The organism is Pseudoalteromonas obscura, assembly GCF_030135505.1.
Lineage (GTDB): Bacteria > Pseudomonadota > Gammaproteobacteria > Enterobacterales > Alteromonadaceae > Pseudoalteromonas > Pseudoalteromonas obscura.
Genome location: NZ_JASJUT010000013.1, coordinates 115344 through 218609, shown reverse-complemented (window position 1 = coordinate 218609; position 103266 = coordinate 115344). Strand labels below are relative to the sequence as shown.

95 protein-coding genes and 14 tRNA genes (1 of these 109 cut by a window edge) are annotated in these 103266 nt (G+C 41.8%); 72 read left to right on the top strand and 37 right to left on the bottom strand.

From position 1 onward, the window contains the following. Window positions 1–84, top strand: an 84-nt coding sequence (locus QNM18_RS23765; RefSeq protein ID WP_284138616.1) for an integrase core domain-containing protein, incomplete at its 5' end; no start/stop codon positions are given. A 21-nt stretch (window positions 85–105) separates the two neighbouring features. Here the strand turns inward: QNM18_RS23765 and QNM18_RS23760 are convergent. Further along, on the bottom strand, window positions 106–1305 hold the full coding sequence (locus tag QNM18_RS23760) for a class I SAM-dependent methyltransferase (RefSeq protein ID WP_284138614.1): 1200 nt from the start codon (window positions 1303–1305) through the stop codon (window positions 106–108). Between the two features lie 95 nt (window positions 1306–1400). Between QNM18_RS23760 and QNM18_RS23755 the strand changes: the two genes are divergently transcribed. Further along, entirely contained in the window at window positions 1401–2033 is a 633-nt protein-coding gene (locus QNM18_RS23755; protein WP_247687211.1) for an HD domain-containing protein, read from the top strand. A gap of 7 nt (window positions 2034–2040) precedes the next feature. Here the strand turns inward: QNM18_RS23755 and QNM18_RS23750 are convergent, their stop codons facing one another. Then, complete coding sequence (locus tag QNM18_RS23750) at window positions 2041–3021, bottom strand: ion channel (RefSeq protein ID WP_211008882.1); 981 nt, start codon at window positions 3019–3021, stop codon at window positions 2041–2043. 78 nt (window positions 3022–3099) lie between these two features. On the opposite strand from QNM18_RS23750, the gene QNM18_RS23745 reads away from it, so the two are divergent. Further along, the gene (locus QNM18_RS23745) at window positions 3100–3762 is read left to right on the top strand and encodes a M48 family metallopeptidase (RefSeq protein WP_284138613.1); all 663 of its coding nucleotides are present in this window, start codon (window positions 3100–3102) and stop codon (window positions 3760–3762) included. A 53-nt stretch (window positions 3763–3815) separates the two neighbouring features. On the opposite strand, the gene QNM18_RS23740 is transcribed toward QNM18_RS23745, so the two are convergent. The 3 genes from QNM18_RS23740 to QNM18_RS23730 all read right to left on the bottom strand — a co-directional run bounded on the left by QNM18_RS23740 (window position 3816) and on the right by QNM18_RS23730 (window position 4112). Continuing rightward, window positions 3816–3900, bottom strand: a tRNA-Tyr gene (locus QNM18_RS23740). A gap of 23 nt (window positions 3901–3923) precedes the next feature. Beyond that, window positions 3924–4008: transfer RNA gene (locus QNM18_RS23735), tRNA-Tyr, on the bottom strand. A 19-nt stretch (window positions 4009–4027) separates the two neighbouring features. Beyond that, a tRNA-Tyr gene (locus QNM18_RS23730) sits at window positions 4028–4112 on the bottom strand. 112 nt (window positions 4113–4224) lie between these two features. Here QNM18_RS23730 and QNM18_RS23725 point away from each other — a divergent pair. After that, complete coding sequence (locus tag QNM18_RS23725; protein ID WP_211008884.1) at window positions 4225–4746, top strand: VC2046/SO_2500 family protein; 522 nt, start codon at window positions 4225–4227, stop codon at window positions 4744–4746. A gap of 92 nt (window positions 4747–4838) precedes the next feature. On the opposite strand, the gene QNM18_RS23720 is transcribed toward QNM18_RS23725, so the two are convergent. The 3 genes from QNM18_RS23720 to QNM18_RS23710 form a co-directional block, all read right to left on the bottom strand. Further along, a complete protein-coding gene (locus tag QNM18_RS23720) occupies window positions 4839–5294 on the bottom strand; it encodes a YchJ family protein (protein WP_284138612.1) in 456 nt (151 codons plus the stop codon). 15 nt (window positions 5295–5309) lie between these two features. Further along, window positions 5310–5735: a SulA-like leucine-rich domain-containing protein gene (locus QNM18_RS23715; protein WP_247687212.1), complete on the bottom strand. Its 426-nt coding sequence runs from the start codon at window positions 5733–5735 to the stop codon at window positions 5310–5312. A gap of 111 nt (window positions 5736–5846) precedes the next feature. Then, a complete protein-coding gene (locus QNM18_RS23710) occupies window positions 5847–6305 on the bottom strand; it encodes a tetratricopeptide repeat protein (protein ID WP_211008886.1) in 459 nt (152 codons plus the stop codon). A 118-nt stretch (window positions 6306–6423) separates the two neighbouring features. On the opposite strand from QNM18_RS23710, the gene QNM18_RS23705 reads away from it, so the two are divergent. Then, complete coding sequence (locus QNM18_RS23705) at window positions 6424–7713, top strand: NCS2 family permease (RefSeq protein WP_211008887.1); 1290 nt, start codon at window positions 6424–6426, stop codon at window positions 7711–7713. On the opposite strand, the gene QNM18_RS23700 is transcribed toward QNM18_RS23705, so the two are convergent. Then, the gene (locus QNM18_RS23700) at window positions 7714–8475 is read right to left on the bottom strand and encodes a hypothetical protein (protein ID WP_211008888.1); all 762 of its coding nucleotides are present in this window, start codon (window positions 8473–8475) and stop codon (window positions 7714–7716) included. It abuts the gene before it with no gap. Window positions 8476–8755: 280 nt separating this feature from the next. On the opposite strand from QNM18_RS23700, the gene cysB reads away from it, so the two are divergent. After that, window positions 8756–9733 (top strand): HTH-type transcriptional regulator CysB, encoded by a 978-nt coding sequence (cysB, locus tag QNM18_RS23695; RefSeq protein WP_023402261.1) that lies wholly within the window; start codon window positions 8756–8758, stop codon window positions 9731–9733. Window positions 9734–9816: 83 nt separating this feature from the next. Here cysB and QNM18_RS23690 read toward each other — a convergent pair whose 3' ends face one another. From QNM18_RS23690 to pabB, 3 genes are all read right to left on the bottom strand, one after another. Continuing rightward, complete coding sequence (locus tag QNM18_RS23690; protein WP_211008889.1) at window positions 9817–11193, bottom strand: L-serine ammonia-lyase; 1377 nt, start codon at window positions 11191–11193, stop codon at window positions 9817–9819. A 100-nt stretch (window positions 11194–11293) separates the two neighbouring features. After that, entirely contained in the window at window positions 11294–11851 is a 558-nt protein-coding gene (locus QNM18_RS23685) for a CoA pyrophosphatase (protein ID WP_211008890.1), read from the bottom strand. Next, a complete protein-coding gene (gene pabB, locus QNM18_RS23680; protein WP_284138611.1) occupies window positions 11848–13191 on the bottom strand; it encodes an aminodeoxychorismate synthase component I in 1344 nt (447 codons plus the stop codon). Before pabB ends, QNM18_RS23685 begins: the two co-directional genes overlap by 4 nt. Before the next feature lie 240 nt (window positions 13192–13431). On the opposite strand from pabB, the gene QNM18_RS23675 reads away from it, so the two are divergent. Further along, complete coding sequence (locus QNM18_RS23675; RefSeq protein WP_211008892.1) at window positions 13432–14958, top strand: fumarate hydratase; 1527 nt, start codon at window positions 13432–13434, stop codon at window positions 14956–14958. Window positions 14959–15009: 51 nt separating this feature from the next. Here the strand turns inward: QNM18_RS23675 and QNM18_RS23670 are convergent, their stop codons facing one another. Continuing rightward, window positions 15010–15177 (bottom strand): hypothetical protein, encoded by a 168-nt coding sequence (locus tag QNM18_RS23670; protein ID WP_284138610.1) that lies wholly within the window; start codon window positions 15175–15177, stop codon window positions 15010–15012. Between the two features lie 421 nt (window positions 15178–15598). On the opposite strand from QNM18_RS23670, the gene QNM18_RS23665 reads away from it, so the two are divergent. The 9 genes from QNM18_RS23665 (at window position 15599) to QNM18_RS23625 (ending at window position 23882) form a co-directional block, all read left to right on the top strand. Continuing rightward, window positions 15599–16639 carry a Leu/Phe/Val dehydrogenase gene (locus QNM18_RS23665; RefSeq protein WP_284138615.1) on the top strand — a complete coding sequence of 347 codons (1041 nt, stop codon included), beginning with the start codon at window positions 15599–15601 and terminating at the stop codon, window positions 16637–16639. 60 nt (window positions 16640–16699) lie between these two features. Then, window positions 16700–17365 (top strand): CatA-like O-acetyltransferase, encoded by a 666-nt coding sequence (locus QNM18_RS23660; protein WP_211008895.1) that lies wholly within the window; start codon window positions 16700–16702, stop codon window positions 17363–17365. A gap of 379 nt (window positions 17366–17744) precedes the next feature. After that, on the top strand, window positions 17745–18515 hold the full coding sequence (locus tag QNM18_RS23655) for a DUF3450 domain-containing protein (RefSeq protein ID WP_023402253.1): 771 nt from the start codon (window positions 17745–17747) through the stop codon (window positions 18513–18515). 6 nt (window positions 18516–18521) lie between these two features. Beyond that, the gene (locus tag QNM18_RS23650) at window positions 18522–19886 is read left to right on the top strand and encodes a MotA/TolQ/ExbB proton channel family protein (protein WP_211008896.1); all 1365 of its coding nucleotides are present in this window, start codon (window positions 18522–18524) and stop codon (window positions 19884–19886) included. Then, window positions 19886–20410, top strand: a complete 525-nt coding sequence (locus QNM18_RS23645; RefSeq protein ID WP_023402251.1) for a MotA/TolQ/ExbB proton channel family protein — start codon at window positions 19886–19888, stop codon at window positions 20408–20410. Before QNM18_RS23650 ends, QNM18_RS23645 begins: the two co-directional genes overlap by 1 nt. 14 nt (window positions 20411–20424) lie before the next feature. Next, window positions 20425–20829, top strand: a complete 405-nt coding sequence (locus QNM18_RS23640) for an ExbD/TolR family protein (RefSeq protein ID WP_023402250.1) — start codon at window positions 20425–20427, stop codon at window positions 20827–20829. Next, window positions 20829–21443 (top strand): energy transducer TonB, encoded by a 615-nt coding sequence (locus QNM18_RS23635; protein WP_211008897.1) that lies wholly within the window; start codon window positions 20829–20831, stop codon window positions 21441–21443. The genes QNM18_RS23640 and QNM18_RS23635 overlap by 1 nt, the downstream gene beginning before the upstream one ends. Before the next feature lie 10 nt (window positions 21444–21453). Then, a complete protein-coding gene (locus tag QNM18_RS23630; protein WP_211008898.1) occupies window positions 21454–22716 on the top strand; it encodes a tetratricopeptide repeat protein in 1263 nt (420 codons plus the stop codon). A gap of 143 nt (window positions 22717–22859) precedes the next feature. Further along, window positions 22860–23882, top strand: coding sequence for a hypothetical protein (locus tag QNM18_RS23625; RefSeq protein ID WP_284138609.1), 1023 nt, complete (start codon window positions 22860–22862; stop codon window positions 23880–23882). On the opposite strand, the gene QNM18_RS23620 is transcribed toward QNM18_RS23625, so the two are convergent. Both QNM18_RS23620 and QNM18_RS23615 read right to left on the bottom strand, forming a co-directional pair. Further along, window positions 23869–24234 (bottom strand): conjugal transfer protein TraR, encoded by a 366-nt coding sequence (locus QNM18_RS23620; RefSeq protein WP_284138608.1) that lies wholly within the window; start codon window positions 24232–24234, stop codon window positions 23869–23871. The genes QNM18_RS23625 and QNM18_RS23620 overlap by 14 nt on opposite strands. Window positions 24235–24276: 42 nt before the next feature. Continuing rightward, window positions 24277–25257: a tRNA-dihydrouridine synthase gene (locus tag QNM18_RS23615; protein WP_284138607.1), complete on the bottom strand. Its 981-nt coding sequence runs from the start codon at window positions 25255–25257 to the stop codon at window positions 24277–24279. A 195-nt stretch (window positions 25258–25452) separates the two neighbouring features. On the opposite strand from QNM18_RS23615, the gene QNM18_RS23610 reads away from it, so the two are divergent. From QNM18_RS23610 to QNM18_RS23560, 11 genes are all read left to right on the top strand, one after another. Continuing rightward, window positions 25453–25914 carry an HvfA family oxazolone/thioamide-modified RiPP metallophore gene (locus QNM18_RS23610; RefSeq protein WP_211008902.1) on the top strand — a complete coding sequence of 154 codons (462 nt, stop codon included), beginning with the start codon at window positions 25453–25455 and terminating at the stop codon, window positions 25912–25914. 39 nt (window positions 25915–25953) lie between these two features. Beyond that, the gene (locus QNM18_RS23605; RefSeq protein ID WP_284138606.1) at window positions 25954–26799 is read left to right on the top strand and encodes an HvfB family MNIO-type RiPP peptide maturase; all 846 of its coding nucleotides are present in this window, start codon (window positions 25954–25956) and stop codon (window positions 26797–26799) included. After that, window positions 26799–27569, top strand: a complete 771-nt coding sequence (locus tag QNM18_RS23600) for an HvfC family RiPP maturation protein (protein WP_284138605.1) — start codon at window positions 26799–26801, stop codon at window positions 27567–27569. Before QNM18_RS23605 ends, QNM18_RS23600 begins: the two co-directional genes overlap by 1 nt. A 388-nt stretch (window positions 27570–27957) precedes the next feature. Next, window positions 27958–28503, top strand: coding sequence for an adenine phosphoribosyltransferase (gene apt, locus QNM18_RS23595; RefSeq protein ID WP_211008904.1), 546 nt, complete (start codon window positions 27958–27960; stop codon window positions 28501–28503). Between the two features lie 5 nt (window positions 28504–28508). Then, complete coding sequence (gene dnaX, locus QNM18_RS23590) at window positions 28509–30980, top strand: DNA polymerase III subunit gamma/tau (protein WP_284138604.1); 2472 nt, start codon at window positions 28509–28511, stop codon at window positions 30978–30980. A 59-nt stretch (window positions 30981–31039) separates the two neighbouring features. Beyond that, entirely contained in the window at window positions 31040–31366 is a 327-nt protein-coding gene (locus QNM18_RS23585) for a YbaB/EbfC family nucleoid-associated protein (RefSeq protein WP_010368987.1), read from the top strand. Window positions 31367–31496: 130 nt separating this feature from the next. Then, entirely contained in the window at window positions 31497–32078 is a 582-nt protein-coding gene (locus QNM18_RS23580; RefSeq protein WP_284138603.1) for a rhomboid family intramembrane serine protease, read from the top strand. A gap of 131 nt (window positions 32079–32209) precedes the next feature. Continuing rightward, window positions 32210–32809, top strand: coding sequence for a recombination mediator RecR (recR, locus tag QNM18_RS23575; RefSeq protein WP_211008907.1), 600 nt, complete (start codon window positions 32210–32212; stop codon window positions 32807–32809). 294 nt (window positions 32810–33103) lie between these two features. Then, entirely contained in the window at window positions 33104–33472 is a 369-nt protein-coding gene (locus tag QNM18_RS23570) for a hypothetical protein (protein WP_211008908.1), read from the top strand. A gap of 174 nt (window positions 33473–33646) precedes the next feature. Beyond that, entirely contained in the window at window positions 33647–34198 is a 552-nt protein-coding gene (locus tag QNM18_RS23565) for a hypothetical protein (RefSeq protein ID WP_284138602.1), read from the top strand. 1 nt (window position 34199) lies between these two features. Continuing rightward, window positions 34200–34544, top strand: a complete 345-nt coding sequence (locus QNM18_RS23560) for a hypothetical protein (RefSeq protein ID WP_284138601.1) — start codon at window positions 34200–34202, stop codon at window positions 34542–34544. Window positions 34545–34591: 47 nt separating this feature from the next. On the opposite strand, the gene QNM18_RS23555 is transcribed toward QNM18_RS23560, so the two are convergent. After that, on the bottom strand, window positions 34592–35044 hold the full coding sequence (locus QNM18_RS23555; RefSeq protein WP_211008910.1) for a helix-turn-helix domain-containing protein: 453 nt from the start codon (window positions 35042–35044) through the stop codon (window positions 34592–34594). 192 nt (window positions 35045–35236) lie between these two features. Here QNM18_RS23555 and QNM18_RS23550 point away from each other — a divergent pair, with 192 nt between their 5' ends. Together QNM18_RS23550 and htpG are read left to right on the top strand one after the other, a co-directional pair. Then, window positions 35237–35539 carry a helix-turn-helix domain-containing protein gene (locus tag QNM18_RS23550; protein ID WP_211008911.1) on the top strand — a complete coding sequence of 101 codons (303 nt, stop codon included), beginning with the start codon at window positions 35237–35239 and terminating at the stop codon, window positions 35537–35539. A gap of 210 nt (window positions 35540–35749) precedes the next feature. Then, complete coding sequence (gene htpG, locus QNM18_RS23545; RefSeq protein WP_211008912.1) at window positions 35750–37666, top strand: molecular chaperone HtpG; 1917 nt, start codon at window positions 35750–35752, stop codon at window positions 37664–37666. A gap of 166 nt (window positions 37667–37832) precedes the next feature. Here the strand turns inward: htpG and tpx are convergent, their stop codons facing one another. After that, window positions 37833–38420, bottom strand: coding sequence for a thiol peroxidase (gene tpx, locus QNM18_RS23540; RefSeq protein WP_211008913.1), 588 nt, complete (start codon window positions 38418–38420; stop codon window positions 37833–37835). Window positions 38421–38608: 188 nt separating this feature from the next. Between tpx and QNM18_RS23535 the strand changes: the two genes are divergently transcribed. Then, on the top strand, window positions 38609–39613 hold the full coding sequence (locus QNM18_RS23535; protein ID WP_211008914.1) for a response regulator: 1005 nt from the start codon (window positions 38609–38611) through the stop codon (window positions 39611–39613). A 4-nt stretch (window positions 39614–39617) separates the two neighbouring features. Continuing rightward, window positions 39618–40589, top strand: coding sequence for a GGDEF domain-containing protein (locus QNM18_RS23530; protein ID WP_211008915.1), 972 nt, complete (start codon window positions 39618–39620; stop codon window positions 40587–40589). Between the two features lie 422 nt (window positions 40590–41011). On the opposite strand, the gene QNM18_RS23525 is transcribed toward QNM18_RS23530, so the two are convergent. From QNM18_RS23525 to QNM18_RS23510, 4 genes are all read right to left on the bottom strand, one after another. Next, window positions 41012–42520 (bottom strand): SpoVR family protein, encoded by a 1509-nt coding sequence (locus QNM18_RS23525; protein WP_211008916.1) that lies wholly within the window; start codon window positions 42518–42520, stop codon window positions 41012–41014. A gap of 18 nt (window positions 42521–42538) precedes the next feature. Further along, window positions 42539–43825, bottom strand: coding sequence for a YeaH/YhbH family protein (locus tag QNM18_RS23520; RefSeq protein ID WP_211008917.1), 1287 nt, complete (start codon window positions 43823–43825; stop codon window positions 42539–42541). A gap of 22 nt (window positions 43826–43847) precedes the next feature. Next, window positions 43848–45770 (bottom strand): PrkA family serine protein kinase, encoded by a 1923-nt coding sequence (locus QNM18_RS23515; RefSeq protein WP_211008918.1) that lies wholly within the window; start codon window positions 45768–45770, stop codon window positions 43848–43850. A 192-nt stretch (window positions 45771–45962) separates the two neighbouring features. Continuing rightward, a complete protein-coding gene (locus tag QNM18_RS23510; protein WP_023402223.1) occupies window positions 45963–46544 on the bottom strand; it encodes a superoxide dismutase in 582 nt (193 codons plus the stop codon). Window positions 46545–46779: 235 nt separating this feature from the next. Between QNM18_RS23510 and QNM18_RS23505 the strand changes: the two genes are divergently transcribed. From QNM18_RS23505 to QNM18_RS23490, 4 genes are all read left to right on the top strand, one after another. Next, window positions 46780–47118, top strand: coding sequence for a Grx4 family monothiol glutaredoxin (locus tag QNM18_RS23505; protein WP_023402222.1), 339 nt, complete (start codon window positions 46780–46782; stop codon window positions 47116–47118). 490 nt (window positions 47119–47608) lie between these two features. After that, entirely contained in the window at window positions 47609–52066 is a 4458-nt protein-coding gene (gltB, locus tag QNM18_RS23500; protein ID WP_284138600.1) for a glutamate synthase large subunit, read from the top strand. Between the two features lie 10 nt (window positions 52067–52076). Beyond that, complete coding sequence (locus QNM18_RS23495; RefSeq protein ID WP_211008921.1) at window positions 52077–53492, top strand: FAD-dependent oxidoreductase; 1416 nt, start codon at window positions 52077–52079, stop codon at window positions 53490–53492. Between the two features lie 219 nt (window positions 53493–53711). After that, window positions 53712–54302 (top strand): cytochrome b, encoded by a 591-nt coding sequence (locus QNM18_RS23490; protein ID WP_284138599.1) that lies wholly within the window; start codon window positions 53712–53714, stop codon window positions 54300–54302. 53 nt (window positions 54303–54355) lie between these two features. Here QNM18_RS23490 and recN read toward each other — a convergent pair whose 3' ends face one another. The 3 genes from recN to nadK form a co-directional block, all read right to left on the bottom strand. After that, a complete protein-coding gene (recN, locus tag QNM18_RS23485) occupies window positions 54356–56032 on the bottom strand; it encodes a DNA repair protein RecN (RefSeq protein ID WP_284138598.1) in 1677 nt (558 codons plus the stop codon). 61 nt (window positions 56033–56093) lie between these two features. Continuing rightward, window positions 56094–56675 carry a hypothetical protein gene (locus QNM18_RS23480; RefSeq protein ID WP_284138597.1) on the bottom strand — a complete coding sequence of 194 codons (582 nt, stop codon included), beginning with the start codon at window positions 56673–56675 and terminating at the stop codon, window positions 56094–56096. 62 nt (window positions 56676–56737) lie between these two features. Continuing rightward, the gene (gene nadK / locus QNM18_RS23475) at window positions 56738–57622 is read right to left on the bottom strand and encodes an NAD(+) kinase (RefSeq protein ID WP_211008925.1); all 885 of its coding nucleotides are present in this window, start codon (window positions 57620–57622) and stop codon (window positions 56738–56740) included. Window positions 57623–57715: 93 nt separating this feature from the next. Here nadK and QNM18_RS23470 point away from each other — a divergent pair, with 93 nt between their 5' ends. The 4 genes from QNM18_RS23470 to QNM18_RS23455 all read left to right on the top strand — a co-directional run bounded on the left by QNM18_RS23470 (window position 57716) and on the right by QNM18_RS23455 (window position 62453). Beyond that, entirely contained in the window at window positions 57716–58660 is a 945-nt protein-coding gene (locus QNM18_RS23470) for a transcriptional regulator (protein ID WP_023402215.1), read from the top strand. 58 nt (window positions 58661–58718) lie between these two features. Then, window positions 58719–59327, top strand: a complete 609-nt coding sequence (grpE, locus tag QNM18_RS23465) for a nucleotide exchange factor GrpE (RefSeq protein WP_023402214.1) — start codon at window positions 58719–58721, stop codon at window positions 59325–59327. Window positions 59328–59451: 124 nt separating this feature from the next. Then, window positions 59452–61545 (top strand): hypothetical protein, encoded by a 2094-nt coding sequence (locus tag QNM18_RS23460; protein WP_284138596.1) that lies wholly within the window; start codon window positions 59452–59454, stop codon window positions 61543–61545. A 110-nt stretch (window positions 61546–61655) separates the two neighbouring features. After that, on the top strand, window positions 61656–62453 hold the full coding sequence (locus QNM18_RS23455; protein WP_211008927.1) for a M48 family metallopeptidase: 798 nt from the start codon (window positions 61656–61658) through the stop codon (window positions 62451–62453). Between the two features lie 44 nt (window positions 62454–62497). Here QNM18_RS23455 and QNM18_RS23450 read toward each other — a convergent pair whose 3' ends face one another. Then, window positions 62498–63034 carry a M48 metallopeptidase family protein gene (locus QNM18_RS23450; protein ID WP_284138595.1) on the bottom strand — a complete coding sequence of 179 codons (537 nt, stop codon included), beginning with the start codon at window positions 63032–63034 and terminating at the stop codon, window positions 62498–62500. Window positions 63035–63080: 46 nt separating this feature from the next. Here QNM18_RS23450 and QNM18_RS23445 point away from each other — a divergent pair, with 46 nt between their 5' ends. Beyond that, on the top strand, window positions 63081–63497 hold the full coding sequence (locus QNM18_RS23445) for a GFA family protein (RefSeq protein ID WP_284138594.1): 417 nt from the start codon (window positions 63081–63083) through the stop codon (window positions 63495–63497). Between the two features lie 41 nt (window positions 63498–63538). Here the strand turns inward: QNM18_RS23445 and QNM18_RS23440 are convergent, their stop codons facing one another. Both QNM18_RS23440 and QNM18_RS23435 read right to left on the bottom strand, forming a co-directional pair. Further along, window positions 63539–63739 (bottom strand): hypothetical protein, encoded by a 201-nt coding sequence (locus tag QNM18_RS23440; RefSeq protein ID WP_211008930.1) that lies wholly within the window; start codon window positions 63737–63739, stop codon window positions 63539–63541. Window positions 63740–63807: 68 nt separating this feature from the next. Next, the gene (locus QNM18_RS23435; RefSeq protein ID WP_211008931.1) at window positions 63808–64656 is read right to left on the bottom strand and encodes a DUF72 domain-containing protein; all 849 of its coding nucleotides are present in this window, start codon (window positions 64654–64656) and stop codon (window positions 63808–63810) included. Window positions 64657–64851: 195 nt separating this feature from the next. Here QNM18_RS23435 and aspS point away from each other — a divergent pair, with 195 nt between their 5' ends. The 23 genes from aspS to QNM18_RS23320 all read left to right on the top strand — a co-directional run bounded on the left by aspS (window position 64852) and on the right by QNM18_RS23320 (window position 79742). Then, window positions 64852–66633 (top strand): aspartate--tRNA ligase, encoded by a 1782-nt coding sequence (aspS, locus tag QNM18_RS23430; protein ID WP_284138593.1) that lies wholly within the window; start codon window positions 64852–64854, stop codon window positions 66631–66633. Between the two features lie 110 nt (window positions 66634–66743). Then, window positions 66744–67265 carry a crossover junction endodeoxyribonuclease RuvC gene (ruvC, locus tag QNM18_RS23425; protein WP_211008933.1) on the top strand — a complete coding sequence of 174 codons (522 nt, stop codon included), beginning with the start codon at window positions 66744–66746 and terminating at the stop codon, window positions 67263–67265. Window positions 67266–67267: 2 nt separating this feature from the next. Then, window positions 67268–67885, top strand: a complete 618-nt coding sequence (ruvA, locus tag QNM18_RS23420; RefSeq protein WP_211008934.1) for a Holliday junction branch migration protein RuvA — start codon at window positions 67268–67270, stop codon at window positions 67883–67885. Window positions 67886–67887: 2 nt separating this feature from the next. Then, on the top strand, window positions 67888–68889 hold the full coding sequence (gene ruvB / locus QNM18_RS23415) for a Holliday junction branch migration DNA helicase RuvB (protein WP_284138592.1): 1002 nt from the start codon (window positions 67888–67890) through the stop codon (window positions 68887–68889). 806 nt (window positions 68890–69695) lie between these two features. After that, window positions 69696–70400 (top strand): protein TolQ, encoded by a 705-nt coding sequence (gene tolQ / locus QNM18_RS23410; RefSeq protein WP_023402204.1) that lies wholly within the window; start codon window positions 69696–69698, stop codon window positions 70398–70400. Further along, the gene (gene tolR / locus QNM18_RS23405; protein WP_023402203.1) at window positions 70387–70815 is read left to right on the top strand and encodes a protein TolR; all 429 of its coding nucleotides are present in this window, start codon (window positions 70387–70389) and stop codon (window positions 70813–70815) included. The genes tolQ and tolR overlap by 14 nt, the downstream gene beginning before the upstream one ends. Then, a complete protein-coding gene (tolA, locus tag QNM18_RS23400; RefSeq protein ID WP_023402202.1) occupies window positions 70815–71756 on the top strand; it encodes a cell envelope integrity protein TolA in 942 nt (313 codons plus the stop codon). The genes tolR and tolA overlap by 1 nt, the downstream gene beginning before the upstream one ends. A gap of 54 nt (window positions 71757–71810) precedes the next feature. Next, on the top strand, window positions 71811–73124 hold the full coding sequence (gene tolB / locus QNM18_RS23395) for a Tol-Pal system beta propeller repeat protein TolB (RefSeq protein WP_247687241.1): 1314 nt from the start codon (window positions 71811–71813) through the stop codon (window positions 73122–73124). Window positions 73125–73165: 41 nt separating this feature from the next. Then, entirely contained in the window at window positions 73166–73699 is a 534-nt protein-coding gene (pal, locus tag QNM18_RS23390) for a peptidoglycan-associated lipoprotein Pal (RefSeq protein WP_023402200.1), read from the top strand. 17 nt (window positions 73700–73716) lie between these two features. After that, entirely contained in the window at window positions 73717–74472 is a 756-nt protein-coding gene (ybgF, locus tag QNM18_RS23385) for a tol-pal system protein YbgF (protein WP_023402199.1), read from the top strand. A 151-nt stretch (window positions 74473–74623) separates the two neighbouring features. Continuing rightward, window positions 74624–74699 (top strand) — tRNA-Lys (locus QNM18_RS23380). A 24-nt stretch (window positions 74700–74723) separates the two neighbouring features. After that, window positions 74724–74799, top strand: a tRNA-Lys gene (locus QNM18_RS23375). Window positions 74800–74820: 21 nt separating this feature from the next. Further along, window positions 74821–74896: transfer RNA gene (locus tag QNM18_RS23370), tRNA-Lys, on the top strand. A gap of 27 nt (window positions 74897–74923) precedes the next feature. Next, window positions 74924–74999 (top strand) — tRNA-Lys (locus tag QNM18_RS23365). 23 nt (window positions 75000–75022) lie between these two features. After that, window positions 75023–75098 (top strand) — tRNA-Lys (locus tag QNM18_RS23360). 25 nt (window positions 75099–75123) lie between these two features. Beyond that, window positions 75124–75199, top strand: a tRNA-Lys gene (locus QNM18_RS23355). Between the two features lie 23 nt (window positions 75200–75222). Beyond that, window positions 75223–75298, top strand: a tRNA-Lys gene (locus QNM18_RS23350). A gap of 25 nt (window positions 75299–75323) precedes the next feature. Beyond that, a tRNA-Lys gene (locus QNM18_RS23345) sits at window positions 75324–75399 on the top strand. 23 nt (window positions 75400–75422) lie between these two features. After that, window positions 75423–75498 (top strand) — tRNA-Lys (locus tag QNM18_RS23340). 25 nt (window positions 75499–75523) lie between these two features. Next, window positions 75524–75599 (top strand) — tRNA-Lys (locus tag QNM18_RS23335). A gap of 122 nt (window positions 75600–75721) precedes the next feature. Then, window positions 75722–76765: a quinolinate synthase NadA gene (nadA, locus tag QNM18_RS23330; protein WP_211008937.1), complete on the top strand. Its 1044-nt coding sequence runs from the start codon at window positions 75722–75724 to the stop codon at window positions 76763–76765. Window positions 76766–76862: 97 nt separating this feature from the next. After that, a tRNA-Ser gene (locus tag QNM18_RS23325) sits at window positions 76863–76953 on the top strand. 206 nt (window positions 76954–77159) lie between these two features. Continuing rightward, complete coding sequence (locus QNM18_RS23320) at window positions 77160–79742, top strand: serine/threonine-protein kinase (RefSeq protein ID WP_284138591.1); 2583 nt, start codon at window positions 77160–77162, stop codon at window positions 79740–79742. Here the strand turns inward: QNM18_RS23320 and QNM18_RS23315 are convergent. Further along, on the bottom strand, window positions 79695–80255 hold the full coding sequence (locus QNM18_RS23315; RefSeq protein ID WP_284138590.1) for a hypothetical protein: 561 nt from the start codon (window positions 80253–80255) through the stop codon (window positions 79695–79697). The two genes, QNM18_RS23320 and QNM18_RS23315, sit on opposite strands and share 48 nt — an antisense overlap. Before the next feature lie 191 nt (window positions 80256–80446). Here QNM18_RS23315 and QNM18_RS23310 point away from each other — a divergent pair, with 191 nt between their 5' ends. The 7 genes from QNM18_RS23310 (at window position 80447) to QNM18_RS23280 (ending at window position 93340) form a co-directional block, all read left to right on the top strand. After that, window positions 80447–81538 carry a uroporphyrinogen decarboxylase/cobalamine-independent methonine synthase family protein gene (locus tag QNM18_RS23310; RefSeq protein ID WP_211008940.1) on the top strand — a complete coding sequence of 364 codons (1092 nt, stop codon included), beginning with the start codon at window positions 80447–80449 and terminating at the stop codon, window positions 81536–81538. 16 nt (window positions 81539–81554) lie between these two features. Further along, window positions 81555–82544 carry a GGDEF domain-containing protein gene (locus tag QNM18_RS23305; RefSeq protein WP_211008941.1) on the top strand — a complete coding sequence of 330 codons (990 nt, stop codon included), beginning with the start codon at window positions 81555–81557 and terminating at the stop codon, window positions 82542–82544. A 148-nt stretch (window positions 82545–82692) separates the two neighbouring features. Further along, a complete protein-coding gene (locus QNM18_RS23300) occupies window positions 82693–83721 on the top strand; it encodes a GGDEF domain-containing protein (protein ID WP_211008942.1) in 1029 nt (342 codons plus the stop codon). Window positions 83722–83850: 129 nt separating this feature from the next. Beyond that, complete coding sequence (gene recC / locus QNM18_RS23295) at window positions 83851–87144, top strand: exodeoxyribonuclease V subunit gamma (protein WP_284138589.1); 3294 nt, start codon at window positions 83851–83853, stop codon at window positions 87142–87144. Further along, entirely contained in the window at window positions 87131–90658 is a 3528-nt protein-coding gene (recB, locus tag QNM18_RS23290; RefSeq protein ID WP_284138588.1) for an exodeoxyribonuclease V subunit beta, read from the top strand. The genes recC and recB overlap by 14 nt, the downstream gene beginning before the upstream one ends. Next, window positions 90658–92547, top strand: a complete 1890-nt coding sequence (gene recD / locus QNM18_RS23285) for an exodeoxyribonuclease V subunit alpha (RefSeq protein WP_284138587.1) — start codon at window positions 90658–90660, stop codon at window positions 92545–92547. The genes recB and recD overlap by 1 nt, the downstream gene beginning before the upstream one ends. A 271-nt stretch (window positions 92548–92818) precedes the next feature. Further along, window positions 92819–93340, top strand: a complete 522-nt coding sequence (locus QNM18_RS23280; protein ID WP_211008946.1) for an Mpo1 family 2-hydroxy fatty acid dioxygenase — start codon at window positions 92819–92821, stop codon at window positions 93338–93340. A gap of 32 nt (window positions 93341–93372) precedes the next feature. Here the strand turns inward: QNM18_RS23280 and QNM18_RS23275 are convergent, their stop codons facing one another. Next, window positions 93373–94329 (bottom strand): FHA domain-containing protein, encoded by a 957-nt coding sequence (locus QNM18_RS23275; protein ID WP_211008947.1) that lies wholly within the window; start codon window positions 94327–94329, stop codon window positions 93373–93375. A gap of 460 nt (window positions 94330–94789) precedes the next feature. Between QNM18_RS23275 and QNM18_RS23270 the strand changes: the two genes are divergently transcribed. Continuing rightward, window positions 94790–95380, top strand: coding sequence for a CBS domain-containing protein (locus QNM18_RS23270; RefSeq protein ID WP_211008948.1), 591 nt, complete (start codon window positions 94790–94792; stop codon window positions 95378–95380). Between the two features lie 28 nt (window positions 95381–95408). Here QNM18_RS23270 and QNM18_RS23265 read toward each other — a convergent pair whose 3' ends face one another. The 3 genes from QNM18_RS23265 to QNM18_RS23255 all read right to left on the bottom strand — a co-directional run bounded on the left by QNM18_RS23265 (window position 95409) and on the right by QNM18_RS23255 (window position 97713). After that, window positions 95409–96320 carry a M14 family metallopeptidase gene (locus tag QNM18_RS23265; RefSeq protein WP_284138586.1) on the bottom strand — a complete coding sequence of 304 codons (912 nt, stop codon included), beginning with the start codon at window positions 96318–96320 and terminating at the stop codon, window positions 95409–95411. Window positions 96321–96382: 62 nt separating this feature from the next. Continuing rightward, window positions 96383–96793, bottom strand: coding sequence for a hypothetical protein (locus tag QNM18_RS23260; RefSeq protein ID WP_284138585.1), 411 nt, complete (start codon window positions 96791–96793; stop codon window positions 96383–96385). Between the two features lie 98 nt (window positions 96794–96891). Then, window positions 96892–97713 carry a hypothetical protein gene (locus QNM18_RS23255; RefSeq protein WP_284138584.1) on the bottom strand — a complete coding sequence of 274 codons (822 nt, stop codon included), beginning with the start codon at window positions 97711–97713 and terminating at the stop codon, window positions 96892–96894. 184 nt (window positions 97714–97897) lie between these two features. On the opposite strand from QNM18_RS23255, the gene QNM18_RS23250 reads away from it, so the two are divergent. Further along, the gene (locus QNM18_RS23250; RefSeq protein ID WP_284138583.1) at window positions 97898–98221 is read left to right on the top strand and encodes a hypothetical protein; all 324 of its coding nucleotides are present in this window, start codon (window positions 97898–97900) and stop codon (window positions 98219–98221) included. Between the two features lie 22 nt (window positions 98222–98243). Here the strand turns inward: QNM18_RS23250 and QNM18_RS23245 are convergent, their stop codons facing one another. The 5 genes from QNM18_RS23245 to QNM18_RS23225 all read right to left on the bottom strand — a co-directional run. Next, window positions 98244–99722, bottom strand: coding sequence for a carboxypeptidase M32 (locus tag QNM18_RS23245; protein WP_284138582.1), 1479 nt, complete (start codon window positions 99720–99722; stop codon window positions 98244–98246). Further along, window positions 99722–100660, bottom strand: a complete 939-nt coding sequence (locus QNM18_RS23240; RefSeq protein WP_211008954.1) for a LysR family transcriptional regulator — start codon at window positions 100658–100660, stop codon at window positions 99722–99724. Before QNM18_RS23240 ends, QNM18_RS23245 begins: the two co-directional genes overlap by 1 nt. Then, window positions 100657–102390, bottom strand: a complete 1734-nt coding sequence (aceK, locus tag QNM18_RS23235; protein ID WP_284138581.1) for a bifunctional isocitrate dehydrogenase kinase/phosphatase — start codon at window positions 102388–102390, stop codon at window positions 100657–100659. Before aceK ends, QNM18_RS23240 begins: the two co-directional genes overlap by 4 nt. Window positions 102391–102631: 241 nt before the next feature. Beyond that, on the bottom strand, window positions 102632–103105 hold the full coding sequence (locus QNM18_RS23230) for a DUF4124 domain-containing protein (RefSeq protein WP_284138580.1): 474 nt from the start codon (window positions 103103–103105) through the stop codon (window positions 102632–102634). A 94-nt stretch (window positions 103106–103199) separates the two neighbouring features. Next, window positions 103200–103266, bottom strand: partial view of a DUF3413 domain-containing protein gene (locus QNM18_RS23225; protein ID WP_284138579.1) — the final stretch only. Its footprint extends 1430 nt past the window's final position; 67 of the gene's 1497 nt are visible here — the last part of the coding sequence; its start codon lies off the right edge, out of view; the stop codon is at window positions 103200–103202.

The following is a 103266-nucleotide window of genomic DNA, read 5'->3' as shown; positions in this document are numbered from 1 at the left end:
CAGTCTGTTGAAACCTATAATCAGAAAAGGCCACACACAGCCTTAAAGTACAAAACGCCCGATGAAATTCATCGAGCGTTTTGACATAAAAAGTGTCAACCCATACTAGGATGGGTCATAGACTTTACAGATAAGTCCTTTAAGGTAGAACCCTTCAGGATAAAACCCTGCGATAGGGTGATCGGCAGCTTGATTGAGCCTTTCCATTATCATCAGATCTTTTCCTGCATCAAGTGCAGCATCTGCAACGACTTTTTGAAATAAATTTTGGTCCATTAAGCCTGAGCATGAGAAAGTCAGCAACGTACCGCCGGGTTTCAATAACTGCATAGCAAGCATATTGATATCTTTGTACCCTCTGCATGCACCTGTGAGTTGTGCTTTGCTTTCGGCAAATTTCGGAGGATCCATAACGATGGTATCAAACTCCCTGCCTTCGTCGCGGTATTCTCTAAGTAACTTAAATACGTCCTTTTTGACAAAATCTACTTTACTGAGGTCAAGGTCATTATGTTCAACATTTCTTTTGGCTGTGTCTAGTGCTGGTTGCGATACATCGACATTAATCACTTCATCACAACCACCTCTGAGTGCGTAAAGGCTAAACGTGCCAGTATAGCAAAAACAATTCAGCACACTTTTACCCTTGGAGAAACGCTCTAGCGCAGCGCGACTGTCGCGTTGATCGAGATAAAAACCAGTTTTGTGCCCACCAATAATATCTACTTCTAACTTAAGGCCATTTTCTTCGATTAATACTGGTTCGTGTGGGGCATCTCCGTGCAGCACACCTGTGATTTTCTCGAGGCCCTCTTTTTTCCGTACATCTACGTCGGAACGTTCATAGACATGGCAATCTGGGAATAATTCACGTAAAGCAGCAACGATTTCGCCTTTATGCCTTTCTGCACCAGCACTGAGAAGCTGGCACACCAAATAATTGTCAAACTTATCAATAGTAATGCCGGGTAGCCCATCAGATTCTGCAGCACTGAGCCTAAAGCCGGTCAGCCCTCCTTCTGATATTGCATAGTCTCTTACTGCTAATGCACGTGCTAAGCGACGTTTAAAAAATGCTTGGTCAATTTGTTCGCTTTCATCAAAACTCCAGATCCGTGCGCGGATCTGAGAACTTGGACTATATGCTGCGGTAGCCAGATATTGCCCATCATGACTGTAGATTTTTACAATATCTCCAAGTCCTGGTTTACCTTTGATCTTTTTTATTGCTTTGGAAAATATCCATGGGTGTTTTCTTTTAAGAGATTTTTCTCGGCCGGGTTGTAAATACAGCGCGCAAGACATATAAATTCCTTACTAAGTAGAATCCTGTCATTTTAGTGAAGGGGGTTCCAACATACAATGTGAAGCAGAAGGTTTAAGTGAAAATGATGGAAAATATGAATAAGTTTGAAGCAGCATTTAAGGAATTTATGCTTGATACACCCTTTGCTGATACAGCACACGACCTTTCGCATATACAAAGGGTTGTAAAAACTGCAAAACAGCTAGCGATAGAAGAAGGGGCTGATTTAGATGTTGTTGTTCCAGCAGCTTGGCTACATGACTGTGTCGCAGTAGCAAAAAATCACCCGGATCGTGCTTTTGCATCAAAAATGGCTGCCGATAAAGCAGAAAGATTTCTGATTGAAATCGGGTATCCGGAAGATAAATTAGAAGGTATATATCATGCAATCGTTGCGCATAGCTTCAGTGCAAACGTGCCGCCAACGACATTGGAAGCACAAATTGTACAAGATGCGGATAGAATGGATGCATTAGGGGCAATTGGTGTGAGTCGATGTATGAAAGTTGGCGGTGCAATAGCCAGGCACCTATACCATACCGAAGACCCGTTTTGTGAGAAAAGAGAGCCGGATGATAAGAGTTATACCATTGATCATTTCTTTGTGAAATTGCTGCACATTGAGTCACAGATGCACACTGAGGCAGCAAAAAAAGAAGCGCAAAGGCGCACGGAGTTTATGCAACTATTCTTAAGGGAATTAGGGCGTGAAATATCGAATGACTAGGTAAAAGCTACCTAGTCATCCTTTTGACGAAGACAACGACGAATAGCGCCAGTGAAAAGCTACCAATAAAAGCTTCTATGGTCGCTATAAGGCGTGTAATCCCAACTGGTGTGATATCTCCGTACCCTAAAGTAGTAAATGTAACAACACTAAAATAAAAGCAATTGAGCATGGAGTGGAGATTCTGCTTGAGAGGGGCATTGGTGGCAAACTGAATGATTTCACCGTTGTAATTGATACCCAGCATAAAATAGCAAAGCGCACACAATAAAATCATACCTAAGCTAAAGCGAATTACATTTTCTGGTTTTTCTCCATACCCACATAACATGTCAATAAAGCTTGAAACTAAGCGCTTTTTTGAATAGGTTGGGTACTGCGCATGACGCATGCGCAATTCGCTATAGGTATACTTTCCTGCCATCTCAAACAAGCCCTGCTGTTCAGCGCCTTTTCTTAGCAGTCTGTAGATCTCTTCGCTTTGCAAATATAAATCTTGCGCTTCTTCCACATTTTTTTGTTTGGTTGCTTCAATTGCTTGTTTTTCTTGTAATAACTTGTCGCCCAATACAAGGTTGTCAATTCTAGTTGCATTGAGCTTCACTCCTAGAATATTGGTGTTTTCTAACTTGCAGCAGTGTAGATTTGCATCCCTTAAATCCGCTTTCATTAGAGATGCATTTTGAATTGTGCTGTTAAAGAGGTGAGCACCGTGTAAGTTCGCTCTATAAAAATTGCTATACGATAGGTCATAGCCGTTGTGATCATTAAACTTAACGAGATTTAGCCCTTCCAAATTGGCTCTTTTCAGCTCAAGTCCTTGCAGTAATCCCCCTTTTTTGGCATAACGTTCGAGTTTGTGAGATAGCTCTAACCCACTTTTGTCGAATTTGGCATCATGCCAAAAACAATATCCAGAGCCCATGTCTATTTCTTGACACTTGTGTCCATCAGGAGATGTATACTGACATTTAGGTTTATTGTTCATGGCAGCCTGTTTTTTCCGTAATAAGTATAAAGGTTAGCAGCAAATTAGATTGATAGATGAAAAAGCAATAAATTTACTATGAATTTCAATTACCAACTTAAGCTCAGTCGACGAAGAAAGACAGTTGCAATTAAAGTAAAACCGGATGGGGTTGTCGTTTACGCGCCTGAGGGGATTTGCGAAAATTGGTTAACGGCTTGGCTGCACTCAAAGCAAAGCTGGGTTGCTCAAAAACAGCGTTTGGTAGCGGATACGCTGCCATGTAAAAAAACACCATTAGAAAAAGTTACAATCTTTGGTGATTGCTACGTAGTTTGTTATGGACATTCATCTGCCTATATTGATCATCAACACCATCGCATCTATATAAAATCTTCTATGCAACAACACAGAGATATCCACATTGGAGAAATATATGATTTGTTTAAGGTTGAGCTAATAGCCTATTTACATGCTCGATTGCCTTACTATCAGGCATTGATGGGGTCGAAATATAAAACCCTAAAAGTACGCTTTTATAAACGACGTTGGGGCAGCCTCTCTAGTAAAGGTGTATTAGCTTTCAACAGTGCTTTATTAAGTGCACCTAAATGGGTGATTGATTATGTGATTGTACATGAGCTCGCGCATTATCATGTAATGGCACACAATCATGCGTTTTGGTGTTTTGTCGGACGTTTTTATCCTGAATTTGAAACAGCGAAGGCTTATTTGAAACAGGAAATAAAGCTTATTCAATAGATATAAAATATGAAATGAAGATGTAAAGAATTAAAATTAAGATAAAAAGGAAGTGGTGGAGGGAGCTGGATTCGAACCAGCGAAGGCTGAGCCGTCAGATTTACAGTCTGATCCCTTTGGCCGCTCGGGAACCCCTCCATAACAGATTTTTAAGTACAAAGTGGTGGAGGGAGCTGGATTCGAACCAGCGAAGGCTGAGCCGTCAGATTTACAGTCTGATCCCTTTGGCCGCTCGGGAACCCCTCCAATTGTACTTTGTCGTTGATGGTGGAGGGAGCTGGATTCGAACCAGCGAAGGCTGAGCCGTCAGATTTACAGTCTGATCCCTTTGGCCGCTCGGGAACCCCTCCTCAACAACGGCGCTGATAATAACAAAGTTTTTGACGAAGTAAAGAAATGTCCTAAAGTTTTTTCAAAAAATGCCGATAAATTTTCAGACTTTGAAAATTTTGGCGAAAATCCATGCAGATAGAACAATTGTTACTCAAAGAAGCGCAGTTAGGCAATGCGTTAAGTTTGAGTGTCCATGAATCGCGTAGAAGCGATTTTGCTCTGCTCTTAAGTGCATTGTCACAAGATGCATTGGACTTTAGCCAATTTGACTTACCACGAAGTGCTGTTGACGAAGCAGATAAGTCTGAAGAGGCATTGCGAAAAGAGTTACAAGTAGGCCCGAAGCAACCTTTGGCACCTGAAGAGTTTGACTTTTTAATTGGTCAATACAACCGATATTTTGTGAAAGATGGTGGGCTAGAAGATATCAAGCTAAATGAGTGCCTTGATCCTGAACCATTTCATATTCGTGACGATAAAACGCATATCCCTTTAAACGTCATGGAAAACCTAGAGCCAGCAGTGAAAGCAAAACTATATAAACAAAAGCATCCTGAAATCGAAGTTAAAGAAAGAGAAATAGATGCTGCCGGGTTTTATGATCAGTTAGCCAGTGGAGAAATGCAGTCTCAGTTAAGTGTGGCTGTATAATCGCTTTATTATGATTCTGATAGGATAGGGAGTACTGATTAAATCTCGAAAGTGGCATTGGTGAGGTAACGCCACTTCAGGCTGAGTACAGGTTATCCGTGACACTTCTTGAACTTTTTCCCACTTAAGCAGGGACAAGGATCGTTTCGGCTTACTTTTTTACTCTCTTCAGGGTAAAGAACGCCGTCAAGATATAGCCATGCGCCATTTTCTTTTACAAATCTGGAGCGTTCATGCAACACGCTCAGCTGCACCCCTTCCAAATACGATGCTTTGAATTCTACATATTGATATTGGTCATCTTGATCAGTTTCAATAACATCCAAATGAACAAACTTAACTTGTTGAGCGAACATAAGTATATCTTCGACTGTGTGCTCGCTGCGTGTTTTTGATGCATACGTATTTAAAATATACTCACATTCCTTTGTACAGTATGCACTATAACGAGAGCGCATTAGCTGTTCAGATTGGTGAGGAGTAGACTGTCCTTTAATAAATGGCTTGCAGCATTGCTCAAAGGCTTGTGTGTTACCACAAAAACACATAAATGACCTATATAGTTAGTGTGTGAGCTTTGATAGTGGCAATTGAGCAAAGTCTTTAAAGCAGTATAGTGCTGTTTTAGAGTGATTTAGGCTACGGTATTCAATTTGCTTTTTCGTCAAAATACCCGGCCAAGTGATGACAGCCGCAAAATTACCATTGGACAAAGCGCTATCCAGAGTATGTTCTAAGTTTATCAGATCCTTTTGCTTAAGCACTAGTAGCTTATTCACATCGATATTATAGCCATCTAACATAGATTTACTGAAAACCTGATCAGGTGCTATCAAAAGTGTCCAACCAGCTTTTGAATTACAACGAGATAAGATTTTTAAAAGTTCATTACTGGTGGTTGTTTCATCGTATGCATCCAAGATATTCAAACTACTGGCATGGCTAATGCTGCTCGATTGCGTTTTTACATTGGGTGTGATTGGTAACATGATTAGACCACTGATTCTTTATACAGTGTATATACAGTATTTCATACAGTGGTTTTAATCAAGTTTTATTTGATGTTTTTTTGTTCACTTCGAATCATTAACACCTGCGGCCTATTCTGGGTTTGCCCCAAAATGCATTTGCTGATGGATTTGTTCAAATAGTGTCGCGGCATAACATTGTGCGTCTATGTAGCGTTTTGTTGTTAGGTGGGGGCGCACTTCATTGAGAGTGCTTAATGCCGCGCTATTGCCTTGACTCTGCGCTAGACTTAACCAAGCTACACCGTGAAAAACACTTTTAGGTACGCCTTGACCTTTTATAAATAACAGGCCTAAATAAAATTGTGCTTTGTTGTCACCTGACATCGCTGCCAATCTCATCCATTTAGCGGCAAGCGGATACTGCTTTTCTTTGATGTAATAAAGGCCTTTTTTATAAGCTTGCTCTGGATCTTGTGCCTTTGGCCAGCTGTGTTTGGGGTCTGGTTCTTGGGTAACAAATTCGAGTACATTGAATAGTTGTTGCTCGAGGTCTCCGCCATAAGCTTTTGTAGATTGATTGCTTTTCATACTCTCTTCACTTATTACAACTTAGTTTTCATTGTAGCTGATTTTTAGTTTATTTGTCCGTTTATGGCGAGGAAATATGGTAAAATCGCCCCCTCGTTTCCATTTAAAATACAAAGACATGCTAGAAAAACTATTTTCTCTCAAAGCGCTACAGACCAATGTAAAAACGGAGGTTGTGGCAGGGCTCACTACATTTATTACCATGGTTTATATTGTATTTGTTAATCCGGCTATGCTGGCGGAAGCTGGCATTGATCATGGTGCAGCGTTCGTTGCCACGTGTTTAGCCGCAGCAATTGGCTGTTTTATCATGGGCTTCTTTGCAAATTACCCATTGGCTTTGGCACCAGGTATGGGGTTGAATGCATTTTTTACATATGGTGTTGTTTTAGGTATGGGGCATAGCTGGCAAACTGCCTTGGGAGCGGTCTTCCTATCTGGGTGCTTGTTTTTACTACTGAGTATTTTCAAAATTAGAGAGTGGGTTATTCAGGCAATTCCAGTGGTACTAAAGCGTGCGATAGCAACTGGGATAGGCGCATTTTTAGCTTTGATCGCATTAAAGAATGCTGAAATTATTGTTTCGAGTCCAGCCACATTTGTGCAACTTGGCGATATCACCAGTCCCGGCCCTTTGTTGGCCATTTTCAGCCTTTTTGTGATAACTGCATTGATGTATAGAGAGTGGAAAAGCGGCGTACTGATCAGCATTTTATTAGTCACAGTTATCGCTTGGGGGGCTGGCTTGGTTGAGTACCAAGGCATTGTTTCTGCGCCACCGAGCATTGCGCCTACTTTAGGGCAGCTAGATATCGTTGGCGCATTGGAAATCACCATGTTGAGTGTGGTATTTGCTTTCTTATTTGTTGATCTTTTTGATACTAGCGGCACCTTGGTGGCGGTAACTCAAAAAGCGGGTATTGCAGATGAAAAAGGGAACATGCCGAGGTTAGGACGCGCTTTATCTGCGGATAGCACGGCGACAGTAGCAGGTTCGTTTTTAGGGACGTCTACGACGACTTCTTATATCGAGTCTGTATCTGGTGTTTCTGTTGGCGGACGCACGGGACTTACTGCTGTGGTTGTGGGCTTTTGCTTTTTACTTATGATGTTTTTTGCACCTTTGGCAAAAATGGTGCCTGCATATGCAACTGCTGGTGCAATTCTGTATGTCTCTGTTTTGATGTTGCAAAACCTGAAGCTGGTGAACTGGGACGATATGACAGACGCGATCCCTGTAAGTGTGGTTTTGTTGATGACGCCGCTAACATTCTCAATTGCACATGGTATAGCATTGGGTTTTATTGCTTACACTGCGGTAAAGCTGGCTTGCAACAAAAAAGACGATATATCCATCAGCGTGTGGGTTCTGACAGTGTTATTTATCGTCAAATTTGCGCTTAGTTGATCACCATTTCTTTTTCGGAGCGAAAAGGACGTCCAAATCGTCCTTTTCTTTTTCTGCTTTTTTCTTAACTGCAGAGGCATTCGAAGCTTTAAGTTCAGTACTAATTTCGTTGAGATAAGCCTCTAGCTGGTTCTTTTTCTCAGTTACATACTCATCGCTATAGGTCACAGCCATGATGGTCGCATAGGCTTTTTCAAAGTACTGTCTGGCTGAGCCAACCATGTTGGCTGTTTTTGCAGATAGGCCTCGTTTGATTTGACTTTCAACGTTAATGCGCAGTTGGATTTTCTCTAAACGGCGGTCTTCTTTTACAAAAACTTGAGTATCCACTTTACCTTTACTGTGTTCAGAGCGCAAAAGCTGACGAAGCTTTTTGATGCCCTGCACTAGCGCAATCAGTTGTTTGTCGTTATCTGGCAATGAGACTTTATCGCTGTCAGTGAGATTTGCCGTTTCTGTATTCATGCGTTCTTGAGATTCGTGCAGTCGATTTTTAAGCTCTCTTGATGTGGGAGTCAGCTCTACCATCATGGCTAACGCATCATGAACGCGCTTTTGAATCACCCTAAGCATGTCTCCTGACATAGGGATATTTGTGCTATTGACGAGAACATCCTCGGACTCTTCTATAATCCGCTTTTGTTTTGCTAATTCTTTACGTCTTTCTGCTTCTTGTTTTTCTTTATGTTGCTGAATTGCACTAATCCAAACAGCTATCACAACTAAAGCAACAATCAACAATATTATTATGTAAACAAACATACCCGAATCTCTACGAAAACTACCCACGGCGATAATTTTTTATATTACATCAAACAATTGTATATTGGATAGTTTTAATAACAAGGTGTATGTAAATGAATTTGAATACACCACTTTTTCAGTATAGGCGTTTCTAATTCGTTTTTCTTATATGATTGCGTAAATGTTACAATTACTATCAGGCTACCAATAACTATGCTAGTCTTACAAAAGATCCGACTCGGCGTTCCGCGTAAACCAAGTCACTTATTGGATAACAACTAAAAAAATAAACAATGTTATGAAATTACAACAATTGAAATACATAGTTGAAGTACTTAATCATAATTTGAATGTATCTGCTACCGCTGAAAGTCTTTACACTTCTCAGCCAGGTATTTCAAAACAAGTACGTATGCTAGAAGATGAATTGGGTGTGCAGATCTTTGGCCGTAGTGGTAAGCACCTTACACATGTAACCAGTGCTGGTAATGAGATCATCAATATTGCCAGAGAAATTTTGTCAAAAGTTGAAGGTATCAAAGCGGTTGCAAATGAACACACTTTGCCTGATCAAGGTAAATTAAACATTGCAACGACACATACCCAAGCAAGATATGCTTTACCTCCTGTTATTCAAGGATTTATGCAAAAGTATCCGGCTGTTTCTTTACACATGCATCAAGGTACTCCGCAGCAAATATCAGATGCGGCTGCGAGAGGTGACGCGGATTTTGCAATTGCAACAGAGGCGCTCCATTTATACGGTGATTTGATCATGTTGCCCTGTTATCACTGGAATAGAAGCATTGTGGTAACGAAAGATCACCCACTAGCGCAGCTTGGAAAAAATATTACGGTACAAGACGTAGCTAAGTACCCACTCATAACCTATGTATTTGGTTTTACAGGTCGCTCTGAACTAGATAAAGCATTTAATGCACATGGCCTTGAACCACACATTGTATTTACCGCAACAGATGCAGACGTGATTAAGACATATGTAAGGCTTGGATTGGGCGTAGGCGTATTGGCAACTATGGCTGTTGACGATATTGCTGATAAAGATTTGGTTTGCATTGATGCGAGCCATCTGTTTGAAGCGAGCACAACAAAAATTGGCTTCAGAAAAGGTAGTTTTTTAAGAGGCTACATGTATGACTTTATAGAGCGTTTTGCGCCGCATTTGACGAAGGATGTGGTTGAAAAAGCAAGCCTTATGCGTAATCAAGATGATGTAGATGCATTATTCGCTAAAGTCACATTACCAGTAAAATAAAAGCCACGTTTTGAACAGTCTACTTGTAGACTTTCTCTTTGCGGCTTTAATTTAAAACCCAACTTGTGTTGGGTTTTTTTGTTTTAGCACTCAATAATATTTACGGCAAGACCGCCGCGTGCAGTTTCTTTGTATTTGGTCTTCATATCGTTACCTGTGTCTAGCATGGTTTTGATGACCTTGTCCAAAGAGACCTTTTGCTCTCCTGTACCTCGAAGAGCAAGCCTTGAGGCATTGATGGCTTTTACTGCACCCATTGCATTTCGTTCGATACACGGCACTTGTACTAATCCCCCAACAGGGTCACAGGTTAAGCCTAGGTTGTGTTCCATACCAATTTCAGCTGCGTTTTCCACATGAACGACATTGCCACCCATGATTTCAGTCAATGCACCAGCGGCCATTGAGCAGGCGACACCAACTTCACCTTGGCAACCAACCTCTGCACCTGAGATAGAAGCGTTCTTTTTATAGAGGATACCAATAGCAGCGGCTGTCAGTAAGTAGCGCGTTGCAATTTCGACATCAACTTCTTTGATAAAGGTGTGATAGTACATCAATACGGCTGGTAATATACCGGCAGCGCCATTGGTCGGGGCGGTGACGACTCGTCCTCCAGCTGCATTCTCTTCATTCACGGCAAGGGCAAATAAATCAACCCAATCCATTGCACGTAATGGATCATTACTGTTTTCTACATTGAGTTTAAGGTATAGGCTCGGTGCTCTGCGTTTTACTTTTAACCCACCCGGAAGGATCCCTTCGGTACGCATCCCTCTTTCGGTACACGCTTTCATTACCTGCCAAATATTGAACAGCTCTTGTTTTATTTCACTTTCACTGCGAAGGGTTTTCTCATTAGCCATCATGAGGGCGGAAACACTTAGCCCAGTCTCCTTACAGATGTTTAAAAGTTCCTCAGCTGTATCAAACAAATAGGGCGCTGGATTTTGTTCTCGCACATCAAGTGCTGCTTGCTTTTCCGCTTCGAAATCTTGATCCGTGACAATGAACCCGCCGCCAATCGAATAGTAGATCTGGCTATGTAAGAGCGTGTCACCTTTATACGCTTGGATTTCCATGGCATTGGAATGCTTCGGCAGTGTTTTTCGACGGTGAAATACAACAGCGCCTTGCTTTGGGAAATCAGCTTTATGTTTTTGGTCAAGATAGATTACTTGCTCTTGCTCAATTTTTTCGAGTATTTCTGGAACAAGATCTGCGTCGATAGTTTCAGGGTCATGGCCAGCAAGGCCTAATATGACCGCTTTACCGGATCCGTGACCGATACCTGTTTGACCAAGGGAACCAAATAATTCGACTTTTACAGAAGTGACGTCGTCAATTAATTTACTATTTTGTAGATCTTTGACAAAAAGACGCGAAGCGCGCATTGGACCAACAGTATGGGAAGACGATGGCCCAATACCGATGCTAAACATATCGAATGCACTAATCATAAAATTTACTCATCATTGCCTCTGAACGGGCGCACATAATAACGTTAATTATTGCAGAAGTAACCCGTTATTGGATGGAAATTTGACAATTGTAATGAGTTTACGAAAGCGACTTGGTTAATTTTTTTATAATGCTTGCAGTCGCCCCCCACAAAAGACCATGTGAAGTCATGAATCCATTGATATTTATGGTGTTGCCACGAATTTGACAAGGGTAGCTCTGCCATTGATTAGGGTCCATTAAAGCGCTTAAAGAAACCGTAAATACGCTGTCGACTTCACTACTGGTTTGTTGCCAAGTGGCTGAATTTTGCACTCGCGCTACGACCGGAGTAATATGAAATCCGCTCAAGGAGCTGTGTGTTGGCAGCTGACCAAGCGTTGTGACTTGCTCTCTAGCGAGGCTAATTTCCTCGAAGGTTTCTCTAAGGGCGGTATCTTCAGCTGAACTATCATGTTGCTCTACTTTTCCGCCAGGAAAACAAATTTGGCTTGGATGTGCTCTCAAGCTGGCGTTACGTTTACACAGTAATATGTGCGCACTGCCTTCTACTTCAACGAGCGGTACTAAAACGGCACTTTGAACTCCCTGCAGTGTCTTATTGGAAGCAGCAAAAGGAGATAGTCTAAAACTACTAATTAAATGATCGAGTTTCATTGCAGTATTGGTAAAATTTTATTGACCTTGTGATAGGTTTCTTGATACTCAGCTTCGAGTTCTGAATCGGCGACAATCCCGCCTCCAGCCCAGCAATAGATTTTTTGCTCCTCACACACCAAGGTACGAATTGTAATGGAGGTATCCATATCGCCACAGGCGCTTAGGTAACCCATAGAACCACAGTACGCACTTCTGCGATGGGGTTCAAGCTCTTCTATTATCTCCATCGCTCTAATTTTCGGTGCGCCTGTAATTGAGCCCCCTGGAAACGCAGCGTGTAGTTGATCAACGGCTTTTTTACCTTCGGCGAGTTCACAAGTCACAGTACTGACGAGATGATGAACTGCAGGGAAACTTTCTATGTCGAATAGCTTAGGTACGCTGACGGAACCTGGTTTTGCAACTTTACCTAAGTCATTGCGAAGCAAGTCGACAATCATTACGTTTTCAGCACGATCTTTACTGCTATTTTGTAACTTGAGTGCTTGTTCATTGTCTGCTTGTTGGTCAGTTAAGCGCGGTAATGTACCTTTTATTGGTTTTGTTTCAACTTGCCTTTGGCGTACAGATATAAATCTCTCGGGCGAAACAGAAACGATGGCTGAATTATTGCCTAAATTGAAATATGCAGAAAATGGTGCCTTATTGTGTTGCCTTAATTTTTTGTAAGCTGCCCATGGAGAGCCTCTGAACTGCGCACTGAACCTTTGCGCTAGGTTAATTTGGTAACAATCACCGCTCAATAGGTAGTCTTGAATACGCTGAAACTTGCTTTGATATTCTTGCTTGGTCATATTAGATTGCCAATCGCTACACAATTCAAACTGATGGTGCTCGGCATTGTTCGCAATTAAACTCATATACCGCTCAAGCCGATTCACGTCCGGCTGAGACACATAAAACCATTGTGCCTGCTTGTTGTCGTAAATCAGGGCGTCAAGATAGAGACCAGCAGACATGTCGGGAAGTGAAATATCCGATGTGGCATGCGAAGGCAAGGATTCGATATACCGGCCTAAGTCGTAACCAAAATAACCAAGCCATCCGCCGCAAAAAGGCAGTGTATGAATGCGCTGTGAGCAAAGTTTATCTAAATGATGTTGTAGTATTTCAAATATACTCTGCTGTTGCTCAACGTCATCTATATAAACTCGTCCGTTTTTAGCTTCTAGTACATGTGCTGGCGCAAAGCTGATAATGTCAAAACGACTATTCTCGTGCGCTGCGTTACTAGAATCTAAAAGAATAGCGTGATGTTGAGTTGCAATTTGTTCAAAAACTTCAACGGTTGAGAGTGAAATGTCAACGGCAATGCAATTATTCTGTGCATTTATCATTTACTTGACCCTGAAAACTAGCCCGAAACGGGCGAGGAGGTTATCATAATTAGAAATGAATCTATAGAGTAGTGAAGTGATAACTCATAACCATATTCATACTGGGGTTTGGTTGAGCAAAATAGGGGCACCCAAAGATTTTGTGACTTACTCGCAGTATTACTGGTTATTCGTTAGCATAGTACTACTTATCAAGAACATGCCATTTAGTTAGATTAAGTGGCTAATAAAGGAACCGTCATGAGCATTATCCGTCAGCAAGATTTTATTGATAGCATTGAAGATGCGTTACAATATATCTCTTTTTACCATCCTCTTGATTTTGTACAAGCATTAGAAAAAGCTTATAACAATGAGCAAAGCAAAGCCGCTAAAGATGCAATTGCACAAATCCTGATCAACTCGCGTATGTCAGCTGAAGGCAAGCGTCCACTTTGCCAAGATACGGGTATTGTTACCTGCTTTGTAAAAGTGGGTATGGACGTAAAATGGGACAAAACGGATTTAACTGTACAACAGATGGTTGATGAAGGCACACGTCGCGCCTATACAAACCCAGACAACCCATTGCGCGCTTCAATCGTTGCAGATCCTGCTGGTAGCCGTAAGAATACAAAAGACAACACGCCATCTGTGGTACATGTAGATTTAGTCCCTGGTGCTGAGGTTGAAGTGATGATCGCTGCTAAAGGTGGTGGTTCTGAGAATAAAACTAAAATGGCGATGTTAAATCCATCGGATGACGTTGCTGCTTGGGTCGAAAAAACGTTACCAACAATGGGGGCAGGCTGGTGTCCACCGGGCATGATTGGCATTGGCATTGGTGGAACAGCGGAAAAAGCAGCCGTTTTAGCTAAAGAATCCCTGATGGACCCGGTAGATATTCATGACCTTCAAGAGCGTGGTGCTGAGACAGCGGAAGAAAAGCTACGTTTAGAAATCTTTGAAAGAGCGAATAAACTAGGTATTGGTGCCCAGGGCCTTGGTGGCTTGACGACGGTTGTTGATGTAAAGATCAAAACTGCACCTACTCATGCAGCATCAAAGCCTGTAGTTATGATCCCGAACTGTGCTGCTACTCGTCACGTACATTTCACGCTTGATGGATCTGGCCCTGCAGATCTTAAAGCGCCAAAACTAGAAGATTGGCCTGAAGTGACTTGGGAAGTGGGCGAAGATACGCGTCGCGTAAACTTAGACACATTGACTAAAGATGATATCCAAGATTGGAAGATGGGTGAAACAGTATTGTTATCAGGTAAAATTTTAACTGGTCGAGATGCTGCTCACAAGCGCCTGCAAGAAATGATTAATTCAGGAGAAGGCTTACCGGAAGGTGTGGACTTTACTAATAAGTTTATTTATTACGTTGGTCCTGTTGATGCGGTGGGTGATGAGGTGGTAGGTCCTGCTGGCCCGACAACTTCTACGCGTATGGATAAGTTCACTGACTTAATGTTAGAGAAAACAGGGCTTGTTGGTATGATAGGTAAAGCAGAGCGTGGCCCAGCAACTGTAGAGTCTATCAAGCAAAACAAGGCTGTATATTTGATGGCTGTAGGTGGTGCTGCTTATTTGGTTGCGAAAGCGATTAAGAAATCTCGTGTTGTTGCTTTTGAAGATTTAGGTATGGAAGCAATTTATGAGTTTGAAGTGGAAGATATGCCTGTAACAGTAGCTGTAGATAGTGAAGGTGCAAATGCACATACTCAAGGGCCTGCTATCTGGAAAGCAAAAATTGAAGAGCTTGATAGTAAATTAAGCTAATTTCTTCAAAAGGCAGGCTGTTCTAATCTCAGCCTGCCGATGCTACTGTTATTAGCACATTTGACTACCAGGCGTTATTTTTGCACATCGAGGAGTACCTGTAATCCCAGGGATCCCCGGAGGGCCCCCAGTACCGCCAGCCACAAACATGGTTTTATCCATCTTTACATCATTATCCGAGAGTGTTTTAAGTTCTTTTTTTACTAACTTTACTTTCATTTAAATATCCTTTTGAACTCTTAATATTATTATTTAATTTGCCGATACGGCTCTTTGTATATTATATGCAAAATTGAATCGGTCAATTGGTTACGTATGAAACATTTAATAGTTTAAAATTCTGAGTGAAATTTAAGCATATTTGGCGTGTAAATTTATACTTACAAGAGATTCTTTGTTTACGTTTACGTAAACAGAAAGTGTGAATTAAAGAGGTATTTATAATTAAATATGTTTATAAGTTAATCTATATTGGATTGAACTTTCCTATTTGTTTTTTATATTGGATTGTTTATGTGTGATGGTGAGATGTTCAGCTTAGATCATCTCATTTGCTGGATTGACTAATGGGTTAATGATAGAGTCAGGCCAATTTCAGCGCTATCTGACATGGTCAGACAATAATCGGAGAATAATCAAAGTGGCTGTATTTAACCAAGTTGAATTTGATAACCATGAACAAGTTGTGTTTTGTTCTGATGAAAAATCGGGTTTAAAAGCGATTATCGCAGTACATAATACTAAGTTGGGGCCGGCTGTAGGCGGTTGTCGCCTATGGGATTATGCAGAAGATCAAGATGCAGTTTACGATGTTTTACGTCTTTCAAAAGGCATGACATACAAAAATGCTGTTGCACGTCTTCCGTTTGGTGGCGGCAAGTCGGTGATCATTGGCGATGCAAAAACAGTCAAGTCTGAAGCTTTATTCAGAGCATTTGGAAAACACTTAGAAAGACTAGGTGGTAGCTATTACTCTGCAGAAGATGTAAACATCACAACTGGTGATGTGATGATGATGCATAAAGAAACCAACTATGTACTTGGTCTTGAGGGTAAAAGTGGTAACCCTTCACCATTTACTGCACTAGGTACGTTTTTGGGCATCAAAGCGGCTTATCAACACAAACATGGTCATCAAGACCTATCTGGCGTAAAAGTCTCTGTTCAAGGTCTGGGTGCTGTTGCTTATAGTTTATGTAAGTATTTACACGAAGCAGGCGCACAGCTTTTTGTGACTGACATTAATGAAGCTTCAGTTGCGCGCGTAGTGAACGACTTCAATGCAACCGCTGTAGCAATTGACGAAATCTATGACCTAGATGTAGATGTTTATGCTCCTTGTGCTTTGGGTGCGACTGTAAATGATGAGACTATCCCTCGTATCAAGGCCTCAATCATTGCTGGTTGTGCTAACAACCAATTAGCAGAGCCTAGACATGGTGATGTGCTGCGAGAAAAAGGAGTTCTTTATGCTCCTGATTATGTTATCAATGCGGGTGGCATCATTAATGTTTATTACGAAACAAAACCTGAAGGCTATGATGAAGCACTAGCAACAAAACATGTTGAAGGCATTTTTGATACGCTAGCGGAAATATTTAAGCGTTCAGACGACGAACAAAAATCTACCCATGTTATCGCGGATGAGCTTGCATTAGAAATCATCGAAAATGGGCTGTGATAGATTAGTATTGCAGCTATAATAGAGGGCGATTATCGCCCTTTTTTTGTCGCTGTATTTATGAAAAAAATAAATCTAACTACTTGGGAACGAGCTGAGCATTTTCAGTTTTATCAGCAATTCGATGACCCAAACTTTAATGTTGTCACTTCTCTTGATACTCATTCTTTATATGTAGATGCACAAGAGGCAAAGCTGCCTTTTTCGGATTGTTATCTATACTGCTTAACACAAACGCTGAGAGCATGCGACTTTATGCGTTTGCGCATTGTTGATAGTGCCCCTGTAGAAATTGATGACGTAGCAATTAGTAGTACATTCTTGGCAGAGAACAAAACTTTCAGATTTATTTTGTTAGAAAACTGCGATTCCATTGATGAATTTGTCACAAAGAACCAAGCTAATAAGCAGCGAGGGCTAAAACAGCGATTACTAAATGAAGAATTTATGTCTCAAAGTGATGCTGTCGATCGAGTTTATGTTTCTATATTACCTTGGTTTGAGGTATATGGATTCAAGCATGCTCGTCATAATGGGGATAATTTAGGCATCCCTAAAGTTGTTTTTGGTAAATTTAACAAGGAGAAAAATAGCTTATCCGTAGCAATAGAGGTACATCATGGATTGGTTGATGGGTATCATTTATCACTGTTTTTAGATGAATTCCGTCGTCAGATCATTGCGTTATGTGAATATTTGCAAAGTAAAAAAAATTTCAGGGGCTGATAATATTGTGTTATATGCAATTCTTTTTTCCTGCGAAAATATTCTAACGCAATGAAAAATAAAGCCAAACTGATGATTTTTAATGTAGATGAAAACAAAACTTGGTTAATTTTTAACTGTAATAAATTGTTAATTAAGTTGCTTTGTGTATGAAAAGTAAGTGATTTAAGTTTTTTTTCTTTGTTTTGTTGTTAATGCAATGTTTTATTTCAAGTTATTAGAAGTACTATCGCAAAATTAGTTTTAAACATGAAGTTGACATGGGCAAATGCATTTAGCATTATTGCACGGTTGATACTTCTAAAAAGGTATCCGGGGTACTCTTCTTTAGTTGAGTGCAAAAATTATAAAAGTAACATTACTTAATTGGTTGGGAACTATGTCTGTTAAAATCAGAAAGAGTCTTGTAGCTTCAGCGTTATTTGGCGCAGCAGCATTTGCAAGCAGCAATGTGATGGCAGATCCTTTGAATGACATACAGAAAGTAGGTCAGCAAACTCAAAAGGCTGCTCAAAAGTCTCAAGAAAAAGTTGATAAAATTTACGGTCAGTCTATCGATATGATCGCTGAATATCGTACTACTGTAGATGAAACAGAGCTTCTAAAAGTATACAACGACCACGTTGCACGTTTGGTAGCGGACCAAAATGCAAATATTGAGTCTCTAGAGCGTCAGATCGCAACAGTTGATAAAACTAAGCAAGACGTTGTGCCTTTGATGTATCGCATGATTGATACACTCGAGCAATTCATCAAAGCGGACGTCCCGTTTGATACAGAGAAGCGTTTAGAGCGTGTTGAAAGACTACGTGAAACACTATCTAACGCAAAAGTAACCACTTCTGAGAAATATCGTCAGGTACTTGAAGCATACACAGTTGAAACTGCTTACGGTACTGCAATGACTGCTTCTCAAGGTTCACTGGAAATCGACGGTAAAAATATCAACGTTGACTTCGCACGTCTAGGTCGTATTGCATATGTTGCTCAGTCATTCGATCAAAAGAATGCATGGGTTTGGGACAACAGTGCAAAGCAGTGGCAATCACTAGGTGAAGAATATCTTAAGCCTATTAAAGACATGATCCGTATTGCACGTGGTCAGGCTGCCCCTGAACTAGTTAAACTTCCTATTTTCGGCGCGGAGTAATAAAACATGAAGAAGCTATTTAAAGGTTTTGCAGTTGCTGCAGCATTAACAGTTTCTGCTGGTGCCGCGTTGAATGCACATGCAAACACTGAAGCACTAGACAAGATCCTTGAGCAAGTTAAACAGAACCGTATCTCTGAAGGTAAAATTAACAAAGCTCGTGAGCAAGAATTCTTGTCTGAGCGTGCTGACAAGCAGGCTCTACTAAACAAAGCTAAGCGTGACCTTGCTGCTGAAAAAGCACGTGGTGAGCGTCTTAACAAGCAATTCAAGCAAAACGAAATCACTCTTTCTGAGAAAGAAACTGAGCTAGTAAACGCACAGGGTACTCTTGGTGAGATGTTCGGTGTTGTACGTCGTTCAGCGGCAGATGCTATCGGTTCAATCGAAGCGTCAATCGTAAGTGCTGAAAAGCCAGGACGTGCAGAAGTTCTTCGTTCTCTAGCAGCAGCTAAAGAGCTTCCAACTACACGTGAACTAGAAGAGCTTTGGATTGCTTTCCAAACTGAAATGACTGAATCTGCTAAGACATCTACTTTCGAAGCTGAAGTAGCTGAATTAAGCGGTGACATCAATGTTAAGCCTGTTACTCGTATCGGTAACTTCAACCTAATCACTCAAGACGGTTATGTTGTTTACGATGCAGAGAACAAATCAATTGTTCCTCTAGGTAAGCAGCCTGCATCAAACGTTGTTGCTACAATTGGCGACCTTCTTAACACGCAAGCTAGCAGCTACGTACCTTTCGTAGTTGACCCAACTCGCGGCGCAATTCTTCGTCTAAACACGCAGAAAGCAACTCCAGAAGAGCGTTGGCACCAAGGTGACACGGTTGGTTACATCATCACAGCATTGTTAGCGCTAGGTGCATTAATCGCACTTGTACGTTTCGTTGACCTTATGCTTGTTGGTGCGAAAATCAAATCGCAAATCAAGAATGCGAACAACCCAAGTGACAACAACCCACTTGGTCGTATCTTGAAAGTTTACCATGACAATAAGAACCAAGACGTTGAAAACCTTGAGCTTAAACTTGACGAAGCTATTCTACGTGAAACGCCTCGCATCGAAGCTGGTATCAACATCATCAAGATCCTTGCTGCTATCGCACCGCTACTAGGTCTACTAGGTACGGTTGTTGGTATGATCTTAACGTTCGAATCAATTACTCTATTCGGTACTGGTGATCCGAAGATCATGGCAGGTAACATCTCTCTAGCACTTGTTACAACCGCTCTTGGTCTAATTGCTGCGCTACCACTAATCCTACTTCACGCTATTGTAGCAGGTCGTAGTAAATCAATCCTACACGTTCTTGACGAGCAAAGCGCGGGTATCGTTGCTGCGCACGCGGAGAAGGAGAAAGCATAATGCTAGTCCTGGTGGAGACGTGGGAATCTATCAGGGATTTTGTTGCTACAGGCGGCGACGTACTGTTCGTTGTCGCGATGGCACTCTTTCTTATGTGGGTATTAATGATTGAGCGCTATTGGTTCCTATTAGTTGAATTCCCTAGAATGCATAAGGGGATTGTAGCTAAATGGGATGCCCGCCAAGATACTACATCTTGGTACGCACACAGAATCCGTGAAGCATGGGTTTCTGAAGCGTCTGAAAAATTAGATGAGCGTATGTTGATTATCAAGACATTGGTTGCAATGTGTCCATTAATCGGTCTACTAGGTACAGTTACAGGTATGATTTCGGTATTCGAAACCATGGCTACACAAGGTACTGGTAACCCGCGTTTGATGGCATCAGGCATTTCAATGGCAACGATACCAACAATGGCTGGAATGGTTGCGGCACTATCTGGTGTATTCTTTAGCACTCGCCTAGAAGCGAGAGCAAAAATGGCTAAAGAAAAACTTATCGATAGCTTGCCACATCACTAGAGAGAGATATAAATATGGCACGTAAACAGCGTTTTCGTGAAGAAGAAGAAGCAGCAGTAGATATGACGCCGATGCTTGACATCGTATTCATCATGTTGATCTTCTTCATCGTAACTACCTCTTTTGTTAAAGAGGCAGGCATTGAAGTTAAAAAGCCAAAAGCTGCACAGGCTCAAACTAAGAAAAATGCAAACATCTTTATCGCTATCCGTGAAAACGGTGAGATTTGGATGGACAAGCGTCAAGTCGATGTTGAGCGTGTAAGCGCTAACCTTGAGAACCTATTGGCTGAACAACAAACTGAGACTGTCATTATCCAAGCGGATAAAGGCGCTAAGCACGGTGTTGTTGTGAAGGTAATGGACCAGATCAAGGCAACTGATGATGGACTGAAGATTTCAATAGCTGGAGCTAAGTAATGATTCGATTTCTGTTTTCACTTCTCGCAGGTGGGGCAGTAACTTTCGGCTTATTCTTCTTTATGTCTTACCTCATCTCCGGTGGAGCTGAAAGGGCAGACAACCAAAAAGAAGAGATCATAGTCGAGATTATGTCGAATCCGCCTGAATCAGATGTGCAGGAGAGGAAGCGTGTACCGCCTCCACCTCCTCCACCGCCTAAGCAGCCGCCTAAACCGCAGCCGCCACAGCCAGAGAACTCAAACCCTGCTGCTGGTGCAATTGGTTTTAACATGCCTAGCATCAGTATTGGTGGTACGGCAGGTGGTCTAAGTGGCCCTGGTGATTTCGGTCGTGATGGTGAAGCAACACCTATCGTTCGTATTGAACCTAAATACCCGCCACAAGCAGCGCGTGATGGTAAAGAAGGCTGGGTACAGCTTGAATTTACAATCAATGAGCTGGGTGGCGTAGAAGATATTAAAATTATCGCAGCTGAACCTAAGCGTATTTTCAACCGCGAAGCGCAACGTGCACTTCGTAAGTGGAAGTACAGACCAAAGATTGTTGATGGTAAACCACAGAAACAATTTGGTATTCAGGTTCAACTTGATTTCAACCTTAACCAGGACTAAGGAGTAAGATATGAAGCAAATGTCAAAAGCAACAGCTCTTGCTCTGATGATGTCTATAGCTGGCGGTGCTCTAAGCACCGCAGCATTTGCAGCGCCAGATCCAGCAAAGATCGAAGCGCGCAAAAGTGCTAAGACTAAAGTCATGGGTGAGCGTGTTGGTAAAAAGGTCATCAAAGCATTTGACCTATACAACGAAGATAAAGTTGACGAAGCAATCACTTTACTTCTTGAAATCGATGCGTCTGACGATTTTGATAAGGCTACGGTTAATCGTTACTTGGGTAACCTTTATGCTCAGAAAGAAGAGTATAAGACGGCTATCAAGTATATTCGTCAAGCAGTAGGCCCTGATGTACTTAACTTTAAAGATCATGCTGATCTATTAAAGTTACTTGGTGACCTATTAATTGGTACTGAGCAGTATGAAGGTGCTAAAAAAGCTTATTACGACTGGATGGACTTTACGGGTGAACAAGACCCTAAAGTTTATGGTCGTATTGCTCAAGCAAACTACGAGCTTAAAAAGTTTGCTGATGTAATCGAGCCTGCTGACCAAGCGATTGCTTTAAATAAAGAAGAACCTAACAAGTCCTATTACATGCTAAAAATCGGTTCATATTTTGAACTGAAGCAGTATCAGAACGCTGTTAGTGTTGCCGAAACTCTTGTTAAAATCTTCCCAGAAGATAAGCAGGTTTGGACTCAACTTGGTTCATTCTATATGCAGACAGAACAGTACCGTAAAGGTCAAACTGTGATGGAGATTGCATATGACAAGGGCTATTTTGATAAAGAGAACCACTACAAGATCCTTGGTAGTTACTACTCATTGAATGAGATACCTTTTAAAGCGGCTAGTACGTTTGAAACGGCTATCAAAAACAAACACATTGAGCGTACAAAGCAAAATGTGACTGCGACGGCAAGTTACTTCCACCAAGCGAAGAACATTGACAAAGCAGCGAAGTACTACGAAGAAGCAGCAAAGTTTGATGACGACCCAGAGATGTACAGAAAGGCTGGTAGCTTATTGCTACAAGACCTTCAGTATGCAGCTGCTGTTGTTCGTTTAAACAAAGCGCTTGAGCTTGGCTCGAAGAAGAAGGGTACTATCTACTCTGATTTGGCTGAAGCTTATCTTTATCAAGAGAAGTACAAGCAAGCATACCGTGCAATTATGAAGGCTCAAGAAGATCCTAAAACACGCAGGTTTGCTCGCAGCTGGGCTGCATTCATTAAAGAAAAAGCACAGCGTAAAGGCATCAGTCTTTAATTTAAAAGCCCCGAAAGGGGCTTTTTTATTGCTTGTAACTAAAGTTTGATTCAAAACATATTCCTGTCGAAAAGTTTGCGTAAACTATGCTATGCATTCCATTGTGTGGCGATCTCTTTAAATACTTACGAAGTGGAGATTTGATGTTGAGAAGTCTTGGTATAGCAACTGTGTTGAGTTTAACGATGTGCTTAGGTGCTTGCAGCGATCCTAAAGAAACGATTAATCTAGCGCAATTTGATAAGCAAATCCGTGCTTTGAATTGGTTTTCTGCTGGTAGCACGAATGCAGTTGTTGAGAAGGTTATGCCTTTCGATGAAGCCTACTTATCTCGTCGTCATACGTTACTTGAAAACCTCGACCATACAAACCTTAGTCTTGATAATGAACACACATACGCCTACCTCCAAATTCAGCAGCGATATCCGGAGCGGTATCTGATATGGCCTGCCCAAATTAATGTGCTAGAGTCGGCGGTAAAACACTTTTCTCACGAAGAAATAGATGCTTGGTTATCTCTGGTAAAGTTGAAACTGAAAACGGGTAGAGAAAGTAAAATTTTACTATCGCGTATTGAAAAGGCACAGATTTTATCTTATCTAGAATCCACATCTTACAATAGTAAAGCCGTTCGCGAACTAGCGCGCTATTTACACAATTACAATACCCGTTCAGGGGTCGGTTTATCTCAACACCCGAACGGAAAAGAGTGGTATCAGAGCAAACTAAATTACTATACCGGGATTGTATATGCGCCTCACGAACTGGCGGACGTTTTGAGTCAGACAACACAGAAAATTTCCGAACCAATTCGCTTTAATTGGCAAGCCAATGAAGAATTGCTATCAAGGCCAATGGCATTGAGTCTGCTGGGTGATAAGTGCAAGCCTGTTGCTGGTATGAATTGGCGAGATCTATTTATCAATATTCGTAAAACGGTATCAGAGTGTGGATCTTTACTAAATAAAGAGCAACTGTCTATTGCGGCGACGCTCGCAGAGGTGGACATTGGTGTACATATGTTTGCTTGGTCTCAACAGCAAGCAATGCATAGGTTACAATCACGTTTAGTGATAGATGAAGCGCAAGCCTATGCGTTACTAAAAAATATTGTATTTTTCCCAGCTACAACACTGGCCTATTTACCTCATTTTAAGCATCTGTAAGAACTTTTGCGGGGCTGCATTGACTGCATCTTTGGGTAGCCGGATCTTGCTCTAAAAGGGGGTCTTCAATTTCTTGTTCGCAATCACAACAAAAACCAAATTGACCGATGTCGATTTGACACAATGCTGCTTCAATTTGCACAAGCCGCTGGTAGCTAGGGAACTGGCTTGGGCAAATCTTCTCATTGATACTATCTATCCAGTCTGTCGGTGACGTACTTTCTAGCACTTCCGCGAGTTCTAGAATAACTGGATTCGTGTTGGTTTTTAAGTCTTGGATAAAGCTTGTTCTAGTCTGAACAAGCTCGTTCCGTAATTTTACTTGGCATTGCTTTAGTAGATTTTCATTCATGGGCAGGTTCTCCTCTGAATGCCCATTATCTAATGCAATCAGTTAGATGTTATGATTTGAATCAAGTGACGGAGATTTTGCGTATTTCTGAAGCACGGTAACTACATCTGATTTTGTTTTTAAACGTTTAATTTCTTCAAATAAACAATGTGCTTCAGGATATTGTAACTTTAAGTAGCCTAACCATTGTTTGGTTCGCGCAGAAAAATACTTTTCGCTGACATTCTCGTCCTGATGCATCGATGAGTTGAGAATATGGTACACAACTTCTTGCCAGCTCAGGGGACGGTATATTCTATTGCTAACATGTGCTTTGATTTTTGCAGCTAAGTCGGGTGTTGCGAGTGCGCCTCGACCAAGCATAAGATCTTCACATTGACTTTGCTGTTGGCATCTTAGAGCATCTTCTACTTGCCATATTTCACCATTGGCAACAACAGGTATGGAGAGTCGTTTGAGCAATGGCGGGATCTTCTCCCAGTATGCTGGGGGTCGATAACCATCTCGTTTTGTTCTTGCGTGAATAGCTAAGCTTGATGCACCTGCGCTTTGCACGGCATCTACAATCTCGGTACTGTTGGCGTCATCATCAAAGCCCAATCTAATTTTTGCGCTGACAACGTGTTCTTCTGGGACCGCTTCTCTAACAGATTTGATGATTTGGTAGATTTGTTCGGGCTCTTTAAGTAAAACGGCACCGCCTTTACTTTTATTTACTGTTTTTGCTGGGCAGCCAAAATTGAGGTCAATACCGTGAGATCCCAGTTTAACAGCTTTTCGGGCATTGGCTGCGAGTACGTGTGGTACTTGCCCTAACAATTGGATCCTTACAGGTGTTCCTGCACGGGTAAAACCACCGTTCAGCAATTCTGGGCAGTAGCGCACGAATACTCTTCTTGGCAATGTTAAGTCAACAACTCGAACAAACTCGGTGACACAAAGGTCAAACCCACCGAGATCTGTCAGTAATTCACGCATTTTAAAGTCGACAACGCCCTCCATTGGGGCCAATATAAGTTTCATCAGTACTGCACCAAAATAAAATTCGCGCTATTCTATATGAGATGGAGCGAATTATTAATATAAATCTTATCTGTTCCTCATACACTAACTGCCCATTTGTGTGGCTCTACACTCAAAATAGAAAAACTTTGAAATTAGTTTTTAGGTAATAGGGTCTATTAAACGAACCCGAATTAATGATTGAGAGAAATAACGATGAATACAGTAAAGAAAAATTCCTTAGCGTTAACATTAACAGCTGCAGTTGCGAGCACGGCAGCACTTGCGTCAAGTGAAGCAAATGCAAACCCATTTTCGTACGAAGTACTCACAGCTGGTTATCAACTAGATGCGAGTGAAGGTAAGTGCGGAGAAGGCAAATGTGGCGGTGATGCTAAAAATAAAGAAGGCAAGTGCGGCGAAGGCAAATGTGGCGGTGATGCTAAAAGCAAAGAAGGTAAGTGCGGCGAAGGTAAATGTGGCGGCGCAAAGAGCAAAGAAGGCAAATGCGGCGAAGGTAAATGCGGTGGCGCAAAGAGCAAAGAAGGTAAGTGCGGCGAAGGTAAATGTGGCGGCGCAAAAAGTAAAGAAGGTAAGTGCGGCGAAGGCAAGTGTGGCGGCAGTACAAAAAATAAAGAAGGTAAATGCGGCGAAGGTAAATGTGGTGGTAGCCACTAAACTAAATTTGGCTACTTTGTAGAGATAGGAACTGACAACGTGATAACGAAAGATACTTTTGGCAATGTAGGGCTAGGGCTGCGCAGAGAAATGCTCGATGATGTACTCAGTGCCCCTCCAACGACTGTAGATTTTTATGAAGTGGCTCCAGAAAACTGGATGACGCTAGGCGGAAAGTTTGCAGCTCAGTTTGCTCGTTTAACCGAGCAGCATAATTTTGTTTGTCATGGACTATCGTTATCACTAGGTTCTTGTGACGCACTTGACACTAAGTTTATAGCTGAACTTAAAGTATTTTTTGATCAGCATGATATCAAGTGCTATAGCGAACATCTCAGCTATTGTTCGGGCAATGGGCACATGTATGACTTGATGCCCATTCCATTTACAGAAGAGGCAGTATTACATACAGCAAAACGGATCGCTGAAGTACAAAACCGCCTTGAGAGGCGAATAGCTGTAGAAAACGTTTCTTATTACGCGGCCCCTGGTCAAGAGATGAGTGAAATAGATTTTACCCTTGCGGTTTTGCAAGAGGCAGACTGTGATTTACTTTTAGATGTAAACAATATTTATGTGAACTCCATTAACCATGGCTACGATGCTGAAGCTTTTCTTGCCGCATTACCATCTGAGCGCATTGCATATGGGCATATCGCAGGGCACTATGTTGAAGCACAAGATTTACTGATCGATACACATGGCGCTGAGGTATGTGATCCAGTGTGGCAACTTCTGCAAAAAGCGTACAATATCCATGGCGTGTTCCCAACTTTACTTGAGCGGGATTTTAATCTTCCTCCAATGAACGAGTTGCTTACAGAAGTAGAACAAATTCATCAAGCGCAATTATTACATCAGAATGAACAAAGGGGTATTGCCTAATGTCGTTTCATCAAGTGCAAGCTGATTTTGTCGCGCATATCAAGGACCCTCAAAACTTTGAAAAGCCGTCTGATGTCGAAGACCGAAGAATGCAAGTTTACAGAGAACTATTCTTCAATAATGTTGAAGGGTTTATTGCTTCCGCATTTCCCGTTCTGAAAAGCTTATACGATAACGATGATTGGCTGGCTCTGGTTAGGCAGTTTTTTGCTCAACACAAATGTGAAACGCCATACTTTTTGGAGATCAGTCAGGAGTTTTTAAGATATTTAGACGAAGAGTATAACACCACCGAAACAGATCCTACTTTTATGTACGAATTGGCTCATTATGAGTGGGTTGAACTGAATGTCTCGATATTAAAGCGCGCACAAGGTGATGGCCTTTTTGAGGAAGATATTGACGAGTCCGTCCCGCTATATTTATCGAGTGTTGCTCAATGTGTGCAATATACTTACCCAGTGCATCAGATACAAATTGATTTCCAACCAACTGAGCCTGAAGGGGGACCTTTTAGCTTTGTTGTGTATAGAGACTCAGATGAAGAAACGCGATTTATTGCCCTCAACCCGATGACAAACCTACTGCTGGCTAGCATTGAGCTAAGCCCTGGCATATCGGTATCCCAACTTAGCACTCAATTGTCTGAGCAAATACCTGGATTTACAGCTAAGCAGCTTGAAGTAGGCGCTTTGCAAACCCTACAGCAGTTTACACAGTTGGGTATTGTTGTTGATAAAGTCGACAGTTCAACTTTATTGAAAGCTTAAGTTCTATTATTATATAGCTGCGAATCGTGCTAACTCCTTGTTTTTCCTTTAATAGGGTCAAGGCTATATTTTTTAAGGTAACCCTTATGTCAGATACTAAACGTAAAGATCCATTCAATGTGAAGTACTTTTTTGCTTTTTTGGTCTGCTTTGTTTTTGTTGGATGTCTAAATGCGATCCTTGGTTGGATGACTTTAGGAAGTTAAAGGCTAGATTATCCTCCTATAGAGGGTGAAATTTAATTCGTGGGTCACTTCTTCATCTAGATTGGCCCATTTATTGAGCCCTTTAGCGTTTTTTCTTCGATTTTTCTCCATTGCCATTTAAACTCGATCCTTTCTTGTTATAATCATCTCCTTTCTAAAATAAATCTGAAAAACGAACGATTATGACACAACAAAATTTGTCTTTGATCAAAAATAGCATCGCTACAGTACCTGACTATCCAAAAGCAGGCATTATGTTTAGAGATGTAACAACTTTACTCGCCAGCCCAGAAGCCTTTCAAGCGACAATGGATGCATTTATTGATGCGTACAAAGGCCAAGGCTTTGATAAAATCATTGGTACTGAATCTCGCGGGTTTATTTTTGGTGCGCCCTTAGCACTAGCGCTTGGTATCCCTTTTATACCTGTCAGAAAGCCAGGCAAATTACCGAGAGAAGTTATTAGCCAATCTTATCAACTAGAGTATGGTGAAGACACATTAGAACTGCATAAAGATGCTATTGAAGAAGGTGACAAGGTATTACTTGTTGATGATTTGTTGGCTACAGGTGGCACCATTGAAGCAACAGCAAAGTTAGTTTCACGTTTAGGTGGTACTGCAACCGATGCTGCCTTTGTTATTTCATTGCCAGAATTGGGCGGTGAAGAGCGTGTTGCCGCATTAGGTATTAATATTCTAAAATTAGTAGAGTTCGACGGCGAGTAACATTAATGAGCTATCAGGTCTTAGCAAGAAAGTGGCGACCACAGTCATTCCATGAAATGATGGGTCAGGAACACGTAAAGCAGGCATTGATTAATGCCTTGAATGAGCAAAGGTTACACCATGCTTATTTATTTACTGGCACCCGGGGGGTGGGCAAAACGACTATTGCTAGGATCTTTGCAAAAAGCCTGAACTGTGAGTTAGGCATATCTTCCACGCCTTGCGGCCAATGTGGGACGTGTGAAGAAATTGAGTCAGGCAAGTTTATAGACTTGATTGAAATTGATGCGGCTTCAAGAACAAAAGTCGAAGATACTCGAGAGATTTTAGACAATGTTCAGTACGCCCCGACTCGTGGGCGTTATAAAGTGTACTTAATTGACGAGGTTCACATGTTGTCAAAGCATAGTTTTAACGCTCTGCTAAAGACATTGGAAGAACCTCCTGAACATGTCAAATTTCTGCTTGCTACCACCGATCCTCAAAAGTTACCTATTACGATATTGTCTCGGTGTTTGCAATTTAATTTAAATGCAATGGCTAAAGGCCAAATTGTAGAGCAACTATCAAAGATATTGCCTCAAGAAAACTTTCAATTTGAAGAAGAGGCATTACATATTTTAGCAAAAGCTGCAGATGGCAGTATGCGTGATGCGTTAAGCTTGACTGATCAAGCTATTGCGCAAACAAATGGTCATTTGACAGTCAATGCGGTTCAGCAAATGTTGGGGCTTATGGACAGCGCTCATGCGATGCTATTAATGAGTGCGGTGCTTTGCCAAGATGGCAATGCATTGATGGCAGAGATTGACAATATTGCACTTAAAAACGGAAACTTTGTTAGTGTGATAGATGATTTAATCGCTCTTTTGCATGTTATCCAGCTTACTCAATTGGTACCGCAAGCAGCTCATGTAGGCCAGTTTGATCAACAACAAGTGAAAACATTGGCAGAGCAAATCTCAGCGCAAACAGCGCAGTTGCTATATCAATTGCTTTTGACTGGTAAAAAGGATTTAAATTGGGCGCCAGACGCAAAGCTGGGTTTCGAAATGGTTATGCTTAGGCTACTCGCGTTCGAAGGTAGCGATTTTGCACAATCAAATGCGCCAATGCAGACTGCGTCAACAAGTCAGCCTGTGGCAAAAAAATCTAAAGCAGGTGCTTTGCGGGATATACTAAACAACAATCAAAAAAAAACAGTTATCGAGCCGCATGTAGTTAATTCTGAGCAGTCACAAGCTGCGTCTAGCAATATATCACAGACACAGCTAGCGGATCTGTCACCGGTAGAATCATCACTGACTACGGAAACTCAGGCCTCACAAATATCACATACACCGCAGTCGGTTCCGGTTCAAGCTGCACCAGCACAGGTGCCAACATCTCAGAATACACAGCTTCAGCCCCCGCAGGAGCGTGCAAATGCAGCAGCGGGACAATCCGTTAGGACGCCAGAGTCAGCAAAGTTGGATTCTGCACCGCCGGTACAAAGTGCTATGCCTGAGTATGAGCAACAGTACAATGACATTATGGCACAGGCAGCTGCGCAGGGATTTAATGAACACGCTCAGCAGCCGAGTTACTCTAGCGATAATTCAGAAGTTCAGAACACAGTGCAAAGTGAAGCTCCAACTGGGCAGCTATATGCACAAAAGCAAGGACAAGCACAATCTGCTATCGCAAAAATCTTACAGAACAGACAAATCTCTGGTGCAGGCAAATTGCTTGGAGGCAATGATACGCCAAAAAAGCTTGAATCAAGCAATCGCGATACTCAGGGGCAATTGCCACCGTCAAATATCAGTAGTAATACAAATCGTGATATACCGGTATCGAGAACTAAAGTGGAACAATCTCAGGCTATATCAAATCTCAGTGATCAGCCAGCGGTAGCGAATGTCCCCCGCAGTGAGCCGCCAAGTCGTCCAAAGAAAGTTGAAATTACGGAGCGATTTAAAAAAGATGAGAGTAAGCTTGCGCCTGAGTTGCTGGAGCAACTATCTCCTCAACCCGTAAAAGAAGAAGTACAGGAACATGTCATTGAAATGCCTATTCCTGAAAACTTTACAAGCCCAATAAGCAGTTTAAAATTTGCCTATGAAAAAGATGACTGGGCAAACTTGATTGAAAAGATGGCATTGAGTGGTCGAGTCAGGCAATTTGCTTTGCATGCCATGTATGAAAAACAAGGGAGCGTTTGCGTATTGCAAGCGGAACAAAGTCAACAGCATTTAGACTCCCCGATGTTGCGTGATAAATTGCAACAGTCTTTTTCTCTGACATTAAATGAGCCAGTAGAATTGAGAATGGAATTTATCGACAAGGTACAGGCAACACCGTTTTTGATCCAACAAGAAATTGATCAACAGCGCTACCTAGAAGCGGTTGATGCTGTCAATTCAGATCCGATCATCCAAACTATGGTTGCTGAGTTTGATGCAGTGGTCAACGAAAAATCGGTAAAGGCATTGTAATTGGTTACAATAGCCCTTATCTTTTAGCCAATTAAATTATTGAAGTAAGAGAGCACACTATGTTTAAAGGTGGAATGGGCAATATCATGAAGCAAGCTCAGCAAATGCAAGAGCGCATGGAAAAAGCCCAAGAAGAAATCAAAAGCTTAGAAGTAACAGGTGAAGCAGGTGCTGGCCTTGTAAAAGTAACTATGCTTGGTAGCCACAATGTCCGTCGTGTAGAAATTGATGAAAGTCTGATGGAAGATGACAAAGACATGATCGAAGATTTACTCGCGGCAGCAGTAAATGATGCAGTACGTCGTGTTGGTGAAGAAACGCAAAAGCGTATGTCTGAAGTAACCGGCGGTATGCAAATGCCTCCAGGCTTCAAAATGCCGTTCTAATTTAGATATTAATAACTTATACAAGTTATTTGTAGCGGTCCAATTTGCTTACTGGCGAATGAGTGAAACTACTCAAATGGACCGCTTTATCCTCTCATCTAAGTATCACTCTAGATAAACAGGCATGCTCATGTCTCGTATCCTTTTCCCTAAAGACTTTAGATATATAATCGGTGCATCCTTGGTAATGATAGGGTGTATGTTACTTGGCTTTATTGGCGTACCTATTGAACGACTGGGAATAGTTGCGCTAGAAGAAGACTATCTCATTGGTATTGTTACAGCGCCATTTGTTCATGGCTCTTGGTCACATTTAAGTGGCAACCTTATTGGTTTGTGGATTTGTGGTTACATTGCAAGTAGGCAACCAAAGTTCAAAAGAGTCAGCGTCGCTATCGTAATTATGACTGGTGCCTTGGTGTGGCTTTTTGCCGGAGATGGCAATCATATTGGCTCGTCAGGTGTGGTGATGGGGTATTACGGTTATTTATCCGGCGTCGCTGTATTCCAACGTCACCTTACAGGCATTATCAGTTTAATCGCACTTGCAATATTGACGTATTTAGCAAATATAAACCTTTTTGGAACACTGTTTAATTTCTCCGAAAATATTAGCACTGAAAGCCATCTGTTTGGTTTTTTAAGTGGCTTGTTGTTAGCGTATGCCATCAGGTCAAAACGTTGGAAAAACTTAGCTAAGAACGAAAACTAAACACTGTTCGGCTATTTTCTGACAAATAGATAAGGTTGTAATTTAGATGTCTTTCAATCGGGCGTTTGATCCCTTATGATCGCATTTTATTAAGAAAAGTCAGTGGTGTTTTCACACCTATTTGAGGATATATGCAGTTATCACCTAAATTGGCAGCCTTAGTCGAAGCGCTAAGATGCTTACCAGGAATTGGTCCTAAGTCTGCACAGCGAATCGCATTTCATTTGTTGGAAAGAGACCGAGATGGAGGGGCTCAATTAGGCAACTGTTTAAGCCAGGCAATGCAGGATATTGGTCACTGTGAATCTTGCCGAACGTTCTCTGAAACTCCGGTGTGCGATATTTGTCAGAGTGTAAAGCGTCAGGATACAGGGTTGCTATGCATAGTTGAGTCACCTACAGATGTGCTTGCGATTGAGCAAACTGGTCAATATACCGGGCTATACTTTGTGCTTATGGGTCACTTATCTCCACTCGATGGAATAGGCCCACAAGAGATCGGTTTAGATAAGCTTCAGCAAACATTACAAAAGGGCCAGATTCAAGAAGTTATTCTTGCGACAAACCCTACTGTTGAAGGGGAAGCAACAGCTCACTATATTGCAGAGTTGTGTAATAATCTCAATGTTAAAGCGTCGCGCATAGCGCATGGAATGCCTGTTGGTGGTGAGCTAGATCTGGTTGATGGCATGACGTTAATGCATGCATTTTCCGGCCGAAAAGTATTGTAAGTATTACATTTTTTTCTTAAAAGATTAAGAAAAGAGCGACTTGAGGATGGTTTTTGAGCTGTGCTTGGCGTGCAAGTATATTTTGTTTAAAAGTTGTAAAATTAAAAGTTGCAATTCGGAATAGAGAAATTTATTATCGTGTGACTGATAGTATTTAAACGATTTGCGTGGCTCAAAGCATTGTTATTTAAACTCACTTTTTTTGGAGTAGAGCTTAATTAATGCTAATGCATTACAAAGAATGTGGGTAAATTGAACACGCTATCTTAGCTAGATACATATAAGGTTTTTATTGTGATAATGCTCATCGCTGCTACATTGCTTTATGTTCTTGTTATTGCCATTTGCTTTACTGTGATAGTGAAAGGCCACAGTTTGAATTTTATCGAAAAGAGAATAAAGAATGTAGTTGTAAAAGAAACAACTGTGGAAGATAAGGATATTTCTGAAAAAGAATATCATCAAGCATACGAGATCGTAGATGATTTAGCCGTTGTATTGGAATGTAATAATGATATGGTCAAATACAATGGTGTCAAAAGTGTGTTTAAGCGAGTTGAAGCCTTTAGGGATCAAAAACAGCATACAGAACACGAGCAGGCAGCACCTGCAGCTGAAGAAACAACAAAAAATAAAACAGCCAATTTGTGGGTGGTTAAATAGCATTTTTCGCAATGACTGTGCTGTTGCTAAATACGACCCGTATTGAGCTGGGTGATTAACAAGAAAGTGACTTAGATATTATCGGAAAAGTCTTTTCAAATACTGGTGTCAATAGGTATACCTTGCTCTGGTTTGAAATAACTGGAGGCAACCTGAAAGTATTAGCAAAATTTTATGAATGAGTTTTTGGGTATAATTTCTTGGATTATCGTAGGGCTTCAGTTTTCGGTACTAGGATGCTTTCTTTACCTTTTTAAAGAGCGTCGACGAGAATTAATTTTTGGCGGCAGTAAAAGTTTAAAAAATAAATCTGATCACGAGCTACACTCTTGTTTTTTAACAACCATAACCTCAGTGTTTTGCCTTCTTCTTTTTGAACATCTACTCAATAGCTTACTTGACCTGCAAATAGACAAAATGGTGCGTAGGCAAATATTTTATTTTATTTCCGCATGTGGTAATGCGTCGTTTATCATAGCACTGACTTTATTACATGCGATCAGAGGGTGCACTTTCTCCCCAGTTGCAAGGTACTCTTGTTACTTATTGCTGATTGGTATGGTGTTAAAAACAGCACAGTTACTGATGGCTGGTTATTTAGATATAACCTCATTTAAACACTATTATTCAATTTTGGTATTGATGACAATCGTCTTGCAACTTTTCCTTATCGCAAAATATCCGTTTGATGTAATAATGAAAAGAAAATACGCAAAGGAATGTTAGGATGCCATTTTTAATTGTACTGCTTTTAATTCACTGTTTAGTGATCTGCTTTATTCTCGCTGCGATTATTAACGGCCATTCACTGTCTAAATTTGAAGAGAAGATCCGTGAGCTATTTATCAAACCTACGGGCAATGAGGAAGTGCCTGAGGAGCTCTATGACGAAGCGTATGAGATTGTAATGGATTTGGGTAAAGCGCTTGAGATCGACAATGACATGACTAAACATGACGCTGTTCAAATGGCATTAAAGCGGGTGGAAGATTTTAGAGATGATTCTAAAGACTACCAACTCAAACAAAACAATGAAGAGCAAGAAAAAGTAAAATTAAAAGTGATTAAGTGAATTAATTGCAGGGGGCTAGTTCGTTTAAAAGCCTCTAGACTTTATCATTAGCCAACCTTTTTGTTTTCGATGCTGGCGTGTTTATCTAAAAATGGTTCTAAATCTCTCAGTAAAATTTTTCCGCAACTGTCAAAGTTGACGTCTTTCCCTCGTTTAAACCACCCTAAATGACAAATAAATAATAAACTTTCTTTTGCAGTTTGAATAAATTTTGATTCAAAGTCTTTACTAAACGGCTGGCTGCTATCTCTTTGGGGTGCTTCAGTGGTTAAAGTGGTCGGATTGGGTTGGTCCTCGCCAGTGATCAGCCAACAGGCGTGATTTTCTGTCAATGGGTGCGTAAAGAACTTTTCAATCACGGACAAAGTAGGTTCCCTTTCTCCCTTCTCATACTTGCGATAGGAGGCTGTAGGTATATCTAATATCTCAGAAAAACTGATTTGAGATTCTTCCAATGAAACCCGTAGTTGTTTCAATCTTGTAGCAAAAGATGTTGACATATAACCCAATCCGATCAATTATTTACTCAGTTGACCCAGATAGCCTACATGAAATGATATAAGTTGTCTAATTGGGTCGGGGTTAATTTTAATCATTTTTTCTGATGTACGTATCTAGTGAGCGCATTATTTGCTCAACATGTACTTTTAAATTCAATGTCAGAACAATGATATAAATAATATGGATATGTTATGAGTATAATCTCTAGAAATGAGCGCTCTCGAAGAGCACAAACGCAAGACGCAAAGCGCTATATTCAAATGACAATACGTAGAATGCGTCAAGATATGAACTTGACTCAAGCCCAGTTAGGTAAAAGCTTAGTAACGCCTGTCGATCAGGCGACTATCTCCAACTGGGAATCTGGTAAAACTGAGCTATCTGCATCGCAACTTTTGGATGTGATGATGTTATTTGGTAAACCAAACTTTCTCATGCTGCTGGAACAATGTGATATTGCTGAAAGTGCTTTTGATAACCAGAAAACAGCTTAGTCCCCTGACTCACATGATTTAAGTCACTGTGCTATCTCATTAGGTAGCACAGTTAAACTATGACAATTAGATCCATGAATCGTCACAACCTACCAAGTAGAAAAAATTTTTACTTTCCTCTTGAAAAATGACATCGAAGCACAATATATCGTTTCATAATACGATTAACAGCTTAAAACCCTGTATACCAAATAGATTAGGATATGGTCGATGTCTGATATTAAAAACAAAGAAAATCATCAGTTTGGAACAGATGTAGGTAAACTATTAAACCTTATGATCCACTCTTTATACTCAAATAAAGAGATCTTCTTACGTGAACTAGTTTCAAATGCTTCTGATGCAGCTGACAAGTTACGCTATCTAGCTTTGCAAAATGGTGACCTTTATGAGGGTGATGCTGAGCTTAAAGTAAGAATCAGCGCTGATAAAGATGCTAAAACAGTCACCATTTCTGATAATGGTATTGGTATGACCCGTGACGAGGTGATTAACTCTCTAGGCACAATAGCAAAATCAGGCACAGCTGAGTTTTTTCAAAATTTAACTGGCGATCAAGCTAAGGACTCACAGTTAATCGGTCAATTTGGTGTAGGTTTTTACTCGGCATTTATCGTCGCTGATGACGTTACAGTGCGCACACGCAAAGCGGGTGAGCAGTCAGCTGTTGAGTGGCAGTCAAAAGGTGAAGGTGAATATAGCCTAGCTGAAATCGAGAAAGCTGACCGAGGTACCGAAATTGTTTTGCACCTTCGTGAAGAAGAAAGCGAGTTTTTAGACGAATTCCGCCTACGTTCAGTTATTACTAAATATTCAGACCACATTTCAATCCCTGTAGAAATGTTCAAAGCACCTGTCCCTGAATCGGAAGGGCCGGACGGTGAAAAAATTGAAGCTCAACCAGGTGAGTGGGAAGCAATTAACCGAGCAACAGCACTTTGGACACGTGATAAGTCAGAGATCTCAGAAGATGAGTATAAAGAGTTCTACAAGCATGTTGGTCATGATTGGGAAGAGCCATTAACGTGGGCTCACAACAAGGTAGAGGGTAAGACTGAGTACACTAGCTTATTGTATATTCCTAAGAAAGCCCCATTTGATATGTGGAATCGCGATCGTCAAACTGGGCTAAAATTATACGTCCAACGTGTATTTATCATGGATGACGCAGAGCAGTTTATGCCGAGCTATTTGCGCTTTGTAAAAGGCTTACTTGATTCTAATGATCTGCCATTAAACGTGTCACGTGAAATCTTGCAAGATAACAAAGTGACTCAGGCAATTCGTAAGGGTTGTACGTCTCGTGTGTTGAAAATGCTTGATAGAATGGGTAAAAACAAGCCTGAAGAGTATCAAACATTTTGGAATGAATTTGGCCAAGTTATCAAAGAGGGCCCGGCAGAAGACGCTGCAAACAAAGAAGCAATTGCTAAGTTACTTCGTTTTAGCTCAACACATACAGATGAAAGTACACAAAACGTCGCATTATCTGAATATGTTGAACGTATGCAAGAAGGACAAGATAAAATTTATTATGTTGTTGCAGATAGCTTCGCAACAGCTAAAAGCTCTCCGCACCTTGAAATTTTCCGCAAAAAAGGCATTGAAGTCTTACTAATGTCGGATAGAGTCGATGAGTGGATGATGGGGCACCTCACTGAGTTTGACGGTAAGCAGCTGCAGTCTATTACACGTGGTGACTTAGACTTAGGTGACCTTGAAGATGAAGAGTCGAAAAAAGCGCAAGAAGAGAGTGAAAAAGAGGTTGCTGGACTAGTTGAGCGCATCACTGAGTCACTAGGTGACAAAGTGAAAGAGGTACGCTTCACGCACCGCTTAACAGATTCCCCAGCTTGTGTGGTTGTCGATGACCATGATATGAGCTCACAAATGCAGAAGCTAATGGAGTCAATTGGTCAGTCAGCGCCAGAGAGCAAGCCAATTTTTGAGCTTAACCCTGACCATCAGCTAGTTAAGCACCTGAACGATGAGCAAGATGAAGACAAGTTTGCTCAATGGTCAGAAGTATTATTAGATCAGGCATTACTGGCTGAAAGAGGTAGCTTAAAAGACCCTGTTGGCTTTGTAACGCGCTTAAACAAGCTAATGCTAGATTTGAGCAAGTAAGAGAAGTTACACTCTACAATGAGTTATAGAAAGCGCCCAACTGCTCAGGTTGGGCGTTTTTAATTACGCTTTTTAAAACTGCCCCGCAGCCGTTTCTATTCAATTAAATCATTAAAAAAGCCAGCGAGAGCTGGCTTTTTCTAAAATCTACTTTAAATTTTGTGATTTAGAGTGTATCTAGTGACTTTATCACATCAGCATAGTTGGGCTCAGAAGCAAGGTTACTGATGAGCTGCTTATATTTTACTTTATGCTCTTTATCTAGGATAAATACGGCTCTACTTAATAAACCCATATCTTTAATCAACAGGCCATATTGCTCTCCAAAGTTTCGCCATACTGCATCGGATAACGTTTGAATTTTATCAACGCCCTCTTGCTTGCAGAAACGTTTTTGAGCAAATGGTAAGTCAGTACTTATTGTCAACATCACAATATTTGGATACTCAGATGCCACTTTTTCATTAAAATATTTGGTTTGTAAGCTACATATACCAGTGTCCAAGCTAGGAACGACACTGATGACAACAGCTTTTCCATCAAACTGTGATAGCGACACAGGCGTAAAATCGGCATTAACTACTTTAAAGCTCGGTGCTTGTTCACCGACTGCGACGCCTGAGCCAAGTAAAGTGACGGGCTTACCTCCAGCTGTAACTTTACCTTTATCTAATTGGTTTTCGCCAAGCGTTGCACTGGCTGAAAAACAGCTCAGCGCGAAAATGGCTGTTGTAATAAAGGGAACTCTACGCATAACGTATTCCTTTTTAAATTTTTCGCAATTCACGACAGTGTATTATACTGATTTTATATAACCAAGCTTTGGTAGTAATTTGGATTGTAAATTAATCATGCATTGATTAACATATTTAATCTAAACACTGCTGTTTGATAACTATAATTAGAATTTTGGGTATTGTACCCAATATATAGAGAGCTTTTATGTCAACACCCATCCTAATCTGTGATGATTCCAAACTAGCAAGACGGCAACTTGCACGGTCTTTGCCTGATGACTGGGATATAAAAGTTGAGTTTGCAGAGCACGGATTGGACTGTATTGAGAAAATAAAACAGATCACGCCTGAAATTTTGTTTTTAGATCTCAATATGCCACATATGGATGGTTATGAAGTATTGCAAGCGATACAAGAACAAGGACTGAATGTTCTGACTGTTGTTGTATCAGGAGATATACAACCCAACGCCCATCAACGTGTGATGGAGCTTGGGGCGATAGATTTTATTAGAAAACCGTGTGATGCAAAAAAGCTTGAAGAAATTATTACTCAGCATGGGATCAAAGACAAAGCGATCCGCGAGAGCTTAGTTCACAAGCTTGGCGAGCAAATTGAACCTGAGCTAAGAGATATTTATCAAGAAATTGCAAATGTAGCAATGGGACAAGCTGGCGACTTGTTGGCTAGGTTACTCAATGTTTTCGTGGAATTGCCAATACCAAATGTCAACGTCTTAGAAGTCAACGAATTACATATGGCCTTGCAAGCAATAGATGCAAATGCCTCTACATCTGGTGTATGCCAAGGCTTCATTGGTGGTGGTGTGTCGGGAGAAGCATTGCTGCTATTGAATGATTCTAGTTTCAAAGAAATCGCGTCTTTAATGAAATATGAAGGAGAGTTGAACCAAAAGGTTGAACTCGAACTGCTGATGGATATTAGCAACATATTGATTGGTGCGATATTAACAGGCCTCTCTAAACAGCTCGATATGCCATTTAGCCAAGGACATCCCGTCGTTCTTGGGCAACACTGTGAGGTATCTGAGTTGGTAAAAGCCAATAAAGCAAGGTGGCAGAGGACCCTAGCAATTGAAATCAGCTATGGAATTGAACACCATAATATTAACTGTGACTTGATGCTACTATTCACTGAAGATTCTTTGAAGACGCTAAAATTTAAAGTCGCATACTTATTAGAAGATTAGAATTATGCCTGCTTCTGATTTTGACATGAATGAAATCCATTGGCTAATGGATATGTTTAACACAGTCGATGTTGGGCTGGTTGTTCTGGACCGAGATTATCGCGTATGTGTTTGGAATGGTTTTATGGAAAATCATTCTGGATTACTGCCTAGTGCAGTGAAAGACAAAGATGTATTTGATTTATTTCCGAGCATTGATGAGTCTTGGTTTAGGGGGAAAGCAGAGCCCGTTTTTGTCCTTAAGAATCGCTCTTTTACCATATGGGAGCAGCAACCATATATATTTCGCTTTAAAAACTACCGACCAATTACCGGTAAAGCCGAATATATGTATCAAAACGCCACTTTTATTCCATTGACAACTTTAACAGGGGATGTCGGTCATATTTGTGTGATCCTATATGATGTTACTGATGAAGCAATGAATAAGCTAGAGTTGGAAAAAGCAAACAAAACGCTAGAGGAAATGAGCCGTACAGATGCCCTGACTAAGTTATCGAATAGAGGGTATTGGGAAGAGTGCTCGCGAACTGAGTTTAAACGTTTAAAGCGCAATAATGGTTGTAGTTGTTTATTGATGTTTGATATCGATTTTTTCAAAAGAATTAACGACGAGTACGGTCATAGTGGTGGAGATGAAGCGATACGTCACATCTCTGACCTTTTAAAGAAAACCTTACGCGAAACAGATGTTGCTGGTCGATATGGTGGGGAAGAGTTTGCTGTCACACTTGTTGATACAGATGCGGATGGGGCGCTGATCTTTGCAGAGCGTTTACGAAGCATGATAGAAAACTCAGTAATTTATTATGACAAGAAAGAAATTAGATTGACTGTGAGCCTTGGCATAGCTTGTTACGACAATAGCTTTGACAAGCATGAGCAGTGGATCGAAGCGACAGATTCTGCTCTCTATCATTCAAAAGAAACTGGCAGAAACAAAGTCACCGTGTATGACCCGTCGATGTCTCAGTAAACGAAATACAGTGCTCAATAGGCAGATTGAGCACTGTAAACTTTATTAAACCTCAACGTCGTGAATCTGGCTTAAACCTGACTAAAAAGGTTTAAGCCCATAGCAAACCCAAATTCACTCTTGGTAATGAAATCAAGCTGTGACTTGCACTTTAAAAGAACCTAAATAGGTAAAGGGTTCAGCCAATCCCCATTAATTGAGTGCTCCCCTGCGACAGTATAATTTAATATAATTCGTAACTACTCACATATTTTCAAGCGACTGTGGAGCATACACCTAGCGTTGCACGGGTACTGAAAAGCAAAAGTGCGAAAGTAATTATTACCGCTGCTAAATGTGTCTAGTTGGGTCTCATTTGCGTCAAGAAGGCAAATAAGGGTTCTAGAGTGACAACACACGAGGGAAGCTCGTGTGCTGTCAGGCTAATCATTTTCTGAGTTTTCTATCGGGCACTGCCCAAGAGTGGTCACGCTACCATCCTCTTCAGCTTGCTCTAATCTGACCTCAAACCCCCAAAGCCGGTAGAGGTGCTTGAGCACTTCAATTTTTGAATCTGCCAACGGAATTTTATCTTGAGGTACGTACCTTAAAGTCAAAGACCGATCGCCGCGAACGTCGACTTTATAAACTTGTATATTTGGTTCATTGTTACTGAGGTTATAGTGGGCAGATAGACTGCTTCTGACTTTCTGATAACCAGCTTCATCATGGATAGCCTTAACTTCAAGATGAGGAGAGGACTCTTTATCCAATATGGTAAATAACTTAAAGTCTCTAATGATCTTTGGAGACAAAAACTGACTGACAAAGCTTTCGTCTTTAAAGTTTTCCATTGCGAAATGCAGTGTGTCTAACCAATTTTTACCGGCAAATTCAGGAAACCACTGTCTATCTTCTTCTGTGGGGTTCTCGCATATTCGCCTTATGTCTACCATCATATTGAACCCCAATGCATAAGGGTTTATTCCCGAATAAAATTTACTGTTGTAGGGGGGCTGATATACCACATTGGTATGGCTCTGCAAAAACTCAAGCATAAATGCATCGCTTAGTTTTCCTTCATCATATAGGTGGTTGAGGATGGTGTAGTGCCAAAAGGTTGCCCATCCTTCGTTCATGACCTGAGTTTGTCTTTGGGGATAAAAATATTGAGATATCTTTCTTACTATTCTTATGATTTCACGCTGCCATGACTCAAGTAAAGGGGCATTTTTCTCAATGAAATAGAGTATGTTTTCCTGTGGCTCCGATGGGAAGTGCGGTAAATTCTCTGTGTCTTCTTGTTTGCTTTTAGGAATGGTTTTCCATAATTCATTGACTTGAGATTGCAAATAATCTTCACGCTCTTTTTGACGCTTTTGTTCTTCAAACAACGAAATTTGCTGTGGCCTTTTATACCTATCTACACCATAGTTCATCAGCGCGTGACAAGAGTCTAGTAAATTTTCGACTTCCTCGATGCCGTATTTCTGTTCGCATTCGGCGACATAGTTTTTTGCAAAAACCAGATAATCAATGATAGAAGATGCATCAGTCCAGGTTTTAAATAAATAGTTACCTTTAAAAAAAGAGTTGTGACCGTAACAAGCATGTGCCATCACCAATGCTTGCATTGGCAATGTATTTTCTTCCATTAAGTAAGCAATACAGGGATCAGAGTTAATGACAATCTCATAGGCGAGCCCCATCTGCCCACGTTTATAATTTTGCTCTGTCTGGATGAACTTTTTACCATAAGACCAGTGCGCATAACCGATAGGCATACCTACACTTGAGTATGCATCCATCATCTGCTCTGCGGTGATCACTTCAATTTGATTGGGGTAGGTATCAAGCCGGTAGTGCTCAGCTACACGAGCAATTTCGGCCTGATACAGTTCTAATCTTTCAAAAGTCCAATCTGGACCATCATTTAAAGGGTTGTAGGTCATTTGCGCTTCCCCTCTTTGTTATGCTGCACCTTGCTGCTTTTGCCGATTCTTTTTAAATAACTCTCTGAAGATTGGATAAATGTCTTCTACTGAGCGTATGTGCTGCATAGCAAAATTATTATAAGCTGCAGATAGCCCTTGGTATTCTCTCCATAGGCTCTGATGTGCTCTTGTCGTGATTTCTATATAGGCGTAATAGCGCACCACTTTGAGCAGTTTATTTGCAAGGATATCGGTACAGTGTGGCGAATCATCTGCCCAATTATCACCATCGGATGCTTGTGCCGCGTAAATATTCCAGTCCCCTTGGGAATAGCGTTCTGCGACTATTTCGTCCATCAACTTCAACGCACTAGAAACGATTGTGCCACCTGTCTCTTGAGAATAAAAAAACTCTTGTTCATCAACTTCTTTTGCTTGCGTGTGATGCCGAATGTACACAACCTCAATGTCTTTGTAGGTGCGAGTTAAAAATTGATACAACAAAATATAAAATCGCTTTGCCATATCTTTTGTTGCTTGGTCCATAGATCCAGATACATCCATTAAACAAAACATAACTGCTTTGCTCGTTGGGTGTGGGCGCTTTTCATAATTTCTAAATCTAAGATCATAGTTGTCTATGAAAGGCACAGCTGCAATTCTGCGGCGTAATGTTTCTATCTCAGCTTCGATCGTTTCAATTTGATGCTGAGGTGGAACCGGTTCAGCCAATAGTTGCTCAAGCTCAGCTTCGAGCTCCTTTAAGCGGCTGCGTTTACTGGCTGTCATCGCGATCCTTCTTGCAATAGAGCCTTTCAGTGAACGCACTATATCTAAATTACTAGGCATTCCGTCATTACAGAAACCCGCTCGGTGTGTTTTCATTTGCACGAGTTTGTCTAACTGACTCTTTTGCAAGTTTGGTAGCTCCAGATCTTCGAACAAGAGATCTAAATACTCATCCTTTGAAATAGAAAACACAAAGTCGTCCTGTCCCTCACCTTGATCACTGGCATTGCCTTCACCAGCGCCCCCTCCTTGACCGGAAGGTGGGCGCTGTATTTTGTCACCAGTACTAAATTGGTCATTGCCTGGATGTATATGCTCTCTATTTCCCCCTTTGCCTTGGTGAAATACAGGTTCACTGATATCTCGTTGTGGTATAGATATACTTTCTCCACTGCTAATATCCGTCACACTTCGTTTGTTTATTGCATCCGAAACCGCTTCTTTAATCTGCTTTTTATAGCGTCTTATAAAGCGCTGCCTATTAGGCGTGCTTTTGTTCTTACCGTTCAATCTTCGATCGATGAAATGTGCCATTGACCATCCTCCAATCGTTAGATTACTGTGATTTTCTAACTCTCAAATACCATTCAGAAAGTAGTCGAACCTGCTTCTGGGTATATCCTTTTTCCATCATCCGATTGACAAAGTCTTCATGTTTTTTCTGGTCTTCAGCAGACGTCTTGGCATTGAAAGAAATTACGGGCAGTAAATCTTCAGTATTTGAGAACATTTTTTTCTCTATTACTGTTCTTAGTTTTTCATAGCTAGTCCAAACTGGGTTTTCACCGTTGTGATGGGCTCTAGCACGCAGCACAAAATTAACGATTTCATTTCTGAAGTCTTTCGGATTTGAGATGCCAGCAGGCTTTTCAATCTTTTCAAGTTCCGCATTTAATGCCGCTCTATCAAAAAGCTGCCCAGTATCTGGGTCTCTATATTCCTGATCTTGGATCCAAAAGTCAGCATAGGTGACATATCTATCAAATATGTTTTGCCCGTATTCTGAATAAGACTCAAGATAAGCTGTTTGTAACTCCTTACCAATAAATTCTACATATTGAGGAATTAAGTAACCTTTTAAGTGGCTTAAATATCGCTCTTGTACTTCAGCACTAAATTGTTCGCGTTCAATTTGTTGCTCTAAGACATAGAACAGGTGTACTGGGTTGGCTGCAACTTCCGCGTGGTCAAAGTTAAAAACGCGCGACAATATTTTAAATGCGAATCGAGTGGATAAACCATTCATTCCTTCATCAACACCCGCATAGTCTCGATATTCTTGATAAGACTTTGCTTTTGGATCTGTGTCTTTCAAGCTCTCGCCATCATAGACTCGCATTTTTGAATAAATACTTGAGTTTTCAGGCTCTTTGATCCGTGAAAGCGAAGAGAATTTTGCTAACGTTTCGAGTGTTCCTGGCGCGCATTGAGCATCTTTGAGTTCACTATTTTCAAGCAGTTTCTTGTATATTTTAACTTCTTCCGAGACCCGTAAGCAGTAGGGTACTTTGACGATAAAGACGCGGTCTAAGAAGGCCTCGTTATTTTTATTATTTTTGAATGTTTGCCATTCGGACTCGTTCGAGTGAGCTAGAATAATACCGCTAAATGGCAGCGCTGAAATACCTTCTGTGCCGTTATAATTACCCTCTTGTGTTGCGGTAAGTAGAGGGTGTAGCACCTTGATAGGTGCTTTAAACATTTCTACGAACTCCATGAGCCCCTGATTTGCCAAGCATAACGCCCCAGAGTATGCATAGGCATCGGGATCATTTTGAGCAAAGTGTTCGAGCTTTCTAATATCAACCTTACCCACCAATGCCGAAATGTCCTGATTATTTTCATCACCGGGCTCAGTTTTTGCGATGGCAACTTGGTCCAAAATCGAAGGATAGCGTTTTACTACTTTAAACTGACTTATATCTCCGTTGAATTCATGGAGGCGTTTAGTTGCCCACGGTGACATGACTGTTTTTAGATAGCGTTTAGAGATCCCATATTCTTTTTCAAGTAACTCGCCATCTTCTTGTGGGTTAAATAGACTAAGTGGGTGGTCGTTGACCGGAGAGCCTTTAATTGCGTAGACGGGAACTTGTTGCATTAGGTACTTCAGTTTTTCCGCAATTGATGACTTACCGCCACCAACTGGTCCTAATAGATAGAGTACTTGTTTACACTCTTCTAATCCTTGGGCTGCATGTTTGAGGTATGAGACGATTTGTTCAATGGCATCTTCCATGCCATAAAATTCGTTGAAAGCAGGGTAACGTGCTATGACCCGATTTGAAAACAGTCGACTTAACCTCGCGTCCGTCGAGGTATCTATCATTTCAGGCTCACCGATGGCCATGAGCAACCGTTCAGGCGCACTGGCGTAAGCTGCCTTATCCTCTTTACAGATTTCAAGAAATTCAGCAATTGTGAATTCTTCTTCTTTTGCTGCTTCGTATCGGGATTGGTAATGCTCAAATATTGTCATATCAAACTCCAATAACCAGTTAAATTAAATGCGTGGGCTAAAATGCAAGGCGTACTTAAAGCTTAGTCTTGTTATTGGATATTTGCTTAAAAAATATAAGAATTTAATGTGATAGCAGTATGTGGAGGTGAAAAAAAAAGGCACCTGAGCGCCTTTTTTATTGCTTAAATTGGTACAGTTATACCCTTGTAATTAAGCTAGATTTTGGTTCGCAAAATCCCAGTTTACAAGTGACCAGAAACCTTTCAGGTACTCAGGACGAACATTGCGATAATCGATATAGTAAGCGTGTTCCCACAGGTCAACAGTAAGGATAGGAGTAACGCCTTCTTGTGTTAGCGGGGTTTCAGCATTTGAAGTGTTAACGATATCTAAAGACCCATCTGCTAGTTGAACTAACCAAGTCCAGCTTGAGCCGAAGTTGTTTACAGCTTTGTCATTAAATGCTTCTTGGAATGCGGCAAATGAACCCCATTTCGCGTTAATTAGTTCTGCTACTTTACCTTGTGCTTCGCCACCACCATTTGGCGCTAGGCTGTGCCAGTAAAACGTGTGGTTCCAGATCTGAGCTGCATTGTTAAAGATACCGCCTTCAGAGCTAACAACAACTTCTTCTAAAGTTTTGTTCGCAAAGTCAGTACCTTCTACTAGACCATTTAGTTTAACCACGTAAGTGTTGTGGTGTTTGCCGTGGTGGAACTCTAAAGTTTCTTTAGAAATATGTGGCTCTAATGCATCGATAGCATAAGGAAGTGACGGTAGTTCGAAAGCCATTTTAATCTCCATTTTTTGGTTGAGTACTCTAAATATCTAAAAAGATGCCACTTGCTTGGCACATTTCAGTACGATTTAGTGTTATATAGTGATACTATAATTCCTGAGTATTTTACTCAAGTTTTGGCAAACAGCAATGCCCGTGACCAAGACTTGTAGTGTGAATTTATCGTATGCGTTAATTTTGAGCGAAAAGTACGTGTACGAACAGATAATATCGTCATTTGAGGTATATATGGAAACCATTGATAAGATCAAACAGCAAATTGCAGAAAACCCAATTCTTCTATATATGAAGGGATCTCCAAAATTACCTAACTGTGGATTTTCTTCTCAAGCTTCACAAGCATTGATGGCGTGCGGAGAGCAATTTGCATACGTAGACATTCTTTTAAACCCAGATATTCGCGCTGAGTTGCCTCACTATGCGAATTGGCCAACATTCCCGCAGCTATGGGTTGAAGGTGAATTAATCGGTGGATGTGACATCATTATCGAAATGTTCCAAAAAGGCGAACTTCAGCCTTTGATCACTGAGACTGCTGCTAAATATAAAGAAGAAGCGGCTGAGTAATCAGTAAGAACATTTAAAATACAGTAAAAGCCCGAATGTATTTCGGGCTTTTTTATGCCTACTAAACTGACTTATCTCATTAAGACACATCCAATACGTGATATAAAACACATTACTTCTAGCGTTTTCCTCTCTAGCGTAGCCCTGCTGAGAATCAATATGCCTCAAATAAATACTTAGCATTAAAATTGTGAATATTTATTCATTTGTGTGTGGGTTTACGTTTACGTAAACTGATCTCGAGTTTTATTTTTGATTCTATTTATTAACAATTGATACCGGTGTCAAGTGTTTTTTAGGGACGGATTTTGCCGGTTTGATGCGTTGTATTAAATTTTGGTTACGTAATGGGGTCGTTGAAAAATATTCAATGTAGTGAATATTTATTCTTTTCTTTGTTGACTCGCTTTAATTTCAGCGCTAGTTTTGAATATCTGCCAGCAAATCGTCGAAGTCATTCAGCTGGCAGGTGTAGCAAGGGGAGGGGTCTATGTTATATGACTCGGCATTAGAAAAAGATAACTGCGGGTTTGGTCTTATTGCGCATACTCAAGGCCAGGCAAGCCATAAATTAATTCGCACAGCGATCACGGGTCTTGATCGCATGCAACACAGAGGTGGTATTGCTGCAGACGGCAAAACTGGTGATGGTTGCGGTTTGTTATTGCAAAAGCCTGACAGCTTTTTCAGAGCTATTGCGGCTGAAAACGACTGGCGACTAGGCAAAAATTATGCGGTTGGTATGGTATTTTTAAATGCCGATGACGTACTAGCTCAGTCAGCTAAAGATATTATTAATGAAGAATTAGAAAAAGAAACATTGAGTATTGTCGGGTGGAGAGAAGTACCAACCCAGCCTGACATGTTGGGCCCGATTGCCAAATCTCAGCTACCACAGTTTGAGCAAGTGTTTGTGAGTGCTCCTGAGGGTTGGAGACCTAAAGATTTAGAGCGCCGCCTCTATATCGCGAGGCGACGAATTGAGAAAAGAATCACAACAGATGAGCAGTTTTATATAGCGAGTTTGTCAGGCCTCGTAACTGTTTACAAAGGTCTAATGATGCCTGCAGATCTTCCAAATTTTTATCTAGATTTGGCAGATCTTCGCATGACCAGCGCTATTTGTGTTTTCCATCAAAGGTTTTCAACTAATACCCAGCCTAAGTGGCCTTTGGCACAACCGTTTAGATATTTGGCTCACAATGGTGAGATCAATACAATTATGGGTAATAGACAATGGGCACGAGCGCGCGCATACAAATTCTCATCGCCTTTACTACCTGATCTGCAATTGGCAGCACCATTTGTCAATGAATCAGGGTCAGACTCGTCGAGCTTGGATAATATCCTTGAATTGTTTTTAGCTGGTGGCATGGATATATTCCGTGCCATGCGGATGCTAGTTCCGCCTGCATGGCAAAAAAACCGCGCCATGGATGACGATCTACGTGCATTTTATGATTTTAACTCAATGCATATGGAGCCTTGGGACGGACCTGCGGGTATCGTTATGTCTGATGGCCGGTTTGCTGCATGTAACTTAGATAGAAATGGACTAAGGCCTGCTCGCTATGTTGTCACCCAAGATGGGTTTATTACCGTAGCGTCTGAAATTGGAATTTGGGATTATGAAGCAGACGAAGTTGTTGAAAAAGGCCGTGTTGGGCCCGGTGAGTTGCTTGTTGTGGATACGCTCCATGGCAAAATATGGCAGTCTAGTGAAATTGATCAAGACCTAAAAGCAAGACACCCATATCGGGCTTGGCTTGAGCAAAACGTGCAACGTCTCACGCCATTTGAGCAACTTGATGAGAAAGACGCGGGTCAGCGTGATTTTTCTGACGAAACATTGTTGACCTACCAAAAGCAGTTTGGATACAGCAACGAAGAAGTGGAACAGGTTATCAGTGTGATGGGGGCCAATGGGCAAGAAGCGACGGGCTCTATGGGAGATGACACTCCATTTGCGGTGTTGTCGCAAGGCGCACGCTCATTATACGATTACTTTCGGCAAAAGTTTGCTCAGGTAACTAATCCACCGATCGACCCATTGCGAGAAAACCATGTTATGTCGCTTGCAACTTGTATTGGTCGAGAACAGAACGTATTCAATGAAACAACAGGTCATGCAAAGCGTTTGCAGTTTGATTCGCCGATTTTAACCTATTCAGATATCAAACAGCTAACAGCTGCAGGTGACAAGCATTACCAAGTTGGTCAGGTCAATTTAAATTATGCACCTGAAGAAGGATTAGAAAATGCGCTCCGTCGCGTGTGTGACGAAGCACAACAAAAAGCCGCCAACGGATGTGTCATGATTTTGCTAAGTGATAGAGATATCACAAAAGGGTTTTTACCTATCCCAGCAGCGATGGCCGTAGGCGCAATTCAACAACGATTGGTGAATGAAAACCTGCGCTGTGACTCAAATATTATCGTAGAAACAGGCAGTGCGCGTGACCCTCATCAATTTGCGGTGTTACTTGGTTTTGGCGCAACTGCGATCTATCCCTATTTGGCCTATGAGACCTTGGTTTCTTTGTGCGATAAAGGTGTGATCAAAAAATCATATCGTGACGTGACATTGTCGTATCGGAATGCGATTAACAAAGGCTTGTATAAAATCATGTCTAAGATGGGGATCAGCACCATTGCATCGTATCGTTGTTCAATGCTATTCGAGGCGGTAGGTTTGTCTGATGAGGTCGTAAATTTATGTTTTAAAGGTGTCGTTAGCCGTATTAAAGGTGCGGATTTTGCGGACTTTGAAGCGGAAAGCAAATTGTTAAATCAGCTTGCTTTTAGCAAACGTAAATTGTTGAGTCATGGCGGTTTATTGAAGTTTGTACATGGTGGTGAGTATCACGCTTATAACCCAGATGTGGTGCAGTCGCTGCAAGTGGCGGTCAAATCGGGTAAGTACGAAGACTATCTGGAATACGCGAACATTGTAAATAACCGACCGGTTACCAATTTAAGAGACTTATTGAAACTTAAAACCTCGCAAAAAGCGATTTCAATCGACGAGGTTGAACCAGCCGAAAACCTATATAAGCGTTTTGACTCAGCTGCAATGAGTATAGGCGCACTTTCTCCAGAAGCTCACGAGGCATTGGCTATTGCCATGAATCGCCTTGGCGGTTTTTCAAACTCTGGGGAAGGCGGTGAGGATAAGTTACGCTTTGGTAATGAGAAAAACTCTCGTATCAAACAGGTTGCGTCTGGGCGATTTGGTGTAACGCCGCATTATTTACAAAGCGCTGACGTGATACAAATAAAGGTTGCTCAAGGCGCAAAACCAGGAGAGGGTGGCCAGCTACCTGGCGAGAAAGTGACGCCATATATTGCCAAGTTGCGTTATTCTGTTCCAGGTGTGACTTTGATATCGCCGCCACCGCACCATGATATTTATTCAATTGAAGATTTAGCTCAACTTATTTTTGACCTAAAACAGGTTAATCCGAAGGCAATGATCTCCGTTAAGCTCGTCTCTGAACCGGGAGTTGGCACCATCGCAACTGGTGTTGCCAAAGCTTATGCAGATCTGATCACTATCGCTGGTTATGATGGCGGCACAGGGGCGAGTCCGTTGACGTCTGTGAAATATGCCGGGTGTCCATGGGAGCTTGGGTTGGCAGAAACACAGCAAGCACTGGTCGAAAACGGTTTGCGACACAGAATTCGTTTGCAAACTGACGGAGGCCTAAAAACAGGGCTAGATATTATCAAGGCCGCAATTTTAGGCGCTGAAAGTTTTGGATTTGGCACCGGGCCTATGGTGGCATTAGGGTGTAAGTACTTACGTATATGTCACCTAAATAATTGCGCGACAGGTGTTGCAACGCAAGATGACACGTTAAGGCAGCGCCACTACCACGGGTTGCCTGAAATGGCGATGAATTACTTCAAATTCATTGCGCAAGAAGCTCGAGAGCTTATGGCCTCTCTAGGTGTAACTAAATTGACAGACTTAATTGGTCGAACGGATCTTTTAGATGTTATTGAAGGCAAAACGAGCAAACAGCAAAAGCTAGATCTGTCCCCAATTTTGGTTAAGCCCAACAACCCGAGCAAGCAGACTTTGTATTGTAGTGCAGAGAATACCTCGCATTACCGTGGAGAGCTAAACGAGTCTTTATTAGGTAAAGCTAAACAGGCAATTGATGAAAAATCTGGCACATCGCTTGTTAGTCGAATCAAAAATACGGATCGCTCCGTTGGTGCTATGTTGTCTGGTTACATTGCCGGTAAATACGGTAATCAAGGTATGGCAGCAGATCCTGTGTCGATAGAATTGCATGGTACGGCAGGGCAGTCATTTGGTGTATGGAATGCTGGTGGGTTAGAGCTAACTTTAGTTGGTGATGCCAATGACTATGTTGGTAAGGGCATGGCTGGTGGCAAGCTAGTAATAAGGCCGCCATTGGGATCTAGCTTTATGTCTCATCAAGCGACCATTGCAGGTAACACTTGTTTATATGGCGCAACAGGGGGCAAGTTATTTGCGGCGGGACGTGTTGGAGAGCGTTTTGCAGTGCGGAACTCCGGTGTACATGCGGTAGTTGAAGGGCTAGGAGACAACGGCTGTGAATATATGACGGGTGGAGTTGTCTGCGTCCTTGGCCAAATTGGCGTTAACTTTGGTGCAGGGATGACAGGCGGATTTGCATATGTGCTGGATGAAGAAAATGACATGGACAAACGTTTTAACCCAGAATTGGTGGAGGTTCTGACATTGGACAGATTACCGTCACATCAGGAGCACCTGAGAGGGTTAATAGCAGAACACTTGGAGTGCACAGGGTCAAATAGAGCAGAGCAAGTACTTGCAAACTTCGAGTTATATATTCCTATGTTTAAGTTAGTAAAGCCTAAGTCAAGTGATGTAAAGAGCTTATTAGGACACCGAGCGCGCAGTAGTGCAGAGCTAAGAGTGCAGGCGCAGTAGAGGAGGAGCTATGAGCGAAAACGTTTACCAATTTATCGATGTGCAGCGCGTTGACCCAAGAAAAAAGCCAATATCAACACGTAAGAACTCTTTTGTCGAAATCTATGAGCCGTTTTCTGGGCAGCAGGTTGACTCACAAGCAGACAGGTGCCTAGATTGCGGAAACCCTTACTGTGAATGGAAGTGCCCAGTGCATAACTATATTCCTCAGTGGTTAAAGCTGATCCGAACGGGCCGTATTATGGAAGCGGCTGAGTTGTCGCACCGCACTAATAGTTTGCCTGAAGTCTGTGGGCGTGTGTGCCCACAAGATAGATTATGTGAAGGTGCTTGTACGCTAAATGATGAGTTTGGTGCAGTTACCATCGGCAATATAGAGAAATACATCACTGATACCGCATTTGCACAAGGTTGGAAGCCGGATTTATCTTACGTCACTTGGACTGACAAAAAAGTAGCGATTATCGGCGCAGGCCCCGCAGGGCTTGGCTGTGCTGATATTTTAGTTCGCAATGGGGTTAAAGCAGTTGTCTATGACCGCAACCCAGAGATCGGGGGCTTACTCACTTTTGGGATCCCGTCGTTTAAACTTGAAAAATCAGTCATGGAAAAGCGCCGAGAGATTTTCACCGAGATGGGCGTTGAATTTAAATTAAACACAGAAGTTGGCTCTGATGTAACAATGGATGAGTTAATCGCACAATATGATGCGGTGTTTGTCGGTGTTGGCACATATCAATATATGCGCGGTGGACTGGAGAATGAGGATTCAGAACAGGTATATGACGCGTTACCATTTTTGATTGGCAATACTAACCGTGTAATGGGTTATGACGAATCTCAGCAGCCTTACATTAATATGGCTGGCAAACGTGTAGTTGTGCTTGGTGGGGGCGATACTGCAATGGACTGTGTCCGCACCTCGGTTCGACAAAATGCCAAATCCGTGATTTGTGCTTATCGACGTGACGAGGACAACATGCCCGGTTCCAAGCGAGAAGTTAAAAATGCCAAAGAAGAGGGTGTAGTTTTTCAATTTAACGTTCAGCCCAAAGGAGTTGTACTAGATGAAAAGGGCAATGTGAGCGGCGTTAAAATGGTTAAAACACAGCTGGGTGAGGCTGATGGCAATGGGCGCCGCCAAGCACAGGAAGTGGCAGGCTCTGAGCATATTATAGACGCTGACGCAGTGGTACTAGCATTTGGCTTCAAACCACACAACCTAGACTGGCTTGCGCAGTATGATGTTGAGATAAATCATTGGGGCGGAATTGTGGCGCCTGAACAAGCCGCATACACACACCAAACTAGCAATCCTAAAATATTTGCTGGAGGGGACGCTGTACGTGGTTCTGATTTGGTTGTTACTGCGATTTTCGAAGGCAGAAATGCAGCAGAAGGGATCTTAGACTACCTTGAGGTATAAGTCGCGTAATTCAAATAACCTGATACTTTGACACGAGCCCCCGCGTACTAATGCTGGGGCTTTTTTGTTTTTTAGGAACTTATCTAGTAAGTGTTATCTATTAACATTCTATTTTTCAGGATGTGTTGTCCAGAATTAACCGAGATACATTTATGGGGGGCTAGTATTAATATACCCTCTTATAGCTTGATAATATTTCGGTAATTGATTGAGGTATTTATGACACTTAAAAATACAGACACGGATTATGGCACCATCGCCAAGTGGATCCATTGGATCACCGCGATATTATTTTTGGCAGCCTATATGAGCGTATATTATCGTCAGTGGTTTACAGAAGTAAAAACCCCAGAAAATTGGACTGCATTGCAGCTGCATTTATCATTTGGCGTATCCATTATGGTTATTGTTTTGTTGAGGGTCCTGTGGAGAACATTGAATAAGCCACCTGCGCCTGAACCCGGCACGAGAGTAGAACAGTTGGCTGCGCGCGTAGGTCACCACGCTTTGTATGCCATCATGATTCTCGCACCTGTGACAGGGTATATTGGGACAGGCGCAAATACAGAGTTTTTCTTCTTGTTAGAGATCCCTAAATTCGAGGATACAGCTCTATTTCACTACTTTGTCATAGATGGCCTAGGGCTTACCTTTAAGGAATTTGAGAAGCCCATTGACTTTATCCACAAAGATATCCTCGGCGCATGGTTAATTTGGTTACTAATAGCAGGTCATGCAGGCGCTGCACTTTTTCATCACTATGTGAAAAAAGATCGGACACTGAAAAAAATGACATCCAGTGCACCATAAATAAATTACGTGAGTGATATAGACAAGAGATATCACCCCGCATGTATATTGTTTTAGCAGCTTTGCACACTCAGCAGCTCCTTCGCGCTGGCTCTGGTGGTGTCACTGACACTGTCCCCACCAAGCAATCGGGCTATCTCATCTACGCGTTGGTGCATATCCAATGGCACCATAGAGGTATATGTTTGCGCATTGTTGACTGCTTTTTGGACAAAAAACTGTTGGTGACCACTGCAGGCTACTTGAGGTAAGTGTGTTACACAAATGACTTGTGTGGAGTGGCCTAGTAACCTTAATTGTTTACCAACTTGAGAGGCGGTAGGCCCTGAAATCCCGACATCTACTTCATCGAATATTAAAGTTGGTGTAGTGACCTTATTAGCAATAATCACCTGAATTGCGAGGCTGATCCGTGATAGCTCACCACCAGAAGCCACCTTCGCAAGGGCCTGCATTGGTTGCCCGGGGTTCGTTGACACTAAAAACTCGATGTTATCCATGCCAAGCTCATTGGGGCGTCTGTCGGCGTCTTTACTCAATTCGATGGCAAATCGGCCATTTTCCATTGAAAGCTCGTGCATACTTTGGGTGATCAGTGTATTTAATGTGCCAGCGGCATTGGCTCTGCTGTCACTCAACTGGCTTGCTGAGATATGGTATGCATGCAAGGCTTCCGCTATTTCGTGTTCTAAGTCGTCGATGCGTGCATTATCTGAACAAATGTTGTCTAGCTCTTGTTTTAAGGCTAAATGATGTGACGCGAGTTGATCTGGTTGAATTTGATGCTTTCTAGACAGTGCCATTGCCTGTGTGATCCGCTCCTCGATCTCTTGCAGTCTAATTGGATCTTGCTCAACGCTTTCTCCATAGCTGCGGATCTCTCGGCAAGCTTCTTCCAGCTGAACAGCGGCTTCACTTAGCATCTGGCTAATACCTTCAAGTGATTTGTCTAACGTACTTAGCTCGCTGAAAGTTTGCACGCTATGTTGCAATTGACCAAGTACTGTTTGGTCGTCTTGCTCGTATAAACTCATTAGCTCTCTTTGCGAGCTCTCTACCAAAGTTTGTGCGTGGCTCAAACGGTTGTGCTCGGCTTCAATTTGTTCAAATTCGCCTTCTTGCAAAGCAAATTCATCAAGCTCCTCAACCTGATACTCTAACAATTGTTTTTTAGCTGCTTGGGCTTGCTGTTGTTTGAGTAAATTAGCGTGTTCTCTTTGTAATTTATGGTAGTGGTTATATTGCGCTTTAACTGCGCTGAGAAGATTTTGGTGTCCAGCGTAAGCGTCTAATAAACCAAGTTGATGTTCTGGTTTGAGAAGTAATTGGTGAGCGTGTTGGCCGTGAATGGCAATGAGCATTTGCCCTAGTTCTTTGAGCTGAGCTGCGGTCACGGATGAACCATTAATAAAACTTTTACTGCGGCCGTTACGGGTGACCACGCGCCGTAAAATGCAATTTTGTTCTTCATCATCGAGCAAAAGTTCTGAAAGGAATTTTTGTGCTTGTGGTAAATTGCGAATATCAAATTGAGCTGAAATTTCCGCTTTACTGCTTTCTGGGCGGATAGCATTTGCATCTGCGCGTTCACCAAGACAAAGGGATAGGGCATCAATGGCGATTGATTTACCAGCACCGGTCTCACCTGTGATGGCTGTCATGCCAGAACGCCAATCAATGTTGAGTTCGCTGACTATGGCAAAGTTTTTAATTTGCAAACTGGTAAGCATGCTGTATATCCAAACAGTATTTTACTGTTAATCTATACAGCATTTATGCAAAAATCAACTTTTAATTGATTATATCGGCCGTTTGTCTAGGCTGAGATGAAGCATGTTCATCATCATTGTTAGACGCAATTTTCTCGTCGGAATCCACTTCAACTTCATGTTCAATTTTCTCATGAGTATCAGGAGTTTGAATACGAGAGATTAGTGCGGGGAGTATCTCTACATAAAAGTTTTTATTGTACGCTATACCAGCTGATGGCAGCTCAGCGGCAAATAAAAACAGCTGTTCACTCAATAACTCGACATTATCGTTGCTACGGCACTTGTTGAGCTCTGAGCCTATTTGGCTCAAAAGGTGCTCACTGACTTTTTCTAGACGCGCCAAGTTTTCTTCGTTGTGTGATTGCACAACAAAAAAGTTACTGACGATGGCGTTAAACTTAGGTGCGTGCTTTGGCCTAATCAGTTTACAGTCTACGTACTCTGCTATTTTTCTTTTATATAACGACGAGATATCTTTCACACGCTCATTGAAAATTTTTTTCTCAGCGTCACGGGCTTTTTGTCGATTGTTCTCAATAACCATGTAAACACCAAGGATAGTGATGAGCAACACTATCGATACAAACACTATGTAACTCATGTTGTATTACTTTTCCCTAAATTAGAAAATAAATCTGCTCTATTCTGCTTAACTAATTGGCTTTAGTAAAGCCTACTGCCCCAATTTAGTTTTTCTCTAAGAACATGGTAGTAGGAATAGCTAGTAGGATGAATAAGTCTTAGCTTTTGGGCTGCTTTTTTAATCACCACTTCATCGCCTGGAAGTAAGGCCAGCACCACGTGACTATCACAGCTAACCTGTAAGCTAGCTGTGTTTTCAGGACTGAGCTTGAGTTTAACTTGTTTGTTGGCATCTACGACTAGAGGGCGGCTGGAAAGTGTATGAGGAAACATAGGAACCAGTGCCACTGCATTTAACTCTGGCGTTAGAATGGGGCCACCCCCTGACAATGAATAGGCTGTTGAGCCGGTGGGTGTTGTGACAATCAAGCCATCAGAGCGCTGTGAAAACACAAACTGCTCGTCAATGAAAGCTTCAAATTCAATCATATGGGCCACTTTGTCGGCATGTAAAACCGCTTCATTAACAGCTAAGTTCGCACTTTTGAGTTGCGCATGGCGGTAGACTTCCACTTCGAGTAGGAAGCGATGTTCTTCAACAAATTGACCGCTGAGTACTTGTTCTAGTGCAGGTTCGAAGTCATGTGGATTTAAATCAGTTAAAAATCCAAGGTTACCCCGGTTAACCCCAATAACGGCGACGTCAAACCGTGCGAGTACACGGGCTGCGCCAAGCATATTTCCATCTCCTCCAACGACGACGGCTAGATCACATTTCTCGCCTAACTCTACGAGATCAAGCAACTGGCAGTCTTGCAGCACATCAAGTTGCCTGCCTGCACGGCGCTCTACAAAAACTTCATAACCTAGCGCTTGCAAAAAAGTGTAAAGGCGATGTAAGGTCTGAGCCGCGCCGTCATGATTCGGTTTGCCTATAAGGCCGATGGTGTTAAATGGAGTGCTCATTTTTAACGCAAATCCTTGGTGTGTAATCTCACCCAAGATTATCTTAAAATTGAAGCGCTTGAAACTTTGAAATTCACCCCAACATAAATAATTATGAAATTAAGTGCTCGTGATAAACAAGTTTTCTCGGCTGTAATGACACTTTACTGTAATGGTGAAGGACTTCCGGTCGCGTCCAGTAAAATTGCCAAGATGAAAGGTATGGCCATTTGTTCCGCGACTGTGCGCAACGCCATGGCTCGATTAGAAAATCAGGGGTTATTATTTTCTCCCCACACATCGGCTGGGCGAGTGCCTTCAGATATAGGCATCAAATACTGGTTACAAGAGTATTTTGAATTAGATACCATTGCGACCTACTGGCAGCCAGAACAAGAGCAGTTGGTTACTTTGGCGCATTCACTGAGTCAGCATTATCAGGTGTGTTGTGTCGTAGGGTTACCTCAAGTAAGCAGCCAAAAAGTGTTTCGTGTCGAAGTATTAGACTTTGATCGCAAACATTGGCTTGTTCTACTTATCGATAAAGCTGGGCAATCGCAGAATATTTGTATCAATAAGCCCGCAGATAACTCTGATGAAATTCGATATCAATTTGCACTTTGGATGAATACCGTATTTAGTCAGCAAACCCTCAAAGAAGGGTTGCATCGTATGCGCGCGATGGCCAATAGTGCCATGCCCAATTGTCGAGAATTGTTATCTCAGTGGACACGTGAGCTTAGCCTTCAATTGGGGACTGATAACAGCATTGTGGTTGGTGAGCGCCATATATACAATCGCCTAGAGCAGGGCAATGATGTCAGTCTGGGCGTGCCGTTTTTGCACCAAGTTGAAGATAAACTCGCTTTTCGTGATGGTCTTTCAGTGTTGCTTGGGAGCGACATTGATGCCGACAGTTTATCGCGGTACGTGATTTTAAGTGTCCCATATTTTATGGACCAAGAATATCAAAGCCGTTTTTGTGTCGTGTGTCCTTCAGAGGCGCCAATTGAGTCAATAATTGACGAATTTAGCCGTATCGAGCAAAAAGACTCTTGAAACTAAAAAATCAATCCCCATAATTACGGCAGTTGTAAAGAATCGGAGATTAACTTTCATGTCTGAGCAGACAAAAGCACCAGAGCAGGAACAAGAAACTGCACAAGAAGAAGTAGTAGAACAAGCTGCTGAAGCGCAAGCACAGGAAGAAGCGCCACAGTCTGAACAAGGCGAAGTGAGCCCTGAAGAAGAAATTGCTGGTTTATACGCTGAGCTTGAAGCTGCAAAGCAAACGATTGAAGGCCAAAAAGACGGCGTAGTACGCGCTGCGGCAGAAGTCGAAAATATGCGTCGCCGTGCGGCACAAGATGTTGAGAAAGCACATAAGTTTGCACTTGAGAAATTCTCAAATGAATTACTACCAGTGATTGACAATCTTGAGCGCGCAATCGAATTTGCTGATAAAGAAAATGAAGCGACAAAATCAATCCTAGAAGGGATTGAGATGACCTTAAAGAGCTTTTCAGAAGCTTTGGGTAAGTTTGGTGTTGAAGCGGTTAACCCTCAAGGCGAAACTTTCTCTCCAGAGTTCCACCAAGCGATGTCAATGCAACCAAGCAATGATGTAGCGCCTAATACAGTGCTGGCGGTTATGCAGAAAGGCTATACCTTAAATGGTCGTTTATTACGCCCAGCAATGGTAATGGTATCTAAAGCTGCTGAGTAACGTACTAAATTAATCTAAAAGTACGTTTTTAGTCGTTAACAATTATATAAAAGGGCTGCCAATTAGTTGGTGGCCCTTTTGTATAGTTACTCGAGCAAATACGCGCTCAAGGATGTGTCGTAAAATGAAAAAGTTAACTTTTATAGCATGCACTCTTTTAGCAATGGTAGGTTATTTTTTTTTACAAGAAGCGCCTTCCGATAAACAAGATCCATTCATTGGGCTTGTATCAAACAATCAGCAGCAAGAAGAAGCATTAAGGCTCAGCCAACGGCACTTTGCATCTCAAAAGCTCAAAGAGCTAACCATCGCGAATGCGCAGTGCAAAAAATCTCAAAAAGACTTTGGCAGTCAAGTACAAAGTGTTCACGATATCCTCATTCGCGCTTTAGAGCATGAGCTCAGAAACGGCAAAACGATGCAAGAACTGCTGCGTTACTCGGGCCAATACAACGGGTTCTATAGCAGTTATAAGGATTTACTGCGCGAGGCTGTGTTTAATATTGAAAAGGATAAGTACCAATACACTAGCGCTATTGATATTTTGTACGAATGGGATGGTCTATCTGTCATTGAAGGTTTTTCTACTATCAAATCACCCTTAATTGTCGAAGCTTTGAAATTATTTGAAGAGCATGCAGAGGGCATGAAATTACCATTCCAACTAGCCAGTGAAGTAGACAACTCGGTACTTTACGCCCTTGTTGAAAACGAACGTCATTTTAATACCTATTTAGAGTCACCGCTAAGCGTCGGGGGGAGTACTGTCGTTTCACCCTCTATTTTGTTTTCGCTCGCTGCTGGTAACTTAAACATTGACGAATTTAAGCAAGTGATTGCATCAAAATCTTTTACTGTGAATGACGTTGCTGTGGCTGTGACAAACAATATGCCATATGAACATATTGAAGCAATGCTGTCACAGACAGTATCTATAGGCACTATGCCATTGGCAGTGCAAAGCCATGATGACTTTTATGGCAATTTTTATGGCAATTTGGCTGATGTGGCAGCGTCGGTGCACAATGTGAAGCTGCTCAAGCTATTAGCAAGTTATAATGTTGAACCTTCAAACGAGCCCGGTGTAATTAGTGGGCTGGACATCGCAATAGCGAATTTGCCAAACCAGCCAGAGGACTACGCCGATTTGGCAAGCTTTGACAGTAAATACGTTGATACCATCAACTACTTGGTGCAAAAAGGCTTTAAAGCACATGGTGCTCATATTCAGTTTGAAGAGTTGGACTACTTTTTCTTTTCAGCGACTTATGGTGCTAGATTGAGCAGTCATGATGTATTGTCTCCGGAGCTTAAACAGGCGCTACGTGGGGTCAGTTTAGTTGAAGAACATGAGTATATACAGGGCGATAGAGAAAAGGATGACTCACTTATATCAAAGGCCATTGAGGCGATGGAGATCAGCAAAAAAGTTGTGCAGGACCAATCTAAGCAGTGCGCTGAAATCCGACAGGAATTGTTAACAGCAGAGGGGTTTTCAGACTCAAGGGAAATATATGATTTATTTGATAGGCTCGAAAAAGAGCAAGAAAATATCGCTGCCAGATTACATGACATAGATCCGGTTTTGGTAGACATTTGGTGGGACAAACGATTTGATTCAAGTATGGACCAAAGTAGTGATTTTATAGCAATGCTGCGTGACCAAGCATTCCAGCAGGCGTTTGAATACAGCACATCTAAAACGTTGAGTGAATATGAAACCAATGCACTATTATATGTACTGGTGCACAGTAACGTGGATGCACTTTCTATTTGGCGGGCACGAGTTGAACAGATCGCACCAACCAATTTAATGGTGTTTAAACACTTGTCTATCAATCATTGGCAATGGCTACGTAGTGAGCGGTTTGACTTTACTATCAAAGATAAGTTTGAAAAGGGGCTATTTGTCCCCGCCGCATTGAATTCTTCTGACGCGATCAAGCTTTTACTTGAGCTAGGTATGTCACCAAATTTTGATATGTTAGGTTTAGATGTGTTGGACGTATTGCTCGATGAAAGTTACAACAAAGGCAAACTACATGACAGTTTGGCCGATATAATCCCGTTTGTAAAAAAAATAGAGCGCAGCCATTTTGCGAGAGTTGCGAGACTCAAGCAATTCTTCCCTAAAGAATATGAAAAACTGCTCAAGCTAAATCATCATTTTTCGGTTGCCGAAGGTACATTGATCAATAAGTTTAAATCTCAGTTGTAAGCAGGTAGACAACAAAGGGTTGTAAGTCGAGTTGTTGTTTCTAGTCAAATTCATATGTTGTAGTTTATTATTGAATTTAAATTGCGAGCCAATAAAACGTAGGAAGTATTATGAAACGAGTAGTCGCTTGTATCTTGGCAGCTGCGCTGCTGAGTGGGTGTAAAACGTCACCAACGGGGAGAACGCAAATAATGATGTTCCCCGAGCATAAAATGAACGAATTGGGTGCGGCGAGCTTTGATCAGATTAAAACAGAGCAGCCTGTCGAAGCTAATACAAGAACCAATCAATATGTTAGATGTATTGCAGATGCACTAATCGCTCAACTGCCAAATAAATATGCTCAGCAAAATTGGGAAGTTGTGGTATTTAAAGATGACAGCGCTAATGCATTTGCTTTACCGGGTGGGAAAATAGGCGTACATACAGGGTTGTTAAAAGTCGCTAAAAATCAGCATCAATTGGCGGCAGTGATGGGCCATGAAGTAGGACATGTAATTGCACAACACGGCAATGAGCGCATGACGCAAAGCAGCTTTTTGCAAGCAGGTTTACAGGTGAGCAATGCGGTATTAGAAATGAATGATGTACAGTACCGCAACGCCATTATGCAAGGACTTGGGGTTGGTGCGCAAGTTGGCGTGGCACTGCCATTTGGCCGTGCGCACGAAAGTGAAGCCGATATTATTGGCCTTGAACTCATGGCAAAGGCAGGGTTTAAACCCCAGGGGTCAGTTGAGCTTTGGCAAAATATGGAAAAACTGGGCGGGGATAGGCCTATGGAATTTTTATCGACTCACCCATCTCCTGACAACAGAATAGAAAAGTTAAATGGTAAAATGGCTGAAGCCAACAGTTTGTTTAGAGCGGCTCAGCAAAAAGGGTTAAAGCCACAGTGTAAGGTGTAATCGATATTGGCAAAGGCGAAGCAGTGCTTTGCCTTTGCCACAAATTAGATCTGTGTATAAAAGTTCATTCCCAACTCATCCAATACCACAAATAGCCGCAGATCTAATTCTAACTGATGGTAATCTGGCTCCATATTACAGCACAAGTTGTAAAATGCTTTGTCGTGATCAGCATGTTTAAAATGGGCTAACTCATGCACGATTAAGGCGCGTAATATTGCTTCTGGCGCATATTTTAGCTGGTTGTTTAATGCGATATCGTAGCGCGTTTTTAGCTTTTGACCATGGCGGTGCTGCTTATGAGTATGAGTACCGAGCGTGCCTTTCATCATATCTGTATGTTTGTTAAAGCTGACGTTATTTAATCGTGGTGTATTTTTCAAATAACGCTGTTTTAAGGCCGTACAATATTGATACAGGGCCTGTTGATTTTGCAATTGATGGCCCGATGGATATTTACTTTTGAAATAAGGCTGTAATTTCTCATCTGTTATCAGTGTTTTCACCTGAGCTTGCAAACTGTCGGGGTAGTGTTGGAAATACTTTAATTGTTGCATATTTTGCGCTTGGAACATGGCCATTTTAAACGTATTCTATCGCGTGATTATAACGCAAGGAAAAGAGTAAATGTATAAGGCGAGTTGTTTATGCAATGCGGTTCAGCTAGAGATCAATGGACCCATTGAAAGTATTATTCACTGTCATTGTTCCCTGTGCAGAAAGTCGAGTGGCACGGCCTATGCGACCAATGGTTTTATTGCGACATCTTCATTGAAAATAGTAACGGGTAAGGAGTTGATCCAATCCTATGCCTTCAAGCCCGGTAGGCTGAGACATTTTTGCAGTCGCTGTGCTTCTCCATTGTTTAGTTCAAACGCAGATTTACCTGAAAAGTTGCGCCTCAGGCTTGGGGTATTAGATTCGGATATTGAAGAGCGACCCGGATCACATAACTTTGTGTCGTCAAAAGCCAATTGGGACGAAATAAATGCCCAGATCCCGCACTATGACGAATTTGAACCAGCTCGAATGAAAGCAAAGTAATTTGGTTTTTGAAAAGGTGAGTGCAATGCACTCACTCAACATTAGTAGTCAGTTTCCATCGTGCAGCAGTCTGAAGCACGAGAATTACCACCACTTGGGCCTAAGGCCACTTGGCAGCAGTCTGATGCACGTGAATTGCCCCCAGTCTGACCGCCAGCAACTTCGTTAGTTTGGGCTTTTGGTAGACGTACTTTATCGAAAGATAGAGTTTTCACTTGTTTTTTCTGTAGTTTGAGTATCATGGTTAGTCCTTCTTTATTTTTATAAAATCCAATTTCACCATGCCAGCCTAAACGTGCCCTGTCAAATTTCAGAGCAATGATTGCTGTTTGGGTTGTTGCTCTGCAGGAAAAGGTCGCAGCACTTTGTGTTCAATACCTAAATCTTGGATAAACTGCCTTGCAAGCAGCGGCGCGTCGTAATTATCCGCAGTATGGAAAAAAACGATGGGTTCTTTCCCTTCTGCTATCCACGTATCAATCTTTTTGAGCCAAGGCTGATAAAAAGGTCGATTATGCTCAAGCACAGAGCAGCCAACAAAGCGCAACATAGGGCGATTGCCCGTAGCAATCACGTTGACAGGTACTCGCGGCTTTTTACGCTGTGCGTCTTCAATGGCTGGTGTACTCGGCGCTTCACTAAATAGCGGACGTGTATCCATCATGATGCGGTTAATGCCGTTACTCATCAAAAATTGATTTAAGCGCCTTTCATTATCATCTTTTCGAAAAAACGCTAAATTGCGAACTTCTACGCCAAGGCATAATTCACGCGGTAGTTGCGCAATGAAGCTTTGTATTCTCGACAGGTGTTCCGGCCCACAGCTTGCTGGCAGTTGCAGCATGACCATACCTATTTTATCAAACAGCGGCGCGAATAAGTTCAACCATGTATCTAGCTCTTTTTGACAATTTTGCAGCGCCAACTCGTGAGAGATGAGTTTTGGTAGTTTAAAAGTAAATTTAAAGTCATCAGGTACGGTGTTTTTCCACTGCATTACGGTCTCTGGCTTTGGGTTTGCGTAAAAGCTGGTATTGCCTTCGACACTATTGAACATAGTTGCGTATTCGCTGAGCATATTTGCATTGCTGCAATGTTGACTAAAGAAACGTCCTTTCCAGTGCGATGAGCTCCATTGTGGGCAACCTAAATACAACATAGTTATCTTCGTTTGTGCTTTTTTTTGAGTTTATCAAATTGAGAGTACCTAAAAAAATCAACTTTGCGAAGATTCCTTGCTTTATAAGGATGACAAAGCCCCCCAGTTTTATATAATTGGCGATTATTTTTGTTAATTACGATAGCGATAGGCTGGAAAGCACTTTTCATACAGGCCTAAGCAAATAGGAACTATATGCGCTCTATATACTGCGGAAATTTAAATAAAGACCACGTAGGTCAAGAAGTCGAATTATGTGGTTGGATCAACAAGCGCCGTGACTTAGGTGGATTAATTTTCGTCGACTTAAGAGATCGCGAAGGTTTGGTGCAGGTTGTTTTTGACCCAGAAGTTGAAGGCTTGATGGATGTTGCGAATACGCTGCGCCAAGAGTTTTGTGTAAAAGTGACAGGTAGTGTTCGTGCAAGACCTGACAGTCAAGTTAATAAAGATATGGCGACAGGTGAAGTTGAAATCCTGGGCACAGGCCTTGAAATCATTAACCGTTCTGAACCTTTACCGCTAGACTTCAATCAGCAAAATTCAGAAGAGCGACGTCTAAAGTACCGTTACTTAGATCTACGTCGTTTAGAAATGAGCGATCGAATTAAACTACGAGCGAAAGCATCGAGCTTTGTTCGTCGTTTCCTAGATACCAATGATTTCTTGGACATTGAAACGCCTGTTTTAACCAAAGCAACACCAGAAGGCGCGCGTGATTACTTGGTACCGAGCCGTGTACACAAGGGCAGCTTTTACGCATTACCTCAATCTCCACAGCTGTTTAAACAGTTGTTGATGATGTCTGGTTTTGACCGTTATTACCAAATCGTGAAATGTTTCCGTGATGAAGACTTGCGAGCGGATAGACAGCCAGAATTCACACAGATAGATTTAGAAACGTCATTTATGACCTCTGATCAAGTACGTGAAGTAACTGAGCGCATGATCCGTGAAATGTGGCAAGAGCTACTGAATGTGGACCTTGGTGAATTCCCTACGATGCCATATGCAGAAGCAATGCGTCGTTTTGGTTCAGACAAGCCTGACTTACGTAACCCATTAGAGCTTATCGACGTTGCTGATATCGTTAAAGATGTCGAGTTTAAAGTGTTAGCTGGTCCTGCGAACGACGAAAAAGGTCGCGTAGCTGTATTAACAGTACCGGGCGGTGCAGAGCTATCTCGTAAGCAAATCGACGAGTATACAAAATTTGTCGGTATTTACGGCGCGAAAGGCCTTGCTTGGATGAAGGTAAACGACCGTGAAGCAGGTATGGAAGGTGTACAATCACCAATCGCTAAATTCTTAAACGAAGACGTGATCAGCGCTTTGCTAGAGCGCACCAATGCACAAACTGGCGATATCATCCTATTTGGCGCGGATAAGCGTAACGTTGTAAATGAAGCAATGGGTGCATTGCGTTTGAAAGTAGGTTTGGACAGAGAGATCACTGATCTTAACAAGTGGGCACCGCTTTGGGTTGTTGACTTCCCGATGTTCGAAGAAGATGACGAAGGTAACTTGCATGCTGTACACCATCCATTTACGGCGCCAAAAGATATCAGTGCACAAGAGCTAGAAGCAAACCCAGCTGCAGCGATTTCAGATGCGTACGATATGGTACTTAATGGCTATGAAGTCGGTGGCGGTTCAGTTCGTATCCACAACAATGAAATGCAGCAAGCGGCATTTAGAATTTTAGGTATTGAAGAGCAAGAACAACAAGACAAGTTTGGTTTCTTACTCGATGCATTGAAGTATGGTACACCGCCACACGCTGGTTTGGCATTTGGCCTTGACCGTCTTGTGATGTTGCTATGTGGTACAGATAACATTCGTGATGTGATTGCATTCCCTAAAACAACTCAGGCATCTTGTTTGATGACTAATGCGCCAAGTGTTGCAAACCCAGATGCATTAACTGAGCTTGCGATTGCAGTGCAAGCACAACAAGCACAAAGTGAAGAGCAGTAAGCACTGACCTTCTTTGAAAAGGCGGCTTTAATAGCCGCCTTTTTTGTTTAACACTGGAAATCCATACAGTATTTTGGCATGATGTTGAAAAAAGCAAAGAGGGCAGTGCCTTGGCAGTTATTTTGGGCATAGACCCTGGTTCGAGGTTTACAGGTTACGGCGTGATTGAGCATCAAGGTGCAAAATTTAAGTACCTTGGTAGTGGCTGTATAAAAGTTGGAGAGCATGATTTTCCAACACGGTTAAAAATGATCTTTCAAGGTATAAGCCAATTGATAGAGCAATTTTCACCGGACAGCTTTGCGATAGAGCAAGTATTTATGGCGCATAACCCCGACTCTGCATTAAAGCTTGGTCAAGCGCGAGGTGCAGCCATTGTAGCTGCGACGATGCAAGATGTCGTTGTCCATGAATATTCTGCGAGACAAATCAAGCAAGCAGTGGTTGGTACTGGTGGTGCAAACAAAACTCAGGTTCAAGAAATGGTTAAACGCATTTTAAAGTTACCCGGTACGCCACAAGCAGATGCCGCAGATGCTTTAGCGATTGCAATTTGTCATGCCCACTCTGAACAAAACTTAATTCGTTTGGCAGGTAATGCTAAGAAAACAGTTCGTGGAAGGTTAAGATAATTATGATAGGTAAATTAAGTGGTACTTTATTAGAGAAGCAACCGCCAGAAATTTTGATCGATGTAAATGGTGTGGGCTATGAAGTACAAATGCCAATGACTTGCTTCTACGAGCTGCCAGGTACAGGCCAACCAGCTGCAATTTTCACTCATTTTGTTGTTCGAGAAGACGCACAGCTGCTTTTCGGCTTCAATCATAAAACTGAACGCGCGCTATTTAGAGAGCTGATAAAAGCCAATGGAGTGGGGCCTAAATTAGCTTTGGCGATTTTGTCAGGGATGTCGGCTGAGCAATTTGTGCATTGTGTTAATCAAGGTGATGCGTCTACACTGGTTAAGATCCCGGGAGTGGGGAAAAAAACCGCAGAGCGCCTAGTCTTAGAAATGAAAGACAAGTTGAAAGACTTTGGTCATGACTTGTTCACGCCATTCAGTGACAATGCCGTAATTCCACCTCAGGACAACCCGACTGTGGGTAACTTACCTGCGGATGATGCAATTGCTGCGCTGGTGGCTTTAGGCTACAAAGCCGCGCAAGCACAAAAAGCAGTTAAAGCAGTGAAAGGCGAAGGTTTAGATACAGAAACCATTATTAAAGAAGCCCTTAGATCTATGATGTAATTATGATAGAAGCAGACAGACTAATAGAACCTGAAGTTCAAGGTAATGAAGAGCAAATTGATAGGGCTATTCGCCCCAAGCTACTGAGCGACTACACTGGACAGCCTCATGTTAAGCAGCAAATGGAAATCTTTATTGAAGCGGCACGATCGCGAGATGAAGCGTTAGACCATTTGTTGATATTTGGACCTCCTGGGCTTGGCAAAACGACCCTTGCCAATATTGTTGCCAATGAATTGGGTGTAAACATAAAGACAACTTCAGGGCCCGTGCTTGAAAAAGCAGGGGATCTGGCAGCGATGCTGACAAACCTTGAAGAAGGCGATGTTTTGTTTATCGATGAGATACATCGCCTAAGCCCGCAAGTTGAAGAAATTCTGTATCCGGCAATGGAAGATTATCAGCTAGATATCATGATAGGAGAAGGGCCTGCTGCGCGTTCAATTAAGTTGGACCTACCGCCTTTTACCTTGGTGGGAGCAACAACTCGTGCTGGTTCTTTGACGTCACCGCTGCGAGACCGCTTTGGTATCGTGCAAAGGCTTGAGTTTTACTCGGTCGATGATTTATCACAAATTGTTAGCCGCTCAGCACACTTTTTAAATCTAGAAACAACAGAAGAAGGTGCGCGTGAAGTTGCTAAAAGGGCACGCGGTACGCCGAGGATCGCCAACCGTTTATTGCGACGAGTGCGTGACTTTGCTGATGTCAAAGGTGATGGCAGTGTGGACAAGCGCATTGCAAACCAGGCACTCGATATGGTGGATGTCGACAAATGTGGTTTCGACTATATGGACAGGAAGTACTTACTGGCAATTATTGAGAAGTTTACAGGTGGCCCTGTTGGTCTTGATAATCTAGCCGCAGCAATAGGGGAAGAAAAAGAAACCATTGAAGATGTTATAGAGCCATACCTTATCCAGCAAGGGTTTATTCAGCGTACGCCAAGAGGACGTATTGTTTCAGACCGAGCTTATCTACACTTTGACCTTTCCAAAGATTAACTCTTATCAAGCCATAGTTTTTACTGTGGCTTTTTTCTTTGCGCGCGTTATTTCCTAGCAACCCCAAATTTTAGGCAAAAAAAAGCCCGCACATGTGTGCGGGCGAAAACAACAAGTTGAAGGAAGTAATCCAGGGAACTGATGAGTCTGTTAAGGTTTTATCCAAAAGTTTCTCATCAAAAGCAACAGAGTAAATCAGAACTCTATCACTCGGTAACTGGCTTTGCATTGCGTTAAGCAGTGCGCTCAGTACAGGGTGTATATTAGAGATATTCTGGTTCGTTATCAAACTAGAAAAATTGCAACTTTCGAATAAAAAAAACTAATGTGAAATGATCTTATCAGTTCTTACATTGTCGAAAGGTTGCTATATTACCATTTGTAAATATATGAAATATAAGGTTTTGTACTATTTATGCGCAAAATGTAAATATTAGATAATCTGTTGTTAATTGGTATTACCAATGTGTTTTTGAGCATTTATTCGCGCAAAGTGAATAAATCCTTGTATTTATGCAGGGCGAGTAAATATTTACGCTCCTTGTCAAGGCGAAGAATAAAAATGTTAATAAAACAGCAAAAGCAACAAACCAAATGGATTTAAGTGAAAAATATCCTTATTTAAGAGCCTAAGTGTCGTCGGATGAGCCATTGTGTTATTTATCGACATTTAAGCTAATTTTATAGCTTTGACGTTGTAAGGCATTATTTGTGTGGTTAAACTACCTGAACCTTTTGTCGTGCTTGAAGTCTATCTGTTGAAAGGCGCCATGCCGGGTACACAATATTATTAGGAGTGTTAAAACGTGGAATCGGGTTTAAATTTCATCGATCTAATTTTAGAAGCCAGTGTGTTGGTTCAACTTGTTATGTTGACGCTAGTCGGCATGTCCATCGCCTCATGGGCGATTATATTCCAGCGCCGTTCTGTGATTGCTGAAGCACAAAGTGATGCCCGTAAGTTTGAGCAACAATTTTGGTCTGGTATGGACTTAGGTAAGTTATATAATGAAATCACTGCACGTTCAGGCAGCTCGAAAGGGTTGGAAGCTTTATTTGTTGCTGGGTTTAAAGAGTTTGCAAGACATAAGAAGAATAACACAGGCTCAGCAAATATGATTCTAGATGGCACACATCGTTCGATGCGCGTGGCGTTATCGCGAGAAGTAGAAAAGCTAGAGTCGAGTTTGTCTTTTCTTGCTACAGTTGGATCTATCAGCCCGTACATAGGTTTATTTGGTACTGTATGGGGTATCATGAACGCGTTCATCGCTTTAGGTAATGTTAAACAGGCAACTCTGCAGATGGTTGCGCCGGGTATCGCAGAAGCACTGATCGCAACAGCAATGGGGCTGTTTGCTGCAATCCCTGCGGTGATGGCGTACAACCGTTTTGCAAAACATGTAGAAAAGTTGGAAGTAAACTATGCCAATTTTATGGAAGAGTTTGCCAATATTTTACATCGTCAAGCAGCCACTTTAGTGGAGAGCAAAACCAATGTATCAGCCTAAAAAAAGAAGACCGGTTGCAGAGATCAATGTAGTTCCCTACATTGATGTCATGTTGGTGTTGCTGATCATCTTTATGGCAACAGCGCCGCTTATCACCCATGGTGTGAAAGTGGATTTACCCCAAATGCAAGAGTCTGACTTGGTTGAAACCCAAGATGCGCCGCCAATTATCGCCACCATTGATGCTGAAGGGAAATATTACGTGTCTGTAGGCACAAACCCAGAAGCGCCAATGGATGCCGTAGAAGTCGCAGCGGTTATTAAGCTTAAATTACAACAAAACCCTGATACGCCTGTAATGATTAAAGGCTCGGGTCGTGTGTCGTATCAAGAAGTTTTACTGCTAATGGATTTTTTGAAAAATGCAGGGGTGCCATCTGTGGGGCTAATGACAAAATCATTCGAGGATAATTAATGGATGCGTTAACAAGCGGAATTATCAAGTCGTTTCTGCTTCACTTTGCGTTAGCCGGTATGTTGTTCGCGTCGGCTAACCTACAAATGTCAAAGCCCACGGTCATGCAAGTGCAATTAAACCCAGTTATGGAAGAGACGCCGGATGAGAAGGTGGTCTCTGCAATTTCTGTAGATCAACAGGCTGTAGAGCGTAAGGTTGCTGAACTGAAACGCAAAGAAGATGCACAAAAGCGTGCAGAAGAAAAACGCATTCGCGATTTGGAGCGTCGTGCTGTGCAAGCGCGAAAAGATCGAGAAGCTGAGGCCCGCAGGATTAAAAAGCTTGAACAACAACGTCAGGCTAAACTTGCTGAAAAGCGTAAAGCGGAAGCTCAAGCCAAAAAGGCTCGAGAAGTAGAGAAAAAGCAACGCGCGGATGCAGAGAAGGCGAGAAAAGAAAAATTACAGGCTGAACAAGCAGCTAAAGCGGCAGCAGAAAAGCGCAAGTCTGAAGAGGACCGTTTAAGAGAGGCTGAAGCTAAGCGTAAGCGTCAAGAAGAAGAGGCGAAGCGCAAAGCACAAGAAGCTGAACAAGCACGACAAAAAGCATTGCAAGAACAATTGTTACAAGAGCAGTTAGCTCAAGAGCAGGCAGCGCGTGCAAAAATCAGACAACAACAAGTGCTCGGTGAAGTAGACAAGTACAAAGCACTTATAATGCAACGTATTCAATCTAACTTACTTATTGATGAGAAAATGAAAGGAAAACAGTGTCGCTTGAACATTCGCTTAGGCTTTAATGGCCTCGTGACTCAAGCGAAATCATTAGGGGGAGATAAGTTAGTGTGCGAAGCGGCATTGAGGGCCGTACGCATGGCGGATACACTGCCTGTTTCAAAAGACAAAGATGTTTTTGAACAGCTTAAAAATATTAATTTAACGATTAAACCAAATCTTTAAAGGAAAACCATGTTAAAGCATTTTAAAAACATATTTCTGGTTTTTGCTTTTGGTATGACGACTTTGGCTCATGCGGCACTCGAGATCGTCATTACTGAAGGTGTAGACAGCGCAAGACCAATAGGGGTTGTGCCTTTTAAATATATCGGCAACGGTACCGTCCCTTCAGAGATAAGCACAGTCATCGCAGCTGATTTGATGCGCAGCGGAAAATTTAAGGCTGTTTCAGAAGAACAAATGCCACAATTGCCTACTACCGACGAAGATGTGGATTACGATGCATGGGTTAGTCTAGGTGTCGAAGCAATCGTCGTTGGTACAATCACTCAGCAACCGGCTAATCGCTATTTGGTTAAGTATGAGCTAATCGATGTCTTGCGTGCTCAGATCACCGGTGGTGAAACGCGTATGATGAGTAATGGCAAACTAATGAAAAGCCAAGACCATATTTTGGAAAGCCGCCAAAGCGTGATCGATAGTGATTCATTCCGTTACTATTCACACCAGATCAGTGATGTGGTTTACGAAGCTCTGACAGGTGAACGTGGTGCATTTAGAACAAAAATAGCGTATGTGATTGTTCGCGAAGAGCAAGATAAGCCATATCAGCTAGTTGTTGCCGACTACGATGGTTTTAATGAGCAAGTTTTACTGCGTTCGAAAGAACCATTAATGTCACCAGCTTGGTCTCCAGATGGCAATAAGTTGGCCTATGTGACTTTTGAAAATCGCCAATCTCAAGTTTATATTCAAGATATCTATACTGGTAAACGTGAAAAGTTAACCAGCTATCCTGGTATTAACGGAGCGCCACAGTTTTCACCTGATGGTTCACAAATGCTGGTCGTGTTATCAAAAGACAAAGGCGGCGCGACAGAAGTCTATGTAATTGACTTAGAAACACGCGTCGAAAAGCGCTTAACGAAGCATAGAAGTATAGATACCGAGCCAAGTTGGCACCCAAATGGCCGAGAAATTGTGTATACGTCTGAAAGGGGTGGTAATGCCCAGATTTATAAGTTAAATTTAGACTCTGGTAGATCTAGACGCGTTACATTCGATGGTGATATGAACTTAGCGGGTTCAATTACGCCGGATGGTAAGCAATTAGTAATGGTAAATCGCACGCTAGGTCAGTACCATATAGCAAAGAAAGAATTTGATTCAGGGCTGTTTCAGGTGTTAACTCGTACGAGACTCGATGAATCACCGAGTATTGCGCCGAACGGCTCTATGATTATTTACAGTACCCTGCATAATAATAAGCAGGTTTTGGCCCTGGTGTCGATGGACGGTCGCTTTAAAGCGAGACTGCCTGTGCTTGACGGGCAAGTGAAGGCACCGGCCTGGTCGCCATTTTTACAGTAATTTTTACTGGTTAGACTTATAAAGATATAGGAATATACTCGATGCAACTTAACAAAACTTTAAAGGCTTTATTGGTAGCGTTGCCTGTAATGACTTTAGCTGCATGTAGCTCATCATCTGGTGATGTTGAAGGTGGTGATAGCCAGCAAACTAATGCTGCTTCTAACAGCAACGACAAGGTTGATGTAAATACAATTGACCGTCCAAAAACTGCTGAAGAGAAATTACAAGAGAAGTACACTCAGTTGCGTCAAGAGCAGATCGTATACTTCGATTTTGACCGCTCTACAGTACGCAGCGAATATGTTGAGTTACTACAAGCACATGCAGACTTCCTAGTTAAAAACCCAAGCGTAAAAGTACTTGTTGAAGGCCACGCGGATGAGCGCGGTACACCTGAGTACAACATTGCACTTGGCGAGAGCCGTGGTAAGTCTGTTGCTAAATACCTTGAGAGCCTAGGTGTTTCTGATAGCCAAATCTCAGTAGTGAGCTATGGTGAAGAAAAGCCAATGGTTAAGTCGCGCACTGAAGAAGCTTTTGCTAAGAACCGTCGCGCGGTATTGGTATACTAATTTAGACAAGAGATGTTATGAAGCCGAAAACTATTTTGGCAGCCATCATCTTTCTTAGCGGGAGCTCCCAAGTCTGGGCAGCTCCCGCTACTGTTTATGATGCTGCAAATAATCAAAAGTCGCTTGAACAGCGCGTTGCTGAACTTGAAAAAATGATGACCAATCGGAATCGAGTGCAAGCAGATCTTCAATTACAGTTGCAGCAACTGCAAGACGAAGTAAGCCAAGTTCGCGGTTTTACCGACGAGCAAAGTTATAAACTTGAAAAGGTACTACAGCGTCAGCGCGAGCTTTATCAAGAAATTGAAAATCGTGTTAGCCAAGTTTATGAGCAAACTAAGTCGGATATAGCAGCTACTGCCATTCCAACAGTGGGTGAGCAAGCAGTAAGCTCCAACCTGTCTGAAAATGAAGCCTATGACCGCGCTGTTGCTCTAATTATGAAAGATAAGCGCTATGATGCGGCCATTCCAGAGTTTCAGAGCTTTTTGCAACAATTCCCTGAATCTGTGTATATTCCAAATGCACATTATTGGCTCGGGCAGCTACAATCAATTAAGAGTAAGCCTGCGGAAGCAATTAAGCACTTTACTATTGTGGTTGAACAGTTTCCTGATTCAAACAAACGTCCTGATGCGATGCTAAAGCTGGGTACTCTGGCTGCGAATGCAGGTGATAAGGCCAAAGCGACGCAATTATTCAATGCGTTGATAAAAGAATACCCAAGTACGACTGCTGCAAAATTAGCAACAGAGAGATTATCTAAGCTGTAATCAGCTGCTTTATGTACACAGTGGTGTAAAAATAGGCGCTTAGACATAAAATTTAAAAAAAACAGCGTAATTCAGTTGCACTAGAATTTTAAATAAGTATTATAAGCGCCCGCAGCAGGCGATACGGTATCGACTTCTTGCTGCAATGAGTGGGTCATTAGCTCAGTTGGTAGAGCAGTGGACTTTTAATCCATTGGTCGATGGTTCGAGTCCATCATGACCCACCACTTTTGCTTAAATTTGATATGAGCGGGTCATTAGCTCAGTTGGTAGAGCAGTGGACTTTTAATCCATTGGTCGATGGTTCGAGTCCATCATGACCCACCATTAAGCTTAAAATTCCCGAGCGGGTCATTAGCTCAGTTGGTAGAGCAGTGGACTTTTAATCCATTGGTCGATGGTTCGAGTCCATCATGACCCACCATTTTAAGTTGTCTTCATATCCTCGAGCGGGTCATTAGCTCAGTTGGTAGAGCAGTGGACTTTTAATCCATTGGTCGATGGTTCGAGTCCATCATGACCCACCATTAAGCACATCAATATCCAGAGCGGGTCATTAGCTCAGTTGGTAGAGCAGTGGACTTTTAATCCATTGGTCGATGGTTCGAGTCCATCATGACCCACCATTAGCTTAAATCTGGATATCCGAGCGGGTCATTAGCTCAGTTGGTAGAGCAGTGGACTTTTAATCCATTGGTCGATGGTTCGAGTCCATCATGACCCACCATTAAGCTTAAAAATTTCCCGAGCGGGTCATTAGCTCAGTTGGTAGAGCAGTGGACTTTTAATCCATTGGTCGATGGTTCGAGTCCATCATGACCCACCATTTAAGCTTATAAAAATTCTTGAGCGGGTCATTAGCTCAGTTGGTAGAGCAGTGGACTTTTAATCCATTGGTCGATGGTTCGAGTCCATCATGACCCACCATTCAAGATTAAAACTTCCCGAGCGGGTCATTAGCTCAGTTGGTAGAGCAGTGGACTTTTAATCCATTGGTCGATGGTTCGAGTCCATCATGACCCACCATTCAAGTTTAAAAATTTCCTCGAGCGGGTCATTAGCTCAGTTGGTAGAGCAGTGGACTTTTAATCCATTGGTCGATGGTTCGAGTCCATCATGACCCACCATTTCCTTTACCTCTCTTTTATTCTTAAATATTCTTTCCTAATCTTGTCATTTACTAGGATTATCTCCGTATTTTTCGTATAATTCGCGCCAATTATGCAATGTGGACTATGTGGTCGAGAGAATGAGTCTAGCAGAACAAATCATGCCTGAGGATTATATATTTCCTCCAAAGCCAGCACCGTTGAACGATGAAGAAAAGCAGCAGTATAAAGCGCGGATCAAGTCATTGTTAAAAGAGAAAAATGCGGTCTTGGTTGCCCATTATTACACAGATCCAGAGATCCAAGCGTTAGCGGAAGAAACTGGTGGTTGTGTCGCAGATTCACTGGAAATGGCGCGTTTTGGTGCCAAGCAAGAAGATGCGGAAATCATTATTGTGGCAGGTGTTCGTTTCATGGGCGAAACGGCAAAAATTTTAACACCTGAAAAAACCGTCGTGATGCCAACGTTGGCTGCAACTTGTTCCTTGGATGTGGGTTGCCCAATAGATGCGTTTTCTAAATTCTGTGACGAACACCCAGAAAGAAAAGTCGTGGTTTATGCAAACACGTCGACAGCGGTTAAAGCGCGAGCAGATTGGATTGTGACGTCTTCTTGTGCTCTAGAGATAGTCGAGCACTTAGACTCTGAAGGGGAAACCATTATTTGGGGTCCTGACAAGCACCTAGGTTCTTATATTCAAAAGAAAACAGGTGCAGACATGATCATGTGGAATGGTGCATGTATCGTTCACGATGAGTTCAAGACAAAAGCGCTTAAAGATATGAAAGCGCTTCACCCTGATGCGGCAGTGCTGGTACACCCAGAATCTCCAGCTGAAATCGTTGATCTTGCTGATGCTGTTGGTTCGACAAGTCAATTGATCAAAGCAGCACAAGAGATGGACAATCAAAAATTCATCGTGGCAACAGATCGCGGTATTTTTTACAAGATGCAGCAGCTTTGCCCTGAAAAAGAATTTTTTGAGGCTCCAACAGCTGGTGAAGGTGCAACTTGCCGTAGTTGTGCACACTGTCCATGGATGGCCATGAATGGCTTACAAGCCATTGAAGAAGCGCTAATTAATCCAGAAGGGAAAGAAGTCTTCGTCGATATGGATTTACGTGAAGGCGCACTGCGTTCACTCAACCGTATGTTAGATTTCTCTGCAAGTTTAAAAGGCTAATGGAGATTGTCTGTAATCTAGCCAATTAAGCGAGATTACAAAAAAAGTACTTGCTAAAAGGCGGGGGTTTTCATAGTATTAGCCCCGCATTCAGTGCGGAGAGATGGCTGAGTGGCTTAAGGCGCACGACTGGAACTCGTGTATACGTTTATAGCGTATCGAGGGTTCGACTCCCTCTCTCTCCGCCATTCCTTCTTTATATTTCTTAAATTCCAATAGTTCCTATAGTCAATTTATATATCTTTGCTCTTCATTAAGATTTCCATTTAGAATTTTACATTACGTTCAGGCTAAAAAATCTACCATTTGGCGACAATCATTTATTATTAAAATTATAGTTAGGATAGAATGTCAGCTGTTCGCATTAGTTCTAGGCCCAAGGTAGGTAGAGTGTATGCAAAATGAGGACTGTTTTTCAGATACGTATTTAGCGCCGATAAAGCACATTGCCTCTGGTGGAATGGGTGATGTTTTTCTCGCTAATGATACACGTCTCAGCAGACAAGTCGCGGTAAAGCGAGTTACGCTGACTGACAGCCACGATGCTCACACGATACGGGAACAGGCGTTGTATGAAGCGCGTCTAATGGCAAAAGCGAATCACCCAAATATTGTTCAGTTGTATGACATTGTTGAAGTCGATTCTCAGCTTCTTCTTGTGCTGGAATATGTGCCCGGGCAAACTTTAGCAAAATATGTGAAGCAAAAATTTCTTACTTTAACTGAGAAATTAGCAATTTTGGAAAAAGTAGCCCATGGGTTGCAATACATTCATCAATTGTCACTGATCCACTGCGATGTAAAAGCCAGCAATATTCTTATCTCTGAGACAGGAGAGGTCAAACTCTCTGATTTTGGCATCGCCAACTCACTTCAAAGTAAAGTAGTAGGGCTGCCTCAGTCGACGAGTTTTGGCAGTATCTATGCAATGTCGCCAGAACAACTGGAAGGCAGAACACTTAGCTATGCGACAGATATATTCTCTTTTGGAGTACTGAGCTTTGAATTGCTGTTTGGCTGTCATCCATTTGGCAGTGCCAAGGGAGAGGAACTTGCTAGCCGGATCAAACGGGGTGCATTGATTGAGCCAGAGGGTTTGACTCCTTCAATACCAACGGAACTAACCACTCTATTGCGTCAGATGCTCGATAAGTCGGCGGACAAACGTCCATCGACTAAAGAAATTATCAATGTATTAGGTAGAGCACTTTCTTTGCTAGAAGCGGGCGAGTCAGACGATACGGCTTCTTTGCCTTACACAAGTGAAACTAGCAGACAATTTGGTTCGGCAGGTCAGGTAAAACGCTTCGCTATTGGATTTATATTGGCCCTGTTTTTTGTTGTTGGTGGGTATTTCAGTTGGTTGTTTTTAAAGCCAGACTCTCGGATTCAGTACACCTTAGTACTTGAGCCACAAATCACTGTCGAAGGTAAAAGAGGCAAAGAAAATACAGGTCTACTGTTGGCGACGATTGATAGTGCAGTTCGGCAAGTGGTTCTAAATTCTGTTAACGCAGAATTAGTAAACCATAAGACTTACGGTGACATATCAGATGTTGAAAGCTTGGTTAAGGCGTCTGGGGCGACCGCGATTCTTCTACCTGTAGTTCGATGTGAAATAACACAGTGCAATGTACGTTTATCTTTATTGAAAGGGGGCAGCCAACTAGTACAAGGGGAATTAAATACAAGTATTAAAAGAGATGATTATTTAGCGATCAGCTCAACTTACTCGGCATTTGCTGGAAAGTTACTTGGACAACCAAATTTTAAAGCGCGAGAAAAGTTGATCAAAATGGAGCAAACGTTTTTCAATCAGTATTTACATGTTTACCATGATGTAAATTTTAATGGCAATTTCTCTTTGCTAAATTTGCAGCGAACACGCGCATTAATTGAGGCAGACCCAAATTATTTCCCTTTGTACAGCCTTATGATGAACTTATATATTGAGCGGTATCATGTTGATAGGCAAGAGGTATATCTTGAAGACTTGGGTAAGTTGCTTCAAGCCGCCCCAAGCAGTTATAAGTTAACCAAGTCTTATATTGTTGATATGACTGTATTTGCAATAGAGAGCAAGCAAGATGCGCTGGTACAAGCACAGTTGGAGCAGCTGTATCAATTTGGTGAAACAGCACTCAGTTACAGGCTTCGAGGGTATTATCTATATAGTTTGCACGATTTGGAGGGGGCAATAGAGATGTATACAAAATCAATTACATTGCAATCTAGTGTGCAGTCTAAATATAGCTTGGCTCTAGCTTATTTTTATAATGGCCAACTCGACCAAGCCAAAGCTCAACTCGAAGAAGTGGAACGTGTATTTCCAAATTATACAGACGCTCAAAAGCTCAGTGCAGACCTCTATATGTTAGAAGGCAGTTGGGCGTTGGCGATTGAAAGATATGAAGCCACAATTGCAAAGACAGGCAGTTCTGCTGACTATAGTAATTTGGCTTTAGCATACCTATTTTCAAATCAATATCAAAAAGCTCTACTTGCTGCGGAGCGTGCTAATACGTTCAGCCCGGAAAATATGGGAATTCGGCTCAACTACGCAGACTTGCTGTACTTAAACAATGAAGTTGAAAGAGCTGAAAAAGAGTACCTGCGGATTGCAACCAATGATATTTCTGATGCCACGCATAGTGAACTTTTAGTTACAGGGCAGGCGCTCGCACACTTAGGCCGTTATGAGGAGTCGTTACAACGTTTATACCAAGCTGTTAAATTGACGACGGATAAACTGAACTATGCATATGAAGCTGCATTGATCTATACACTGGCTGGTGAGTTAAAGTCAGCCATTATCCATTATAAAGCTGCCATTGATGGGGGGTACGCACTCTACTGGTTTGACTTACCTTGGTTTAAACCTTTATGTGAGTACCCAGAGTTTAAGAAGCAAAAGCTTTCAATTTGCCAATCAATGGGTTCTTGGACGGCGAATGATGAGCGTCGGGTCAATCACTAACTCGGGCGCTTGTTCCTTATCTTGGCTTGGGTTGGTCGCAGTGGGTGGTGTTCTGTCACTTAACGTAACACCAAAGTCTAGCTGAGCTATTTCGTCTTGTCCTTTCGGTAACTCTTCGCTGTCCCTAGATGCTGCAAGCTTAATAACAATTTGGTTTTTAGGGAGTTGGGGGTTACTAGTTAATATACTGACATCTAAGATTTTTAGACCAGAACTTTTCAAGTTAACGCCTTTGATCTGATATTTATTGGCGGTGGTTGGAGCTAGTGTGTAGTAGAAGCTAACTATGCGTTCCTCTTCATATTGAAGGTCGCTTAATTCCACATAAAAGGGAGTTGTTGCGTAGTTAATGACCATTTCTTGTTTCTGCTTGGGCTCAGGGTCATATCTAACAAAGACCTGATCAGGTTGCTGTGGTGTTTGGTCGTATGACGCCTCAAATTCAAATGTTGAACCTTGATGGGAGCTTTCATTGATTTGCGCGAGCTTTTCATCGGTCAGAATATCGTTCATTTTGATCTCCTTGGTACTGTTTTGATGTCAAAATATAGTTCGGTGTTAACTCATCCTTTTTGCTTCATTCAGCATAGAAGAAGACAAGATTACATGCAATTACACCGGGTTTTGTCGGTTAATGATTACGTGTATAGGGTTTTTGTCAGGCGCTGCTATACTTTTGATATATTGATTAGCTTTTTTCAACAATGAAAAGACCACATATTCCAACAGAACAAATAGGCTCTATCCCTCGAACAGCAGAGTTGATTGAGGCATATCAGCAGTATCGCGACGACAAAATTGATTACGATGCGTTGAATCAAATAGCGGAAGAGCACACCAAGCAAGTGCTCAATGATTTAGCTGATCTTGGTTGCAGTGTTGTGAGTGATGGTGAGCAGCGAAAATTCGATGGTTTTGCGCACTATTGTTTGCATAATTCGCCGAGATTTGGCTCGGAAGGTTTGATTGTCGATTTTTCCGATGGTCATCGGCGAGTATTCGCTCCCCATCTTAAAAAAGCACCTTTTAAATATGAAAATACAGCAGACGAGTACTTAGCATTTGCTTTGAAGCATACACACTTACCGGTTAAGCAAGCTGTGATATCACCTTCTATGTTGAGCCTAGTGTATCCAGCAAAGGGGATAGAGGGGTATAGTCATCAACAGTTTATTGAGGACCTTGTCGCGGAGCATGTCGCGGAAGTTAGACGGTGTTTGGCCTTGGGGGCGCATAAAGTACAAATTGATTTTACGGAAGCTAGATTGTCGTTAAAGCTAGATCCATCTGGCGGTATGTTGAGCGCTTTTGTTGAGCTGATTAATCGTTGTCTGAGCGCGTTTAGTGCGCAAGAAAGGCAGAAAATTGGTGTGCATACTTGTCCTGGCGCAGATATTGATGCGACGCATAGTGCGGAAATCGACTACAAATACTTGTTGCCGACATTATTTAAGATAAACGCTGGTAATTTTTACGTGGCACTTAAAGGCGAGCGTGAACCACGAAAAGTACTCAGGTTAATTGGTCAGATTATCTCGCCCGAGCAACGTGTCTTTATAGGCGTAACAAACCCGATAGACCCCATTATTGAAAAGCCCGAAGAGGTATGTGAATTGATTATTGCTGCCACCGAGTTTATCCCTATCGAACAACTTGGTACTACTGACGACTGTGGCTTTTCGCCATTTGCGGACGATGTATCTACAGGAAGAGAGATTGCCTATCAAAAGATACGCGCGCGCCTAGAAGGAACAAAAATGGCTGAACAGCAGCTATTTGAAAAGCAATGTAAGTAGACTTGGCTATAGCCTTATGAACACATTGAATCTACACGAGAGAATCGAGCAATTAGAGCAGGAATTACTAGCGCTCGAGATGGAGAACCATGAGTTAACGCAAAAGATGCTCAAAGCGCAATTTGAAGATCATAAACTTCGCGAAATTCAAAAGCTGGCGAAGGTTGGTACTTGGAGCCTGAATCACTTGAGTTACAATTTATCTTTATCAAGCGAACTCAGTATGATCCTGTTTGGAGAAGAGCAGGTACCTCAGAGTCTTTCTTGGGACAGTTTTTTACAGCTGATTGGAGGTTTAGCAGAGCAAAATATCGGTACGACTATAATGCAAGAAGTGATAATCGGAGGACAACAAAAAACCTTTGAGCACAAGATGGTCAAACCGGATGGCGAGACACTATATGTAAAACATTGCTGCGAAACATTTTACAATTCAATCGGCCAACCATTAAACTCAGTTGGTCTAATGCAAGATATCACCTTGGAAAAAATTAACGAAATAAGACTGGAGCAACTCTCTATTACTGATGAGTTAACAGGCTTAAATAATCGGCGAAAAACCAATGAAGTGCTGGTGGCTCAGCATGACCTTGTACAAAGGTACGACAGTGACTGCACCGCGATTTTGTTTGATTTAGATTTGTTCAAGCAGTTTAATGATTTATTCGGGCACCAGACGGGAGACGAAGTGCTGCAAACCGTAGCGCAAAAGATCAAAGATAATTTGCGCAGCGCAGATATATGCGGTCGTTGGGGCGGGGAAGAGTTTTTAGTTATCTGTCAGAATACGCCGGTCTCTGACGCAACTATGGTGGCTGAAAAACTACGGTGTGTCATTGCAGCAATTAACTTGTCCTGCAAAATGCCCGTCACCGCCAGCTTTGGTGTTGCCCAGTTCTCAAAAGGGGAGCCACTTCAAGCGTTTTTAAAACGTTTAGACCAAACCCTTTACACGTCTAAAAAAGCGGGGAGGGATCAAGTGAACACTTCTTTATATCAGGCTTGAGCTATTTTCTAGTAAATCCCCGTTATTACGGCAATTGGCATTGATGAAGCCGGTTTTCTGACCGATACTTAGGTTTATTGAAGTACTGCACTGCAATGCGAGTGTGGGTATCTATTTTATGTAACTGAAAACATAGAGCAGGCAAGTGATGCAAGAAGAACTATTAAATTCGGTTATTAAGATAACAAAAACGCGGGATATAGACTCACTTGAATACAGTTTATTATCTACAATTCAAGAGTTTATTAATTGTCAGCGTATTTCTGTATTTAAGATTATTCAGGGGCAAGGGCCGTGTACGGTCGAGCGTAGTCTGACACTGAGGGTACATGATGTCGGGGAGTATGAATGGTTAGACAGGGTAATCATTGACGAGCCTCATGCTGAGTTGAGTTCCTGTTTGCAATCGGCCTGTAGTATCACCATGCAGGATTCAGCAGGTACTGAGCGACGTTGGTTACCCATTGTAATCCATGAAAAAACCGCGGGTGCGATCGAAGTACAGTGCGAAGGGCTTGATAGTGCACAACAAGTGATGCTGAATGCATTTGTACGTATTTATGAGAATTATCTAACTATATTGCGTGAAAACGAGCGTGATAAACTCACCGGGTTACTTAACCGTCAAACGTTTGATAAGAAGTTAAAGCAATTACTTGAAAAGCAAATGTTGGAGCAAAATCGAGCAATTCGAGATGGCTCTGACTTGCGCTCTTTGCACCGAGGGGCGACATCGTGGTTAGCTATGGTAGATATTGATCACTTTAAAAGTGTCAATGATACCTATGGGCATGTTTGCGGCGACGAAGTGTTGTTGATCCTATCACAGCGTATGCAGGAGTTTTTCCGTTCAACAGATCTGTTGTTTCGCTTTGGTGGTGAAGAGTTTGTTATTGTATTTGAACCAACCGATTATGAGTCAATAAAACAAAGAATGGAGCAGTTTTTAAATTTAGTGAGAAAGACTTCTTTCCCATTTATTAAAAAGTTGACGGTGAGTGTCGGTCTGGCACGTATTAGCCCTTATGACTTTCCAATTACGGTGTTAGAAAATGCAGATAAAGCCTTGTACTATGCAAAGGAGCATGGGCGAGACCAAGTTGGCTTTTATGAGGATTTAATATCCCGCAAGCAAATTAAACAACATATTGAAAGCAGTGATATAGATTTGTTCTAGTGTATGCAGCGAATGTAATCGAATTTAGGTTACTCGCTGCACAAAAACGTTGTTTTCAACTTTTTTCTGTTATACCCAGCATATTTTTCTTAAACTGTTCAATCTAATCGACTTTCAGCTTAAATAAGTATGTTGCATATAATTCAATCTAACCGAATGGAGGCGTTACAGGCGCAGTTTAATACTGTAATGCAGACAGCGCCCTTATCTGATCCGTTTCAGAGAGATATTGTATTAGTTCAATCCCCCGGTATGTCGCAGTGGTTGAAAAATGGATTGAGTAAACATATTGGTGTAGCGGCTCAGGTCGATTTCCCGCTGCCTTTGAGCTTTATTTGGCGTTTGTACCAACAGTTTTTGCCCGATGTCCCATCTGAGTCGCCTTATAACAAAAACAATATGGCTTGGAAACTTTTCAATGTACTGCCAAATAAATTGGCGCAGCCACTGTATTTACCGTTATCAAACTATTTGTATGCCGACATACAGGAAGATGCACTAGCAGGCAAAGAACTGGATGGCCTAAAACTATTTACATTGTGCGAAAAAATTGCCGATGTGTACGATCAATACCTGATGTATCGTCCCGATTGGCTGTCGATATGGGAGTCTGGTACCGATCAGTTAGCTGATGTCGATGTTGAGATCGCTTCTTGGCAACCGGATTTGTGGCGCTCTTTAGTTGAATATACGCATCAACTTGGACAAAGTTCATATAATCGAGCCAATATGCATGCGCAACTGCTCACAGCTTTGGAGAATGCCTCCAGCGAAGCGCTTCCAGAGCGGATCGCCATCTTTGGTTTATCGGCTATGCCGACCAGTCAGTTAGAGGTGTTTCAAGCACTTGCCTGCAAAACAGAAGTCCTACTATTTTTCTTTAATCCCAGTGAACATTATTGGGGAGATTTAGTGGATGAAAAAACACAAGCTAAGATCCACGCAAAATATGCAAAACGACCAGAGATTGATGCTAGCCTAGATGAAGAGCAGGACTACTATAATGTGGGCAATCCGTTACTATCCTCCTGGGGCAAGCTGGGCCGGGATTACCTTGAACAATTGATACAGCTTGATGCACGTTGGCTTGATGGATTTGTTGAAGACTTTAATGATTCACTGTTGTCGCAGATCCAAAATGAAATTTATCAGCTGGCATTTAAAGGTGAGTCTTTGCAAGCGGATCCAAACTGGTTTGTAAATGAAGCTGGTAAGTTGCCTGTTTCTGAGGATGATAAAAGCATTTACTTGCAAGATTGCCACACCCCGCTGAGAGAAGTTGAATGTTTGCACGACCACCTTCTCAATCTATTTAATCAATACCCTGATCTTACGCCTAAAGATGTAATTATCATGATGCCGGATGTGGGAAGTTACAGTCCTTATATTGAAGCCGTATTTGGTAGTGCACTAGGCAAGCGGTACATCCCTTACGCTTTGGCCGACATGGCGATAGAGCAGGAAAAGCCTGTGCTGTCATCGTTTGTAACCTTAGTTAATTTGCCATTTAGCCGTTTTGGCGTTTCTGACATTTTAGATTTGTTGGCGGTGGAAGCTATTTCAAGCCGCTTTGAGCTTGAGGCATCAGAGTTTGAGCAAATTAAATATTGGCTTGACCAAGTCGTCATCAAATGGGGCTTAGATGCAAAGAATAAAGCTGACCATGGTTTACCTGAAATGCCACTCAATACTTGGCTGCATGGTTTAAATCGTTTATTACTTGGCGTAGCTAGCAGCTGTGAGGAAGCTGAGTTTAACGGCGTATACCCTGCCGATCTAGTCGAAGGAATGGCCATTAATATATTAAGTAAGTTGGTTGCTTTTGTAGAAGCGCTGGACATCGCAAAGCTGCAGCTTGCAAAAGCGGGTGACCTAGCGGAAAAATCGGAAATGTTAAGGCAGTTGCTTGGCCGTTTCTATCACCAAGATGCTGAACAAAGCTGGGATTTAATGCAGCTCCACAAAGTGATTGAAGGTATTGAAAAACATTTTGAAAACGGTGATATGCGCACTTCTATTGAGCCCAGAGTATTGGCATATTTGGTAAAGCAAGGGATCCAAGAGAAAGGGGTTGGGCAGCGATTTTTATCGGGCGCAGTGAATTTTTGTACATTGATGCCAATGCGAGCTGTGCCATTTAAAGTGGTTTGTCTGCTTGGCATGAATGATGCCGATTATCCTCGTCAAGTTCAGCCCATAGGGTTTGATCTGGTGCCAGCCTCTTCAAGGCGAAAAGGTGACCGTTCACGAAAATTAGATGATCGGTATTTGTTTTTGGAAGCACTCTTAAGTGCGAGGCTGCATTTTTATGTCAGCTATATAGGCCGCTCTTGTTTTAACAACGAAATTCAAGTGCCTTCGGTGCTAGTTAGTGAATTGTTTGAATATATAGACAGAAGCTTTTACTGTGAGGATAGCAAAGAGCCGCTCAGCATGTTGTTGAAACATCAAGCACCACTTCAGCCATTCAACTCTCTTCACTATCAATGTGGTCAGTTGCAAAGCTATAATCCCAACTGGTTATTTTTGCCCGCAGAAGAAGCGAAAAGTTCGCCGTCACCACTGATTGTAGCGCCACCAGAGGAGTTGGAACTCGCTCAACTGCTACGCGCATTTACCGCGCCACAAAGTTATTTTTATCAATCATGTTTAGGTATTAAAATAGCGCCTGCAACTGAGTATCAGGATGATACGGAGCCCTTTGCGTTAGATCCTTTAACACGTTACCAATACTTGCAAGAAATCCTCGATACTCATATCCATGAACAGGCACTTAGCACCGAGCAGATGTTGCAAAGAGGTCATTTACCACAGGCATTTGTGGGAGAGATACAATTAGAGTTATTAGAGCAGCGCGTACTGCCCATGGTAGCAATACTAAAATCGAAACTGGTGGATGCAAGTGCCCCGCAAGAGATAGCGATCTCGGTAAATGGCATTAAGATAGTCGGTTGGCTGGACAGGCTGTTTGGCAGCGAACAAATTTTTTATCGGCCTGCGAGTATTAAGGCGAAAGACAAGATCCGGGCATTTATCTATCACTTACTTGCTAATGCGACAGTTTCAGCAATGAATACGACCATTATTGGCTTAGATGAGCAGCTCACTTTTGATGCGATAGACAAACCGAGCGCATTGCAATTACTGGAAACATGGATGGTTTTTTACATGCAGTTGATCACCCAGCCAGTGCCTTTTTTCCCAGCTTCAAGTTATGCATATGCCAATACGGAGGATATTGGGAAGGCGAATGCAAAGTTTGCGGGTGGTCAATATATTGGGGTAGGAGAATCTGAAGATCCTTATGTCGCTCTTAACTTCAAAGATTTAGAGTCTTGTTTGGAGGAGTTTACGTCATTGAGTAAATCCTTACTTGGTCCAATTATAGCGTTAGAGAAGGAGCAACAACATGGAGATGCTTAACCCGGTCACCATGCCGTTGTATGGCCACAACCTAATTGAAGCCAGTGCGGGTACAGGTAAAACTTATACGATCACCGCGCTCTACCTTAGGTATTTGCTCGGTTTGGCTGAAGGCTCAGAGTCGGCATGCCTAAGTGTTGAACAAATATTAGTGGTAACTTTTACTGAAGCTGCAACTCAAGAAATTAAAGACCGAGTGAGGGCGAGGATCATCGATGCCCGTGACGCATTGTTGGGAGCTGAGTGCCAGGACCCACTGATCCCGACACTTTTGGCGCAGGTTGAAGATAAAAAAGCTGCTTTCAAATTGCTTGATGCTGCAGCAAAATCAATGGATGAAGCAGCAATTTTTACTATTCATGGCTTTTGCCAGAGAATGTTAAAGCAACATGCCTTTGAATCAAAGTTAAGCTTTAATCTTGAGTTTATCCTCGATGAGAGTGAGTTGCTCAAGACTGCTGTAGAGGATCACTGGCGAAAGTTTTTATATGCGCTAGACAAAGAGCAGACGGCTTTGGTTTTAGATCATTTCGCTCACCCTCAAAGCCTCATGAAGAAGCTTATGCCGTTGATGAACAAATCGGGTGCAACCTTGACACCTAAGGTTGATTTGGCAGATATTTTAGCGGCAAGAAAACAGTATCAGCAGCGTGCATTAACGTTTAAACGCGCAGTGCGTGAAAGTGAATTTATTGCCTGTTTAACAGGCTCAGCGCTGGCAAAAAACAAAGCGCCTGGGCGCGTTGCAAATATTAATGCCCTAGGCGATTATATCGCATCAGATGCGTGGTATTTTGAATTTGGTACGAGTAAACACTCTTTCAATTTGTGGGGCAGTGCTCAGTTAGGGGATGCGAAAAACTACAAAAAGAATGCTGAGCTCATTTCTCATGAGATGATATCGCAGTTTGACGAAATGGCGACTTTGCACCATCAGGTCAAAAATTTATTGCCTATTGCTTTGCTGCAAGACGCACTAGAACAGGTTAAATCTCTGTTGATACAGCACAAGCAAATTCAGAGTTCAATTTCTCCTGATGACCTATTGAGCAATTTATACCAAGCTTTGCAAGGTAACGCAGGTAAAGTGCTTTCTGACAAAATAATTCAGCAATTTCCGGTCGCACTCATTGATGAATTTCAAGATACAGATCCGGTTCAGTATGGTATTTTTAGCGCGATCTATCGCCAACAAGACGCCACTGCTCTCACTATGATCGGCGACCCCAAGCAAGCAATTTATGGGTTCCGCGGCGCAGATATTTTCACTTATATCAAGGCCAAGCAAGCCGTCGATGCAAGCCGACACTTTACCCTAGCAAAAAATTACCGCTCTGCGAAATCAGTAGTTGATAGCGTGAATACGATTTTTACTCAACATGACAGTAGTTTTATTTTCAATGACGACATTCCATTTTATTCGGTAGATGCTCAAGGCAAATCAGCACACCAGTCGCTGTCTGACGACCAAGACAGTGTACTGAATTTTTGTGTCTATGACAGCGCAGGTGAAGTAACAAGTAAAGTGCAAGCACAACAAGCACTTGCACAAACATTTTCAGCTAAAATAGCCACCTTGCTATCACGGGCGAAGAATAACTTAGCCATGATTGGTGAGGACCCAATAAAGGCCGCTGATATATGCGTATTAGTAAGAGACAGAAATGAAGCCGCAATTATGAAACAGGCGTTACAGGCCAGCGGTGTTAGTGCGGTTTATCTAGCACGAGATAGCGTATACGGCCAGCCTGTTGCGAACGCATTAAATCAATTGCTACACGTGTTGCACGGAGCCTATGACGAAGCCGCGCTACGCGGCGTATTGGTGAGTCCGCTATTTTCACTTAACTATGAAGAGGTTTATGTCCTTGCTCAAAGCGAACAACAATGGCAGGGCTATTTGGATTTTTTTGCCGAGCTAAAGCGTGTGTGGTACCAAAGCGGTGCGATGGCGATGTTAGAAAAGCTCATGGTTCACAATCAGCTCGCCAATATTTGGCGCGAAAATGGCTATGAAGTTGAGCGTTGGCTGACTGATTATCGCCATTTAGCGGAACTGTTGCAGCACAAGCAAATTGAGTTAGAAGGGGCCCAGCGTGTCTTAAGGTGGTTAAGTATCCAATGCGCCGAAGCGACTCTAGATGGGGCACAGTTGAGGCTTGAAAGTGACGCCAATTTGGTGAAAATTGTAACTATGCATGCGTCTAAAGGCTTGGAATATCCGATTGTTTATATGCCATTTGCTGTAGGGTATCGTGAGCCCAGTGAAGTTGTTTACCATCAGGGCGATACCCTAATTATCGATCTTGATGCCGATGATAGTGCGGTGCATGCTGCGTCAAAAGAGCGTCTGGCAGAAGATATAAGGTTGCTCTATGTCGCATTGACTCGTGCTGTACATTATTGTGAGTTGGGGCTGTATAACATTGCATTGGGGCGTAGCAAAAAACTTGGGATTGGTCAGACTGCGCTTGGTTTTGCACTATTTGGCCGCTGTGATTTTAAAGAAGCGCAGCAGTGGCACCAAGCGCTGGAACAGATTTGCCAATTACACCCAGCAATGTCGATGGAAATATTTGACGATCCCCAAATAGCTCATTTTGGTGAAGAGCAGGAACAATCTTCTTTTGAACTCACGGTAAAAGAGCAGCCAACCGCCATAGAAACCAATTGGCGTACAACGAGCTTTAGTCAGTTAAGTTATCATGCTCATCATGATGGTAGGCCTGCAGGCGCGTTAGATGAACATCATGAGTTAGACCTCCCAAGGATGGTACAAACACCAGTCAAATCACCTTACAGCTTTGTTAAAGGCGCAAAGGCAGGTAGTTGTTTGCATGAGATCTACGAGCAAATAGATTTTACGTCTCCTCATCACCCAGTTGCAGAAGGAAAATTGCCGCTGAATGAAGTGGTAGAAAATTGCCTGGATAAATATCACATAGATTTACAATGGTTGGACTGTGTGGTTTTGTGGGTGCAAGAGAGTTTGGCCTGCCCTCTCAATGCCCAAGGTGACTTATCGCTTAGTCAATTGACAGCTGATAACTGTCTGGTTGAAATGGAATTTCACTTACCGCTCATGGCGTTAAAATCAAGTCAACTCAACAAAGTGCTTAGCGATATTACCGGTCAGCCAAGTTACTTGCAGTTTGATGAGGTGGTAGGCATGCTAAAAGGCTTTATTGATTTGATCTTCAGATGGCAAGGGAAATACTTTGTCTTAGACTATAAATCGAACTATTTGGGTGATGAATTACATGACTACAATGATGAAAACTTGTTGTCAGCCATGACATCACATCAATACCATTTACAGTATCTGATATACAGTGTTGCTTTACACCGTTTGCTGAAATACCGCATTGCTGATTACTCTATCAAAACCCACATGGGTGGAGTCTATTATTTATTTTTAAGAGCACTGCCTGAAGGGGGAGGGGTATACTTCAAAGAACTGACGGAGCAAGAGTTACTGTCGCTGGATGCGCTTTTTGAGCAGGAGGCCAGATAATGTCTCAGTTTTCGTTAGATTTCTCGGTGGATAACTTTGACGACACACTTTTTTTAGATGTGTTATTAGAGCAACGCAAAGTCAGAAGCGTCGATATCGCCCTTGCGAAGCTGTTGTGTGATTCACAATTTGACGATGTTTTTTACCTTATTTTGCTGCTATTAAAAGCTGAACAAAATCAACATAGTTGTTTAGTTTTGAATGATATAGACTGGTTTAATCCATTTGAATTAAGCCTAGAGAAAATGGAACAGACTATCGAATTGACTCCCTTTAAAGACAAGTTAAACGCTCTGGAGTCACTGCATTCACACCCGGCAGTGGGTGATGATAAACCGATAGTCATTTTTAATGAGCAGCTCTATTTGGCGCGTTTAGCAAACTATGAGGCGTTTTTAGCAAACCGGTTTACGTCACTCGCGAAACGAAAAATTGATTTAGATCTCTCTCAATTAAAGCGATTGCTAAATGTGTACTTTCCAGATGAGCAAGGGCAGATGATTGATTGGCAAAAGGTTGCATGTGCAATCGCAGCATCAAGTGCATTTTGTGTCATTACCGGAGGGCCTGGGACTGGCAAAACGACAACCGTAACAAAACTATTGGCTATTTTACAATCTTTGTATGCTACAGCACCTTTGAATATCAAATTGGTCGCGCCAACAGGTAAGGCTGCGGCCAGGCTCAGTGAATCGATAATTGGCGCAAAGGGAAGACTGGACTTAGCCCCAGAGTTGGCTGAACTTATCCCCGAGCATGCACAAACAATTCATCGTTTGCTGGGGGTTATACCCAACAGCAATAAATATAGATACCACGAAAAAAACCCACTACACCTAGATCTGTTGATTGTTGACGAAGCTTCGATGGTTGATCTTTCATTGATGAGCAAATTGGTCGCAGCATTGCCAGAAGGGGCTAGGATGTATCTTTTGGGAGACAAAGATCAGCTGGCTTCAGTCGATACAGGATGTATTCTTAACGACTTATGTGCTGACTTACAGTTAGGTCAAAATCCCAAATACTCTTCACAACGCGCTGATCTGCTAAATCAAGCGTGCTTTGATGGTGAAAAAAAACTATCAGGTGCGAGTAGCAAATTTGTGCTGCAAGACGTGATGGCATTTTTACAGCAGAGCCATCGTTTTAAGAGTGACAGCGGTATTGGTCAGCTTGCCGCCGCGGTGAATAACAATGACCAAAATCATCTCGACTGGGTTATCCAGCAGGGGTTTGATGAACTGAGTTTGTACAGTTTATCAAATGAGTCATACCTGAAGATGATTGAAGGTGCAGCTACCGCTTATAGCGTGTACCTAAGAGCCATAAAAGATGGTGCAGCGACTGAGCAAATACATCAGCTATTCTCAGAGTATCAATTGCTTGCAGCGGTCAGAGAGGGTCCGTATGGCGTTAATGAGCTCAATAAGCGTATTGAACACAAGCTAGCACAGCAAAACCTGATCCGTCCTTATAGCCGTTATTACGCGGGTATGCCGTTGATGGTTACGCAGAATGACTATCAACTTAAGCTTTTTAATGGTGATATTGGTATTATTTTACCAGACAGCAGTGGTCAGCTATTTGCAACATTTATTGATGAACAAGGTAATCTTAGATCAATCAATCCGGCACGTTTGCCTAGCCATGACTTAGTTTATGTGATGACAATTCATAAGTCGCAAGGTTCTGAATTTAGTTATACAGCAATGATTTTGCCGCCAATTCAAAGAGCTCGTCAGGGCATTAATCGGCAATTGGTTTATACGGGGATCACGCGTGCAAAACATCATTTTGAATTGATTTGCCAGCCACAAGTACTGCGACTAGCAATGAATAAATCTGTGGGGCGAAGCTCAGGGTTACGCCCTAGGTTGCTAAATGATTAATTTTTTGTTTTTTATTTGTTTCGTTGTGATATTGGGCTATGGTTATGTCTAAAGCAGACAGAGATTAAACGCGCTGCTTTTTATTGCCCAGTGAATGTGCCGCCAAAGTCGTAGGCGGCCTTTTTTATTATGTACATCATGGTTTTCCTAAATCTTGTTTGCCTCGCATGTGTAAATAGAAACTGTCTATTTTAAACCCAGTCTTTTATTGACTTTTTGACTTTTATAGCGCTAGATAAAGTTAAAGTATTTACTCTTATTGAGAATCGCTATGAAAAGCTTAGAAGCGCATTTAGTGCAATATGCACTCTATCACAGAGATAAGCGCAATATTAGAACGCATCTTGTTGGCGTGCCGTTAATTGTGTTTGCGGTGATCATGCTGACTTACATACCGCTATTTGAGTTTAACCAATTTGAAGTGACGCTGTCGGCCATTTTAATCGGTGTTGTTGGTGCCTATTATCTTTATTTATCAGCTTGGCTGGGACTAATCATGATAGCACTTTTGGCGACGGGCTACATGTTAACGACATTACTCAGTAGCCAAATAATGTTGTTTGGAGTGTCTATGAGTGGGTTCTATACAATCGGTGCCGGTATTTTCTTGTTTGGTTGGATGGTGCAGTTCATTGGTCATCACTTTGAAGGAAAAAAACCAGCGTTTGTCGATGACTTAATGGGGTTGTTGATTGGCCCAATGTTTGTATTAGTTGAAGTACTTTTTAAATTCGGATGTATGAAGCACTTAGAAACGCAAATTCTGGCACAGGCAGGAGCCTATAGAAATTAACTGATAGGAACCTGCTGTGTATTGTAAGGTGCTTACAAGCTGATGCGTGTTTCTAGCTGAGCACCTTTTAAAATTGTTACGTCTTGACAGTTCAAACGTAACTGCCCATTGTTAGTTTCAATGATATAGCCAGCCTCTGGAGCCTTTTCAGGAGAAGCTTCACTTAATTGTTTGCGGGCACGGTGAACCATGATGTTCATATGGTTCATTTGAATACCTAGCTTTTTGGCAAGATCTTCTCTATAGATCCAGCCCTGATACTCAGGATCAACGCCAGATTGCTTATCTTCAATTCTAAGTCTTGCCAAAAGTAGGAGCAAGTAATGATGGCTGCGACTGCCTAAACTGAACTCTTCCCCTTCGATATGTAAAGAGAGCTCGGTTTTTTCTTCATCTAAGCTTACTGCAAAGCTAAGTGCCAATGACTTGACCGCAGGTTGTTGTTCCAAGTGTTTGGTCATGGTTGAGATGCCAGCGCAATAAAATAACCACTGCTCTCCAAATAGGTTGGTTATCCCACCATCGATGAGTGCTTGCCTATCGGAAGTATTTAGATCTTCTAAAAACCAGTAGTTAAGCAAATTATCGTAGTACACGATATGTGTTGCTTCCTCTTCATTGGGCAGAAGCATTTGATTTTCAATTTCAATGACATGATTGCGGTTATTCTGTGAGACAAAATATTGGCAATTTGCATTTAAACTGCCAACGACAAAGGAGTTTTGGCCAGGTGCCGCAAAGTCAATTTTATCATTTTCAGACAGTTGGTATGGGAGGTTTTTGTCAATTTTTCGGTCATTTATCCAAATGCCGTTGGTACTTACATCGCGAATGAGCCAGTTATCATTTGTGTACTCGATGATAGCGTGGTGTCTCGAAATTCCTGGTTTATCTAAAAATGTATCCACATTGAATTTAAAGCGCCCAAAAGTGTGATAACTTTTAAGATAAATTTTTTCGAGCTTTAGCTCATCGATTAAGTAAGCCATAGATTTTCCTAAATTTCCGTATATTTGCTAAAGGCTAGCATCACGTAGTTGTTGCAGAAATTTTACCTGATAAATGGAGTAAATCACCAGCAAAAAGTCTCTTTATCCGTGAGAGTTGCAATGGTTACTCGTCATTGCATATGCCGCTCAGTTCGGCAATATGTATTCATAATGTCACCTCTCAAACGAAATAGCATTATAAAAAGTGGGCCCACCTAAATGGGCACCATTAAAGGGAAATCTGCAATTTTGAGTGTCTTATAATAGCCTGTATATGTCTTTGTTTAAGTGCTCTAACTTATAAAATGTAGTTTACAAAGAATAACTTAATTTATCTATTACAGGGGATTACAGCACTTTTAGATGGTATGAGCGTACCTTTAATCTTCCTTGCGATCCCTTAAACAATAGACCATTCTTTTTAATTAAAGGCAATAATTAAGTCCACAAGAGGTGGTTTATGAGTGAGTTTAAATTGCTAAACACAACTAAGCTGGAAGGGATATATCAGTTTTGTGAGCATTACGAGGGAAACCCTTTATCAATTTTTAGTCCGGCAGAGCAGGTTGTAACAGACTTTTCTCGTCGTCATCCACAGATGATTTTAAAAGATGTCGATATTGATCATGCATTATTTATGATGGTGAATGGGCATGTTCGATGTAAGTTAGTAATCGATCATGATGACACGTTTGTTGGTGTAGTGAATTCAAAAGATTTAACAGGACGAAAGATATTAACCACAGCGCAAAAACGCAATGTGTCGCGTTCAGATCTGACAGTCGAAGATGTAATGACCAAAAAAAGTGAGTTACACGCGATGTTTTACGAGTGTGTCACAGATGCAAGAATAGGCGATATACTGGAAACGTTGAAAGAGCTGGGTCATCAACATGTTTTACTTATGGATCGCAACCAAGTATTGCGAGGCATGATTTCGGCTTCTGACATTGCTCGCGCGTTGCATATCCCGGTCAATATTTTGCAGAAGGCACATTCATTTAAAGAGATCTTTGAAATTATTTATGAACATGGAGAGGTAACGGCTTAAGTGCAAGCCGTTACATTTAAAAAGTATTTTACAGGTTTTTAAGGTATTGAATGACACCAAGTATTGCGGCAACTTGTCCATCAATACACTCTTGTTCACAAGTGTTGGCACTATCTGGGTACACTTCAGTCGTTGTGACATAAGGCGCATTGGTTAAACCCATGCACAGCCCTAATGTGGTGGCGTCATAGTTGATAACACCAAATTGCTCGATGTCTACGCCAATTAATTGGGCGTTGTCATCAGCATCAGCGATATGCGTCACCTTTTGCACTTGGTTTATTACACACTTTTGAAAATCCGGTTCTGGTTTTTGTGTATGACCAACCAAATAGAAACCGTCAGGTATATTCCAATTATTATTTATTTTACCATCTCGTGCCGCAAGAGCTGGGCGAAACTCGCTATTGTCCGTATCTGTCGTTTCATGAAGATCAATATGAGCAATGATGTTGCCAGCATATTGATTTACATAGTGCATAGCATACAGTGACTCTTGTGCTGGACTATCACTATAAAAGGAGCGATTTGGATCGATTGCGTTGGGATTCCATCTGTTAATGGTTTCAAAGCCCCACGGACTAATACAAGGTAAAATTAAAAAGTTAAAATGATCTGTAAAAAGTGTCATGTGGTGTTGTGCAAATGCCAGAGCTCCCATCACACCACTGGTTTCATAACCATGTACACCGCCAGTGACCAATATTGTAGGCAGTTCAGTGTTGGCATTTTTATTTTTAATTGCCAACAAAGGATAAGTTCTAGATTGATAATCTAGAGTTCCATATTCTTCTATATCGCATAGTTTGCTCAGCGCTTGTATCTCAGCTAAAACGAGTTCGCTATATGAACGTTTGATAGATTGAGATTCGAGCCAGAGGCTCTTCTCTGCTTCTCCCCACGGGGTCCCTGCTGTGCCAATTGGATATTGCTGTGACATTACTTAATTCTCTATGACCTTTTTGGAGCATCCTAAGTAGTTTACATATCAATGGCAACCTTTTAAGCCAGATAGCCAAGTTGAGCGAGTGATCTCTTCTGCGCTTTGGTAATTTTAAATGCAAGCAGTGTGATTTTCGTATCGATCAAATGTATTTGGATAACTTTAAGGCCCAATATACTGCGAGTTGATAATTTATGGATCTCTTCAGATGGGACGAACTTTCGAGTACCAAAGAGGTTAAAGTATGAGAATCCTTGGTTGCAAATAGTGACTTTATTTTGACCAGACAAAGCCAGCATAAAGTGTATAAACGCCATGACTATTGCTGTAATTGCAATTGTGAATTGTGCGGCAGCTAACAGAGATAATTGCATCTCTAAAAATAGTTTGGCTGCACTGAGTAACGCCAAAGATACCAGCATAACAATAACATAGAATATAAAATTGACCTGAAGTCTAAGCTCTTTCATTCTTGATCCCTATTGGTGAGTTTTCAACGTGGGAACAATATTGGAACAAAGTGGAGAAAATATGAATCTGAGTAGAAACTACTAAAAATACGATTTTTCTAGGGTATTTCGCGCCATTTATCAACCAAAACGTTTAGAAACCCGCAATTTCTATATGAACTCTCTATAAATTTTGAAGCTCTGAGTTGTTTTATTCCCATTTCTAACGCATTAAAAATCGCTTGACTATGTTGGTGCTTTTTACTTACGACGAAGTGGCGGCTATCTTGTAAGGCAACTTTAATCCCTTGAATAGCTTCAACACTATAGCCTTTCCCCGTGTATTTAAATGGCGTTTTATTGTTGAATGGAATGAGCATAATATCAACCCAGCCATTGCTGACTAGACGCGCCATGATTGTCCAGTCTGTTTCATTAAATAGCTGTTTAGGGGATAGTAATTGAATCGTTGACCAGTCGACAGCCCAATCTTTATTGCTGATCACTGTGACCTTTGAAAAATCAGAGTCTATTTTACTACCTAGTTCCTCAACGCGGTGAGACGCAGTATAAACCCCGGCAAAGTATTCTCCTTTTCTAATTATGGGAGAGGAGATATAGACATCATCGCTGAGTTCTTGTGTGCTCGAATACCAAAGAGTATCGACACTGATCACTGATAAGCCAGATTGCAATAAGATTTCTTCGCGTTCTTCATGGTCAATCATAAAGAATTTCAGAGACACCCGAGCTTTGCCAATTTGAAGTGCTTTTTGAATGAGGAGTAAGTCTACCACATCTCTTTGGCATAGAGGGTGTGAGAATATATCGGGGGTGATATCCTCAATTGTTCGGTTGTTTAAAATGCTTTTTGCATACTTGTAGATATCTCTATCAACAGGTACAGGTATTTCTTCACGTGCAGATGCCGAGTTGCACATGAGCCAAATTATCAATGAAATGATTAAATATTGCCTGGACATTGTTTGCCATTTGAGTTGCCCAATTTTAAGGCTAGTGCATGGACATCAACTTGTATATTTTTTAAGTGACAATAAGGATGTAGTTTTATATGTTCAGTAATACAGTCTTAAATAGCTGGCCGTCAAATTGAAGGAGTCGAGAATGAAATTCGAACAATTACAAAAAGAATCACTACTTGATATTGCACTCATGTCGCAGTGCGTTTGCGGAGAAATTACTCCCAGCGAGTTGAGTCATGTATTGCAGTGGGCTAACTCATTGCATTGGAGTGCAACTGTTTCGTTAAATGAGTACGTAGATAATTCCATAAGTAAATGTTTACTAGCGCTTAGAGGCGATAGATTAGAGAGCTTCATTGAGTATCGTATGCAACAAATTGAGGATGCACCACTGAAGGAAACTGCTCAGTTTTTAGTAAATAAAATACAGGCGGCAAAATTAGAGAGCAATGAAGCTAATGCCTAAATGCTAGGCATTAGCTCAATTGTTAAGCTTTACAGTAACGGTGCTGAAGGTGGGATTTAAATATGCTGACGTCCAAACCTGTACCAGTTGCTTGAACCATTAAATCTTGAGTCGAGAGCAGGCTGGCTTTTTGCCATATTTGGGTGTTTAACCAATCATAAATCGGCTTGAGGTCTCGACTGTTGATCTGTTGAGGAATATTGATGGTTTTGGCCATTGTATGTTTGAACTGTGCCGCATACATGGCACCTAGAGTGTAACTCGGGAAGTAGCCAAAGCTGCCGTCAGTCCAATGAATATCCTGCATACAACCATCTTTGTAATTGTCTTTGGTAGAAATACCCAAAAGCTGTGACATTTTTAGGTCCCACAGCTGCGGAATATCTTTACTTTGGATGTCGCCGTTAATCAAATCTCGTTCAATTTCATAACGTAAAATAACATGTGCAGGATAGGTGACTTCATCTGCATCTACACGGATCAAGCTTGGTTCAACACGCTGTAATTGTGCTATTAAATTTTGTGTTTTATTAATTGCTGCATACTTTGGGAAGTAGTGGCTTGCTCGATCGCTCAATAAGGCAATAAACTCTGGGCTTCTTGCAATTTGCATTTCATAAAAGAGAGATTGAGATTCATGAATAGCCATTGAGCGAGCCTTACCGACTGGTAACTTTGCGAGTGACTGAGGTAAGTTTTGTTCATAGCATGCATGTCCGGTTTCGTGGATCACGCCCATCATGGCATTGACAAATTCACTTTCACCATAGCGTGTAGTGATTCGCGTATCTTGGCTGGTACCACCACAAAAAGGGTGCACGCTAGTATCCAATCGGCCATGATTAAAGTTAAAACCAAGTAGTGCCATGAGCTCATGGGCGAGCAATTCTTGCTGCTCTACAGGATATTGAGCTGTGTGGTTAGGCGAGTAATCTTGTGCTGCGGTTTGAATCATTTGAGGCAACCAAGTAGCGACATCACCAAATAGCTGGTTAAGCTGCGTGCTGCACATTCCCGGCTCATAGATGTCTAGCATGGCATCATAGGGGGTCATTCTGGATGATGAAGCTCTGATCTGAGCTTCTTCTTGGCTCAAAGCAACCACAGGTTCAAAATTTTTTAGAAAGCCATGCCAGTCATTCTCTTGTCGTTGTATGCGCCATTGATGCTCGCACTTAGCGCCAGCTAGGCTTTTGGCTTTTACTAGTTCAGCTGGTAATACGGTTTGTAGCTGCCACGTTCTGTGCATTTCTTTGACACTTGCCTGTTGCGTCGTGTCCAAATTTTCATCTTTGGCAAGTTCAAACAGCTCGGCCAAATGAGGCGCAGTATGTAATTTATGAAGGTGAACCGCGAGCTCCGCCATTGCCTCGGCACGGCTATCTGCTCCCCCAGAAGGCATAAAAGTGGCTTGATCCCAGCTGCAAATTGCTCTGAGATGTTCAAAATTATCAATGGATTGGTAATGCTCTACAAGCTTTTTATAACTTTGCGTTGCCATTATTTAATTTCCTCGGCGACTTCTGCAATTTTCTGCCTTAACCAAACATGGCTTGCGTCCCTATGCAACAACGGGCTCCAAATCATATCTAGCTCAAATGGTGGGATTGGAAAAGGTGGTTCTAAAACGGCGAGTGAAGCGTCATCTCGATAAATATTGGCGGCTTTTGAGGGCAGTGTAGCAATTAAATTTTGCTCTTTTGCCAAGTGAATAGCGACATGATAATTACGCGTAAAAGTGGCAATATTTCTATGTTTGCCAAAGTTGGCCAAAGCTTCATCAACCCAGCCAAGTTTTTGCACATCTTCGGGGTTCATACCAACGCCAACGCCAAACCCTGTTTTACTTACCCAAATATGCCGTGCATTCAAATAGGCTTCTAATGTAAAGTCTTCTTTAATTGGATTATCTGATTTGACCAAGCAGCTAAAACTATCTTTCCAGATTTGTTTATGATGAAAAGATTGTGGTAGGTTTTCGAAACGGTTGATGGCCATATCTACTTTGCCATTTTCAACATCATGGAATGTTACGTCACTGGGCGTAAGTATATCGAGAGTTGTGTCAGGTGCCTCATTGTGTAGTTTCGCCAGCAGCTTTGGTGCCAAAGTGCTCGCAGCATAATCACTGGCCATAATTCGAAATACACGTTTACTTTGACTGGCTTCAAACTCTCTATTCGGTGCTAGCGTTTCTTCTAGAGTCATTAAAATACCGCGAATAACAGGTTGCAGCTCCAAAGCACGCTCTGTAGGCACCATTCCCTCACTGGTACGCACTAAAATGGGGTCATTGAATAAGTTTCGTAGCCGTTTTAGACCATTACTCATGGCTGGTTGTGTGATACTTAATTGATTGGCTGCACGCGTGACATTGCACTCTCGGAGAAGAGTATCCAAGTATACAAGCAAGTTAAGGTCAATTTTACTAATGTTCACAATGTTCCTTTCTTGTTATTGTGATTTCCAAACCGCTGGCATTGCGGATATGGATAAACGTGTTTTGTGATGTGTTGTCGTATGTCCCTTTGCATTTTTTGCCAATATGATGGCAACAAAAGCTCAGGGTGGAAGCGCTCAAATACCGCTTTGAGTTTAGGGTTTGTCAGCACAAATGTACACATTTGCTCTGGAAATACATCATTTGGTGCGCATGATGGTAAGCTTTGCCCCGAATACAAGTCATCAAGTGATGTTTTGGGCAATGGCTTGAATGTCATATCGGTGAGGTATTGTACTTCATCATAATCATAAAATATCACTCTATTATGACGGCTGACACCAAAGTTTTTTAACAGCATATCACCAGGGAAAATGTTTACCGACAGCATTTCTTTAATGGCATCACCGTAATCTCTAATAGCATGCTCAATTTGCTCGTCAGAGGCACTTTGTAAAAAAAGGTTGAGCGGGGTTATTCGTCGCTCGATATACATGTGCTTAATAATAATAAAGTCATCTTCTTGTGTAATATTGCTGGCGATTTTGCTTTCTATTTGTTGCAGCAGCATCGGTTCTATCAGCGCTTTTGGAATAACCACATTGGAGTACTCGAGTGTATCAGCCATTCTACCGACTCTGTCATGGTTTTTTACTAGCTGGTACCTTGCTAGTACAGTCTCTTTACCAAAGGGCTTGCTTGGTGAAAATTCATCTTTTATTACTTTGAATACATAAGGAAAAGAGGGCAGGGTGAATACAAGCATTACCATGCCAGGAGTACCAGGTGCGATAGAAAACTGCTCGTTGTTATTTTCTTGGTGGTTTAGAAAGTCTCGATAGAACTCGGTTTTACCGTGTTTGTGAAAGCCTATTGAGTTGTAGAGTTCCGCTCTGGTTTTACTTGGCATTAATTGGTTTAAAAAGCTCACCATTGCTGAAGGTGCGTGGGTTTCTACAAGGAAATAAGCGCGAGCAAAACCAAAGATCAGGCTCATTTGCGATGCATTGGTGATCAACGCATCTATTTTTAGCTTGCCATTTGGGTGGTGCAGCAATGCGATGATAAATGGCTGTACGCCTGAGCAAGAGACAACTCTTCCAACAATATAGGCACTCTTGTTACGGTAAAATGGCGATTTTAAGATATCAAATCGCATTCTGAAATGCTGGTGGTGAGTATTCGGTGCTTGTTTTAAAAAGGCTTTTTGTAATTGGCGAATATCTTGGCTCAGGTCCTGAAATTCAGCCTGCAGTTCTGCATCAGCAAACATTTGTTCTATGGTTTTTCTCATCCCTTCCAAAACAGGAAAGTAACTGCGGTATTCAGCTTCAACAGGCAAAAGTGGCTCGCCCTGCTTTGTGCTAGATACAAAGATAAAGTCATTATTGAAATAGCTATGATGAAAAAGATGGCAAAAGACTGAATTATAAAAGGTTTCCGCGAGTTCGGCTTGTGGGTGAAAAGTCAAAATTTGAATGTAGGCCTGTTTTACTTGGTGCCACAAATTGTCGCAAATATGGTTTGAAGGGAATTGCAGCTTTAAAATGTTGACTGTTTCTTGCACTCGCTGATCATAGTGGCTAATTCTAGACTTACTTATTCTTTCTATGGTGGCCCACTGTTGTGAAATGAAGGCTTGTGGAACTTGTACCGTCATATTCTGAAACAGAGTATAGTGCTTTTTAAACCCGGAAATAATTAAAAAAGCGATATCTTGAGGGTCCATAAGTTATCCTTTTACGGTATAAAACATCCTATTATTAATCGTTATTAGGTGTACCTATGCAGGATGTGAAGCTAAATTATCAAGCATATTTGCTTTGATATTGTCCATACTTTAGCTTGGAACATTATGATTTGGCAAATATGAAAGGGGAGTGTCATACCAACTTCACGAAAGCTAAGTGTGTATTGCGCACTCTTGTTTGAAAACTTTATGCGATGGGCGGTGAGAATTTGGTCAACGATTACTCAAGTCGTTTGAGCTTTTTTTCAATTTGAGCAATTTCTTTATTTAGTACTTTTACTTTCTGTAAATAGTCTTTGTTTATCGATTTTAGCTGCTTTTTAACATCTTTTACGGTTGCTTTTCGGCGATCGTCATCCATCAATCGCGTGACTCTGCGTTGTTGCTTTCTTGCTGCTTCATCGCGTTTACGACCCAATATTGCTGCGTGTTGCTTTTTTGCACGCAATGCGTGTTTCAAATTACGAATAATCTGTTTGCGCTCTAATTGATTCAATGTTTTAAAATGCTGCTCTGATGGAACATTAGCTTGCGGATCAGAGTGTGTAAGAGTGTATTGTTGTGCGCTGTTGGAACAGGGGTGTTGGCTAAATATTGTGCTTTTATCTGTCATGCACTTGTAGTAGGTTACCGTGGTTTTGGTATTACCGATATTAGCAAAAAAGAATAAACACAATAAAAAAGTTAATTTCATAGCGACGTCTCCCTGTTATCACATATATCCTAACTATAGACGAAAATCATAATTGCAGGAAAGAATCATATTTAGGAGAAGTTAAAGCACCTAATTAAGGATTAGGTGCTTTTGCTGTAAACTTTTTGAGTGATTTAATACTGTGAACAAGAAAAGGAATA

What these genes read in the sequence shown, in the direction of transcription:
- QNM18_RS23725 (WP_211008884.1), top strand. Translation starts at nt 4,225, where the DNA reads ATGCAGATAGAACAATTGTTACTCAAAGAAGCGCAGTTAGGCAATGCG.
- tolB (WP_247687241.1), top strand. Translation starts at nt 71,811, where the DNA reads ATGACGACTTTGGCTCATGCGGCACTCGAGATCGTCATTACTGAAGGT.
- QNM18_RS23440 (WP_211008930.1), bottom strand. Translation starts at nt 63,739, where the DNA reads ATGATACTCAAACTACAGAAAAAACAAGTGAAAACTCTATCTTTCGAT.
- QNM18_RS23250 (WP_284138583.1), top strand. Translation starts at nt 97,898, where the DNA reads ATGAAATTCGAACAATTACAAAAAGAATCACTACTTGATATTGCACTC.
- QNM18_RS23535 (WP_211008914.1), top strand. Translation starts at nt 38,609, where the DNA reads ATGTCAACACCCATCCTAATCTGTGATGATTCCAAACTAGCAAGACGG.
- ruvA (WP_211008934.1), top strand. Translation starts at nt 67,268, where the DNA reads ATGATAGGTAAATTAAGTGGTACTTTATTAGAGAAGCAACCGCCAGAA.
- apt (WP_211008904.1), top strand. Translation starts at nt 27,958, where the DNA reads ATGACACAACAAAATTTGTCTTTGATCAAAAATAGCATCGCTACAGTA.
- QNM18_RS23505 (WP_023402222.1), top strand. Translation starts at nt 46,780, where the DNA reads ATGGAAACCATTGATAAGATCAAACAGCAAATTGCAGAAAACCCAATT.
- QNM18_RS23580 (WP_284138603.1), top strand. Translation starts at nt 31,497, where the DNA reads ATGTCTCGTATCCTTTTCCCTAAAGACTTTAGATATATAATCGGTGCA.
- QNM18_RS23470 (WP_023402215.1), top strand. Translation starts at nt 57,716, where the DNA reads ATGAAATTAAGTGCTCGTGATAAACAAGTTTTCTCGGCTGTAATGACA.
- QNM18_RS23670 (WP_284138610.1), bottom strand. Translation starts at nt 15,177, where the DNA reads ATGAAAGTAAAGTTAGTAAAAAAAGAACTTAAAACACTCTCGGATAAT.
- QNM18_RS23600 (WP_284138605.1), top strand. Translation starts at nt 26,799, where the DNA reads ATGTCGTTTCATCAAGTGCAAGCTGATTTTGTCGCGCATATCAAGGAC.
- recD (WP_284138587.1), top strand. Translation starts at nt 90,658, where the DNA reads ATGTCTCAGTTTTCGTTAGATTTCTCGGTGGATAACTTTGACGACACA.
- QNM18_RS23450 (WP_284138595.1), bottom strand. Translation starts at nt 63,034, where the DNA reads ATGGCCATGTTCCAAGCGCAAAATATGCAACAATTAAAGTATTTCCAA.
- QNM18_RS23645 (WP_023402251.1), top strand. Translation starts at nt 19,886, where the DNA reads ATGCTAGTCCTGGTGGAGACGTGGGAATCTATCAGGGATTTTGTTGCT.
- QNM18_RS23315 (WP_284138590.1), bottom strand. Translation starts at nt 80,255, where the DNA reads ATGAACGATATTCTGACCGATGAAAAGCTCGCGCAAATCAATGAAAGC.
- QNM18_RS23585 (WP_010368987.1), top strand. Translation starts at nt 31,040, where the DNA reads ATGTTTAAAGGTGGAATGGGCAATATCATGAAGCAAGCTCAGCAAATG.
- QNM18_RS23650 (WP_211008896.1), top strand. Translation starts at nt 18,522, where the DNA reads ATGAAGAAGCTATTTAAAGGTTTTGCAGTTGCTGCAGCATTAACAGTT.
- QNM18_RS23555 (WP_211008910.1), bottom strand. Translation starts at nt 35,044, where the DNA reads ATGTCAACATCTTTTGCTACAAGATTGAAACAACTACGGGTTTCATTG.
- QNM18_RS23685 (WP_211008890.1), bottom strand. Translation starts at nt 11,851, where the DNA reads ATGAAACTCGATCATTTAATTAGTAGTTTTAGACTATCTCCTTTTGCT.
- QNM18_RS23255 (WP_284138584.1), bottom strand. Translation starts at nt 97,713, where the DNA reads ATGTGCAACTCGGCATCTGCACGTGAAGAAATACCTGTACCTGTTGAT.
- recR (WP_211008907.1), top strand. Translation starts at nt 32,210, where the DNA reads ATGCAGTTATCACCTAAATTGGCAGCCTTAGTCGAAGCGCTAAGATGC.
- QNM18_RS23690 (WP_211008889.1), bottom strand. Translation starts at nt 11,193, where the DNA reads ATGATTAGTGCATTCGATATGTTTAGCATCGGTATTGGGCCATCGTCT.
- pal (WP_023402200.1), top strand. Translation starts at nt 73,166, where the DNA reads ATGCAACTTAACAAAACTTTAAAGGCTTTATTGGTAGCGTTGCCTGTA.
- QNM18_RS23530 (WP_211008915.1), top strand. Translation starts at nt 39,618, where the DNA reads ATGCCTGCTTCTGATTTTGACATGAATGAAATCCATTGGCTAATGGAT.
- QNM18_RS23560 (WP_284138601.1), top strand. Translation starts at nt 34,200, where the DNA reads ATGCCATTTTTAATTGTACTGCTTTTAATTCACTGTTTAGTGATCTGC.
- QNM18_RS23745 (WP_284138613.1), top strand. Translation starts at nt 3,100, where the DNA reads ATGAATTTCAATTACCAACTTAAGCTCAGTCGACGAAGAAAGACAGTT.
- nadK (WP_211008925.1), bottom strand. Translation starts at nt 57,622, where the DNA reads ATGAGCACTCCATTTAACACCATCGGCCTTATAGGCAAACCGAATCAT.
- QNM18_RS23265 (WP_284138586.1), bottom strand. Translation starts at nt 96,320, where the DNA reads ATGTCACAGCAATATCCAATTGGCACAGCAGGGACCCCGTGGGGAGAA.
- QNM18_RS23610 (WP_211008902.1), top strand. Translation starts at nt 25,453, where the DNA reads ATGAATACAGTAAAGAAAAATTCCTTAGCGTTAACATTAACAGCTGCA.
- QNM18_RS23280 (WP_211008946.1), top strand. Translation starts at nt 92,819, where the DNA reads ATGAAAAGCTTAGAAGCGCATTTAGTGCAATATGCACTCTATCACAGA.
- QNM18_RS23760 (WP_284138614.1), bottom strand. Translation starts at nt 1,305, where the DNA reads ATGTCTTGCGCGCTGTATTTACAACCCGGCCGAGAAAAATCTCTTAAA.
- recC (WP_284138589.1), top strand. Translation starts at nt 83,851, where the DNA reads ATGTTGCATATAATTCAATCTAACCGAATGGAGGCGTTACAGGCGCAG.
- QNM18_RS23435 (WP_211008931.1), bottom strand. Translation starts at nt 64,656, where the DNA reads ATGTTGTATTTAGGTTGCCCACAATGGAGCTCATCGCACTGGAAAGGA.
- aspS (WP_284138593.1), top strand. Translation starts at nt 64,852, where the DNA reads ATGCGCTCTATATACTGCGGAAATTTAAATAAAGACCACGTAGGTCAA.
- pabB (WP_284138611.1), bottom strand. Translation starts at nt 13,191, where the DNA reads ATGATAAATGCACAGAATAATTGCATTGCCGTTGACATTTCACTCTCA.
- QNM18_RS23720 (WP_284138612.1), bottom strand. Translation starts at nt 5,294, where the DNA reads ATGTGTTTTTGTGGTAACACACAAGCCTTTGAGCAATGCTGCAAGCCA.
- QNM18_RS23270 (WP_211008948.1), top strand. Translation starts at nt 94,790, where the DNA reads ATGAGTGAGTTTAAATTGCTAAACACAACTAAGCTGGAAGGGATATAT.
- QNM18_RS23305 (WP_211008941.1), top strand. Translation starts at nt 81,555, where the DNA reads ATGAACACATTGAATCTACACGAGAGAATCGAGCAATTAGAGCAGGAA.
- QNM18_RS23655 (WP_023402253.1), top strand. Translation starts at nt 17,745, where the DNA reads ATGTCTGTTAAAATCAGAAAGAGTCTTGTAGCTTCAGCGTTATTTGGC.
- recN (WP_284138598.1), bottom strand. Translation starts at nt 56,032, where the DNA reads ATGCTTACCAGTTTGCAAATTAAAAACTTTGCCATAGTCAGCGAACTC.
- QNM18_RS23275 (WP_211008947.1), bottom strand. Translation starts at nt 94,329, where the DNA reads ATGGCTTACTTAATCGATGAGCTAAAGCTCGAAAAAATTTATCTTAAA.
- QNM18_RS23260 (WP_284138585.1), bottom strand. Translation starts at nt 96,793, where the DNA reads ATGAAAGAGCTTAGACTTCAGGTCAATTTTATATTCTATGTTATTGTT.
- QNM18_RS23625 (WP_284138609.1), top strand. Translation starts at nt 22,860, where the DNA reads ATGTTGAGAAGTCTTGGTATAGCAACTGTGTTGAGTTTAACGATGTGC.
- tolR (WP_023402203.1), top strand. Translation starts at nt 70,387, where the DNA reads ATGTATCAGCCTAAAAAAAGAAGACCGGTTGCAGAGATCAATGTAGTT.
- ybgF (WP_023402199.1), top strand. Translation starts at nt 73,717, where the DNA reads ATGAAGCCGAAAACTATTTTGGCAGCCATCATCTTTCTTAGCGGGAGC.
- QNM18_RS23495 (WP_211008921.1), top strand. Translation starts at nt 52,077, where the DNA reads ATGAGCGAAAACGTTTACCAATTTATCGATGTGCAGCGCGTTGACCCA.
- gltB (WP_284138600.1), top strand. Translation starts at nt 47,609, where the DNA reads ATGTTATATGACTCGGCATTAGAAAAAGATAACTGCGGGTTTGGTCTT.
- QNM18_RS23660 (WP_211008895.1), top strand. Translation starts at nt 16,700, where the DNA reads ATGAAAAAAATAAATCTAACTACTTGGGAACGAGCTGAGCATTTTCAG.
- QNM18_RS23230 (WP_284138580.1), bottom strand. Translation starts at nt 103,105, where the DNA reads ATGAAATTAACTTTTTTATTGTGTTTATTCTTTTTTGCTAATATCGGT.
- QNM18_RS23550 (WP_211008911.1), top strand. Translation starts at nt 35,237, where the DNA reads ATGAGTATAATCTCTAGAAATGAGCGCTCTCGAAGAGCACAAACGCAA.
- htpG (WP_211008912.1), top strand. Translation starts at nt 35,750, where the DNA reads ATGTCTGATATTAAAAACAAAGAAAATCATCAGTTTGGAACAGATGTA.
- QNM18_RS23245 (WP_284138582.1), bottom strand. Translation starts at nt 99,722, where the DNA reads ATGGCAACGCAAAGTTATAAAAAGCTTGTAGAGCATTACCAATCCATT.
- nadA (WP_211008937.1), top strand. Translation starts at nt 75,722, where the DNA reads ATGAGTCTAGCAGAACAAATCATGCCTGAGGATTATATATTTCCTCCA.
- QNM18_RS23715 (WP_247687212.1), bottom strand. Translation starts at nt 5,735, where the DNA reads ATGTTACCAATCACACCCAATGTAAAAACGCAATCGAGCAGCATTAGC.
- QNM18_RS23635 (WP_211008897.1), top strand. Translation starts at nt 20,829, where the DNA reads ATGATTCGATTTCTGTTTTCACTTCTCGCAGGTGGGGCAGTAACTTTC.
- ruvB (WP_284138592.1), top strand. Translation starts at nt 67,888, where the DNA reads ATGATAGAAGCAGACAGACTAATAGAACCTGAAGTTCAAGGTAATGAA.
- dnaX (WP_284138604.1), top strand. Translation starts at nt 28,509, where the DNA reads ATGAGCTATCAGGTCTTAGCAAGAAAGTGGCGACCACAGTCATTCCAT.
- QNM18_RS23615 (WP_284138607.1), bottom strand. Translation starts at nt 25,257, where the DNA reads ATGAAACTTATATTGGCCCCAATGGAGGGCGTTGTCGACTTTAAAATG.
- cysB (WP_023402261.1), top strand. Translation starts at nt 8,756, where the DNA reads ATGAAATTACAACAATTGAAATACATAGTTGAAGTACTTAATCATAAT.
- QNM18_RS23710 (WP_211008886.1), bottom strand. Translation starts at nt 6,305, where the DNA reads ATGAAAAGCAATCAATCTACAAAAGCTTATGGCGGAGACCTCGAGCAA.
- QNM18_RS23510 (WP_023402223.1), bottom strand. Translation starts at nt 46,544, where the DNA reads ATGGCTTTCGAACTACCGTCACTTCCTTATGCTATCGATGCATTAGAG.
- recB (WP_284138588.1), top strand. Translation starts at nt 87,131, where the DNA reads ATGGAGATGCTTAACCCGGTCACCATGCCGTTGTATGGCCACAACCTA.
- QNM18_RS23310 (WP_211008940.1), top strand. Translation starts at nt 80,447, where the DNA reads ATGAAAAGACCACATATTCCAACAGAACAAATAGGCTCTATCCCTCGA.
- QNM18_RS23705 (WP_211008887.1), top strand. Translation starts at nt 6,424, where the DNA reads ATGCTAGAAAAACTATTTTCTCTCAAAGCGCTACAGACCAATGTAAAA.
- QNM18_RS23320 (WP_284138591.1), top strand. Translation starts at nt 77,160, where the DNA reads ATGCAAAATGAGGACTGTTTTTCAGATACGTATTTAGCGCCGATAAAG.
- QNM18_RS23515 (WP_211008918.1), bottom strand. Translation starts at nt 45,770, where the DNA reads ATGACAATATTTGAGCATTACCAATCCCGATACGAAGCAGCAAAAGAA.
- QNM18_RS23750 (WP_211008882.1), bottom strand. Translation starts at nt 3,021, where the DNA reads ATGAACAATAAACCTAAATGTCAGTATACATCTCCTGATGGACACAAG.
- QNM18_RS23520 (WP_211008917.1), bottom strand. Translation starts at nt 43,825, where the DNA reads ATGGCACATTTCATCGATCGAAGATTGAACGGTAAGAACAAAAGCACG.
- QNM18_RS23480 (WP_284138597.1), bottom strand. Translation starts at nt 56,675, where the DNA reads ATGAGTTACATAGTGTTTGTATCGATAGTGTTGCTCATCACTATCCTT.
- QNM18_RS23455 (WP_211008927.1), top strand. Translation starts at nt 61,656, where the DNA reads ATGAAACGAGTAGTCGCTTGTATCTTGGCAGCTGCGCTGCTGAGTGGG.
- QNM18_RS23460 (WP_284138596.1), top strand. Translation starts at nt 59,452, where the DNA reads ATGAAAAAGTTAACTTTTATAGCATGCACTCTTTTAGCAATGGTAGGT.
- QNM18_RS23445 (WP_284138594.1), top strand. Translation starts at nt 63,081, where the DNA reads ATGTATAAGGCGAGTTGTTTATGCAATGCGGTTCAGCTAGAGATCAAT.
- QNM18_RS23640 (WP_023402250.1), top strand. Translation starts at nt 20,425, where the DNA reads ATGGCACGTAAACAGCGTTTTCGTGAAGAAGAAGAAGCAGCAGTAGAT.
- tpx (WP_211008913.1), bottom strand. Translation starts at nt 38,420, where the DNA reads ATGCGTAGAGTTCCCTTTATTACAACAGCCATTTTCGCGCTGAGCTGT.
- QNM18_RS23755 (WP_247687211.1), top strand. Translation starts at nt 1,401, where the DNA reads ATGAATAAGTTTGAAGCAGCATTTAAGGAATTTATGCTTGATACACCC.
- tolA (WP_023402202.1), top strand. Translation starts at nt 70,815, where the DNA reads ATGGATGCGTTAACAAGCGGAATTATCAAGTCGTTTCTGCTTCACTTT.
- QNM18_RS23525 (WP_211008916.1), bottom strand. Translation starts at nt 42,520, where the DNA reads ATGACCTACAACCCTTTAAATGATGGTCCAGATTGGACTTTTGAAAGA.
- QNM18_RS23620 (WP_284138608.1), bottom strand. Translation starts at nt 24,234, where the DNA reads ATGAATGAAAATCTACTAAAGCAATGCCAAGTAAAATTACGGAACGAG.
- grpE (WP_023402214.1), top strand. Translation starts at nt 58,719, where the DNA reads ATGTCTGAGCAGACAAAAGCACCAGAGCAGGAACAAGAAACTGCACAA.
- QNM18_RS23630 (WP_211008898.1), top strand. Translation starts at nt 21,454, where the DNA reads ATGAAGCAAATGTCAAAAGCAACAGCTCTTGCTCTGATGATGTCTATA.
- QNM18_RS23675 (WP_211008892.1), top strand. Translation starts at nt 13,432, where the DNA reads ATGAGCATTATCCGTCAGCAAGATTTTATTGATAGCATTGAAGATGCG.
- aceK (WP_284138581.1), bottom strand. Translation starts at nt 102,390, where the DNA reads ATGGACCCTCAAGATATCGCTTTTTTAATTATTTCCGGGTTTAAAAAG.
- QNM18_RS23490 (WP_284138599.1), top strand. Translation starts at nt 53,712, where the DNA reads ATGACACTTAAAAATACAGACACGGATTATGGCACCATCGCCAAGTGG.
- QNM18_RS23300 (WP_211008942.1), top strand. Translation starts at nt 82,693, where the DNA reads ATGCAAGAAGAACTATTAAATTCGGTTATTAAGATAACAAAAACGCGG.
- QNM18_RS23700 (WP_211008888.1), bottom strand. Translation starts at nt 8,475, where the DNA reads ATGTTTGTTTACATAATAATATTGTTGATTGTTGCTTTAGTTGTGATA.
- QNM18_RS23565 (WP_284138602.1), top strand. Translation starts at nt 33,647, where the DNA reads ATGAATGAGTTTTTGGGTATAATTTCTTGGATTATCGTAGGGCTTCAG.